108 protein-coding genes, 2 tRNA genes and 1 pseudogene (2 of these 111 only partly in view) are annotated in these 112,125 nt (G+C 64.9%); 60 read left to right on the top strand and 51 right to left on the bottom strand.

Going from position 1 to position 112,125, the window contains the following annotated elements; genetic code table 11:
• The 3 genes from ACP159_RS04205 to ACP159_RS04195 all read left to right on the top strand — a co-directional run.
• Positions 1–815 carry the 3' portion of an FAD-dependent monooxygenase gene (locus ACP159_RS04205; RefSeq protein WP_425098384.1) on the top strand. Its footprint begins 370 nt before the window's first position, so the window shows 815 of its 1,185 coding nt (coding positions 371–1,185); the start codon falls outside the window, past its left edge; the stop codon is at positions 813–815.
• Between the two features lie 443 nt (positions 816–1,258).
• Entirely contained in the window at positions 1,259–2,227 is a 969-nt protein-coding gene (locus tag ACP159_RS04200) for an XdhC family protein (protein WP_425098383.1), read from the top strand.
• Entirely contained in the window at positions 2,224–3,216 is a 993-nt protein-coding gene (locus ACP159_RS04195; RefSeq protein ID WP_425098382.1) for a molybdopterin-binding protein, read from the top strand. The genes ACP159_RS04200 and ACP159_RS04195 overlap by 4 nt, the downstream gene beginning before the upstream one ends.
• A gap of 64 nt (positions 3,217–3,280) precedes the next feature.
• Here the strand turns inward: ACP159_RS04195 and infC are convergent, their stop codons facing one another.
• Positions 3,281–3,826 (bottom strand): translation initiation factor IF-3, encoded by a 546-nt coding sequence (gene infC / locus ACP159_RS04190; protein ID WP_425098678.1) that lies wholly within the window; start codon positions 3,824–3,826, stop codon positions 3,281–3,283.
• 193 nt (positions 3,827–4,019) lie between these two features.
• Here infC and ACP159_RS04185 point away from each other — a divergent pair, with 193 nt between their 5' ends.
• Positions 4,020–4,910 carry a hypothetical protein gene (locus ACP159_RS04185; RefSeq protein ID WP_425098381.1) on the top strand — a complete coding sequence of 297 codons (891 nt, stop codon included), beginning with the start codon at positions 4,020–4,022 and terminating at the stop codon, positions 4,908–4,910.
• A 75-nt stretch (positions 4,911–4,985) separates the two neighbouring features.
• Here ACP159_RS04185 and ACP159_RS04180 read toward each other — a convergent pair whose 3' ends face one another.
• The 6 genes from ACP159_RS04180 to cobA form a co-directional block, all read right to left on the bottom strand.
• Positions 4,986–5,849: a ferredoxin--NADP reductase gene (locus ACP159_RS04180; RefSeq protein ID WP_425098380.1), complete on the bottom strand. Its 864-nt coding sequence runs from the start codon at positions 5,847–5,849 to the stop codon at positions 4,986–4,988.
• Positions 5,850–5,972: 123 nt separating this feature from the next.
• Positions 5,973–6,335 carry a DUF934 domain-containing protein gene (locus tag ACP159_RS04175; RefSeq protein ID WP_425098379.1) on the bottom strand — a complete coding sequence of 121 codons (363 nt, stop codon included), beginning with the start codon at positions 6,333–6,335 and terminating at the stop codon, positions 5,973–5,975.
• 47 nt (positions 6,336–6,382) lie between these two features.
• Positions 6,383–7,165, bottom strand: coding sequence for a phosphoadenylyl-sulfate reductase (locus tag ACP159_RS04170; RefSeq protein ID WP_425098378.1), 783 nt, complete (start codon positions 7,163–7,165; stop codon positions 6,383–6,385).
• Between the two features lie 4 nt (positions 7,166–7,169).
• Positions 7,170–8,840 (bottom strand): nitrite/sulfite reductase, encoded by a 1,671-nt coding sequence (locus tag ACP159_RS04165; RefSeq protein ID WP_425098377.1) that lies wholly within the window; start codon positions 8,838–8,840, stop codon positions 7,170–7,172.
• Positions 8,841–8,897: 57 nt separating this feature from the next.
• Complete coding sequence (locus ACP159_RS04160) at positions 8,898–9,197, bottom strand: DUF2849 domain-containing protein (protein WP_425098376.1); 300 nt, start codon at positions 9,195–9,197, stop codon at positions 8,898–8,900.
• 1 nt (position 9,198) lies between these two features.
• The gene (cobA, locus tag ACP159_RS04155) at positions 9,199–10,008 is read right to left on the bottom strand and encodes a uroporphyrinogen-III C-methyltransferase (RefSeq protein WP_425098375.1); all 810 of its coding nucleotides are present in this window, start codon (positions 10,006–10,008) and stop codon (positions 9,199–9,201) included.
• A 150-nt stretch (positions 10,009–10,158) separates the two neighbouring features.
• Here cobA and ACP159_RS04150 point away from each other — a divergent pair, with 150 nt between their 5' ends.
• Entirely contained in the window at positions 10,159–10,614 is a 456-nt protein-coding gene (locus ACP159_RS04150; protein ID WP_425098374.1) for an Lrp/AsnC family transcriptional regulator, read from the top strand.
• A 36-nt stretch (positions 10,615–10,650) separates the two neighbouring features.
• Here ACP159_RS04150 and ACP159_RS04145 read toward each other — a convergent pair whose 3' ends face one another.
• Positions 10,651–11,844, bottom strand: coding sequence for a cytochrome P450 (locus tag ACP159_RS04145; protein ID WP_425098373.1), 1,194 nt, complete (start codon positions 11,842–11,844; stop codon positions 10,651–10,653).
• Positions 11,845–11,938: 94 nt separating this feature from the next.
• Here ACP159_RS04145 and ACP159_RS04140 point away from each other — a divergent pair, with 94 nt between their 5' ends.
• The 6 genes from ACP159_RS04140 to ACP159_RS04115 all read left to right on the top strand — a co-directional run bounded on the left by ACP159_RS04140 (position 11,939) and on the right by ACP159_RS04115 (position 19,550).
• Positions 11,939–13,660, top strand: a complete 1,722-nt coding sequence (locus ACP159_RS04140) for a sensor histidine kinase (RefSeq protein WP_425098372.1) — start codon at positions 11,939–11,941, stop codon at positions 13,658–13,660.
• A 115-nt stretch (positions 13,661–13,775) separates the two neighbouring features.
• Positions 13,776–15,008, top strand: coding sequence for a sigma-54-dependent transcriptional regulator (locus tag ACP159_RS04135; protein WP_425098371.1), 1,233 nt, complete (start codon positions 13,776–13,778; stop codon positions 15,006–15,008).
• 205 nt (positions 15,009–15,213) lie between these two features.
• Positions 15,214–15,903: a glutathione S-transferase family protein gene (locus tag ACP159_RS04130; protein WP_425098370.1), complete on the top strand. Its 690-nt coding sequence runs from the start codon at positions 15,214–15,216 to the stop codon at positions 15,901–15,903.
• Between the two features lie 318 nt (positions 15,904–16,221).
• The gene (locus tag ACP159_RS04125; protein ID WP_425098369.1) at positions 16,222–17,226 is read left to right on the top strand and encodes a DctP family TRAP transporter solute-binding subunit; all 1,005 of its coding nucleotides are present in this window, start codon (positions 16,222–16,224) and stop codon (positions 17,224–17,226) included.
• Between the two features lie 151 nt (positions 17,227–17,377).
• Complete coding sequence (locus ACP159_RS04120; protein ID WP_425098368.1) at positions 17,378–18,067, top strand: TRAP transporter small permease; 690 nt, start codon at positions 17,378–17,380, stop codon at positions 18,065–18,067.
• A gap of 4 nt (positions 18,068–18,071) precedes the next feature.
• Positions 18,072–19,550 (top strand): TRAP transporter large permease, encoded by a 1,479-nt coding sequence (locus ACP159_RS04115; RefSeq protein WP_425098367.1) that lies wholly within the window; start codon positions 18,072–18,074, stop codon positions 19,548–19,550.
• Between the two features lie 173 nt (positions 19,551–19,723).
• Here the strand turns inward: ACP159_RS04115 and tpiA are convergent, their stop codons facing one another.
• Complete coding sequence (gene tpiA, locus ACP159_RS04110) at positions 19,724–20,461, bottom strand: triose-phosphate isomerase (protein ID WP_425098366.1); 738 nt, start codon at positions 20,459–20,461, stop codon at positions 19,724–19,726.
• Between the two features lie 126 nt (positions 20,462–20,587).
• On the opposite strand from tpiA, the gene ACP159_RS04105 reads away from it, so the two are divergent.
• Entirely contained in the window at positions 20,588–21,481 is an 894-nt protein-coding gene (locus tag ACP159_RS04105) for an isopenicillin N synthase family dioxygenase (RefSeq protein WP_425098365.1), read from the top strand.
• Positions 21,482–21,552: 71 nt separating this feature from the next.
• Positions 21,553–22,164, top strand: coding sequence for a glutathione S-transferase family protein (locus ACP159_RS04100; protein ID WP_425098364.1), 612 nt, complete (start codon positions 21,553–21,555; stop codon positions 22,162–22,164).
• Positions 22,165–22,168: 4 nt separating this feature from the next.
• Here ACP159_RS04100 and ACP159_RS04095 read toward each other — a convergent pair whose 3' ends face one another.
• The 8 genes from ACP159_RS04095 to rimK form a co-directional block, all read right to left on the bottom strand.
• Positions 22,169–22,492: a TfoX/Sxy family protein gene (locus tag ACP159_RS04095; RefSeq protein WP_425098363.1), complete on the bottom strand. Its 324-nt coding sequence runs from the start codon at positions 22,490–22,492 to the stop codon at positions 22,169–22,171.
• A complete protein-coding gene (locus ACP159_RS04090; protein WP_425098362.1) occupies positions 22,489–22,878 on the bottom strand; it encodes a HesB/IscA family protein in 390 nt (129 codons plus the stop codon). Before ACP159_RS04090 ends, ACP159_RS04095 begins: the two co-directional genes overlap by 4 nt.
• A 76-nt stretch (positions 22,879–22,954) precedes the next feature.
• The gene (locus ACP159_RS04085) at positions 22,955–23,722 is read right to left on the bottom strand and encodes a DUF3307 domain-containing protein (protein WP_425098361.1); all 768 of its coding nucleotides are present in this window, start codon (positions 23,720–23,722) and stop codon (positions 22,955–22,957) included.
• On the bottom strand, positions 23,709–24,389 hold the full coding sequence (locus ACP159_RS04080) for a hypothetical protein (RefSeq protein ID WP_425098360.1): 681 nt from the start codon (positions 24,387–24,389) through the stop codon (positions 23,709–23,711). The genes ACP159_RS04085 and ACP159_RS04080 overlap by 14 nt, the downstream gene beginning before the upstream one ends.
• Before the next feature lie 113 nt (positions 24,390–24,502).
• Complete coding sequence (locus ACP159_RS04075; RefSeq protein ID WP_425098359.1) at positions 24,503–24,865, bottom strand: SUF system Fe-S cluster assembly protein; 363 nt, start codon at positions 24,863–24,865, stop codon at positions 24,503–24,505.
• A gap of 73 nt (positions 24,866–24,938) precedes the next feature.
• A complete protein-coding gene (locus tag ACP159_RS04070) occupies positions 24,939–25,595 on the bottom strand; it encodes a hypothetical protein (protein WP_425098358.1) in 657 nt (218 codons plus the stop codon).
• A gap of 1 nt (position 25,596) precedes the next feature.
• The gene (locus ACP159_RS04065) at positions 25,597–27,027 is read right to left on the bottom strand and encodes a glycosyltransferase (RefSeq protein WP_425098357.1); all 1,431 of its coding nucleotides are present in this window, start codon (positions 27,025–27,027) and stop codon (positions 25,597–25,599) included.
• Between the two features lie 152 nt (positions 27,028–27,179).
• A complete protein-coding gene (gene rimK / locus ACP159_RS04060) occupies positions 27,180–28,592 on the bottom strand; it encodes a 30S ribosomal protein S6--L-glutamate ligase (RefSeq protein WP_425098356.1) in 1,413 nt (470 codons plus the stop codon).
• 212 nt (positions 28,593–28,804) lie between these two features.
• Between rimK and ACP159_RS04055 the strand changes: the two genes are divergently transcribed.
• Complete coding sequence (locus tag ACP159_RS04055; RefSeq protein ID WP_425098355.1) at positions 28,805–29,740, top strand: pirin family protein; 936 nt, start codon at positions 28,805–28,807, stop codon at positions 29,738–29,740.
• A gap of 1 nt (position 29,741) precedes the next feature.
• Here ACP159_RS04055 and ACP159_RS04050 read toward each other — a convergent pair whose 3' ends face one another.
• Entirely contained in the window at positions 29,742–30,500 is a 759-nt protein-coding gene (locus ACP159_RS04050) for a polysaccharide deacetylase family protein (RefSeq protein WP_425098354.1), read from the bottom strand.
• A gap of 248 nt (positions 30,501–30,748) precedes the next feature.
• Between ACP159_RS04050 and ACP159_RS04045 the strand changes: the two genes are divergently transcribed.
• Together ACP159_RS04045 and ACP159_RS04040 are read left to right on the top strand one after the other, a co-directional pair.
• Positions 30,749–30,825: transfer RNA gene (locus ACP159_RS04045), tRNA-Asp, on the top strand.
• Between the two features lie 35 nt (positions 30,826–30,860).
• Positions 30,861–30,937 (top strand) — tRNA-Asp (locus ACP159_RS04040).
• A gap of 266 nt (positions 30,938–31,203) precedes the next feature.
• Here ACP159_RS04040 and ACP159_RS04035 read toward each other — a convergent pair.
• Positions 31,204–31,773, bottom strand: a complete 570-nt coding sequence (locus tag ACP159_RS04035) for a YcbK family protein (protein WP_425098353.1) — start codon at positions 31,771–31,773, stop codon at positions 31,204–31,206.
• A 327-nt stretch (positions 31,774–32,100) separates the two neighbouring features.
• On the opposite strand from ACP159_RS04035, the gene ACP159_RS04030 reads away from it, so the two are divergent.
• The 4 genes from ACP159_RS04030 (at position 32,101) to ACP159_RS04015 (ending at position 36,553) form a co-directional block, all read left to right on the top strand.
• Positions 32,101–33,732: a L,D-transpeptidase family protein gene (locus ACP159_RS04030; RefSeq protein WP_425098352.1), complete on the top strand. Its 1,632-nt coding sequence runs from the start codon at positions 32,101–32,103 to the stop codon at positions 33,730–33,732.
• A 213-nt stretch (positions 33,733–33,945) separates the two neighbouring features.
• Positions 33,946–35,040, top strand: a complete 1,095-nt coding sequence (gene lpxD / locus ACP159_RS04025; protein WP_425098351.1) for a UDP-3-O-(3-hydroxymyristoyl)glucosamine N-acyltransferase — start codon at positions 33,946–33,948, stop codon at positions 35,038–35,040.
• A gap of 47 nt (positions 35,041–35,087) precedes the next feature.
• Complete coding sequence (locus ACP159_RS04020; protein WP_425098677.1) at positions 35,088–35,348, top strand: acyl carrier protein; 261 nt, start codon at positions 35,088–35,090, stop codon at positions 35,346–35,348.
• Entirely contained in the window at positions 35,345–36,553 is a 1,209-nt protein-coding gene (locus ACP159_RS04015) for a beta-ketoacyl-[acyl-carrier-protein] synthase family protein (protein ID WP_425098350.1), read from the top strand. Before ACP159_RS04020 ends, ACP159_RS04015 begins: the two co-directional genes overlap by 4 nt.
• A gap of 639 nt (positions 36,554–37,192) precedes the next feature.
• Here ACP159_RS04015 and mnmA read toward each other — a convergent pair.
• Complete coding sequence (mnmA, locus tag ACP159_RS04010; RefSeq protein WP_425098349.1) at positions 37,193–38,335, bottom strand: tRNA 2-thiouridine(34) synthase MnmA; 1,143 nt, start codon at positions 38,333–38,335, stop codon at positions 37,193–37,195.
• Between the two features lie 126 nt (positions 38,336–38,461).
• On the opposite strand from mnmA, the gene ACP159_RS04005 reads away from it, so the two are divergent.
• From ACP159_RS04005 to ACP159_RS03985, 5 genes are all read left to right on the top strand, one after another.
• Positions 38,462–38,749, top strand: a complete 288-nt coding sequence (locus tag ACP159_RS04005) for a DUF1153 domain-containing protein (RefSeq protein WP_425098348.1) — start codon at positions 38,462–38,464, stop codon at positions 38,747–38,749.
• Positions 38,750–38,844: 95 nt separating this feature from the next.
• Positions 38,845–39,561 carry a response regulator transcription factor CtrA gene (ctrA, locus tag ACP159_RS04000; protein ID WP_425098347.1) on the top strand — a complete coding sequence of 239 codons (717 nt, stop codon included), beginning with the start codon at positions 38,845–38,847 and terminating at the stop codon, positions 39,559–39,561.
• Positions 39,562–39,625: 64 nt separating this feature from the next.
• On the top strand, positions 39,626–41,737 hold the full coding sequence (ligA, locus tag ACP159_RS03995; protein ID WP_425098346.1) for an NAD-dependent DNA ligase LigA: 2,112 nt from the start codon (positions 39,626–39,628) through the stop codon (positions 41,735–41,737).
• Positions 41,734–43,824: an ATP-dependent DNA helicase RecG gene (recG, locus tag ACP159_RS03990; protein ID WP_425098345.1), complete on the top strand. Its 2,091-nt coding sequence runs from the start codon at positions 41,734–41,736 to the stop codon at positions 43,822–43,824. Before ligA ends, recG begins: the two co-directional genes overlap by 4 nt.
• Before the next feature lie 203 nt (positions 43,825–44,027).
• Positions 44,028–44,150: a hypothetical protein gene (locus ACP159_RS03985; protein ID WP_425098344.1), complete on the top strand. Its 123-nt coding sequence runs from the start codon at positions 44,028–44,030 to the stop codon at positions 44,148–44,150.
• Between the two features lie 187 nt (positions 44,151–44,337).
• Here the strand turns inward: ACP159_RS03985 and ACP159_RS03980 are convergent, their stop codons facing one another.
• Both ACP159_RS03980 and ACP159_RS03975 read right to left on the bottom strand, forming a co-directional pair.
• Positions 44,338–45,741, bottom strand: coding sequence for a methyl-accepting chemotaxis protein (locus tag ACP159_RS03980; RefSeq protein WP_425098343.1), 1,404 nt, complete (start codon positions 45,739–45,741; stop codon positions 44,338–44,340).
• Positions 45,742–45,799: 58 nt separating this feature from the next.
• Positions 45,800–46,249, bottom strand: a complete 450-nt coding sequence (locus ACP159_RS03975) for an iron-sulfur cluster assembly scaffold protein (RefSeq protein WP_425098342.1) — start codon at positions 46,247–46,249, stop codon at positions 45,800–45,802.
• Positions 46,250–46,319: 70 nt separating this feature from the next.
• Here ACP159_RS03975 and hisI point away from each other — a divergent pair, with 70 nt between their 5' ends.
• Positions 46,320–46,679 carry a phosphoribosyl-AMP cyclohydrolase gene (hisI, locus tag ACP159_RS03970; RefSeq protein ID WP_425098341.1) on the top strand — a complete coding sequence of 120 codons (360 nt, stop codon included), beginning with the start codon at positions 46,320–46,322 and terminating at the stop codon, positions 46,677–46,679.
• On the opposite strand, the gene gluQRS is transcribed toward hisI, so the two are convergent.
• The 3 genes and pseudogenes from gluQRS to ACP159_RS03955 all read right to left on the bottom strand — a co-directional run.
• Positions 46,676–47,542: a tRNA glutamyl-Q(34) synthetase GluQRS gene (gluQRS, locus tag ACP159_RS03965; RefSeq protein ID WP_425098340.1), complete on the bottom strand. Its 867-nt coding sequence runs from the start codon at positions 47,540–47,542 to the stop codon at positions 46,676–46,678. The two genes, hisI and gluQRS, sit on opposite strands and share 4 nt — an antisense overlap.
• Positions 47,539–48,882 (bottom strand): methylenetetrahydrofolate--tRNA-(uracil(54)-C(5))-methyltransferase (FADH(2)-oxidizing) TrmFO, encoded by a 1,344-nt coding sequence (trmFO, locus tag ACP159_RS03960; protein ID WP_425098339.1) that lies wholly within the window; start codon positions 48,880–48,882, stop codon positions 47,539–47,541. The genes gluQRS and trmFO overlap by 4 nt, the downstream gene beginning before the upstream one ends.
• A 100-nt stretch (positions 48,883–48,982) precedes the next feature.
• Positions 48,983–49,774 (bottom strand): annotated as a pseudogene (locus ACP159_RS03955) (enoyl-CoA hydratase); the annotation flags it as partial.
• A 45-nt stretch (positions 49,775–49,819) separates the two neighbouring features.
• Here ACP159_RS03955 and ACP159_RS03950 point away from each other — a divergent pair.
• Positions 49,820–50,245: a PaaI family thioesterase gene (locus ACP159_RS03950; RefSeq protein ID WP_425098338.1), complete on the top strand. Its 426-nt coding sequence runs from the start codon at positions 49,820–49,822 to the stop codon at positions 50,243–50,245.
• Between the two features lie 69 nt (positions 50,246–50,314).
• On the opposite strand, the gene ACP159_RS03945 is transcribed toward ACP159_RS03950, so the two are convergent.
• From ACP159_RS03945 to ACP159_RS03925, 5 genes are all read right to left on the bottom strand, one after another.
• Complete coding sequence (locus ACP159_RS03945) at positions 50,315–51,217, bottom strand: 5-dehydro-4-deoxyglucarate dehydratase (RefSeq protein WP_425098676.1); 903 nt, start codon at positions 51,215–51,217, stop codon at positions 50,315–50,317.
• Positions 51,218–51,253: 36 nt separating this feature from the next.
• Positions 51,254–52,051, bottom strand: coding sequence for an NAD-dependent epimerase/dehydratase family protein (locus tag ACP159_RS03940; RefSeq protein ID WP_425098337.1), 798 nt, complete (start codon positions 52,049–52,051; stop codon positions 51,254–51,256).
• Complete coding sequence (locus tag ACP159_RS03935; RefSeq protein WP_425098336.1) at positions 52,048–52,971, bottom strand: alpha/beta hydrolase family protein; 924 nt, start codon at positions 52,969–52,971, stop codon at positions 52,048–52,050. The genes ACP159_RS03940 and ACP159_RS03935 overlap by 4 nt, the downstream gene beginning before the upstream one ends.
• Entirely contained in the window at positions 52,968–54,116 is a 1,149-nt protein-coding gene (locus ACP159_RS03930) for a mandelate racemase/muconate lactonizing enzyme family protein (protein WP_425098335.1), read from the bottom strand. Before ACP159_RS03930 ends, ACP159_RS03935 begins: the two co-directional genes overlap by 4 nt.
• A gap of 100 nt (positions 54,117–54,216) precedes the next feature.
• Positions 54,217–55,104, bottom strand: coding sequence for an SMP-30/gluconolactonase/LRE family protein (locus tag ACP159_RS03925; RefSeq protein ID WP_425098334.1), 888 nt, complete (start codon positions 55,102–55,104; stop codon positions 54,217–54,219).
• Between the two features lie 190 nt (positions 55,105–55,294).
• Here ACP159_RS03925 and ACP159_RS03920 point away from each other — a divergent pair, with 190 nt between their 5' ends.
• From ACP159_RS03920 to ACP159_RS03870, 11 genes are all read left to right on the top strand, one after another.
• Positions 55,295–57,199, top strand: a complete 1,905-nt coding sequence (locus tag ACP159_RS03920) for an ABC transporter substrate-binding protein (protein WP_425098333.1) — start codon at positions 55,295–55,297, stop codon at positions 57,197–57,199.
• Between the two features lie 136 nt (positions 57,200–57,335).
• On the top strand, positions 57,336–58,322 hold the full coding sequence (locus tag ACP159_RS03915; protein WP_425098332.1) for an ABC transporter permease: 987 nt from the start codon (positions 57,336–57,338) through the stop codon (positions 58,320–58,322).
• Positions 58,315–59,511 (top strand): ABC transporter permease, encoded by a 1,197-nt coding sequence (locus tag ACP159_RS03910; protein ID WP_425098331.1) that lies wholly within the window; start codon positions 58,315–58,317, stop codon positions 59,509–59,511. The genes ACP159_RS03915 and ACP159_RS03910 overlap by 8 nt, the downstream gene beginning before the upstream one ends.
• Positions 59,512–59,760: 249 nt before the next feature.
• Complete coding sequence (locus tag ACP159_RS03905; RefSeq protein ID WP_425098330.1) at positions 59,761–61,449, top strand: ABC transporter ATP-binding protein; 1,689 nt, start codon at positions 59,761–59,763, stop codon at positions 61,447–61,449.
• A complete protein-coding gene (locus ACP159_RS03900; RefSeq protein WP_425098329.1) occupies positions 61,450–62,316 on the top strand; it encodes an alpha/beta hydrolase in 867 nt (288 codons plus the stop codon).
• Positions 62,313–63,461 carry an enolase C-terminal domain-like protein gene (locus ACP159_RS03895; protein WP_425098328.1) on the top strand — a complete coding sequence of 383 codons (1,149 nt, stop codon included), beginning with the start codon at positions 62,313–62,315 and terminating at the stop codon, positions 63,459–63,461. The genes ACP159_RS03900 and ACP159_RS03895 overlap by 4 nt, the downstream gene beginning before the upstream one ends.
• A 72-nt stretch (positions 63,462–63,533) precedes the next feature.
• The gene (locus ACP159_RS03890; protein ID WP_425098327.1) at positions 63,534–64,778 is read left to right on the top strand and encodes a glucarate dehydratase family protein; all 1,245 of its coding nucleotides are present in this window, start codon (positions 63,534–63,536) and stop codon (positions 64,776–64,778) included.
• The gene (garD, locus tag ACP159_RS03885) at positions 64,778–66,292 is read left to right on the top strand and encodes a galactarate dehydratase (RefSeq protein ID WP_425098326.1); all 1,515 of its coding nucleotides are present in this window, start codon (positions 64,778–64,780) and stop codon (positions 66,290–66,292) included. Before ACP159_RS03890 ends, garD begins: the two co-directional genes overlap by 1 nt.
• A gap of 29 nt (positions 66,293–66,321) precedes the next feature.
• Complete coding sequence (locus ACP159_RS03880) at positions 66,322–67,032, top strand: FadR/GntR family transcriptional regulator (RefSeq protein ID WP_425098325.1); 711 nt, start codon at positions 66,322–66,324, stop codon at positions 67,030–67,032.
• A 60-nt stretch (positions 67,033–67,092) separates the two neighbouring features.
• Entirely contained in the window at positions 67,093–68,244 is a 1,152-nt protein-coding gene (locus tag ACP159_RS03875) for an RsmB/NOP family class I SAM-dependent RNA methyltransferase (RefSeq protein WP_425098324.1), read from the top strand.
• An 84-nt stretch (positions 68,245–68,328) separates the two neighbouring features.
• On the top strand, positions 68,329–70,662 hold the full coding sequence (locus ACP159_RS03870) for an ATP-binding protein (RefSeq protein ID WP_425098323.1): 2,334 nt from the start codon (positions 68,329–68,331) through the stop codon (positions 70,660–70,662).
• A 37-nt stretch (positions 70,663–70,699) separates the two neighbouring features.
• Here ACP159_RS03870 and ACP159_RS03865 read toward each other — a convergent pair whose 3' ends face one another.
• A complete protein-coding gene (locus tag ACP159_RS03865; protein ID WP_425098322.1) occupies positions 70,700–71,293 on the bottom strand; it encodes a gamma-glutamyl kinase in 594 nt (197 codons plus the stop codon).
• 181 nt (positions 71,294–71,474) lie between these two features.
• Between ACP159_RS03865 and recA the strand changes: the two genes are divergently transcribed.
• The 3 genes from recA (at position 71,475) to ACP159_RS03850 (ending at position 75,733) form a co-directional block, all read left to right on the top strand.
• Positions 71,475–72,545 (top strand): recombinase RecA, encoded by a 1,071-nt coding sequence (gene recA / locus ACP159_RS03860; protein ID WP_425098321.1) that lies wholly within the window; start codon positions 71,475–71,477, stop codon positions 72,543–72,545.
• Between the two features lie 164 nt (positions 72,546–72,709).
• On the top strand, positions 72,710–75,388 hold the full coding sequence (gene alaS / locus ACP159_RS03855) for an alanine--tRNA ligase (protein WP_425098320.1): 2,679 nt from the start codon (positions 72,710–72,712) through the stop codon (positions 75,386–75,388).
• 57 nt (positions 75,389–75,445) lie between these two features.
• Entirely contained in the window at positions 75,446–75,733 is a 288-nt protein-coding gene (locus tag ACP159_RS03850) for a DUF1330 domain-containing protein (protein WP_425098319.1), read from the top strand.
• A 2-nt stretch (positions 75,734–75,735) separates the two neighbouring features.
• Here ACP159_RS03850 and ACP159_RS03845 read toward each other — a convergent pair whose 3' ends face one another.
• The 3 genes from ACP159_RS03845 to typA all read right to left on the bottom strand — a co-directional run bounded on the left by ACP159_RS03845 (position 75,736) and on the right by typA (position 78,804).
• The gene (locus ACP159_RS03845) at positions 75,736–76,320 is read right to left on the bottom strand and encodes a VOC family protein (protein ID WP_425098318.1); all 585 of its coding nucleotides are present in this window, start codon (positions 76,318–76,320) and stop codon (positions 75,736–75,738) included.
• 94 nt (positions 76,321–76,414) lie between these two features.
• Positions 76,415–76,753: a hypothetical protein gene (locus ACP159_RS03840; RefSeq protein WP_425098317.1), complete on the bottom strand. Its 339-nt coding sequence runs from the start codon at positions 76,751–76,753 to the stop codon at positions 76,415–76,417.
• Positions 76,754–76,986: 233 nt separating this feature from the next.
• Entirely contained in the window at positions 76,987–78,804 is a 1,818-nt protein-coding gene (gene typA, locus ACP159_RS03835) for a translational GTPase TypA (RefSeq protein ID WP_425098316.1), read from the bottom strand.
• 307 nt (positions 78,805–79,111) lie between these two features.
• Between typA and ACP159_RS03830 the strand changes: the two genes are divergently transcribed.
• Positions 79,112–79,693 carry an outer membrane protein gene (locus ACP159_RS03830; RefSeq protein WP_425098315.1) on the top strand — a complete coding sequence of 194 codons (582 nt, stop codon included), beginning with the start codon at positions 79,112–79,114 and terminating at the stop codon, positions 79,691–79,693.
• A 61-nt stretch (positions 79,694–79,754) separates the two neighbouring features.
• Here the strand turns inward: ACP159_RS03830 and ACP159_RS03825 are convergent, their stop codons facing one another.
• On the bottom strand, positions 79,755–80,084 hold the full coding sequence (locus ACP159_RS03825; protein ID WP_425098314.1) for an SMR family transporter: 330 nt from the start codon (positions 80,082–80,084) through the stop codon (positions 79,755–79,757).
• Between the two features lie 142 nt (positions 80,085–80,226).
• Here ACP159_RS03825 and ACP159_RS03820 point away from each other — a divergent pair, with 142 nt between their 5' ends.
• Both ACP159_RS03820 and ACP159_RS03815 read left to right on the top strand, forming a co-directional pair.
• Positions 80,227–80,796, top strand: a complete 570-nt coding sequence (locus ACP159_RS03820; protein WP_425098313.1) for a PDC sensor domain-containing protein — start codon at positions 80,227–80,229, stop codon at positions 80,794–80,796.
• 49 nt (positions 80,797–80,845) lie between these two features.
• Positions 80,846–82,654, top strand: coding sequence for a methyl-accepting chemotaxis protein (locus ACP159_RS03815; protein WP_425098312.1), 1,809 nt, complete (start codon positions 80,846–80,848; stop codon positions 82,652–82,654).
• A 52-nt stretch (positions 82,655–82,706) separates the two neighbouring features.
• Here ACP159_RS03815 and gph read toward each other — a convergent pair whose 3' ends face one another.
• Together gph and ACP159_RS03805 are read right to left on the bottom strand one after the other, a co-directional pair.
• Positions 82,707–83,363: a phosphoglycolate phosphatase gene (gene gph, locus ACP159_RS03810; RefSeq protein WP_425098311.1), complete on the bottom strand. Its 657-nt coding sequence runs from the start codon at positions 83,361–83,363 to the stop codon at positions 82,707–82,709.
• The gene (locus ACP159_RS03805; RefSeq protein ID WP_425098310.1) at positions 83,360–83,914 is read right to left on the bottom strand and encodes a thioredoxin family protein; all 555 of its coding nucleotides are present in this window, start codon (positions 83,912–83,914) and stop codon (positions 83,360–83,362) included. The genes gph and ACP159_RS03805 overlap by 4 nt, the downstream gene beginning before the upstream one ends.
• A 317-nt stretch (positions 83,915–84,231) precedes the next feature.
• Between ACP159_RS03805 and ACP159_RS03800 the strand changes: the two genes are divergently transcribed.
• A complete protein-coding gene (locus ACP159_RS03800; protein ID WP_425098309.1) occupies positions 84,232–85,191 on the top strand; it encodes a sugar phosphate isomerase/epimerase family protein in 960 nt (319 codons plus the stop codon).
• On the opposite strand, the gene ACP159_RS03795 is transcribed toward ACP159_RS03800, so the two are convergent.
• Together ACP159_RS03795 and ACP159_RS03790 are read right to left on the bottom strand one after the other, a co-directional pair.
• Positions 85,188–86,009 (bottom strand): GNAT family N-acetyltransferase, encoded by an 822-nt coding sequence (locus tag ACP159_RS03795; RefSeq protein WP_425098308.1) that lies wholly within the window; start codon positions 86,007–86,009, stop codon positions 85,188–85,190. The two genes, ACP159_RS03800 and ACP159_RS03795, sit on opposite strands and share 4 nt — an antisense overlap.
• Complete coding sequence (locus ACP159_RS03790) at positions 86,006–86,680, bottom strand: GntR family transcriptional regulator (RefSeq protein WP_425098307.1); 675 nt, start codon at positions 86,678–86,680, stop codon at positions 86,006–86,008. The genes ACP159_RS03795 and ACP159_RS03790 overlap by 4 nt, the downstream gene beginning before the upstream one ends.
• Before the next feature lie 263 nt (positions 86,681–86,943).
• On the opposite strand from ACP159_RS03790, the gene ACP159_RS03785 reads away from it, so the two are divergent.
• The 6 genes from ACP159_RS03785 (at position 86,944) to ACP159_RS03760 (ending at position 92,147) form a co-directional block, all read left to right on the top strand.
• The gene (locus ACP159_RS03785; protein WP_425098306.1) at positions 86,944–87,936 is read left to right on the top strand and encodes an ABC transporter ATP-binding protein; all 993 of its coding nucleotides are present in this window, start codon (positions 86,944–86,946) and stop codon (positions 87,934–87,936) included.
• Between the two features lie 59 nt (positions 87,937–87,995).
• Positions 87,996–89,255 (top strand): ABC transporter substrate-binding protein, encoded by a 1,260-nt coding sequence (locus tag ACP159_RS03780; RefSeq protein ID WP_425098305.1) that lies wholly within the window; start codon positions 87,996–87,998, stop codon positions 89,253–89,255.
• A 100-nt stretch (positions 89,256–89,355) separates the two neighbouring features.
• Complete coding sequence (locus tag ACP159_RS03775; RefSeq protein ID WP_425098675.1) at positions 89,356–90,177, top strand: ABC transporter permease; 822 nt, start codon at positions 89,356–89,358, stop codon at positions 90,175–90,177.
• Positions 90,178–90,267: 90 nt separating this feature from the next.
• Positions 90,268–91,107 carry an ABC transporter permease gene (locus ACP159_RS03770; RefSeq protein ID WP_425098304.1) on the top strand — a complete coding sequence of 280 codons (840 nt, stop codon included), beginning with the start codon at positions 90,268–90,270 and terminating at the stop codon, positions 91,105–91,107.
• The gene (locus tag ACP159_RS03765) at positions 91,104–91,739 is read left to right on the top strand and encodes an aspartate/glutamate racemase family protein (protein WP_425098303.1); all 636 of its coding nucleotides are present in this window, start codon (positions 91,104–91,106) and stop codon (positions 91,737–91,739) included. Before ACP159_RS03770 ends, ACP159_RS03765 begins: the two co-directional genes overlap by 4 nt.
• Positions 91,740–91,778: 39 nt before the next feature.
• On the top strand, positions 91,779–92,147 hold the full coding sequence (locus ACP159_RS03760) for a hypothetical protein (protein WP_425098302.1): 369 nt from the start codon (positions 91,779–91,781) through the stop codon (positions 92,145–92,147).
• A 6-nt stretch (positions 92,148–92,153) separates the two neighbouring features.
• On the opposite strand, the gene ACP159_RS03755 is transcribed toward ACP159_RS03760, so the two are convergent.
• Entirely contained in the window at positions 92,154–93,722 is a 1,569-nt protein-coding gene (locus ACP159_RS03755; RefSeq protein ID WP_425098301.1) for a Ppx/GppA family phosphatase, read from the bottom strand.
• A gap of 196 nt (positions 93,723–93,918) precedes the next feature.
• Positions 93,919–95,895 (bottom strand): transketolase, encoded by a 1,977-nt coding sequence (tkt, locus tag ACP159_RS03750; RefSeq protein WP_425098674.1) that lies wholly within the window; start codon positions 95,893–95,895, stop codon positions 93,919–93,921.
• 291 nt (positions 95,896–96,186) lie between these two features.
• Between tkt and ACP159_RS03745 the strand changes: the two genes are divergently transcribed.
• The gene (locus ACP159_RS03745) at positions 96,187–96,840 is read left to right on the top strand and encodes a hypothetical protein (RefSeq protein ID WP_425098300.1); all 654 of its coding nucleotides are present in this window, start codon (positions 96,187–96,189) and stop codon (positions 96,838–96,840) included.
• Positions 96,840–97,247: a cell division protein ZapA gene (locus ACP159_RS03740; RefSeq protein ID WP_425098299.1), complete on the top strand. Its 408-nt coding sequence runs from the start codon at positions 96,840–96,842 to the stop codon at positions 97,245–97,247. Before ACP159_RS03745 ends, ACP159_RS03740 begins: the two co-directional genes overlap by 1 nt.
• Before the next feature lie 37 nt (positions 97,248–97,284).
• On the opposite strand, the gene ACP159_RS03735 is transcribed toward ACP159_RS03740, so the two are convergent.
• From ACP159_RS03735 to ACP159_RS03715, 5 genes are all read right to left on the bottom strand, one after another.
• A complete protein-coding gene (locus ACP159_RS03735; RefSeq protein ID WP_425098298.1) occupies positions 97,285–97,692 on the bottom strand; it encodes a hypothetical protein in 408 nt (135 codons plus the stop codon).
• A gap of 58 nt (positions 97,693–97,750) precedes the next feature.
• Positions 97,751–98,113: a Grx4 family monothiol glutaredoxin gene (gene grxD, locus ACP159_RS03730; RefSeq protein WP_425098297.1), complete on the bottom strand. Its 363-nt coding sequence runs from the start codon at positions 98,111–98,113 to the stop codon at positions 97,751–97,753.
• Positions 98,110–98,340 (bottom strand): hypothetical protein, encoded by a 231-nt coding sequence (locus tag ACP159_RS03725; protein ID WP_425098296.1) that lies wholly within the window; start codon positions 98,338–98,340, stop codon positions 98,110–98,112. The genes grxD and ACP159_RS03725 overlap by 4 nt, the downstream gene beginning before the upstream one ends.
• Before the next feature lie 13 nt (positions 98,341–98,353).
• Positions 98,354–98,590: a BolA/IbaG family iron-sulfur metabolism protein gene (locus ACP159_RS03720; protein WP_425098295.1), complete on the bottom strand. Its 237-nt coding sequence runs from the start codon at positions 98,588–98,590 to the stop codon at positions 98,354–98,356.
• 127 nt (positions 98,591–98,717) lie between these two features.
• On the bottom strand, positions 98,718–99,221 hold the full coding sequence (locus tag ACP159_RS03715; protein ID WP_425098294.1) for a hypothetical protein: 504 nt from the start codon (positions 99,219–99,221) through the stop codon (positions 98,718–98,720).
• 133 nt (positions 99,222–99,354) lie between these two features.
• Here ACP159_RS03715 and ACP159_RS03710 point away from each other — a divergent pair, with 133 nt between their 5' ends.
• Complete coding sequence (locus ACP159_RS03710; RefSeq protein ID WP_425098293.1) at positions 99,355–99,765, top strand: SufE family protein; 411 nt, start codon at positions 99,355–99,357, stop codon at positions 99,763–99,765.
• Between the two features lie 171 nt (positions 99,766–99,936).
• Here ACP159_RS03710 and ACP159_RS03705 read toward each other — a convergent pair whose 3' ends face one another.
• Positions 99,937–101,310, bottom strand: a complete 1,374-nt coding sequence (locus ACP159_RS03705) for a M20/M25/M40 family metallo-hydrolase (protein WP_425098292.1) — start codon at positions 101,308–101,310, stop codon at positions 99,937–99,939.
• 63 nt (positions 101,311–101,373) lie between these two features.
• A complete protein-coding gene (locus ACP159_RS03700) occupies positions 101,374–101,706 on the bottom strand; it encodes a 5-aminolevulinate synthase (RefSeq protein WP_425098291.1) in 333 nt (110 codons plus the stop codon).
• A 484-nt stretch (positions 101,707–102,190) separates the two neighbouring features.
• Here ACP159_RS03700 and hemA point away from each other — a divergent pair, with 484 nt between their 5' ends.
• From hemA to ACP159_RS03680, 4 genes are all read left to right on the top strand, one after another.
• Complete coding sequence (hemA, locus tag ACP159_RS03695) at positions 102,191–103,420, top strand: 5-aminolevulinate synthase (protein ID WP_425098290.1); 1,230 nt, start codon at positions 102,191–102,193, stop codon at positions 103,418–103,420.
• 126 nt (positions 103,421–103,546) lie between these two features.
• Positions 103,547–105,193 carry a helix-turn-helix domain-containing protein gene (locus ACP159_RS03690; protein ID WP_425098289.1) on the top strand — a complete coding sequence of 549 codons (1,647 nt, stop codon included), beginning with the start codon at positions 103,547–103,549 and terminating at the stop codon, positions 105,191–105,193.
• 129 nt (positions 105,194–105,322) lie between these two features.
• A complete protein-coding gene (gene ispG, locus ACP159_RS03685; protein ID WP_425098288.1) occupies positions 105,323–106,456 on the top strand; it encodes a flavodoxin-dependent (E)-4-hydroxy-3-methylbut-2-enyl-diphosphate synthase in 1,134 nt (377 codons plus the stop codon).
• A gap of 4 nt (positions 106,457–106,460) precedes the next feature.
• Positions 106,461–107,870 (top strand): sensor histidine kinase, encoded by a 1,410-nt coding sequence (locus ACP159_RS03680; protein WP_425098287.1) that lies wholly within the window; start codon positions 106,461–106,463, stop codon positions 107,868–107,870.
• On the opposite strand, the gene ACP159_RS03675 is transcribed toward ACP159_RS03680, so the two are convergent.
• The 3 genes from ACP159_RS03675 to ACP159_RS03665 are packed head-to-tail and all read right to left on the bottom strand — an operon-like array spanning position 107,855 to position 110,451.
• A complete protein-coding gene (locus ACP159_RS03675) occupies positions 107,855–108,316 on the bottom strand; it encodes a hypothetical protein (RefSeq protein WP_425098286.1) in 462 nt (153 codons plus the stop codon). The two genes, ACP159_RS03680 and ACP159_RS03675, sit on opposite strands and share 16 nt — an antisense overlap.
• Positions 108,313–109,077: a DsbA family protein gene (locus ACP159_RS03670; protein WP_425098285.1), complete on the bottom strand. Its 765-nt coding sequence runs from the start codon at positions 109,075–109,077 to the stop codon at positions 108,313–108,315. Before ACP159_RS03670 ends, ACP159_RS03675 begins: the two co-directional genes overlap by 4 nt.
• 24 nt (positions 109,078–109,101) lie before the next feature.
• The gene (locus tag ACP159_RS03665; protein WP_425098284.1) at positions 109,102–110,451 is read right to left on the bottom strand and encodes a M48 family metalloprotease; all 1,350 of its coding nucleotides are present in this window, start codon (positions 110,449–110,451) and stop codon (positions 109,102–109,104) included.
• A gap of 58 nt (positions 110,452–110,509) precedes the next feature.
• Between ACP159_RS03665 and ACP159_RS03660 the strand changes: the two genes are divergently transcribed.
• The gene (locus tag ACP159_RS03660; protein WP_425098283.1) at positions 110,510–111,664 is read left to right on the top strand and encodes a pyridoxal phosphate-dependent aminotransferase; all 1,155 of its coding nucleotides are present in this window, start codon (positions 110,510–110,512) and stop codon (positions 111,662–111,664) included.
• Between the two features lie 155 nt (positions 111,665–111,819).
• A protein-coding gene (locus tag ACP159_RS03655; RefSeq protein ID WP_425098282.1) for an N-acetylmuramoyl-L-alanine amidase crosses the window boundary here: on the top strand, positions 111,820–112,125 show its start. Its footprint extends 906 nt past the window's final position; only the first 306 of its 1,212 coding nucleotides appear in the window; its start codon is at positions 111,820–111,822; its stop codon lies off the right edge, out of view.

Raw genomic sequence — 112,125 nt, 5'->3', positions numbered from 1 at the left:
CCGCCGGAATCCGCATCCGCCTGTTGCAAAAGGGGCTGGAGGCCACCCCCGGCACCCCCGCCACGCTCACCCTCTGCAACGGCGATGCGGTCACCGATGCGCTCATCGTCGGCGCGGACGGTCTGCACTCCGTCATCCGTCCGGCGCTGAACGGCTCCGCGCAGCCCTTCTTCACCGGGCAGGTCGCCTGGCGGGCCACCGTGCCGAACAGCATGGGCCACCCGGACGCGGTGCATGTCCACATGGGCCCCGGCCGCCACCTCGTCAGCTACCCCTTGCGCGGCGGCAGCCTCGTCAACCTCGTCGCAGCCGAGGAGCGCAAGGCCTGGACTGCCGAAGGCTGGAGCCACCGGGGCGACGCCAATACCCTGCGCATGGCCTTCGCGGGCTTCGGCGGGATGGTTCCGGCGCTCCTCAGGGACGTGCACGAACCCGGCTTCTGGGGTCTCTTCCGCCACCCTGTCGCGGACCACTGGCACGGGCCGGGTCTGGCCCTCCTTGGCGACGCCGCCCACCCGACGCTGCCCTTCCTCGCGCAAGGGGCGAACATGGCGCTGGAAGACGCCTTTGTCCTCGCCGATTGCCTGGCTCGCGTCCCGGATCAGGCCGAGGCCCTGACCCTCTACCAATCCCGCCGCCGCGCCCGCGTCATCCGCGCCGTCGACACCGCCAGCGGCAATGCCTGGAAATACCATTTGCGCGGCCCGGTCCGAACGCTGGCGCACCTCGGCCTTGGCGCCCTTGGCCGGCTCGCCCCGGATCGGATGCTGCACCAGTTCGACTGGCTTTACGCCCACGACGTCACACGGGGCTGACGCCGCCGCCGGAAATTTCAAAAATTTCCGGACCGAAGTCTTCGAAAGACTTCGGCGCCAGACCACCGGCCTGTGCCAACCTCACCTTTCTTCTCTGTCCCAAAAAACTCGAAAAATTCCTCCGTTAACCACGAGTCCCGGCCGCTCGGGCGGGAAAACCGATGGTATCGGTACCATCAGATCAAATCTGTACGAAACTCGGGTAGAATCGTACCAAACTCCCGCCAAACCACCGTGCGCTTCCTTTAACCCCCGGCACAGCCTTGTGCATCCGGGCATCGCGGCCCCAAGATCTGCCGGTTGCACCTCCACCGCGCGGTCCGTTACCCTTCCGTGCGCCCCGTTAATCCGGCCCCTTGGTCGGGGAATGGTTAATCCGGCACTTTCGCAGGGGGAGACGCGGGCGGAAAGCGGGCGTACAACAGCGCGGAGGAGGACCCGACATGGACCGTTTCGACACGATTCCCGAGACCGCGCTGGCCTGGCACAAGGCCGGTCGGGGGGCGGTGCTGGCCACCGTCATCGAGACCTGGGGCAGCGCCCCGCGCCGGGTCGGCAGCCAGCTCGCGATCAGCGGCGACGGCGAGATCGAAGGCTCGGTTTCGGGTGGCTGCGTCGAAGGCGCGGTGATCGTCGAAGCCCTTGAATCGCTTGAGAAAGGCGATGCGCGCGAGTTGGAGTTCGGCGTCTCCGACGGTGATGCCTTCGCCGTTGGTCTGGCCTGCGGCGGCACGATCCGCGTGCTGGTCGAACCCGTCGGTCCCGTGCTGCCCGAGGCTCTGCTGGACGACCTTTGCGCCGCGCGTCAGGCCCGCGAACCCATCGCCTATGTGGTCGATCTGGATGCCGGGACGCGCCGTCTGACCCGGGACGAATACGAGACCCGATTCCGCATGGATCGCTCAGGTTTCGAGGAGGACAGCCGCACCTTCGTCGCCATCCACAATCCACCCCTGAGGCTGATCGCCGTCGGCGCGGTGCATATCGCCCAAGCCCTTGTTCCCATGGCGAAAATTTCCGGATATGATGCCACCGTCGTTGACCCCCGCGAAGCCTTTGCCAGTCCCGAACGCTTCCCCGGCGTGACCCTCGTGCACGACTGGCCCGACGAGGCGCTCGACGCCATCGGCCTCGACACCCGCACTGCGCTTGTCCTGCTCACGCATGACCCCAAACTGGACGATCCCGCGCTGCACAAGGCCCTGAAATCAAAGGTTTTCTACATAGGTGCTCTCGGCTCCACCCGGACCCACGCCAAACGCGTCACGCGCCTGGAAGAGGCCGGGTTCAGTGCCGACGAGATCGCCCGCATTCACGGCCCCATCGGCCTCGACATCGGCGCCGCGAGCCCCTCGGAAATCGCGGTCTCCGTACTTGCAGAAATGACCGCAACCCTCCGGAAAGGCTCATGAAATTCGGTGATCTGGCGCTCGACGCCGCGCAGGGCAGCATCCTCGCGCATTCCGTCGCCCTGCCGAAAGGGCGGTTGAAGAAGGGCCGTGTCCTCACCGCGACCGACCTCGACACCCTCCGCACGGTTGGCCTCACCCACATCACCGCCGCCACCCTCGAACCCGGCGACATCGGCGAGGACGAGGCCGCCACACGCCTCGCCGCCGCGCTTGTTCCGGACCCGGAGCGCGCCGGTCTACGGCTTGGCCGCGCTGCCACGGGGCGCGTGAACATCCACGCGGAAGGCCCGGGAATCGTTGAAGTTCTCGCCGATCGCATCCATGCTCTCAACGCGCTGCATCCGATGATCACCGTCGCCACAGTGCCGGAATGGCAGCGCATGGACGCGCGCGGCATGGTCGCGACGGTCAAGATCATCGCCTACGCCGTACCCGAGGCCGCACTGGACGCCGCCTGCCTCGCCGGGCAATCCGCCCTCCGCCTGCGCCCCGCCACCTGCGCGACGGCTGAACTCATCCAGACCACGCTGGAGCCGGACGAGGACGGCGCGAAAGGCCAGAAGGTCACGAAGGCGCGTCTTTCCCGTCTCGGCGTGACCCTGGCACCGCAGCACATGGTCCCGCATGAAACCGATCCTCTGGCGGAGGCGATCCGGGCCAGCACGGCGGATGCGATCCTGATCCTGACCGCCTCCGCCACCTCCGATCTCGCCGACACCGCGCCAGAGGCGCTGCGCCGGGCAGGTGGCACGGTGACCCATTTCGGCATGCCGGTCGATCCCGGCAACCTCCTGTTCTTTGGAGAGATTCAGGGGCGGCCCGTGATCGGCCTGCCGGGCTGCGCCCGCTCTCCGGCACTCAATGGCGCGGATTGGGTGATGGAACGGCTGCTGTGCGGCGTGCCGCTGCAACCGCGCGACATCGCTGCGATGGGGGTGGGCGGGCTGCTCAAGGAAATCCCGCAACGCGGACGCCTGCGCGAAGCGTAACCCCTTGAAAACAAAAAAACCCGCCGATTTTCGGCGGGTTCCTGTCCTGATCAGGCGCTGAGGCTTATTTCGCCACCGGCCCGATCATCATGACCATCTGGCGGCCTTCCATCTTCGGCATGTTCTCGACCTTGCCGACCTCTTTGACGTCCTCGGCAACCCGCTCGAGCAATTCACGTCCCAGGTTCTGGTGCGCCATCTCGCGGCCCCGGAAGCGCAGGGTGATCTTCACCTTGTCGCCCGCTTCGAGGAACTTGAAGACGCTGCGCATCTTCACGTCGTAGTCATGAGTATCGGTCCCCGGACGGAACTTGATTTCCTTGACCTCGATGATCTTCTGCTTCTTTCGGGCTTCGGACTCGCGCTTCTGCTGTTCGTACTTGTACTTGCCGAAGTCCATGATCTTGCAGACCGGCGGGGTCGCATTCGGGGAAATCTCGACAAGGTCAAGACCGGCCTCTTCGGCAAGGTCCATGGCGCGCGCCGGGGTGACGACCCCGATGTTCTCGCCTTCGGCACCGATGAGTCGGATTTCAGGCGCCCGGATTCGTCCGTTGATCCGGGGGCCGGTTTCGCGCGTTGGCGGCGCGTTGTGAGGTCTGCGGGCTATGGGTTTGCTCCTGATGATTTCCGTTGGTCGGTTAGACGCGCAAGGTAAACTTGCGCAGGGGCCGTTTCAAGCGGCATTTCGCCGGATATGCGGAGGATTCAGCAGGTTTCCCCTTGCAGTTGCATCGCTGCGAGCGCACATCGGGGCAGAGTGCGCCTCAGCGGGGCGTCCGGACGGGAAAGGAAGGGGCAACATGAAAAATCTCGTGATCCTTGGGGTCGTGGTGCTGGCCGCAGCCGGTGGCTACTACGTGTACAGCAACAACATGCCCGAGAAGGCCGCAATCGCGCAGGCCGAAGCGGACGCGGCGGCAGAAGCGGCCGCCAAGGCTGAAGCGGAAGCCAAGGCGAAGGCGGAAGCCGAAGCCAAGGCCGCCGAAGAAGCCGCGGCGCAGGCCGAGGCCGAGGCAAAGGCGGCTGCGGAGAAGGCCGAGGCGGAAGCTGCCGCGAAGGCGGAAGCCGAGGCGGCGGAGGCTGAAGCGGCGGCGAAAGCCGAGGCAGAGGCAGCCGCGGAAGCGGCGGCGAAGGCGGAAGCAGAGGCCGCCGAGGCGGAAGCCGCGGCCAAGGCCGAAGCGGACGCGGCGGCGGCTGCAGCGGAAGAAGCGGCCAAGGCCGTGGAAGAGACCGCCGCAGAGGCAGCGGAAGCCGTTGAAACCGCGGTGGACGAAGCGGCGCAGGCGGCTCAATCCGCTGCGGATGCGGCAACCGGCGCAGCGGATGCCGCAGTGAACGGCGCGGGCGAGATGATCAACAACGCCTTCGAGGCGGGTGCGGAGACCGCGGATGCGGCCACGGATGCTGTCACGGGTGCGGTCGACGCCGCCACGGATGCCGCCAGCGATGCCAGCGATACGGCCGTCGCCGGAGCCGAAGCGGCAGAGCCGACGGTGGACGGGGTCCAGCTGTCCGAGCTGCTGACGGTCGGCGGGTTCGATTACGAGAAGATCGCGCAGTACATCGACGAGTCGGACCTGAGCAATCTCAAGAAGATCAGTGCCAAGGCAGCGCTGGATGCGGTCAGGGACGGGCAGGTCACTCAGACCGCGCTCGACCAGGTCAAGGTGTTGCTCGGTCTCGAGAACTGACACCGCCGATACGCCAAAAGCAAAGGGCCGCTCCATCCGGGCGGCCCTTTTTCATAGCGCGATGAACGGCTTGCCTCAGTCGAGGAAAGCCTTCTCCACGACGTAATGCTTGGGATCGGAGTTGGCGCCCTCTTCGAGGCCGTAATCCTCCAGCATCGCCTTCAGTTCGAGGTTGAAGGCGAGGTTGCCGCAGATCATCGCGCGGTCTGTCTCCTTGTTCAGCGGGGGGACGCCGAGATCGGCGAAGGCCTCGCCCGAGCGCATCAGATCGGTGATGCGGCCCATCTTCGGGCTCTCCTCGCGGGTCGTGGTCGGGTAGTACTTGATCTTCTTCCAGAACCCCTCGCCGATGACCTCGTTCAGAAGCTCGTCGGTCTTCAGGCTCTCGATCAGGTCGTGGCCATAGGTCAGCTCGCCAACCTCGCGGCAGGTGTGCGTGATGATGACCTCGTCGTAATCCTCGTAGGTCTGCGGCTCGCGCAGGAGCGAGGCGAAGGGCGCGAAGCCGGTGCCGGTGGCGAAGAACCACAGCCTCTTGCCGGGAAGCAGCGCGTCATGCACCAGCGTGCCGACGGGCTTGGGGCGCAGGATGATCTCGTCGCCGACCTTGATGTGCTGGAGCTTGGAGGTCAGCGGGCCGTCCTGCACCTTGATCGAATAGAACTCGAGTTCCTCGTCCCACGACGGCGAGGCGATGGAATAGGCGCGCAGCAGCGGCTTGACCTTGCCGGTCTTCGGGTCCGGATCGCCCATCAGGCCGATCATCACGAACTCGCCGGAGCGGAAGCGCATGGTGCCGGGGCGGGTGCAGCGGAAGGAGAACAGACGGTCGGTGTAGTGCTTCACCTCGGTCACGGTCTGCGCGTCCGGCATGGCCATGGTCTTCGGCGCGTCGGCCTTGATTGCGGTGGATTCGGTCACGGGCGTCAACTCTGTCATTGTGTCTCTTGCCGGCGGTCTAAACCGACACCTCGGAATTAGCTTTGATTCAGGTCAGATGAAAGGCGGCATGGGGCCACGGGGGCGAAAAGCCCGCGTGTGCCCCCCGATGCGCCATGATTTTCAGCCGCGCAGGCGGGCCTGGTAGTCGTTTTTCTGCCAGTCCGCACGGAAGAGCCACTGGTCCTCCGGCTGACGGCTCGCAAGAGCCTCGTCGATTTCCACCTCGTCGAAGCCGGCCCGACGAGCCATGGCATACTGGTCCGCGATCACATGGCCCCGGGCCCGCAGGCGGCCCTTGTAGCCGCGCAACCGCAGCAGGCGGGCGAGGGTGAAACCACGGCCATCGGCGAAGCTCGGGAAGTCGATGCGGATCATCTCCGCGTTCGACGCCTTGAGGGTCGCCGGGTCGGTGTCGGAGGGCAGGTCGACGATCTCGCCGGTGTAGTCATCCTCGGCAAAGCCGGTGTCGGTCACGATGGGCATCTGGGTGCTCCTTCTGTCTTGTCGGGGGTGCGGGGCAAAGCCCCGCCCTACATGCTGTTGCGCGCGGCCACACCGTTCACGAAGTGAATGCCGCATTCGGTCTTGTCCTGATCGCGCCAGCGCCCGGCGCGGGGGTCTTCGCCCGGCTTGACCTTGGAGGTGCATGGCGCACAACCGATCGAAGGGTAGCCCTGCGCCACCAGCGGGTGCTTCGGCAGGCGGTTCTCTTCCATGTAGGCGCGGGTGTCCTCCGGCCCCCAATGGGCGAGCGGGTTGACCTTGATCCGGCCGGTGGCCTCCTCGAGCTCGAAGAATTCCATCTCCGCCCGGGTCTTCGCCTGGTAGCGCTTGCGCCCGGTGATCCAGCCGTCGAACCCCTCCAGCGCCTTCTGCAACGGCTCCGTCTTGCGCAGGGCACAGCAGGCGTCGGTGTCGGAGAACCTCAGCGCGCCGTAGGGGTCGCGTTGATCGAGGATCTCCGGCGCGGTGCGCACGATCTGGACGTTCGACAAGTGCAAGCGCTCCGCGATCTCCTGCTGATAGGCGAGGGTTTCGGCGAACAGCAGCCGCGTGTCGATGAACAGCACCGGCGTCTTGCGGTCGACCATCGCCACGAGGTGCAGAAGCGCCACGGATTCGGCGCCGAAGGACGACACCATGGCGATTTTTCCCGCCTCGGGATCGCGCAAGGCTCCTTCCAGCACCGCGGTCGCACCGTGGTGTCTGTATCGGGCGTTCAGCGCCGCGACCCTGTCGCGCAGGGCGTCCAGATCCTTCGGGATCGGATCGGCCCCGTCGACGAGGGCAGTCTGGCCAAGAAGCAACGACATGGCGCTACTCTGCCGCGACGCGGGCGGGGTCGCGATCATAGAGCGCGGCCTTGAAGGGGGCCATGCCCACGCGGCGATAGGTCTGGAGGAAGGTCTCCGATGCGTCCTCGCGCTCCTCCATGTAGGCGTCGATCAGCCGCTCGATGGCGGGCACGATCTCATCGTAACCGAATCCCGGTCCGGTGCGCTCGCCCAATGCGGCGTTCTGGGTGTGATCGCCGCCCAGCGTGATCTGATAGGTCTCCACCCCGGCGCGGTCGAGGCCGAGGATACCGATGTGACCGACATGGTGATGGCCGCAGGCGTTGATGCAGCCGGAAATCTTGATCTTCAGATCGCCGATGTCGTTCTCGATCTTGAGTTCGTCGAAGCGGGTCGCGATCTGCTGCGCCACCGGGATCGAGCGGGCCGTCGCCAGCGCGCAGTAATCCATGCCGGGGCAGGCAATGATGTCGCTGATCTTGCCGATGTTGGCCGTCGCCAGCCCGTGTGACTTCAGCCGGGCGTGGATTTCCGGCAGGTCCGCCTTGTGGACGTGCGGCAGGATCACGTTCTGCTCATGGCTGATGCGCAGCTCGTCGTGCCCGAACTCGGCGGCGATATCCGCCATGATGCGCATCTGCTCCGCCGTGGCGTCGCCCGGAGTCTGGCCATGCGCCTTGATAGAGATTTGCGCGATGGCGTAGCCCTCGGCCTGATGCTCGGCGAGGTTGGTATCGGCCCAGGCGCGGAAGACAGGGTCGGTGTCATAGGCGCGCTCGAAGGCCGAAATCGGGCGTTTTGTGAACGATGGGGCGGCGAACTGGGCCTTTATGGCATCATACAGGGCAAGATCCGCACCATTGAAGGCGGCCTTCGTCTCCTTGAATCGCTCTTCGACGAGGGCGCGGATTTCGTCCAGCCCGTGCTCGTGCACGGTGATCTTGATCCGGGCCTTGTACTTGTTGTCGCGGCGGCCAAGCAGGTTCCAGACGGAGACCACTGCCTCGACATAGGGCAGCAGGTCCGCCTGCGGCACGAAGTCGTTGACGATCTTGCCGATCATCGGGGTCCGGCCCAGGCCGCCGCCGATCAGCACGGCGTAGCCGATCTCGCCATCGCGCTCGACAATGCGGATGGCGAGGTCATGGGCCGCCGTCACCGCGCGATCGTTCGGGGAGCCGGTCACGGCGATCTTGAACTTGCGCGGCAGGAACTGGAATTCCGGATGGTCGGTAGACCACTGGCGCAGCAGCTCGGCCACGGGACGCGGGTCGGCGATCTCGTCGGCGGCGGCGCCGGCGAAATGGTCCGCGGTCACGTTGCGGATCGTGTTGCCGGAAGTCTGGATGGCGTGCATCTGCACTTCGGCCAGCGCGTCGAGCATGTCCGGCACGTCCGAGAGTTTGGGCCAGTTGTACTGAATGTTCTGACGCGTGGTGAAATGGCCGTAGCCCTTGTCCCAGCGCTCGGCGATATAGGCCAGCTGACGCATCTGGGCGCTGTTCAGCGTGCCATAGGGGATGGCGACGCGCAGCATGTAGGCGTGCAGTTGCAGGTAGAGGCCATTCATCAGGCGCAGCGGCTTGAACTCGTCCTCGGTCAGCGATCCGTCGATGCGGCGCTCGACCTGTTGGCGGAACTGGCGGTTGCGCTCAGCCACGAAGGCGGCGTCGAATTCGGAATAGGTGTACATGTCTTGGTCCTTGCGGGTAGGGCGGAGGGGGAGCAGAATTTTAGACTAAAATTCTTCTCACCCCTCGGCCTGCTTGCCGTGGAAGTAGTTGGAGGGGCCAGTGCGGCGGAAGTCTTCGCGGAAATGCACCGGCTCGGGGCCCGTGTTGCCTGCCTTGACGTCGGCGAGGTAGACGCCCACCGCCTCCGCGTGCCGCAAACTGGCTTCGACGAGGCGCAGCTGGGCATGGGCCTCGTCGGTCAGCAGCTCGGCCTCGCTCAGCTCGCGGGTCCAGTTGTCGTTGGCGGCGAGGTAGATCACATCGCCCTCGATCAGGGCATTGGCGGTGATGACTTTCGGGGTGAAGGCGCGGGCCATGTCAGGAAACCTCCTGCTTGCGGATGTCGGAAAGGGCGGGAGCGGCGGCGCGGGGTGCGATGCCATAAAGGGTGAGAGCGGGGCCAGTGAGGTCCGATGCGGCGAGATCCTGCGCCAGCGTGCCGAGGGTAGAGGCGAGCACCTGTTGGTCGGCGCGGGAGGCGTTGGCAACCAGCGTGACCGGCGTTGCCGGATCGGCGCCATGCATCATCAGGCGACCCTGGATGAACCGCGCCGCCTTCTTGCCCATGTAGATTGCGGCAACCTCGCCGGAGCGGGCCAGCGCCCGCCAGTCCTGCTCGGCAAAGCCTTCCATGACATGGCCTGTGAGGATGCGCAGGCTGGCATTGCGACCGCGCGAGGTCAGCGACTGGCCCACGGCGGCGACGGCGGCGGAGGCGGCGGTGATGCCGGGAACCACCGACCAGGCGATGCCTTCCAGTTCCAGTGCGGCGATTTCCTCGTCGAGGCGGCCGAAAATGGCCGGATCGCCGCCCTTGAGGCGCACCACCCGCAGCCCGGCGTAGGCGTAGAGCACGATCAGGCGGTTGATTTCGTCCTGCGGCATGGACGGGCCGAAGCCTTCCTTTCCGACCGGGATCAGCGTGGCGTCGGGACTTGCAAGCGCAAGCACCTCGTCAGAGACCAGCCGGTCGTGCAGGATGACCTCGGCGGCTTCGATGGCGCGCAGGGCGTTCAGCGTCAGCAGCCCGGCATCGCCCGGTCCGGCACCGACAAAGCAGACCGCGCCGCAACGGATCAGGCTGTCGCTCTGCTCGGGTCGGGTCAGGGGCAGGATGTCGGTGGGCATGGCGAAGCCTTTCCGGTTTGCGTTTCTAGGCCTCAATATAGGAAATTTTCCTGCATCCTCACCAGATGCTTGCCAAGATAAGGATCAATGTTCTAAATCCGTCCCGCGAGAGTGCGTTTGTCCCGTATTGGCCGGGAGTTTGGAACAAAGATGAAGATCGACGAGACCGACCGGAAAATTCTCCGCGCCCTGCAGCGCGACGCCAGCCGGTCGCTGGACGACATCGCGAAGGAAGTGGGCTCGTCCAAGACCCCGGTCTGGAACCGAATCCGCAAGATGCGGGAGGCCGGGGTGATCGGCCAGCAGACGGTGCTGCTCGATGCCGAGGCGCTGGGGTTCGAGGCGACCTTCTTCGTCCTGATCCGCACGTCGGAGCACGACGCGGGCTGGCAGCAGGCTTTCCTCAAGGCCCTGCGCGAGCGGCCCGAGGTGCAGGAGGCGCACCGGCTGGCGGGCGATATCGACTATATCCTGAAGGTGCGGGTGCGCAACGCACGGGCCTATGACGTCTTCTACCAGGCGCTGATTTCGGAGGTGAAGGTCCACAACGTCACCGCACTGCTCTCCATGGAGGAGATCAAGGCGACGACGGAGCTGCCGATCTGAGGTGGTAGTTGGCACAAGCGGCGTGTTGGGGTATTTTTACCAAGAAGAAACAGCAGGTTGCGCCCTGATCTTCAGGTGGGTCAACCCGTGGAAATGATAGAGGTTGGCGTAGGCTGGCAGCTCTGCCAAAGACAGCTCCGGCAGGCGCTCGAAAAGGATCGGCAGGGCGGTCTGCAACTCCAGCCGGGCCAGCGGGGCGCCGACGCAGAAGTGCAGCCCGCCGCCGAAGGCGGTGTTGGTGAGCGGGGCGCGGGCGGGGTCGAAGGTGTTCGGGTCCGGCCAGGCCTGCGGGTCCCTGTTGGCGGCACCGAGAAGCAGGGCGACCTGGTCACCGCGTGTGAAGCGGTGGCCGAACACCTCCACGTCTTCATAGGCGTAGCGGGTGAACATGTGCAAAGGCGGATCGTAGCGCAGGATTTCCTCGGTGACGGCTTCGGCGCGATCCGGAGTGATGGCCGTGCCGGTTTCCAGCAGTGTCTTGATGCCGTTGCCAAGCGTGTGAACCGTCGCCTCGTGTCCGGCGTTCAGCAGGAGGATGCAGGTGGTGATGAGCTCGTCCGTGGAGAGTTTCTCGCCGTCTTCTTCTGCGGCGATCAGGTGGGTGATCAGATCGTCCGCGGGCCTTGTCCGGCGCTCCTCGACATAGCCGCGCATGAAATCGGCGAAGGCCTGTGCGGCCTCGGCGGCGCGGGTCTCGATCCCGGGGTCCCGCCGGGCCTGATAGAGGGCCACCATGGCGTTGGACCAGTGCAGCAGCTGCGGGGCCATGGTTTCCGGCACGCCGAGCAGGCGGCAGATGACGATGACCGGGAGCGGCTGGCAGAACCCGGTCAGCAGGTCGGTTTCGCCGGGGGGCAACCGGTCTATCAGGTCATGGCTGAGCGCGGCGATCTCTGGGCCGAGCGCCCTGATCCGGCGCGAGGTGAAGGCGCGCAGGACGAGGCCGCGCAGGCGGGTGTGCCGGGGCGGCTCCAGCTCCAGCATGGAATGGGCTTCGACGGCGTAGAAGGGTTTCAGGTGCTCCGGGATCGCCGGGGCCTGTTCGGCGGGCACCTCGCGTCCGAAGCGACGATCCCGCAGCAGGGCGTTCACCGCCGCGAGGCTGACCGCACAGGGCATGCCGTAGTCCTGCCAGTACGCCAGATCGCCGCCCGATCGCATCCTGTCGTAGAACGGATAGGGGTTCTGGACGAAATCCGGATCGGTCGGGGATTGCTGGAACGTCTTCATGGCGCCACCCTGCGAGGCGCGCCCGGCCTTGGCAAGAGGGGTCTCGCGTCACCCTGCGTTTGGTCGTAAAAACAGAAGCATGTTGGATGGACCGATGAAACGCGCTGCGGCGCTGCTGTTGTCCCTTGGCGCCGTGGCGGGGCTGAGCTGGGGCGCATGGTCCTATGGCTACGGGCAGGCGCTGAGCCAGATCGCCGGGCGGGCGCAGTCGGATCTGGCGCTGGCCTCGGACCGGCTGGTGACGGAGCTGAGGCGCTACCAGATGGCGGCGGTGCTGATGGCGGACCATCCGGCGCTTGCGGCGCTGCACGACGGCGGGCCGAGGCAGGCTGCGGACCGGCTGCTGCTCGAAACCGTGGACAAGACCGGGGCGCTTATGGCCGCCTATCTGGGAACGGATGGCCGGGTGCTGGCCTCCGCGCCAGAGGGCGCTCCGCCGGAGATTGCAGACAGCGCCTATTTCAGACGGGCGTTGCACGGGGCGCTCGGCAGCGCCTACGGCCGCGACCTCGGGTTCGGCCAGCGGGCCTATGTCTATGCCGCACCGTCGTTTTCGGAGACCGGGGCGGTGCAGGGCGTGCTGGTGGTGGCGGTGGACATCGACCTGCTGGAGGAGGGCTGGGGCGGCTCCAGCCCGGCGGTGTTCTTCCGGGACGAAGACGGGCGGGTGTTCCTGACCAACCGCTCCGAATTGCTGGGCTGGACGCGGACCGCGGCGGGCATGGCGCCGCCCGAGGGGCCGGAACGGACGATCCGGGTGGACCGGGTGGACGGCACGGAAGTCTGGCAGCAGCGTCTGAGCCCCTACGTGCCGCAGGAGGCGTTGCATCTCGCCGGAGAGATCCCGGTGATCGCCATGACGGGCGACGTGCTGCTCGACGCGGCACCCGCGCGGCGTGTCGCGAGCCTGCAGGCGGCGGCGGTGGCGGCGCTGTGCCTGTTTTTCGGGGCGCTCCTGAGCTGGGCGACAGCGCGGCGGCGGGCGCTGGCGGAGGCGAATGCGGTGCTGGAGGGTAGGGTGCGGGCGCGCACGCGGGACCTGACGGAGGCGAACGTGGCGCTGCAACGCGAGGTGGCCGAACGCACCGCGGCGGAGGGAGCCCTGAAAAAGGCGCAGGCGGAGCTGGTGCAGGCCGGCAAACTGAGCGCGCTGGGACAGATGTCCGCCGGGATCAGCCACGAGTTGAACCAGCCGCTGACCGCGATCCGGCAATTCGCGGAGAACGGTCAGGCCTTCCTCGACCGCGGCCGGAATGAGAAGGCCGGGGAAAATCTTGCGCGCATCGCGGCGCTGGCGGCCCGGGCGGCGCGGATCATCAAGAACCTGCGCGCCTTTGCCCGCAACGAGAGCGAGCCGATGGGGCGGGTCGACCTGTGCGCGGTGATCGACACCGCGGTGGAACTGACCGAGGCGCGGCTGCGGGCGGACGGGGTCACGCTGGACTGGCAGCGGCCCGATGGCCCGGTATTTGCGCTGGGGGGCGAGGTGCGGCTCGGGCAGGTCTTTGTCAACCTGATCAACAATGCCGCCGATGCCATGGCCGGGCAGACGGCGAAGCGCATCGCGATCGCGCTGGAGACCGGACCGCTGCTGACGGTCACGGTGCAGGACACCGGCCCGGGCATCGCGGATCCGGAGAAGGTCTTCGAGCCGTTCTACTCGACCAAGGAGGTCGGGAGCGGCATGGGCCTCGGCCTGTCGATTTCCTATGGTCTGGTGCAAAGTTTCGGCGGCAACATCCGGGGCGTCAACACCGGGGACGGGGCGCTGTTCACGGTCGAACTGGAGCACTGGCGCGCGGAGGAAGCGGCGTGAGTACGCCGCTCGTCGCTCGTGCGCAGCGCGCACATCGCCCCGCCCGCCATCCCGTTGTCCCGGGCTTCGCCCGGGGTTTGAGTATTTGGAAAGAGAAGAAACGGGGGAACGCCGCGTGATTTCCAGGGTCCTGCTGGTGGATGACGATGCGGAGGTGCGCGAGGCGCTCGGGCAGACGCTCGAACTCGCGGAGTTCGAGGTGATCGCGGCGGGGTCCTTCGTGGAGGCGAAGGACCGGATTTCCCCTCGCTTTGGTGGGGTGATCCTGTCGGACATGCGGATGCCGGGGCGCGACGGGTTTCATCTTCTGCATTATGTCCAGGAGCAGGACCCGGATCTGCCGGTGATCCTGCTGACCGGCGAAGGCGATATCCCGATGGCCGTGCGGGCCATGGAAGAGGGGGCCTTCGGCTTTCTCGAAAAACCCTGCTCGGCGGCGGACCTGACGGCCATGGTGCGGCGGGCTCTGGCGGCCCGGGCGCAGGTTTTGGAGGACCGAGCCCTTCGGGCGGCGCGGGAGAAGGGCGATCCGGCGGCGCGGATGCTCTTCGGCGTGTCGCAGGCGGCGGAGGAGATGCGCGGACGGGTTCGGGCGGCGGCGCAGGCGGGCACCGACGTGCTGGTGCGGGGCGGGCCCGGCTCCGGAGTGTCCAAGGTGGCGGAGGTCATTCACCTGTCGAGTGCCCGCGCCAAGGCCCCTTTCGAGAAGCGGGCGGCCTCCGGGCTGACCCGGGAAGCGCTGGCGCGGGTCTGGGAGGCGAGCCAGGGCGGCACGCTGTTCCTGGACGAGATCGGTGCGGCCTCGGACGACGTGCAGCTGGCGCTGCTCGACGCGATGGAGCAAGGCGGGGCGGTGCTGATCGGCGGGACAACCGAGGATCTCGACGTGCGCGTCGCCGCGGGCAGCTTCAACGCCGACCTGTTCTACCGGCTGGAGGTTGCCCGCGTGCGCATCCCCACCGTGGACGAGCGGCCGGAAGACATCCCGGTGCTGTTCACCCATTATGTCGCGCAGGCCGCGGAGCAGGCCGGGGTGCCGGTGCCCGTGGTCTCACCCGACCATATGGCGGGCCTGATCGCGCAGCGCTGGCCGGGCAATGCCCGCTCGCTGATGTCCGCCGCCATGCGCTTCGTGCTGGGTATGCCGGAGGAACTTGCCAGATCCGCCGACCTAGGCCTCGCCGAACAGATGGCGCAGGTGGAGAAGATGCTGCTCGCCGCGTCCCTGGGACGTCACAACGGCAAGGCCTCGGACGCTGCGAAGGCGCTGAAACTGCCGCGCAAGACCTTCTATGACAAGCTCGCGAAATACGGGCTGAAGCCGGAGACGTTTCGCCGGGACGGATGACGGCGCGGGGGCCGGGTGCGGATCGCCCGTGGTGCCCGGGGATGCTGGCTGCGGCGAGGCGCGCTAAAGCGCCCCGCCTGGAACCTGAGCCACAAATACCCTGTCACACCTGCGGTGCTATCGGGACATTTGTGGCGCAGGATGATTGAGGTAAAAGGCGGGACGCTGTAGCGTCGCGGTCAGGACACTCCGACAAGGGCCTCGCATGTCACTGACGCTCTATTCGCACCCGCTCGCCTCCTATTGCCACAAGGTTCTGATCGCGCTGTACGAAGCCGGGACAGACTTCGATCCGGTGCTCGTGGACCTTGCCGATCCCGGTGACCATGCGCGGTTTCTCGATCTGTGGCCAGTGGGCAAGATGCCGGTGTTGCGGGACGATGCGCGGGATGCGGTCATTCCCGAGGCCACGATCATCGTCGAATACCTGGACCTTCATTACCCGGGTCCGCAGCCAATGCTGCCCGCCGATCCCGACCTGTGCCTTGAGGCGCGGCTGTGGGACCGGTTCTTCGACCTGCACGTCCAGGACCCGATGCAACGGATCGTCTTCGACCGTTTTCGCCCCGAGGATCAAAAGGACCGGATCGGTGTGGCCGAGGCGGAGCAGCGGTTGCAGGTGGCCTATGGGATGCTGGAGACCCGCCTGTCCGGGCGGCGCTGGTGCGTCGGGGATACCTTCGGCCTCGCCGATTGCGCGGCGGCCCCGGCGCTGTTCTTTGCCGGAATGATCGTGCCGTTCGGGGAGGACCGCACCGCGCTGGCCGATTACTTCGAACGGCTGCTGGCACGCCCGTCCTTCCGCCGTGTGCTGGCCGAGGCACAGCCGTATTTCGAGTATTTTCCGTTTTACGACAGAATGCCGGAGCGGTTCAGGACTCTGTCCGGGGACTGACGGCAAGCGGGCCGAACGGGCGGACCTCAAGCCCGCGCAGGAGCGCGGGGCGAGTCACGGGAGCGTGATTCGCATCTGTGCGGATTTCCGCACAAGTCGCGCTAACAGTCGTGCGGGATTTCGCACAGCGCCCGCGAGGCGGATCATGTGATGGCGGCGAAAACCGTTGTAACCATTTGATCTAAAAAAGGGATGAGGCGTCATGGGGCTTTCTGCAGCAGCAGTCTTGCGCTGATTCCCGCTCACGGGTCTTGTAGGGGCATTCGGCACCCGAGGAGGGGGGCCGTGCAGACAACACTCGTATCTGGGAGGATACCCATGAAGAAGTTTCTCATGTCCGCGGCCGCCGTCGCCGTGCTCGCAACCGGCGCCACCAGCGCGATGGCGAACTGCGACGAAGGCGAGATCGTCATGAAGCTGAGCCACGTGACGAACACGGACCGTCACCCCAAGGGCATCGCCGCATCCCTGCTGCAGCAGCGCATCAACGACGAGATGAACGGCAAGGCCTGCATGGAAGTCTACCCGAACTCCACGCTCTACGACGACGACAAGGTGCTGGAAGCCATGCTGAACGGCGACGTGCAGTTCGCCGCGCCCTCGCTGTCGAAGTTCGAGCAGTTCACCAAGGTCTTCCGCATCTTCGACCTGCCGTTCATGTTCAAGAACATCGAGGCCGTGGATGCCTTCCAGGCGTCGGAGACCGGCCAGGCGATGAAGGAGTCGATGGTGCGCCGCGGCCTGCTCGGCCTCGGGTTCTGGCACAACGGCATGAAGCAGATGTCGGCCAACAAGCCGCTGATCTCGCCGGAAGACGCCAAAGGCCTGAAGTTCCGCGTGCAGCCCTCCGAGGTGCTCAAGGCGCAGTTCGAGGCGCTCGGCGCGTCGCCGCAGGCCATGGCCTTCTCCGAAGTCTACGGCGCCCTGCAGACCGGCGTTGTCGACGGTCAGGAGAACACCTGGTCCAACGTCTACGGCCAGAAGTTCTTCGAGGTGCAGGACGGCACCACGGAGACCAATCACGGTGCGCTCGACTACATGCTCGTGACCTCGGTCGACTGGTGGGAGAGCCTGCCGGAGGACGTCCGCACCCAGCTGGCCACGATCATCGACGAGGTGACCAACGAGCGTAACGCCGCGGTGAACCAGGTCGACATGGAAGCCCGTCAGGCCGTGCTCGACGCCGGTGGCGTGATCCGCGAACTCGACGCGGCACAGCGTCAGGCCTGGGTCGACGCGATGATGCCGGTGTGGGAGCAGTTCGTGGCCGACGTCGGTCAGGAAAACATCGACGCCGCTCAGAAGATCAACGAGATGTACTGAGCCGTCCGGCCCGGCCCCCCGTCCTGAGCGGGGCCGGGCCATCCGCTGCGCCACAGGGCGCGGCACCACCCTTCCGGAACATGCGCACCAGAAAAACCCGGACAGACCGGGCCTGTCGTCGTATCATCCGGTCAAATGCGGGAGAGGGGACATGTCTACACACGATCACGAACGCTCGCCGTTCGGCCAATTCGTCGACGAACTGGAAGAGAGCATCATCGCGCTGATCCTGGGTCTGATGACCCTGATCACCTTCGTCAACGTCGTACTGCGGTACATCTTCAACACCGGCCTGATCTGGGGTTTCGAAGTCACCAACGTGCTGTTCGCCTGGCTGGTGCTCTTCGGCCTCGCCTACACCATCAAGAAGACCGCCAACCTCGGGGTGGACGCGGTGCTGAACGTGGTCTCGCCCGGCCTGCGCCGCACCTTCGGCCTGATCGCCGTCGCCGTGTGCATTGCCTATGCTGCCCTGCTGCTGAAGGGCGCCTGGGATTACTGGGCCAATTTCGCCAACCTGCCGCAAACGACAGGCCGTTGGTTCCCGACCGGCTTCGAAGAGATGAAACGCACCTCCTACCGCTCCTGGTACGAAATGGTGGACACGCCGATGCCGGACTGGCTGCGCTTCATCGAGCCGTGGATCAACGAGGGCGAGGCCTACGAGAAGATCCCGCGCTTCATCCCTTATGTGCTGCTGCCCTTCGGCGCGGCGATGATCCTGATCCGCTTCATTCAGGCCGCCGTCCGCATCTGGACCGGCGCCGAGGAGAGCCTGATCGTCAGCCATGAAGCCGAAGACGACGTCGCCGACGTCGCCCATATGAACAAGGAAGACTGAGACCATGGCCGTTGTCCTTCTCTTCGTGATGATCGTCGGCCTGATGCTGATCGGCGTGCCGATCGCCGTCGCGCTCGGGTTCTCCTCGATCATCTTCCTGCTCGTGCATTCGGACGCCTCGCTGGCCACCGTCGCGCAGAGCTTCTTCCAGGCGATGGCCGGGCACTATACGCTCCTCGCCATTCCCTTCTTCATCCTCGCCTCGTCGTTCATGTCGACGGGCGGCGTGGCGAAGCGGATCATCCGCTTCTCCGTGGCCTGCGTCGGGCACTTCCGCGGCGGCCTCGCCATCGCCGGTGTGTTTGCCTGCATGATCTTCGCCGCGCTTTCCGGGTCCTCCCCGGCAACGGTGGTCGCCATCGGTTCCATCGTCATCGCGGCGATGCGGCAGGTCGGCTACACCAAGGACTTCGCGGCGGGCGTCATCGCCAACGCGGGCACCCTCGGCATCCTCATTCCGCCCTCCATCGTGATGGTGGTCTATGCCTCCGCCACGGATGTGTCAGTCGGCCGGATGTTCCTCGCCGGGGTCATCCCGGGCCTGATGGCCGGCACCATGCTTATGATCACCATCTATGTCATGGCCCGGATCAAGAACATGCCGTCCGGCGAATGGCAGGGCTGGGGCGAGATCTGGCACAGCTTCGCGGACGCCTTCTGGGGCCTGATGCTCATCGTGATCATCATGGTCGGTATCTACGGCGTCCCGGGTATCACCCCGGCGATCTTCACCCCCACCGAAGCCGCCGCCGTCGCGTCGATCTATGCCTTCCTCGTCGCCACCTTCGTCTACCGCGACATGGGTCCACTCAACGTGGAACGCAACGGGCGCAAGATCACGCTGCTGGACAAGCCCGTGGCCCTGCTCACTGGCTTCTTCCACCGCGACACCCGCAAGACGCTGTTCGAGGCAGGCAAGCTGACGATCACGCTGATGTTCATCATCGCCAACGCGCTGATCCTCAAGCACGTCCTGACCGAAGAGCAGATCCCGCAGCAGATCGCCTCCGCCATGCTCGACGCGGGCTTCGGCCCGGTGATGTTCCTGATCATCGTCAACGTGATCCTGCTCATCGGCGGCCAGTTCATGGAGCCCTCGGGCCTTTTGGTGATCGTTGCCCCGCTGGTCTTCCCGATCGCACTGCAACTGGGTATCGACCCGATCCATCTGGGCATCATCATGGTGGTGAACATGGAAATCGGCATGATCACCCCGCCGGTCGGCCTGAACCTCTTCGTCACCTCCGGCGTGGCCGGGATGCCGATGATGCGGGTCGTGCGCGCGGCGCTGCCCTTCCTGGCCGTGCTCTTCGTCTTCCTGATCATGGTGACATACATCCCCAAGATCTCGACGGTGCTGCCGGACGCGGTGATGGGACCGCAGGTGCGCTGCGAAGGCACGATGCCCTCCGAGCCGCTGGAACGGGCCTATTGCGAGGCGATCCTGGGACCGCAGGCGGACGCGGCTCCGGCCTCCGAGTAAGCTTCGGACCAGACAAGACAAAAGGCGGCGCTCCATCGCGGGCGCCGCCTTTCTGGTTGATGTGGGAGGGGGTATTTGGACCAAGAAGAAACCCGGAAGGCGCTTCCCCTCGAAAAGGGGACACCCGGCCCCTGCTTCTTCCTGGCTCAAATACCCAAGCTGCGCGGCCTGCCTCAGGCGCTGGCGTTCAGGGCGTCGATGATCGGCACGAAATCCGCCGCCTTCAAGGATGCGCCCCCCACCAGTGCTCCGTCGACGTTCGAGACCGCGAAAATCTCCGCCGCGTTCGACGGCTTGACCGAGCCGCCGTAGAGCAGACGCACCGAGCGGCCCACGCCCTCGCCGAAGCGTTTCTCCAGTCTGGAACGGATGAAGTCGTGCACCTCGCCGATCTGGTCCATGGTCGGGACCTTGCCGGTGCCGATGGCCCAGATCGGCTCGTAGGCGACGACAAGCGAATGCCCCGTCGCCCCGTCCGGAATGGAGCCCGCGAGTTGGCCGCCGATGATGTCCAGCGTGTTCTGCGCCTCGCGCTGCGCCAGGCTTTCGCCGCAGCACAGCACCACCACGAGGCCCGCGTCCCAGGCCGCCTTGCATTTGGCGCGGACGTGTTCGTCATGTTCGTCATGGTCCATCCGGCGTTCGGAGTGGCCGAGGATCACATGGGTCGCGCCCGCGTCTTTCAACATCGCCGCCGAGATGTCGCCGGTGTGGGCGCCGGAGGCTTCCGCGTGGCAATCCTGCCCGCCGATCAGCACGCCCTTGCCGCAGGCCGCATCCACCAGCGTCGCGGGCGGGCAGATCAGAACCTCCGCGTCGCCTTTCGCGGCCTCCGCCATGGCGTCCAGTTCCGCCAGGGCGGCCTTCGTGCCGTTCATCTTCCAGTTGCCCGCAGCCAGTTTGCGTCTCATGCCTTCTCCCTTCGAAAGGTTTTGGGAGGTATCATCGCGGGGCAGGGCCCGGCGTCAAGGCCGCTTGCGCAGGGCGCGGCGAGATGACAAGCCTCGCGCGTTGCCTTACCGAGAAGAGACCGCCCCATGATTCCGAGACTCGATGCCGCGCAGATCATCGCCCGCGATCCCGAAACCCTCGCAGCCCTGCGTGCCGGGGCCGAGGAGATAGGCTTTCTCACGGTGCACAACACCGCGATTTCGCCCGCCCGCATGGGGTTTGTCCTTGCCGCCTATCGCGCCTTCTTTGCCCTGCCGATGGCGGAAAAGGCGGCGGTGGACATGGCGCGGACCGGCTCCAACCGGGGCTGGGGTGCGCCGGGGTCCGAGCAGGTCGACCCGACCGCCAACCCCGATTACAAGCAGGTCTTCGACTGCGGGTTCGCCGTGCCGGGCTCGCCATTGTCGGTTTATGCGGAGAACCTCTGGCCGGCGCAGCCCGAGGGCTTTCGGGAGGTGATCGAGGCCTATTACCGCGACGCGCTGACCGTCGCCATGGACCTCCTGCGCGGCATCGCGGAGGCCATCGGCGAGGACCCACGCTATTTCGACGACAAATTCGACACGCCGATGGCCTTGCTCCGGGGCAATTGTTATCCGCCGCGCCCCGATTGGGCCGGGGAGAAGGATTACGGCATCGCTGCCCATACGGATTACGGCTGTCTCACGCTTCTCGGCACCGATGGCGTGCCGGGGCTGGAGGTGCTGGGGCACTCGGGTGACTGGATTGCCGTGACCGCACAGCCCGGCGATTTCGTCATCAACTTCGGCGAAATGTTGGAGATGTGGACCAAAGGGCGCGTGAAGGCGACGTTGCACCGGGTGAAGGGAACAGCCGAGGAGCGCCTTTCCGTGCCGCTGTTCTTCAATCCGAACTGGGAGACCAACGTGGCTCCGATGGGGTCAGGGCAGGTGATCCGCGCCGGGGACCATCTCGAGAAGCGGTTCAACGAGACGTATGTGCATTTGAAGAAGGCTTGAGGATTGTCCTGACAGGATCTGTCAGCAGCGCCGTCTAGTCTCGGGGGACACCAACCCAAGGAGACGAAGCCATGTTGACCCTTTACTACGCCCCGCAAAGCCGCGCCACGCGCGTGCTGGCCCTGCTTCACGAACTCGGTGCCGCCGACAAGGTGGAAATCCGCCCCGTCACCCTGCGCCGCCATGACAACACCGGCGCCGCCGACCCGGCCAATCCGCACCCGGAGGGCAAGGTGCCGCTGCTGGTCCATGACGGGGTGGCGATCCGGGAGAGTGACGCGATCATGATTCATCTCTGCACGCTCTTTCCCGAAGCGGGTCTGATGCCGCAGCCGGGCACGCCCGAGCACGGCGCGTTCCTGTCGTGGATGGCGTGGTACGGCAACGTGATGGAGCCGGTGATCGTGGGGCAGGTGGCGGGGATCGAGCATCCCGCATACCACGCGACCTTCCGGGGCCTGAAAGAGATGCAGGCGCGGGTGACGGAGGCGCTGTCGCGCGGTCCGTGGCTGCTGGGCGCACGGATGAGCGCCGCCGACATCCTCGTCTGCTCGACCTTCCTCTGGATGCCGGACTCCGCACCGCGGGACGCCGCCGTTCAGGACTGGATCAAACGCTGCGCCGCGCTGCCGGGGCAGGTCAAGGCTCTGGCCTTTGAGGCAACGCTGCAGGCCGCTGCCTGAGGCGTCACAGGTGGCGCAGGGCCTCGCGGGCCAGCGCCACCGCTTCCTCCGGATCGTCCAGCGCCTCGCCCGGCAGGGACCAGTAGGGCATCGCCGCGCCTTTGCCGCTTTCCCGGGTATAGCGCCAGCGCTCGCAGCCCATCGCCTCCAGCCGGTCGATGAATGCCCCCGCGCCCTTGATCAGGATCACCCCGTCCGAGCGCATCAGCGCAAAGACCGTGCCATCGTGATAGAGCGCCGCGCCGCCGAACATGCGCCGCGTCGAGAGCCCGCCAAGCCCGCTGAACAGGTCCTTGAAGTATTCGACGTCCTCGGGCGAGAGGCTCACGCCTTGCCCTGGGCCTGTCGCTCCGCGGCCAGCGTCTCGACGTCCTTGAACTTGATCGACTCGCCGCAACCGCAGGCGTCCTCGACGTTCGGATTGCGGAACTTGAAGCCCGACTCGAGCAGCGAGGTCTCGTAGTCGATCTCTGTGCCGAACAGGAACATCTGCGCCGTGGGCGCGATCATCACCCGGGCGCCGTCCTTTTCCACCACCTCGTCATGCGGCTCGGCGGCATCGACGTAATCCATGGTGTATTCCATGCCCGCGCAGCCGCCCTTCTTCAGGCCGATGCGCAGGCCATGACGGCCCTGCCGCTGCATGAGCGTGCGGATCTGCTTGATGGCGGTGTCGGTCATGGTGACCGGGGATTGGCCGGGCAAAGCGAACATGGGAAACCTCTCTTGTCCTGTCCCTAACTTAAGGCTCCGCGGAGGCAATCTCAAGATGCCACGCGGATGCATCAATTCAGGGCAGGGGCAGCGTGATCAGTGCACGTGTGGCGTGGCTCATCGCCAGCGCCCAGCTGAAGGACGCCAGCGTGCCGATGATGACGTATTCTCCGGCCTTCTGTCCCTGCGACGCGGTGTCGAAGCGCAGGATTGACTTGGCGGCGATCAGGAACCCGATGCCCGCCGTTTCGCCGATCATCACAAGCACGAAAATCAGGAACCGCTCCAGCTGGCCGATCAGGCGGCCCGCGTCAGGCAGGCTTTCGTCGGTCATCTCCCTTCGATAGCGGGCGGTCAGCAGACCAACGGCAAAGCCTCCGGCCGTGATCGTCAGGACCAGTCCGGACAGGAACAGCGCCGGTGTCGTCAGCACGCTGGCTTGGTCCGCCCACCATCCGGCGGCAATCGCGCCGGGCCACAGTAGCGCGGCGGCCATCAGGGTGACGACGTGCGCGACCTGATCCCCCAGAAAGAGCGTCAACCCGTCCTGGCGCCCCGCCCGGCGCCAGAGTACCTTGACCATGTCGATCAGCAAATGGGCGGCGGCGACCAGCATGGCCACCTGCCAGACCCCGCCAAGCGCCAGCGCCGACAGGGCGAAAACGATGGACCCATGCAGGGCCATGACGAGCACATGGCCCTTGTTTTCGACCATTCCCCGCGTCTGCAACAGGAAATCGGCCAGCACATGCGCGAGGAGAAGCGCCGCAAAGACCTGAAGCACAGGTGCCGTGAGCAGCAGGGCAAGTCCCGGCATCAGGATGTCGAGGTCAGGCGAGGTCATTCGCACGCTCCCAAATCTCCGCGATCTGGCTTTCAAACGCGTAAACCGCTTCGAGAATTGCGTGCGACCCGGCTTTGGACAGCCGGATTTGCACCGCCTGTCGGCTGACGCCGAACTGTCTGGCGATCTCTTCCTGTGTCGGGGTCTGGTTGCGCAGCGCCTCGTAGAGCGCTTCGGCCTGCGCGGCGGTCCAGTTTTGGGATTGCCAGTCGAGCAGACCTGCTATGGCCAGCATCGACAGGCCGATTGGCCAAGGGAAGGCCAGTTTTTGCTGCCGGTCCATGCCGTCCAGCACGTCTCCCGCGTCGGTAAAGGCCGCGCCGTGGGCAGCACCGAGATCACGCGACGGCGGCACGCGCGCTTTCCCGAGGCCAACGCCGATACGGGTGGACAGGGACAGGTCCGGCTCCTTGGTCAGGGCCGCAATCAGACGCAGGGCCGTGCGCAGGGCCATTTCGCCTTGGGGGAGAAAGACCTGCCAGCCGTCGCCGCGGTGGCGGTCGAAGACAAAGGCCTCCGACGGCATGCGCCAGTCTTCGGGAAACCCGGCGACGGCTTCGCGCAGGATCTGCATAGCGCGGTCAACCGCCGCGCTGTCCTGCTTGCGCGACGACACAAGATCGCCAGTCAGCACAGCCGCAAAATTGCAATCCAGCCAATCATCCATATGCAAGCTATAAGGCTTGCATTGTCCAAAAGCAAGCCAATGAGCTTGCTTTCTCCTCACGCAAGCCTCTGAGCTTGCATTCGCGGCCTGCAAACTCCAACGCTTGCAGCGCGTTACATGAAGCCGAGTTCCAGCCGCGCCTCGTCGGACATCATGTCCATGCCCCAGGCCGGCTCCCAGGTCAGTTCGACCTCGACGTTGCTGACGCCATCGAGCGGGCCGACCGCATCGGCGACCCAGCCCGGCATCTCGCCCGCCACAGGACAGCCGGGTGCGGTCAGGGTCATGATCACCTTGACCTCGTTGGCCGGGTTGATGTCGACCGTGTAGACCAGCCCCAGGTCATAGATGTTCACGGGAATCTCCGGGTCATAGACCGTGCGGCAGGCCTCGACCACCGCGTCGTACAGCGGATGATCCGTGCTCGACGGCGCAATCAACGGTGTGCCTTCGATCTGCGGGCTCACTTCGGTCATGTCGGTCCTCTTCGCGTATACCTGAGCGTTCATATAGGGAATGTGACGCGCTGGGTAAAGGGGCGAGGCCGGTTCACCTTTGTGCAGCGGGCTGCTGCCGAGGCCCGCGCACCGTGGCGCCCTCCCCGTCGGGGAGGGTTGGGGTGGGGGCGCGACGCGCTGCAACATCGCCGGAGCGCACGGACGTCCAGGCGCTCTCCATCCCCCAGGCCGGGTTGTCGCGCCCGCCGAGAGGACGCCCATCCAGGTCATGGATGACGTGATAATTCCGCCCGTTGGCGGTGCCGAACAGGCTGTCGTCGAAGGGGTAGATCCGTCTGCGCACCCGGCCGCAGCCGGGATAGATTTCCCAGAGCTTCAACCCGATCACGCCGCCGCAGGCGTCCAGCAGGTAGCCCGCTAGGACGCCGGAATGCGTCGTGAAATTGCCGGTGATGCCGAGGCCCTCGCCGCCGTCCCAACGATCCGACGGTTGTCCGCGCCGGCCCAGGAAGGTCGCCACCGGCGTGCCCGGCGGCAGCACCCGGTCACAGGCCCGCGCGCCGCGCCGCCAGTTGCCCACCGTGCGCATCGCATTCACCGCCACCTTCGGCAGCACCACGCATTCGTCGCAGCGCCAGAAGCGATGATGCGCGTTCAGCCAGTCTTCCAGGGCGGGGTCGTAGCCCGTGCTCGGCCCCGCCCCGGCGGCCACGGCCGGTCGCGGCCCGATGTGCCCGCCGCTGTCCATCTCAGCCTTCGCTCCCCCTGCCGATCCTGCCCTGCCGCAGCGTTGCGGTGAGCCGCTCCAGCTTGCCCAGGTAGTGCTCCAGCGGCGAGACCTGCCGTCCCAGAAGGTCCGGGTTCGCGGCCAGGTACGCCGGCCCGTCGAAATAGGCCGACGGGTTGCGCCCCTCGGTCCAGCCCGACCGCAGGTAATGCGTCAGCGGGTCCTGACCCGACCGCGCCACGTCCGCATAGGTCTGCCGATACCATGCCGGGTCGAACAGCCCGGACGCGCGGATGCGCTCGTGCAGCGCCGCCTCCGATTCGGACAGCGGCGCGGTCTGGTCCGGCACCGGGACCGGGGCAGGCGCCGACTGCGGCGCAAGCCGCGCCAGCTCCGCCGTCAGCCGCGCGTTCTCCCGCCGCATGGTCTCCATCTCGGTGCGATGGGTCTCACCCGCCAGCCAAAGCGCATCGGCCTCCTTCGTCATCCACGCCAGATACCCGGCGTAGTCGCTCGGACCGCCGGCCGGGCGCGGTTCCCGGATCGCCTCGCCATAAAGCGCCTCGAACTGGTCGATGCCGCGCTCCAGCGTGTTGCCCCGCCGCACCTGTGCCGTCACCTCCGCGATGTCCGCCGCGTCCCAAGCCGCGAGCTGCCGCGCCATCCATTCCGTGTCGAAGCGGTCGGCCCCGGTGAAATAGCGCGGGCTGTAGTTCGACGCGGCCCAGCTCTCCAGCGTCGCCGCGGTGATCCGCTGCCCGGCCAGTTGCGGTACGATCGGGATCACCGCGCAGCCGCTCGCCATCGCCTCCAGCGCCGAGCGCCCGACCGCGAAGGCGATGTCGTAGTCGGGCAGGAAATACTCCGGCCTCGGGCGCGGATTGCCATAGGCATAACCCACCTTGTCCAGCGTCAGCCCGTTCTGGGTGCATGCCTTTTCCAGCATCGCCAGCTCATGCGCGTAAAACCCCGATTGCCCGAAAAGCACCGCCCGGGTCGGCCGCGCCGCGACGCTGCGGACATGCGAATACCGCAGCGTGTCGACGAAATTGGGCACCACGCGCACCCGGTCGGCGCCGACCCCGAACTCCGCCGTCACCCGGGGCGCCATGCGTGCGGAGGTCACCACGTACCGGATGATCCGCGGATGCCGCGGCACCTGCTCGACCCAGGGCCGGGTGCCATGCCAGACGTGGATCGCCGGTGCCTTGTCGAAATGCGCCAGCGCCGCCATCAGCGGCAGATGGTGGTGCCCGTGGATCACCTCCGGCATGAACGGCAGGCTCTCCAGCCGGTCCTTGACCGGTATGCCGCTCGGGGTGATCAGATTGGCGATCTTGCCGGGCAGGGGGCAGTATACCGCCACCTCGTGACCGCGTGCTTTCAGCGCCCGCGCGATTTCCGCCGTGTACATTTCGGTGCCGCTGAAACTCTGCAGCGCCCGCTGGGTCATCAGTATCTTGCGCGGCGCCTCGCCAAGGCGCCTCAATCCCGGACCCGAAATCTGCCGATCCTCCTGCTTCAATGGCAGGAGTCGTACGGTCCGGCCCGCCGACCGTCAAGCGACGGCCCCGAGGTGACCCTGGGTCAATCAGGGGCGCCCGGTCAGTCGTGCTCCGCGATGCGGCGGCGAACCGGGGTCGGGCGCACCTTCGCCTCGATGTGCTCATAGAGCATCCCGGCGATGTTCTTCCGCGTGGCGGTCTCGATTCCCTCCAGCCCGGGAGAGGAGTTCACCTCCAGCACCTTCGGCCCGCTCTCCGCCCGCAACAGGTCCACCCCCGCGAGGTTCAGCCGGAACGCCTTCGCCGCGCGCACCGCCGTGTCGCGCTCCTCCTTGGTGATCTTCACCACCTTGGCCGAGCCGCCCCGGTGCAGGTTGGAGCGGAAATCGCCCTCCGCCCCGGTGCGCTTCATCGAGGCCACCACCTTGCCGCCGACCACCAGGCAGCGGATGTCCTCGCCCGCCGCCTCCTTGACGAAATCCTGCACGAGGAAATTCGCCTTCAGCCCGCGAAAGGCGTCGATCACCGATTCCGCCGCCTTCTTCGTCTCCGCCAGAACCACGCCCTTGCCCTGCGTCGATTCCAGCAGCTTGACGATCATCGGCGCGGTGCCCACCAGCCGCATCAGCGACTGCGTGTCCTTGGGCGAGGCGGCGAAAGCGGTGTTCGGCATCCCGATCTTGTGCCGCGCCATCAATTGATGTGCGAACAGCTTGTCCCGCGAGGAGGAAATCCCGTCCGAGCCGTTGACGCAGAAGGTCCCGATGGTCTCGAACTGCCGCACCACCGCCGTGCCGTAATTGGTGATCGACGCGCCGATGCGCGGGATCACCGCGTCATATCGGGGCAGGCGTTTGCCGTCGTAATGCACCTCCGGCGACAGCGCATTGATCGCCATGTAGCAGCGCGAGGTGTCGATCACCTCCACCACGTGTCCGCGTGCCTCGCCTTCCTCCACCAGCCGCCGGGTCGAGTAATTGTCCTCCCGGCTCAGCACCGCAATGCGCAGCGCCCGGTTCGGCGCGGCGGAGCGCACGCGGGCGGTGTTGTAGACGTCATAGCTCAGGCGCGGCTGCTGAAAGCGGTCGGTGGCGACGATGGTGATGTGATCCTTCAGCGCCTCCCGCCCGAGCAGCATCCGCGAGGCCATGCTGGAGCGGTCCGTCAGCGTCAGCTCGATCCGCCAACTCGAGTCGCCCACGCGCAGGGTGGAAGCGATGACAAAGCGGTTCTCGCTCTCGCCGTTGCTGCTCGTCACCATCCGCCGGTCCACCACGCGGGCAGAGCAGGGAATCACCAGGTCCTCGCGCCCCGGCACCGGGTGAATGGTGAAGCGGACCTTGGGCGCCGAAATCGACCCGAAGGTCTCGATGTCGAAGGCATGCAGCGCCGAGGTCCGTGCCCCCGTGTCCACCTTCGCGCGCAGCGCGGGCAGGCCGAGATCGGGCAGGGCGACCCATTCTTCCCAGCCGAATCGCAGCAGGTTGGGGTCGGTCTGGTCTGTCTCGGTCATGTCGGCTCCGGCGCTCCTTGGTCGGGAGGCCACGACATAGCCCGTTCGTGTAACGATCTCAACAACGCACGCGCTGCACCGCAGAGACGCACGCCAGCCCGGCCATGCGCCTCTGATCTGTTCATTTTCAAACCAATCCTGTCCATCTATCGCGCTTTGTTTGTTTTTGCGCTGCGCTATCTTCAAGGCATCGTTATCCAAGGAGCAAGATCATGAGCTGGAACCCCGCGCTGGACCCGCATTGCCCGACCGGAGACGATGTCGACAGCATCGACACCGTCATCATCCCCCGCGCCCGCGATCTCGGCGGATTCGAGGTGCGCCGCGCCTTGCCCGCGCCGAAGCGGCAGATGGTCGGGCCGTTCATTTTCTTCGACCAGATGGGCCCGGCGGAGTTCCTGCCGACCCGGGGTCTTGACGTGCGTCCACACCCGCATATCGGCCTCGCGACGATCTCCTACCTCTACACCGGGCGCATGCACCACCGCGACAGCCTCGGTACCGACCAGTGGATCGAGCCGGGCGCGGTGAACTGGATGATCGCAGGGCAGGGGATCACCCACTCCGAACGGACGGACGACGCGACGCAATCCGCGCCGATGCCGTTCTTCGGCATCCAAACCTGGGTGGCGCTGCCCAAGGACCATGAGGACCGCGCCGCGGATTTCCAGCACGCCGCCGCTGACGCGTTGCCGGTGCTGGACGGCGAAGGCAAGACGGTGCGGCTGATTCTCGGCAACGCCTTTGGCGCCCGCGCCCCGGTCGAGACACCGTCCGAGATGTTCTATGCCGATGCGGTTCTGGAGGCGGGGGCACAGATCCCGCTGCCGGACAATCACGAGGATCGCGGCGTCTACGTGGTCAGCGGCTCCGTCACGGTGGCGGGCACGTCCTACGAGGCCGGGCAGATGATGGTCTTCCGCCCCGGCGATCGCGTGTCTCTGAAGGCCGGTGCGCAGGGCGCGCGGCTGATGCTGCTGGGTGGCGAGACGCTGGAGGGGCCGCGCTACATCTGGTGGAACTTCGTCGCCTCCTCGAAGGAACGGATCGAGGAGGCGAAGGAGGCGTGGCGCCGGGCGGATTGGGCCGACGGCCGGTTCCACCTGCCACCGGGCGACGACGCCGAATTCATCCCTTTGCCGGAGTGAGTCAGCTGGTGGCGCGTTTGAATCGCCGGGTCTGCCAGAGCGGCCAGCCCATCAGCTGGCTGACGGTGGCAAAGCGCAAGCCGCGCCCCGCCAGCCCGTCCAGCGTCTGCGGCATGGCCTTGACCGTGCCGCTCTGGATGTCGTGGCTGAGGATGATCGCGCCGGGGCGCGAGCCCTGCAGGATGCGGCTGGCCACCACGGAGGAGCCGGGGCGGCGCCAGTCCTGCGGATCGACGGACCAAAGGATCGTCGGCAGGTTTCGCGCCTCGTAGAGCATCAGGCGTTGCCGGCGCGAGAATGAGCCATAGGGCGGGCGGAAGGTCACTGGCGGGCGGCCCGTTACCTTGAAGATGGCGTCGGAGGTGCGGTCGATCTCGTCCAGCACGCCGTTGTCCGAAAATTTCGCGAGATTCGGATGGGTCCAGCTGTGATTCCCGATCTCGTGTCCCTCGGCGGCGATGCGGCGGACGATGTCGGGCCATTGCACCACGCGGTTGCCGATCAGGTAGAAGGTCGCACGCAGGCCGCGGGCGCGCAGCATGTCGAGCAGCACCGGCGTCAGCCGCGGGTGCGGGCCGTCGTCGAAGGTCATCGACACCACGGGCGACGGCGTGCGCACCGCCATGATCGTGGCGGCGTCCCTTTGGGCGATGTCGTTGGGCAGCGCGATCACCGGCGCGGCGAAGGCGTCTTGCGGCACCGCGCTGCACAGCGCAGCGGCACCGGCGGACAGAAATGTCCGGCGAGACAGGTCAATCATGGTGGGTCTACCCCCCTTTGGCAGACGGAAAAATAGCAGACCTGCAAAGAAGGCCGGGCAGGGGTTTGATAAGCAAGGATATTTCCGGAAACGCAGTGTTGCCGGATTAAAGGCGTGTCCGCCGCGCCACGCATTCGCCGGGAGGCGGCAAAAATTCGTGGATATTTCCGTCCGAAACCGCTTGACGGGTCCCGACCCCGCACATAAAAGGCCCCACACGCCGAGGCACACTGCTTCGGAGGCAGTGAGCGGTTGTAGCTCAGTTGGTTAGAGTACCGGCCTGTCACGCCGGGGGTCGCGGGTTCGAGCCCCGTCAACCGCGCCACCACTGCCCCGAACCGGACGCCCTCGCGGAAAAGCGCGGTTGTAGCTCAGTTGGTTAGAGTACCGGCCTGTCACGCCGGGGGTCGCGGGTTCGAGCCCCGTCAACCGCGCCACTTTCCTCCAAAAATCAGGGTGTTGGCGTGCGAAGTTCACGCATCACGGCGCGGTCGCGTGAATTTCATAAAAACTGCAGTGTTTTCGGGAACGTTTCGTTCAGATTCGGGTTAGACTGTCATACAGCGGTGAGGAAAACCTGACTGTCTTGACGGCATCGCATCGGATAAACCGTTCCGCATAACGAAAAACGCCCCACCGACCGGAGAGTCAGGGGGCGCAGAAAATCGGGACGATTGTCGTGATGTCGTTCAGGGTCCGGGGATCACGCTCCCCAGGTGCGAACCGGGCCGCAATCCATGTGGACGAAGTTGGACTTGGAATAGCGTCCGACGCCGCCACCGTTGCAGGCCATGGCCGCCTTGGCCATCTGGTTGACCGAGCGCGAGGCCAGCGTCATGTCAGCCGCCTGGCCGCGCAAATGACGCGAATTCTTCGCCACGCCGGAAGAGCGGGACCGGAGCATCGCGTTCGTCTTCGGGCTTCGGTAGCCGGAGATGAGTTGATATGGTTCGTGCACATCCATCAGGTTGTGCGCCGCAGCAAGGATGTCGAGCGTGCGCGTATCGATGCTCTTGACGTCATCCGTGCGCCAGTCGCGCATGAAATAGTTCACTTCCTTGATCGCGTCGGCAATGTACTGCCCCTCGATCCAGTAGATCATGTCGATACGTTCGCCGGTCCGGCCGGAGAACATGCGCAGGCGGCGAATGTCGCCGGCACCGCGCAACAAGCCTGCCGCGTTGGAGTAGGTGGGGGCCGCTACGACGGCCGTGGCGGCAAATGCGCCAAGAAGGCCACGCCGCGAAATGCTGCTGGAAGTCATGTCTGCCATTTGAAAGCGCCTGTCCCGTGGTCGCTGGTTGCTACTGTATGATGCGCATCGTTGTGCGCCCTGCCATCTATCCCCAGATGTCGAGTCTGGTATGCCACGAATCAAGTTAAGGAAAAAGGGCGTTTTGAAAGGTTTTGGAGGGATCAAGAGGGAACTGGCAAGTTCCTGCTCAAAGCCTTTCGCACTGTGGCAAGAACGCGCCGTGTGTTGCGGCGTTAAACGAAATGACAAGAAGTTTGTGCCTTGGCGCAAATGTGAGTAGACAGCCTCAGGCCTCTGATTACACAATGAAATCATGAGTGCGCGGACAGGAGCAAGGATTATTTGATGAAACGTTTTTCGACCACCCTCGTACGGACCTCGCTGGCCGCCTTGCTCGCCGCGGGTGTGGTCCTCGCCTCCGCGCCGGGGGTCTCCGCCGAGGCCGGGTTCTCCTTCCAGGTCACCGCTTTCAAGCAGGCCGTGGCCGAACGTCTGGACGCGGACGAGGACGTCGCCGCCTTCTACCGGATGCGCAGCTTCGAGCCGATCTGGACCGGCCCGTCGGACGAGGATCGCGCCCGCCGCGCCGCGCTGTTCGACGCGCTCTCCATGGCCGGGGATCACGGCCTGCCCGAGCGCCGCTACGACGCCAGTGCGCTCATGGCGCAAATGGCCGCCGCGAAGACCGGCCGCGAACGCGGCGAGGTCGAGATGGCGCTGACGGCGCTGTATCTGAAATTCGCCCATGACATCCAGTCTGGCGCCATCGACGGCACGACCGTCGATCCCGGCATCAAACGCAAGCCGCCGCGGCATCCGTCGGGCGAGCTTCTGTCGCGCCTGATCACCGAAGACCCCGTGGCGGTGATGCGCAGTCTCGCGCCGACCACCGCCGAGTACACCCGCCTGATGCGTGCCAAGCTGCAGCTCGAGCACCGCATGGCACATGGCGGCTGGGGGCCGGTTGTGCCGACCCAGGGCCTGCGCCCCGGGGATGGCGGGCCCAACGTCGTGGCGCTGCGTAACCGGCTGATCGCCATGGGCTACCTCAAGTCCTCGCTCAGCGGCACCTACGACCAGGACATGGAAGCCGCGGTGCGGGTCTTCCAGGAGGATCACGGCATCGAGCCCGACGGCGTCGTCGGCCCGACCACCATGCGCGAGATCAATACCGGACCGGAGGAACGGCTCAAGTCCATCATCGTGGCGATGGAGCGCGAGCGCTGGCTGAATCGTCCCGAGGGCCGGGGCAAGCGGCATGTGCTGGTCAACCTCGTGGACTTCCACGCCCAGATCATCGACGACGACAAGCTGACCTTCGAGACGCGCTCGGTGATCGGCCATCAGGCCCTGGACCGCCGGACCCCGGAATTCTCCGACACGATGGATCACATGGTGATCAACCCGTCGTGGTTCGTGCCGCGCTCGATCATCGTGAAGGAATACCTGCCGCTGCTGCGCAACAACCCGGGCGCCGTGGGTCATTTGCAGATCGTCGACAGCCGGGGGCAGGTGGTGGGCCGGGGCCGCAGCTTTGCCGGGTACTCGGGCAACAGCTTCCCCTTCTCCATGCGTCAGCCGCCGGGGCCGGGCAACGCGCTTGGCTCGGTGAAGTTCATGTTCCCGAACAAGTACAACATCTACCTGCACGACACGCCGTCGCAGCACCTGTTCTCGCAGAGCGTCCGGACGTTCAGCCATGGCTGCATCCGTCTCGACGATCCGCACGACTTTGCCTATGCGCTGCTGGCGCGGCAGACGGACGACCCGGAAGGGTACTTCCAGCGCATCCTGCGCAGCGGCGCGGAGACCCGGGTGAACCTCGAGCAGCCGATCCCCGTGCACCTGATCTACCGCACCGCCTTCACGCAGGCGAAAGGGCAGGTGAACTATCGTGGCGACGTCTACAACCGCGACCAGCTCATCTGGCAGGCCTTGGCCAACGCGGGCGTTGTGCTGCGCACCGGGCGGAGTTGAGGCCGACGCCTTGTAAAAAACGGTAACAACGGCACCCCGCGCAGGACGCGGGGTGTTTTCTTTCGGGGGGCAAACGTCTGTCAAAGTCGCCGGTCCGGAAATCCCGGACGACTCCGGGCCCGGCGCAACGCCGTCCTGAGACAACGCGGGCGGTTCCGGTCCCGGTCAACTTGCTCTAAACCTCGGCCCAAGAGCAGATGCGGAGAGCCGAAGATGACATCTTATACAGTGTCCCAGATCGCCGAGGCCCTCGGGCTCGACCTGCACGGCGACGGCTCGGTGCGGGTGTCCGGCGTGGCCGAGCCTGCCAGCGCCGCGGCGGATCAGCTGGCGCTGGCGATGAAACCGGAGTTTGCCGAAGGGATCGCGCAGGGCCAGGCGCAGGCCGCGATGCTCTGGACCGGAGCGGACTGGCAGGGCTACGGGCTGAAGGCCGCGCTCACCGCGCCGCGTCCGCGCTATGCCATGTCCGGCCTCAGCGCGATGATGGATCCGGGGCAAGGGCACGCAACCGGCATCCACCCAAGCGCCCTCATCGACGAGACCGCAATCCTCGGTGAGTGCGTCAGCGTCGGCCCGTTTTGCGTGATCGCCGCCGGGGTGCGCATCGGCGCGGGCACGCAGATCGGCCCGCAATGCCACATCGGGTGGAACAGCAAGATCGGCGCGGGGAGCCTTCTGCACACCGGGGTCCGCATCGGCGCGCGGGTGTCCATCGGCGATCGGTTCATCGCCCACCCCGGTGCCTGCGTCGGTGCGGACGGCTTTTCCTTCGTCACGCCGGAGCCTTCGGGCGTCGAGAAGGCCCGCGCCAGCCTTGGCGAGGAGGGCACCTCCACCGTCCAGCCTTGGGCGCGTATCCATTCCCTCGGCGGTGTGGACATCGGCGACGACGTGGAACTTGGCGCCAATTCCTGCATCGACCGCGGCACCGTCCGCGCAACGCGCATCGGCAACGGGGTGAAATTCGACAACCTCGTGCAGGTCGGCCACAACGTGGTCATCGGCGATCATACCATGGTCTGCGCCCAGGTCGGAATCGCCGGCTCCTCGGTGATCGGCACCGGCGTGGTCCTTGGCGGCATGTCCGGGGTGTCCGACAACCTCACCGTGGGCGACCGCGCCATCCTGGGCGGCGCTTCCGTGGTGCTCTCGAACGTGCCCGCGGGCCGCGTCGTGCTCGGCTACCCGGCGATGAAGATGGACGCGCATATCGAAAGCTACAAAGGCCTGCGCCGCCTGCCGCGCCTGTTCCGTGATGTCGCGGACCTCAAGAAAGCGGTTTCCAAGCTGACCGGGAATGACTAAATCACCGGCAGGGTGAGAACACGGGGTGTGAGACCATGACCGAGACCATGACCGTTCAGGACAGGGTGATCGACATCATCGCCGAACAGGCGCTGCTGGACCCGTCCGATGTGACACCGCAGAGCACGCCGGAGAGCCTCGGCATCGACAGCCTCGGCCTCGTCGAGTCGATCTTCGCCATCGAGGAAGCCTTCGACATCTCGATCCCCTTCAACGCCAACGATCCGGCGGAGAGCGACTTCGACATCTCCTCCGTGGCGACGATCGTCGCGGGCATCGAGAAACTGATCGCCGAGAAGGCCGTGTGAGACGGGTCGTCATCACCGGCGCCGGGACCATCAATGCGCTCGGCGAAGGCGTCCCGACCGTGCTCGAAGCCCTGCGGGAGGGCCGCTGCGGCATCTCCGATCTGGAGTTCCGCGACGTGGAGCGCCTCGCCATCCGCATCGGCGGGCAGATCAAGGACTATGACCCCGACACGCATTTCAACCGCCAGCAACTGGCGCTTTATGACCGTTTCACGCAGTTCACGCTGCTCGCCGCGCGGGAAGCCGTCGCGGAATCGGGGCTCGACTTCACCGGCGAACTCGCGGACCGCTCGGGCGTCGTACTGGGCAATTCCGGCGGCGGGCTGCTGACCCAGGACGAGAACTACCGGGCGGTCTACGAAGAGGGCAAGAACCGCGTGCACCCCTTCGTCGTTCCGAAGCTGATGAACAACGCCGCCGCCTCGCATGTGTCGATGGAATTCAACCTGCGCGGGCCGAGCTTTACCGTCGCCACCGCCTGCGCCTCGTCGAACCACGCCATGGGGCAGGCGTTCCAGATGATCCGTACCGGGCTGTGTACGGCGATGATCACCGGCGGTTCCGAATCCATGCTCTGCTTTGGCGGCGTGAAGGCCTGGGAAGGTCTGCGCGTCATGTCGAAGGACGCCTGCCGCCCGTTCTCCGCCACCCGCAACGGCATGGTGCAGGGCGAAGGCGCGGGAGTGTTTGTCTTCGAGGAGTATGAGCACGCGCGGGCCCGCGGCGCGACGATCCTCTGCGAGGTGCTCGGCTTTGCCATGACCTCCGACGCCGCCGATATCGTCATGCCTTCGAAACAGGGCGCGGCCCGTGCCATCGCCGGGGCGCTGGCGGATGCGAAGGTCGCGAAGGAGCGCGTCGGCTACATCAACGCCCACGGAACCGGGACCGCGGCCAATGACAAGACCGAATGCGCCGCTGTTGCGGATGTCTTCGGCCAGCATGCCAATGACCTTATGATCTCCTCGACCAAGTCGATGCACGGCCACCTGATCGGCGGCACCGGGGCGGTGGAACTGCTCGCCTGCATCATGGCGCTGCGCGACGGGGTGATCGCCCCGACGATCAACTACGAGGAACCGGACCCGGAATGCGCGCTGGACGTGGTGCCGAACGAGGCGCGGGAGGCGCAGGTCGACGTGGTCCTGTCCAATGCCTTCGCCTTTGGCGGGTTGAACGCGGTCCTGGCCTTGGGTCGCGCGTGACGGAAACGCAGTCCCGGGCCTGATCCGGGACCTCTTGGCTGTTCCTTACAGCGTCCCGCCTTTTACCTGAATCATCCTGCGCCACAAATGTCCCGATAGCACCGCAGGTGCGACAGGGTATTTGTGGCTCAGGTTTAAGGCGGGACGCTTTAAGGGTTTGCGCCGCGCTTGCGCGCGTCGCCCGGCGGGGCCGCGCACCTGCGGTGCGCGGCCCCTGAAAAATCGCTTCAGGCTCTGAAATTGCCGTGAAACTTGCAGTCTATGGTCCGCCCGGCGTGCCCGGCCGCATTGTCGCGGGCAATTGAAGTGCGGATTTTGCATTGCAGCCAGTGCCGCTGGGCCTACCCAGGCAGGCGCAGCCCATATCACTTCCCTGAAATGAAGACGCTCGGCATGGGGGACCTCCTGCAGCCCCCTCACATCTCGAATAACAAATATGTACGAAACTCGGACAGTTTTGTACCAAACCCGCGAATCACCCTGGAGTTGGCCAATTTCCGAAGGGGGGTAATCTGTACGAAACTCGGACCTTTTTGTACCGACTTTCCATCGCCCCGTTGCGCGCGCGATGCGGTCAGAACCCGGTAACCCGGCGTGCGTTGCACGCCGAACCTTACCGCATCGAACGCTGAAAGCGCCTCAGTGACCGCGCCAGATCCAGCCGCCCCCAAAGATGCGCGTGCTCTCCGGATCGTAGAAAACGCAAGCTTGCCCGGGGCTTACGCCTTCTTCCGGTGTCAGCAATTCGACTTCCGCCTCGGTTTCGGAAATTGGCCGCACGATTGCCTCCCGCGGCGGGCGGGTCGAGCGGACCTTTACCGCCAGATGCCATTCCTTCTGCGAATTGAAAGGCGCATCGCCAAGCCAGTTGATCTCGCGAACCGGGATCACCCGCGTCGCCAGCATGTCCTTCGGCCCGACTATGACTTGCCTCGTTTCGACATCGAGCCGCACGACATAAAGCGGATCGCTGAGCCCGCCAATGCCGAGCCCCCGACGCTGGCCAATAGTGTAATGGATCACCCCGTTGTGTGTCCCAAGCACGCGGCCATCGGCATGCACGATCTCGCCCGGTTCAACTGACCCGGGGCGCAATTTCTCGATGACGGCCGCATAGTTACCATCCGGCACGAAACAGATGTCCTGGCTGTCCGGCTTGTCGGCCACGGCCAGGCCGTATTGCGCCGCCAGTTCCCGCGTGGCGGCCTTGGACGGCAAATGACCAAGCGGAAAGCGCAGGAAATCCAGCTGCTCCGGCGTGGTCGAAAACAGGAAATAGCTCTGGTCGCGATTGCGGTCCTCGGCGCAATGCAGTTCCGGCCCGTGCGGCCCCATCTTGCGCTGGATGTAATGGCCCGTCGCCATGCAATCGGCTTCGAGATCCTTCGCGGTGTCCAGAAGGTCCTTGAACTTCACCCTTTCGTTGCAGCGGATGCAGGGCACCGGAGTGGCGCCGCCAAGGTAGCTTTCGGCGAATTCCTCGATCACCGCATCGCGGAAGATGTTTTCGTAATCAAGGACATAATGGGGGAAGTTCATCTCCTCCGCGACGCGCCGCGCATCGTGGATATCGACGCCGGCGCAGCAGGCGCCCTTCTTGGCCAGCGCCGCGCCGTGGTCGTAAAGCTGCAAGGTCACGCCGACTACGTCATAGCCCTCGTCCTTGAGTTTCGCCGCCACGACGGAACTGTCGACGCCGCCGGACATGGCCACGACGACGCGGGTTTCTGCGGGGCTTTTCGGCAGGCCGAGCGAATTGAGCGGGGCCGGATCGAGGGGCATGGGCTGCGTCTCCTTGGAACAAGCCGGGAATATAGGAAAATTGCACATACTCTCAAGGGGTCGCATTCAGCCGCTGTTAAAGCCTGCGTGTTTGATTGGCGTCATCCGAACGAGGGGATGACGACTATGTACCTGAAAAAGATCGATGGCCCGCGCGCGGTGAAGCTTCCGGACGGCACCGTGATGACTCGTGCGGACCTGCCGCCGCCGGAGACCCGTCGCTGGGTTGCCTCGCGCAAGGCCGCGGTGGTAAAGGCGGTTCAATTCGGGCTGTTGACGAGCGATCAGGCGATGGAACGCTATGCCTTGAGCGCGGAGGAACTAATGTCCTGGGTCCGTGCCGCCGCCCGGCATGGAGAGGAGGCGCTCAAGGCGACCCGAGTCCAGAAATTCAGGCAACCAGAGGTTGAATAGCGCAAAAAAGTTTGTTACTTCGAGTCATGGTAAGCCCGCGTTAACTATTTTCCGACAGGTTCACCTAAGCCCGAGGAACAAGTTGGAGACCCGCAATGCGCATTCTACTGGTGGAAGACGATCCCACGACTTCCAAAAGCATCGAGTTGATGCTGTCTCATGCCAACCTGAACGTCTATGCGACGGACCTCGGCGAGGAGGGCATCGACCTCGCCAAATTGTATGATTACGACCTGATCCTGCTGGATCTGAACCTGCCGGATATCAACGGGCACGAGGTCTTGCGCCAACTGCGCGTGGCCCGCGTCGAGACGCCCATTCTCATTCTCTCCGGTGACGACGATACCCAGAGCAAGATCAAGGGCTTCGGTTTCGGCGCCGACGACTATATGACCAAACCCTTTCACAGGGATGAACTCATCGCACGCATCCATGCGATCATCCGCCGTTCGAAGGGCCATTCCCAGTCCGTCATCCGCACCGGCAAGATTTCCGTCAACCTAGACGCGAAGACGGTGGAGGTCGGCGGCAAATCCGTGCATCTGACCGGCAAGGAATACCAGATGCTGGAACTCCTCAGCCTGCGCAAGGGCACGACCCTGACCAAGGAGATGTTCCTTAACCACCTGTACGGTGGCATGGACGAGCCGGAACTGAAAATCATTGACGTCTTCATCTGCAAACTCCGCAAGAAGCTGTCCGAAGCCACGGGGGACGACAATTACATCGAAACGGTCTGGGGCCGCGGATACGTGCTGCGTGACCCGGAGCCGAGCCAGGACGAGCCGAAGCGGCTGGCCGCAAGCGCCTGACGCTGGACCTCGGCTGCCGCCCCGCCTATCACTTCACCAGTGACCGGGCGCAAAGGGCAGGGCAATGGCGGTAAAGGCAGTCGAGACGCTGAACGAGAAGGATGCGCGCGAGGAACTGGCGGAATTGGCGGAGAAGATCGCCGCCGCGAACCGCGCGTATCATACTGAAGATGCCCCGGAAATCTCCGACGCGGATTACGACGGTCTCAAGCGGCGCAATAGCGAAATCGAGGCGCGCTTTCCTCATCTGAAACGCGCCGACAGCCCCTCCGATCAGGTTGGCGCCGCCCTGGCCGAGGGGTTTACCAAGGTTCGGCACGCCGTTCGCATGATGTCACTCTCGAATGCCTTCGACGACGAGGACATAGCGGATTTCGACATTTCAGTTCGACGGTACCTCGGCCTGTCGGCGGACGAGACAGTGAGCTACACTGCCGAGCCGAAGATCGACGGTCTGTCGCTGTCTCTGCGCTATGAAAACGGCATACTGATGCAGGCCGCGACGCGCGGCGATGGCGCGGAAGGCGAGAATGTCACGGCCAACGCCAGGACGATCGATGACATTCCGGAACGGCTGGACGGCGCACCGGAAATCCTGGAAGTGCGCGGCGAGGTTTACATGAGCCACGCGGATTTCGCGGCGCTCAACGCCCGTCAGGCGGAGCGTGGCGGAAAAACCTTTGCAAATCCGCGCAATGCCGCCGCCGGAAGCCTGCGGCAACTGGATTCCTCGATAACTCGGGACCGCCCGCTTAGATTCTTTGCCTATTCCTGGGGAGAACTTTCGGAACCGCTGTCCGAAACGCAGATGGGGGCAATCGACCGCCTCCGATCGCTGGGGTTCCAGACCAATGCGCTCACGGCGGTCTGTCACGGGCCGGATGACATGCTGGCGCAGTTTCGCAAGATCGAAGCGCAACGGGCGACGCTCGGCTACGACATAGACGGCGTGGTCTACAAGGTAAACGATCTTGGATTCCAGGCCCGCATGGGCTTTCGCTCGACCACGCCCCGCTGGGCCATCGCGCACAAGTTTCCGGCGGAACTTGCCTGGACCCGGCTCGAAAGCATCGACATCCAGGTCGGTCGGACCGGGGCACTGTCCCCGGTGGCCCGTCTCGCGCCGGTCACGGTGGGCGGCGTCGTGGTCTCGAACGCGACCCTGCACAACGAGGACTATATCGCCGGGCGCGACAATGAGGGAAATCCGATCCGCGATGGCAAGGACATCCGCGAGGGCGATTGGGTGCAGGTTTATCGCGCTGGCGACGTGATCCCCAAGGTGGCCGATGTCGACTTGTCCCGGCGCACGAACGACACCGCCTTCGTGTTTCCCGAGGTGTGCCCTGAATGTGGTTCCGATGCCATCCGCGAGCCGGGCGATGCGGTCCGGCGCTGTTCCGGTGGTATGATCTGCCCGGCGCAAGCCATAGAAAAGCTGAAACATTTCGTCTCCCGCGCCGCTTTCGACATCGAAGGGCTTGGCGCGAAACAGGTGGAGCAGTTCTACAATGACGGTTGGATAAAGGAGCCAGCGGACATCTTCGAGTTGAAATCGGGATACGGCTCCGGACTGCAACAGCTCAGGAACCGCGAGGGATGGGGCGAGAAATCCGCTGCGAAACTGTTCGACGCCATAGACGAGCGCCGAACCATTCCGTTGCGCCGGGTGATTTTCGCCCTCGGCATTCGCCATGTCGGCGAGAGCGCATCCAATCTGCTGGCCCGGCACTACGGCGGCTGGACCACCTTCGAGAAAGCCATGGTCGACGCCGCGCCGATGGAAGGCGCGGCTTGGGACGAGTTGATGGCAATCGACGGGGTCGGGGCGGTTCTGGCACAGTCGCTGGTCTCGGCGATGAACCAGCCGGCCGAACGCGCGTCCATCGACCGCCTGGTGGCGCATCTGCATATCCAGGACGCGGAACGGCCGAACAGCGAGGGCAGCCCCGTGGCCGGCAAGACGGTGGTGTTCACGGGGACGCTGGAAAAGATGACCAGGGCGGAAGCCAAGGCACGGGCCGAGGCCTTGGGCGCGAAGGTCTCCGGGTCGGTCTCGGCGAAAACCGACATCCTCGTTGCGGGGCCGGGGGCCGGCAGCAAGGAAAAGAAGGCGCAGGAACTGGGACTGACGATCCTCGACGAAGACGCGTGGTTGGAGCTGATCGGCGGATGAGCGGCAGACCCGAGACGCTTTTCCCGCTGTTTGCGGACATCAAGGGGCTGGACGGGATTGGCCCGAAGACGGCGCAGGCACTGGAGCAGATGAACATCCACGCGCCGCGCGACCTCTTGTTTACCTTGCCGCATGCGCTTGTGGACCGCCGTTTGCGGGCCTCCGTGATCGGTGCCGATCTGCCCGGAGTGGTGACCGTCGAGGTCCAGATTGGCCAGCACCGGGCGCCGAGCAAACGCGGGGCGCCGTACCGGATCGAAGTTGATGACGCGCAGACACGGTTTCAACTGGTATTCTTCCATGCCCGCCCGGAGTATTTGCAGCGGCAATTGCCATCCGGCGAACGTCGGGTGGTATCGGGGCGGGTCGAATTGTTCGACGGGGTGCCGCAGATGGTGCACCCCGAGCACATGCTCGATCCTGACGAGGCACAGAGCCTGCCGGACTTCGAGCCCGTCTATCCGCTGACCTCGGGAGTGACGCAGAAGATAATGACCCGCGCCGTGACCGATGCCCTGTCGCGGGTGCCTGACCTGGAGGAATGGATCGACGCGGAGCAGCGGCGTCAGGAAGGGTGGCCGGACTGGGCGGCAGCGGTTCGGCAGGCGCACAGGCCGACGACGGCGGGCGCGCTTGCGCCGACGGATCCGGCGCGCGCACGGCTCGCCTATGACGAGTTGATGGCACATCAGTTGACGCTTGCGCTGGCACGGGCCAATCGGCGGCGCAGCCGTGGCATCGTCACCGAGGGCGACGGACGGCTTCGGTCCAAGGTGCTGAAATCTCTTCCCTATCGACCGACGAACGCGCAAGTCCGGGCGATGGATGAAATCGCGGCGGACATGGCCGCGCCGGAGCGGATGAACCGGCTGCTGCAAGGGGACGTGGGCGCGGGCAAGACGCTTGTCGCGTTCATGGCCCTCCTGATTGCGGTCGAGGCCGGAGGACAGGGCGTGATGATGGCGCCGACCGAGATCCTGGCCCGGCAGCATCTCGAAGGGCTGCAGCCGCTGGCGGAATCTGCCGGGGTGGTGCTCGAACTGCTGACGGGCCGCGACAAGGGCGGTGAGCGGCAGGCGAAGCTGGACGCGCTGGCACGTGGCGCTATCCAGATCCTGGTGGGCACCCACGCCGTATTTCAGAAGGACGTCGCGTTCCGGGATCTGCGCCTTGCCATCGTCGACGAACAGCACCGCTTCGGCGTGCGGCAAAGGCTGGAACTTGGCCGCAAGGGGCAGGGGGCGGATGTGCTCGTCATGACCGCGACTCCGATCCCGCGCAGCCTCGCGCTTGCCCAGTACGGGGACATGGATGTGTCCATCCTGGACGAGAAACCGCCGGGGCGGAAGCCGATCAAGACGGCGCTGATTTCGACCGAGCGCATCGACGAGGTGATCGCGCACCTGCGCAAGGCGATTGCGGAGGGGCGACAGGCCTATTGGGTCTGCCCGCTCGTGGAGGAAAGCGAGGCCTCGGACCTGATTGCCGCGGAAGCACGGTTCAAACGGTTGCGTGCCACGCTGGGCGAGGCGCATGTCGGATTGGTGCACGGCCAGATGCCGCACGAACAGAAGGACGCGGCAATGGCAGAGTTCGTCGCGGGACGGACCAGCGTTCTTGTGGCGACCACGGTGATCGAGGTGGGGGTGAACGTGCCGAATGCGTCGATCATGGTTATCGAACGCGCGGAGATTTTCGGCCTCGCGCAGTTGCACCAGTTGCGCGGTCGTGTCGGGCGCGGCGATGCCGCATCGACCTGCCTGCTGATGTATCAGCCACCGCTGAACGAAGGCGGGATGAAGCGACTGACCACGTTGCGCGAGACCGAGGACGGGTTCCGGATTTCCGAGGTGGATCTCGAAATGCGCGGGGCCGGCGATCTGATCGGCACGGCGCAGAGCGGCCTGCCGCAATTCCGAGTCGCCGATCTCGAACGGCAAGCCGGGTTGATGGCTGTGGCCCAGAGCGATGCCCGGCGTCTGCTTGCCGAGGACCCGTCACTGGAGAGCGCCCGCGGGCAGGCAGCGAGACACCTGCTCTGGCTGATGCGGCAGGACGAGGCGATCCGGCTCATCGGCGTTGGCTAGACCCCAGGGAGGGGGCGCGCGCCGCGGGGAAGTCGGCGCGCGCCGCGAGTTCCGGCAGGGGGAAGCCCGACTCGCGTGTCCAAACTGAAGAGCGATAAAGTGGGTGGATCCAGTTTGTTCTTATTTGTTCTCATAAAGTTCTTTACATAGGGTAAACAATGTGAGAACAAATGGGAAACAGGGTGATTGAGGGAATAGAGACCATGATCGACATCGTGAAATCCGCGCTGAACCGGCAGACGGCGACGCTTTGGCAGGATGCCGTCGGCGCGTTGTCCCTGGTCGTCATTCTCATGGGCGTTTTGCACCTGCCCGCACTTTTCTGAGTTTCTGCCTAAGTTTCTGCCTGCGTTTATCCATGCCGGGCTTTGTATGGCATCGTCCTGTCCCTGATGCTTGCATTTGTCCCCAAAGGGTGCCTGCCTGCGCCCGCCCCGGCCTGACGACGCGCCACTGACCGCCGCCTCCATTCGGAGCGCGGCGGTTTTTTTGCAGCATGGTCCCTGGCTGGCGTCAGAACTTGTACGCGAGGCGAAGCCCGCCCCAATGCCTGTTGCGGACGGAGATCGGCGCGGACAGATCTTTCATGAGCACGAAGACACCGCCGCCCATATCGCGCCGGTAAACCTGCAGCAGAAACGCATTCTGGTTCTGCCCGGCCTTCAAACCAACCCGATCGTTGAAGATCCTGCGATTCCGGCAGTTTGCGGCGTTCCAGACGGGATCGTCGCCCTGCGGTTTCGAGAATTTCAGGTTATGTGTCGGAAGATAGCCGTTCCGATCGACAGCAGCACAGAAGACGATCCGATCATCGATCTCCAGCACGGGCTCCTGAATCGGTGGCAACAACTCGTCGGTCAGCTTGGTAAACCCGGACAGGACCTGTTGCGGGTCGCTTCCGGCGATCGGGCGATACGATGTGTCGAACAACTGGTCTTCGCGAATTTGGCCCTCTTTCAGCGCTTTTTCGAAGGCCAGGCTGATTTGGCCGGCGAGGTCCTGAACCATGGTGATCATCGGGCCATCCTCGCCGCTGCCCCCTATGGCGACGACATCCTGAAGAATGGTTTCCGACGTATCGACAAGCGAATTGCACCGTGAACTCGCTTCGTCCACGCCGCTCGCCACTTCCGTAACCGATTGAGCGATCTCCTCGACGGCAGGCGCGACAATCTCGACCGCCTGCTGTGATTTTCCGGCCGTTTCGGTCAACGCATGGGCATCGGTCTGCAACTCTGCCACGCGGTTTTCGATGGTGTTGAGTGCGCGATCCGCGTCAGCGCTGCGATTGAGGACCGACGCCGCGTTTCGTGAGGTCAATTCCGCCCCGCGATGCAGGGCGCTCAGCCAATCCGACAGTTTTTTTACCGTGGCAGAGATCGTCTCGGCCGCGTTACTAGTCTTCTGGCTGAGTTCGTTGACCGCGTCCGCGACGATGGAAAAACCCTTGCCAGCCTGTCCGGCGCGTGCCGCCTCGATCTTTGCGTTCACAGCGAGCAGTTTGACCTGCCAGGAAATATCGGCAATTTCGGAGTTGGAAAGCTGCACGGCGCGCAGCATCTCCTCGACATCCGGCCCTTGTGCGTGAATCGCCCGAACCCACTCCGCAAGGGATTGCGATTGTTCACCATTTTCCGAAAGCAGGGCTGTTGAATCACGCACTCTGGCCATGGCGTCATCGGCGGCGAGCGACATCCGCATCGCCGCTTCGAGCATGGCAGCGCTTGTTGAAGACAAAGCGGCCGTATGCTCTCGTACATGCGTCAGCCCGTCGATTTGCGCCTGGCAGCGCGCATCGAGATCCCCCAGGAAACCGCCGATGTCGACCGTCTCCCGACCAAGGCTGGTCGCGTTTCGAGTCAGGGCGTTCAGCCGATCCTCCGTATCCGGAAGCCTCAAATCCTTGGGCTGCTGCATGCTGCCTTCCTTGCACCGCTTGAGCGCCAAGGAATAAAGCCAAAATACGAAGAGAGGATTAAGCCGTGTGGCTTTCCCGCGCCTTTGCGCACGCCTCCGCACTCGCTTCGATGGCGAGGAGGATCGACGCGTGGCGGTTCTTGTAGGCAATGGCCGGGCGCAGGACTTCGAACCCGTCGAACGGCGCGGCAGGCGTCGGGCCGCCGTCCTTGAGCATGGCACGCAGCGCATCACGGGCGGCGACGATCTGGGTCTCCGTGCAGCCAAGGATGGCCGCGCCGACGACAGACGCGGCAGCCTGACCCAGGGCACAGGCTTTCACATCCTGAGCGAAACGGGTCACCTTGCCGTTCTCAAGCCCGACGTCCACCGTCACGGTCGAGCCGCAAAGGGGAGAGCGTTTCTTGATGCTTGCGTCCGGATGGTCCAACCGCCCGAGATGCGGAATGTCCGCAGCGAGTTCAAGAATGCGGCCCGAGTAGAGCTTGATCAAGTCGGTCTCGGACATGGCGTCTTTCCCTCTTCCGGTCGCTCCTCTAGATAGGCATCGATAGCGCACAAGAAAAGGTTTTTCGACCATGACCTTCGATCCTGCGACCTTGGTCTATGATTCAAACGGGTTGATCCCCTGCATTGCCCAGGCGGATGGCACTGGCGAAGTGTTGATGATGGCCTGGATGAACGCGGAGTCCGTCGCCAGAACACTTGAAAGTCGCCGTGTAACATACTGGTCTCGTTCCAGAAAGTCGTTCTGGATCAAGGGTGAGACTTCAGGGCATGTCCAGGAGTTGGTCGATCTGCGCGTGGATTGTGATCGCGATTGCCTTCTGGCCATCGTCCGGCAGACTGGCCCGGCGTGTCACACCAATCGGCGGTCTTGTTTCTACACGTCCGTCGCCAATGGTGAGACTGAACTGATGGCTCCGATGGTCGACTAAAGGCCGACCAAAGTCCTTAGATCATCGGGGGTTGCTCCCACTTTTCGGTATTGCGCGATAGCCCGGGCATCGTCCCGCTTGGCCAGCCGCCGTCCGGTTTCGTCGCGGATCAGACGATGGTGCAAGTATAGCGGCGTGGGTAGACCGAGCAAGCGCTGCAATAGGACGTGGATCTTGGTCGCGTCGAACAGGTCCTTGCCACGAATGACATGCGTTATGTTCTGGGCGGCGTCGTCAAGGACGACGGAGAGGTGATAGGAGCCAGGAAAATCCTTTCTGGACAGTACGATATCCCCGACTGTTGAAATCAGATCGTCGGACGTGACGGCCACGTTGCGTCGTTGTGACCCGTTGGTCTCTCCATTTTCGACGAAGCCCAGGCGGCCGGAGCCGATGTGCTGCAAGGCCGCTGTGAGGTCAAGGCGGAGCGCGATCCCCTCCGGCATGTCACCGACAGGGTGCGGGCGGTTTGGCCGGCATGTGCCCGGGTAGACGAGGCCATCCGGCCCGAACACTGGCTCGCTGCCTTCCTGTGGCGCATTCGCGGCCGCGGCTATGTCCTTTCTGGAACAGGAGCATGGATAGACAAGGCCGCGTTTCCAAAGGGTTGCCAGCGCATCTTCATACACGGAAACCCGATCGGATTGACGCATGGGCGTGCCATCCCAGGTAATCCCCAGCCATGAAAGATCGTCGTAGATTTGCTGCTCCCATGCGTCCCGCGAACGTGTCCTGTCGATGTCCTCGATCCGCAACAGGAAGGTGCCGCCCTCTTTGCGAGCGGTGTCATGGGCGAGCCAGGCGGAATAGGCGTGTCCGAGGTGCAGCGGCCCCGTTGGGGAGGGCGCGAAGCGGGTGATCATTGGTTCTCAAGCCATTCTGACCAAACGGTTTTCGCCCGGTCCGTGTAGCCCTTGTACCGATCCTTCCGGCCGCGCCTGCCACCTTTCACAATCTCGTCGAGCGGGCGGAATAGACCGAAGTTCACGTTCATCGGCTGGAAGGTCTTCGCCTCCGCGCCGCCGGTGATGTGGTGGATCAGAGCGCCATGGGCGCTGTCCTGAGGGGCATAAGGGATTGATTTCCCAAGGATTTCAGCTGCGGCAAAGCGCCCGGCGAGCAAGCCCATTGCAGCGCTTTCGACATAGCCTTCAACCCCGGTCACCTGTCCGGCGAAGCGGATGTTCGGCTTCGAGCGCAGGCGCATCTGCGCGTCGAGCAGCGTCGGTGAGTTCAGGAACGTATTGCGATGGATGCCGCCGAGACGGGCAAAACTGGCGTTCTGCAGGCCGGGAATCATTTTGAAAACATCGGTTTGCGCGCCGTACTTCATCTTCGTCTGGAAGCCGACGATATTGTAGAGCGTGCCGAGCGCATTGTCGCGGCGCAGCTGCACCACGGCGTAGGGCTTGTTCTGCGGATCATTGGCGTTGGTCAGACCGACCGGCTTCATCGGGCCATGACGCAGGGTCTCCCGGCCGCGCTCGGCCATGACTTCGATCGGCAAGCAACCGTCGAAGTAACCCGCTGTTTCGCCTTCATGAAATTCGGTCTTGTCCGCTGTCAGCAGGGCGTCGATGAAGGCTTCGTATTGCGCCTTGGTCATCGGGCAATTGATGTAGGCCTTCTGCTCTTCTTCGGTCTCGCCCTTGTCATAGCGCGACTGTCGCCAAGCCACTGACATATCAATGCTTTCCGCATAAACGATCGGTGCGATGGCGTCAAAAAAGGCGAGCCTGTCGGCGCCGGTTTCCTTTTGGATGGCTTCGCCGAGTTTCGGCGAGGTCAGCGGCCCGGTCGCGAATATCCATTGGCCGTCATCCGGAAGCTCGTCTATTTCCTCGTATGAAATCCGTATGTTGGGGAGTGATGTTAAAGCTTCTGTGACCGCCTCGGCAAAGGCGTCTCGGTCCACTGCCAAGGCCCCGCCTGCAGGCAGGCGATGCGTGTAGGCCGTGTTCATGATAAGACCGTCCGCCTGGCGCATTTCCCAATGCAAGAGACCCACCGCATTCTGCTCGGAATCGTCCGAGCGGAACGAGTTTGAGCAGACCATTTCTCCAAACATTCCAGTCTGATGCGCGAATGTCTTCACCTTGGGGCGCATCTCGTGCAGCACGACGTTCACGCCGAGTTTTGCCGCCTGCCAAGCGGCTTCGGATCCGGCCATTCCGCCGCCAACGATGTGGAGTTCCTGTGTCATGCGCCGCACATAAGCCAAGTCCGTCACGCTGCCAAGGGGCGCAGGCGCGGTGCAGTTTGGTACAAAACCTGTGAAGTTTCGTACAGATTTTCCCTTCGGCTCAGGCCCAGTCCGGTTTGCGCTTTTCGATGAAGGCGGTGATGCCCTCGTCGGTGTCGCGCCAGAGCATGTTCTCGACCATCACGTCGCCGGTAAAGGCATAGGCCGCGTCGAGGTCCATGCCGATCTGGTCGTAGAAGGCCGATTTGCCGATCTTTACGGCGGCGGTGAGTTTACCCGCGACGGTTTCGGCCAGCTCCCGCGTGGCGCTTTCCAAGGCGTCCACCGGCACCACCGCATTGACGAGGCCGACCTGCTCGGCCTTTTCGGCGGAGATGAACTGGCCGGTGGTCAGCATCTCGAAGGCCTTCTTGCGCGGGATGTTGCGCGACAGGGCAACCATGGGAGTGGAGCAGAACAGCCCGATGTTCACGCCGTTGACACCAAAGCGGGTGCCCTCGGCGGCGACGGCCATGTCGCAGGAGGCGACCATCTGGCAGCCTGCGGCGGTGGCAATGCCGTGGACCTGCGCGATCACCGGCTGCGGCAGGCGCGTGAGGCCGGTCATGACGGCGGCGCAGCGGGTGAACAGATCCTTGAAATAGGCCGCGCCCTTGTCCTCCGCCTGCCGCCCGGCCTGCATCTGCTTGAGGTCGTGCCCGGCGCAGAAGGCCTTGCCCGCGCCGGAGAGGATCACCACGCGGGTTTCACGGTCGTCCTTCAACGCGTCGATCTGGCCTTGCAGCGCGGCGAGCATCTCGTCGGAAAGGGCGTTCAGCTTTTCGGGGGCATTCAGGCGCAGGTGCGCGATGCCGTTCGTGTCGTGACGTTCCAGGATTTGCATCTTGTCCTCCCTTTTGCGGGCAGCTTAGCTGCGGGGAAACAGGGAGGACAAGGCGTGGAATTGAAAGTGACGGCCGAGGAAATGACGGCGTTTCTCGGAGAGGTGTTTCCGCAGGTCGAGGGCATGTTCGGCATCGACCGGCTGGACGAGAGCCTCTTGGTGATGCGACTGCATGCGGACGAGCGGCATCTGCGCCCCGGCGGCACGGTCTCGGGACCGGCGATGTTCAGCCTCGCGGATGTGGCAGCTTATGTGGCGACCATGGCTTTCATCGGCAAGCAGGCGCTGGCAGTGACGACCCATTGCTCCATCGACTTCATGCGCAAGCCGGAGGCTGGCAAGGATGTGTTGGCGGAGGCGCGGGTGCTGAAGCTGGGCAAGACGCTGTCAGTAACGGATGTGTTGCTGTTCAGCGAGGGCAGCGACAAGCCGGTGGCCCATGCGAGCCTGACCTATTCGATTCCGCCCGCGCACGGGTAGATCGGCGCAGCCCCATGGAAGTTGCGCCGACGGATCGTAGGGCGGGGCTATGCCCCGCACCCCCTCCGGTCAGTCGTAGCCCTTCATCAGCTCTGACATCATTTCGCGCTCCGCCTCGTCGAGGTCCGTGAGCGGCGTGCGCACCGGGCCGGTGGCAAAGCCGCGCAGCGAGACGCCTGCCTTGATCGCCGACACGGCGTAGCCGGTCATGCGGTCGCGGATCTTCGCAAACGGGTAGTAGAAGTCGCGCAGCATCTGCTCGCAGGTGGCGTCGTCCTTGGCGAGGAAGGCGGTGTGGAACTTCAGCGCGGTCTTCGGAACGAAGTTGAAGACGGCGGAGGAGTAAGTGTCCACACCCGCACCGCGGAACGCCTGCGCAAAGAGTTCATGCGTCGGCATGCCGCCGATATAGGCGAGACGGTCGCCGTTGTGCACGGTGATGCGTTTCACCGTGTCGATGTCGCCGGTGCCGTCCTTGAAGCCGATCAGGTTCGGGCAGTCATCGACCAGCCGCGCCAGTGTCTCCGCTTTCACCACGGACTGGCCGCGGTTGTAGACGATCACCCCCATGTTGGTGGACTGGCAGACCCGGCGGATGTGATTCTCGATGCCCTGCTGCGGCGCACCGATGAGGTAGTGCGGCAGGAGCAGGATGCCATCGCCGCCCGCTGCCTCGATGCCCTGCGCCATCTCCATGGCCATCTTCGTTCCATAGCCGCAGCCCGCGATGATCGGCTCATTCGGTTGGGTCTGCTTGGCGGTCCTGACGACCGCTACCACCTCTTCGGGTGTCAGCGAGAACAATTCTCCCGTGCCGCCCGCGACGATCAGCCCGGCGACCGGCGTTTGGGCCAGCCATTCGAGGTGCGCGGCGAAGGCCTTGTGGTTGACGGCGTCCTCCGCGTCGAACGGCGTGACGGGGAAGGAGAGCAGGCCGGAGCGGATGATCTCGCGCAGGTCGGTGGGGGCAATCATGGTCTTGGCTTTCTGTTGGGGAATGTCTGGAGATCAGTCTTCGTGGATGCCGTCGCCGCAGAACGCACCGCCCTGGTAGAGGGCGTTGAGGTCATCACCCGGGGGCGGGGTCATCTCGGCGTCGATCTTCGCACGGAACGCTTCGGCGTTGTCCTGCGGCTGCCAGCCGAGGTAGGCGACCTCCCGGTTGTCCCACCAGGAGGCGGCATTGTTCGAGGCTCCGTAGATGATCGGGCAGCCGAGCACGGGCACCATGAAGATGCGTTCGATCAGCAGGACAAAGTCGTCGTAGCTCATCCAGGTCGAGAGCATGCGGTGGTTCTTCGGCTCAGGAAAGCACGAGCCGATGCGCACGCAGGCGGTCTCGATGCCGAACTTGTCGTGATACATCGACGCCATGGCCTCGCCGAAGACCTTGGAAATGCCGTAGAGGCCGTCCGGACGGGTCACGGATTTCGCATCCAGACGCTCGGTCTGGCGGTGGAAGCCAATGGCGTGGTTGGAACTGGCAAAGACGATGCGCGGCTTGGTGCTCGACTTGCGGGCGGCCTCGTAGAGGTTGAACATGCCGTCGATGTTGGCGTTGCGGATGGTCTCCCATTTCGCTTCGGTCGCCTGTCCGCCCATGTGCACGATGCCGTCGCAGCCCTCGACCAGCGCCTCGACCGCATCCTTGTCGCCGAGGTCGCAGTAGACGATTTCCTCGTTGGCGCGGGCTTCGCCCAGCCCCTTGCGGGCGCTGAGGCGGAGGGTGCCCGCCAGATGGCCGAGCCGGTCGCGGCAGATCGAGCCGAGTCCGCCGTTGGCGCCGGTGATGAGCAGTCGTTTCATGCGGTGTTCCTTTTCTGCGGTTGGTCTGCGACGCCTGCGGTCCATCGGTCGAGGAACGACAGGACGTGGGCGCGCATGGCCGGGGTTTCGATATGGGTGTCTGCCGGAAAGACCCGGACGTCCAGCGGCGTTCCGGGGGCATAGGCGGCGCGCAGGCGGGCGAGGGCGGGATCGCGCGCTTCGGGCGGTGTCAGGTGATCGCCGTCTCCGAGGGCCACGCATTGCGGGCGGGGCGCGATCAGGGCGGCGACGTCTCCCATGTCCGCGTGTTTCAGAAGGCCCGGGACGGTAAGGAAATGGCCGTGGCGGTCATGGGTGCCGGAGGCGATCAACGGGGCCATGTTCGCGAGCATGGCGATATGGGCGCAGGCAGAGATGCGGGTGTCCAGCGCGGCCAGCCAGAAGGCATGAGCAGCGCCCATCGACATCCCGAGCGTGGCGATGGGGGCCGTCGATTGCGCAGTCAGCCAGGTGACGGCGGCCTGCAGGTCCTCGAGCATCCGCCCGAACAGCGGCTGTCCGCGCCAGAGGGCTGCCTTGGCGAGGGCGCTTTCGCTGCCCATGCCCATGCGCTCGCCGAAGCCCGGCATGTCGAGGCAAAGGACGGTGACGCCGCGTGCCATCAGGTCCGGCGCATAAGGGCCGGTGAGCCAACGCGCACCTTCACAGAGTTCGCGGCGACCAAGCGCGTGGGCTCCGCCATGGGCGTGGCAATAGAGCACGGACGCAGGTGGGGATAATTTTAGACTAAAATTATCCCCACCAGGTCGAAGCAGGGTCGCCGGGGCCTTGCCGATGATCCACTCCTCGCGGGTATAGCCGTGGGCGACAGGCGTGCTGCTGATCATCGCGGCCTGCGGCGCCGGGCCAGGCGCGGGCAGGGCGAGCAACGCCCGGAGCGTGTCGCGCAGCCCGCTCATGTAAAGCTCCACGATCCGTCCGGACGTTTCGGCAGCTTGCGCTCCCAATGCACGTATCGGTCGGTCTTCAGGTAGTCCTCGTCGATCTCCACACCCCAGCCGGGCCGATCCGGACGCAGCTCCAGATGGCCGTCCACCGGCAGGTACGGGTCCTTGACGTAGGCAGCGGTGTCGTCACCCTGCATCCCGTCCGAATGGTAGGACGCGCCGGTCGGCAGGCGGTATTCGAGGATCTTGAAGTTGGGGCAGGCGGCGGAGAAATGCAGGTTCACCGCCGTCGCCAGCGGCCCCATCGGGTTGTGCGGCGCGACGGGGACGAAGAAGGCCTCCGCCAACGCCGCGATCTTGCGCATCTCCGAGATGCCGCCCACGGCGCAGATGTCCGGCTGCACGATGTCGGCACCGCCGACCTGCAGCAGGCGCAGGAATTCGTGGCGGTTGTAGAGGCTCTCGCCGGTGGCAAGCGGGACGGTGAGTTTGCGCTTCAAGGCCCCCCAGGCCTCGATATTTTCGGGCCGCATCGGTTCCTCGTAGAACATCGGGTGGAACGGGGCGAGCGCATTGCCCAACTGTTCCGCCTGCCAGGGCTCGAACAGCTTGGCATGGGCGTCGTAGGCGAACTCGAAATCCGGGCAAAGGCCGTGCAGCACCTCGACCCAGTCAGTCGTCGCCTTCAGAGTCTTGCCCCAGGGTTCGGCGAGGAAATCGTTGCGATAGGGCGACATCTTGAAGGCGGTGAAGCCATACTGGTCGTGCATCCGTTTGCAGAAGTCGCGCACGTCGAGCGGATCGGGCGCGGAATAAACGCCGAGATAGACGCGCACCCGGTCGCGTACCGCGCCGCCGAGCAGCTGGTAGACCGGGACATTCAGCGCCTTTGCGGAAATGTCCCAGAGCGCATGGTCGATGGCGGAGATCGCGGCGAGGCCGAGGGCGCCCGGCGGGAAGCGGCTTTGCATCAGGAGTTTCTGGTAAAGACGCTCGATGCGGCGCGCGTCCTCGCCCTCCAGTTGCCCGAACAGGTAATCGAGCAGCGGCGGCAGAGCGCGGTCGGGCCCGTGGTTGTAGCACTCGCCCCAGCCGGTGATGCCCTCGTCGGTGCCGATGGCCACGAGCACCCGGGGACGGTCGCGGTCACATGTCATATAACTTTTCAGAGATGTGATTTTCATATTGGACGTCTGAGCAGGGGAAGAGGTTGGATTTGGGTATTTTTGCCAAGAAGAAATAGTGGTGTCGGTCCTGTCATCCGGCGAATCGCCATTGCGCCATGCCCTTGATCCCAAGGCCGGTGATGGCGAAGAGGTTGCCCGCATCCGGCTGGTCGCGGCCCTCGCTGAGCCCGACGCCGATGGAGGTGACAAAGAGGGTCGTGAGGTCCTTGCCGCCGAACATGGGTTTGGTCGGTTTTTCGACCGGCATGTCGATGGTCATCAGCAATTCGCCCTGCGGCGAGAGGCGGTAGAGTTGCCAGCCGGAGACGCCCGCCTGCCAGTAGCATCCTTCGCTGTCGACGGTGCCGCCATCAGGCCTGCCCGCCACGGCGCGGGTGTCGAAGAAGACCCTCTCCGGGCCGGGGGTGCCGGTCTCCGTATCATACTCACAGGCCCAGATGGTGCGCACCTCCGGGTTGCTGTCTGAGTAGTAGAGCGTCTTTCCATCCGGCGAGAAGGTCATGCCGTTCGTTGTGAAAATTCCGTCTTTCCATTTGGTTACACACATGTCCGGATCGAGCCGGTAGAAGGTGCCGAGACGCTCGGGATCGCCGCCTCCGTCCTTCATGGTACCCGCCCAGAACCTTCCCTGCGCGTCCGTCGCGCCATCGTTGAAGCGATTGTGCGGCAGGTGCGGCTCCGGGTCGTGGATCGGACTCCGCTCGCCGGTGTCCCAGTCGTATTCCCAGAATCCGGACTTGGCGGCCACGATCATGCCGCCGCTCGCGCGCAGGGCCAGACAGCCGACAGGTTCGCCGAAGTTCCGGCTGCGGTTTTCGCCGGTCTCCGGGTCGAATCGGTGGATCAGCCCGTCGGGGATGTCGACCCACCACAGGACCTGTGCGCGGTCGTCCCAGACTGCGCCTTCGCCGACCTTCGAATGGCTGTTCACAACGCTTTCAATGGTGATTTCCGCCATGTTTCCGTGCCTTCCGGTGATGGGCTGCATACGCCGGATCGCGGCGCGCGCCATCTCATCATACAAGTTGTCCTACCTGTCATATGAATCTGTTGACAGCTTGGCAATCGAAATGTCACGAATACCGGCACGGGTCGACAGGAGCGGCCCTTCAAGGGAGGAATTTGCAATGTCTTACATGCGACGCATCATGCGTCCTGTCTCAGTGCTGGCGGTTTGTGCCGCGCTGATCCCGGTGACAGGCTGGGCCTTTGAGGAGGCGCCGATGCTGGCCGAGAAGGTGGCCGCCGGGTCGCTGCCGCCGGTCGACGAGCGGCTGCCGGAGCAGCCCGAGGTCATCACGCCGCTGGAGTCCGTGGGCGTTTACGGCGGCAAGCTGCGCCGCATGCTCGGCGGCTCGAACGATCACAACTCCATCCTGCGCATCAACAGCCCGCAGGGCCTGACCCGCTGGAAACCGGACTTCTCCGAGGTCATCCCGAACGTCGCCGAAAGCTGGGAGGTCAACGACGCCTCAACCGAATTCACTTTCCACCTGCGCAAGGGCATGAAATGGTCCGACGGCCAGCCCTTTACCGCCGATGACATCATGTTCTTCGTCGAGGATCTGCTGAACAACAGCGAGTTCTACCCGACACCGCCGTCGCGTTTCGTCGTCAACGGCGAGCCGATGCAGGCGGAGAAGATCGACGAGACCACGGTGAAGCTGAAGTTCGCCGGGCCGTATGGCACCTTCCTGACCGAGCTGGCGACGCCGCTGGCGCAGGAGCCGGTGATCTGGGCCAAGCACTACTGCCAGCAGTTCCATCCGAAGTACAACGCCGACGTGCAGGCGATGGTCGATGCCACCGAGGCCGTCGAGGACTGGCCGAGCCTTTACCGCCTGCGCTGCGGCGAGGTCGAGGCGCCGAACCGCTGGTCCAACGCCGAACGTCCGACGCTCGATCCCTGGATCATCACCGGCGACGGCTACACCGCAGGCTCGACCCGCGTGGTGATGGAGCGCAACCCGTACTTCTGGCAGGTCGACACGGCCGGCAACCAGCTGCCCTACATCGACACCGTCGAGATGGGCGTGGCGCAGGACAACCAGGCCATCGTCCTCGAAGCGGTTGCGGGCAACATCGACATGCAGCGGCGGCAGATCTCCAACCTGTCGAACAAGCCGATCTTCGCGGAGAACGCGGAAAAGGGCGGCTACAAGCTGCTCAACATGATCAACTCCAACTCCAACGTGATGGCGATCCATCTCAACCAGACCCACAAGGATCCGGTCATGCGTGAGGTGATCCGCAACAAGGACGTGCGCAAGGCCCTGAGCCTCGGCATCGACCGCGACGAGATCATCGACATCGTCTACCAGGGGCAGGGCGAGCCTTGGCAGATCGGGCCGCGCCCGGACCATGTGCTCTACAACGAGCAGCTTGGCCGCCAGTTCACCGAGTACGATCCGGACATGGCGAACGAGTTGCTGGACGGGGCGGGTTTGGCGGAACGTGACAGCGAAGGTTACCGCCTGCTGCCGGACGGCCGCCGTTTCACCTTCAACGTCAACTTCACCGGCATCGAACAGCCGGACTGGGGCGACACGCTGGAGATCATGCGCGAACAGTGGAAGGAAATCGGTGTCGAGCTGACCTCGTCTTCCGTGGAACGCTCGATCTACTACTCGCGGGGCGAGGCCAACGAGCATGACTTCATGGTCTGGGGTGCGCCGGGCGGTCTCGATCCGACGCTCGATCCGCGTGACGTGCTGGCAACCCATCCGCAGGCATCCTGGTACGCCATTCCGTGGACCCGCTGGTATCTGACGGGCGGCGCGGAAGGCGAGGAGCCGACGGAGTCGATGAAGCAGCGGCTGGCGCTCTACGATCAGTACAAAGCCGAAGCCGACCAGAAGAAGGCGCTCGACATCTTCCGCCAGATCCACCAGCTGGCCGCGGACGAGTTCGAGGTCATCGGCATCAGCCTCGCGCCGAACCTCGTGGGCGTGGTGAACAAGAACCTGCGCAACGTGCCGGAGGCGATCCCGTCGTCCTGGATGTATCCGGACCCGGGCCCGACCCTGCCGCAGACCTACTACTACGCCAACTGACGAAGACCCTGGGCGGGGCATATGGCCCCGCCCAACGGGTGCGCAGCGCTCCCGGCGGCAGCCGGCGCTGCGAGCGGCGCGACGGGTGCGTAGGGCGGGGCTGTGCCCCGCACCCCCAACCACAGGCAGGAACCCCATGATCTGGCGTTACATCCTCAAGCGCATCCTCTGGATGGTGCCCTTTCTCTTCGCGGTCTCCGTGGTCAGTTTCCTGCTGATCCAGGCCCCGCCGGGAGACTACCTGACCACCTACATCGCCAAGCTCGGCGAGAGCAACGAGGTGCTCGACCAGGCCAGCATCGAGAACCTGCGCGCGCGCTTCGGTCTCGATCAGCCGCTCTACGTCCAGTATTTCAAGTGGATCACCAATGTGGTGCAGGGCGATTTCGGCATGAGCTTCGAATGGCGCCAGCCGGTCAGCGGCCTCGTCTGGGAGCGCATGGGACTGACGCTGCTGCTCTCGCTCGCCACGCTAATCTTCACCTGGGCCGTGGCCTTCCCGATCGGCGTCTATTCCGCGGTGAAGAAGTATTCCATCGGCGATTACATCGCCACCACCATCGGTTTCATCGGCCTCGCCACTCCGAACTTCCTGCTTGCCCTCGTGCTGATGTACATTGGTGTGGTCTACTTCGGCAGCGACGTCGGCGGGCTGTTCTCGGACGAGTATATCGACGCGCCATGGAGCCTCGCCAAGGTCGGCGACCTGATGAAGCACCTGTGGCTCCCGGTGGTCGTGCTCGGCACCTCCTCGACCGCCTCGCTGATCCGCATCATGCGGGCCAACCTGCTGGACGAGCTCAACAAACCCTACGTCGACACCGCCCGGGCCAAGGGGCTCTCTGAGTTCTGGCTCATCATGAAATACCCGGTGCGCGTTGCGCTCAATCCTTTCGTGTCCACCATCGGCTGGGTGCTGCCGAGCCTCGTCTCCGGCGCGGTCATCACCGCCATCGTGCTGAGCCTGCCGCTCGCCGGGCCGCTGATGCTGCAGGCGCTGATGAGCCAGGACATGTACCTCGCGGGCGCTTTCGTGCTGCTGCTGTCGTCGCTCACCGTGGTGGGCATGCTGATCTCCGACATTCTTTTGGTCCTTCTGGACCCGAGGGTCCGTTATGAATAATCCGAAGTCCGCTGACGCACTCGACGCGCCGCACGAGCCGCAGCTTCCTGCGGACGCGCACCAGCACGACGCCCCGGCGCTCGAGCGCGATCTCGATCCGGACCGCGTGGCCATTGCCTCGCAGTGGCAGCTGACCTGGTGGAGCTTCAGGCGCCACAAGCTGGCCATGTTCGGTCTCTGGGTCATCGGTCTGTTGTACCTCATCGCGATCTTCGCCGGATTCGTCGCGCCCGACGATCCGACCAAGCAGAACCGCCGCGCCGTCTTCCATCCGCCGCAGATGATCCATTTCATCGACAAAACGGAGGAGGGCACGCGCATCCGGCCCTATGTCTGGGAGATGGACCGGCAGCGCGATCCGGATACCCTGGCGATCTCCTACGTCCCGTCGGGCGAGAAGATCTACCTCAAGCTTTTCGGACGCGGGGAAGAGTACAAGTTCTGGGGCATTTGGACGACGAATGTACACCTCTTCGCGACTGTGAACCCGCGCGACAAGTTCTTCCTCTTCGGGGCGGACCGGCTCGGCCGCGACATGTTCAGCCGGGCGATGTACGGCACGCGCATTTCCATGAGCATAGGCCTCGTTGGCGTTGTCATCTCGCTTTTTCTCGGCATCACGCTCGGGGGGCTGTCGGGCTATTACGGCGGGCGCGTCGATGCTGTGATCCAGCGCCTCATCGAGTTTGTGCTGTCCTTGCCGACCATCCCGATCTGGCTGGCGCTTGCTGCCGCGCTGCCGCCGAGCTGGCCGATCTACCAGCAGTATTTCGTCATCACCCTGATCGTCAGCCTCGTCGGCTGGACCGAGTTGGGTCGCGTGGTGCGCGGGCGCTTCCTCGCCATGAAGAACGACGATTTCGTCATCGCGGCGCGGCTCGATGGGGCGAGCGAGGGACGGATCATCTTCCGCCACATGTTGCCCTCGCTCACCTCGCATATCATTGCCTCCCTGACGCTGGCGGTGCCCTTGATGATCCTCGCGGAGACGTCGCTCTCCTTCCTCGGCCTCGGCCTGCAGCCGCCGGCGATCTCCTGGGGGGTGCTGCTGAAGGAAGCACAGAACATCCTGTCGATCTCCCAGGCCCCCTGGCTGTTCATCCCCGGCGGCTTCGTCGTGGTGGCGGTGCTGGCCTTCAATTTCCTTGGCGACGGCATGCGCGATGCGGCCGATCCCTATGAGCAGTGAGGGCAGGCACATGAGTTTGCCAACGATATTCGCAACGGTTGCACCCGGCGCGCATGCGCCATGCCCGACTTCGGGATGGCCGTCAGGCAAGCGCGGCGCCACGGGAGGAAACCATAACCGCGGCACGCACAATGGTGTTGCGCAGTATGGCCTCCCGGGGGGGAGGTCGGGCATGGCGCATGCGCGCCGGATCCACTCGGCCTCTGTCTCGCGCTCCGTTCCAACCAGACTTCCCAAAGGACTTTTCCAATGACCGACAAACCCATCGTCTCGGTCGAGGACCTCAACGTCGGCTTCACGCTGCGGCAGGGCGTGGTGGATGTGCTGCACGGGATCAGCTTCGATCTCCACCGGGGCAAGACGACCTGCATCGTCGGCGAGTCAGGCTCCGGCAAGTCGGTGACCGCCCGCACCATTCTCAACATGGTCCCGCGTCCCGGGGTCATCAACGGCGGGCGCATCCTCTTCGATCCCGACGGCACCGGGCCGGTCTGCCTGACGGACATGGACCCGCGTGGCAAGGAGATCCGGGCGATCCGGGGCGGCCGCATCGGCATGATCTTCCAGGAGCCGATGTCCTCGCTCTCGCCGGTGCACACCATAGGCAGCCAGATCATCGAGGCCATCCGCCTGCACCGCGACGTCGGCAAGAAGGAAGCCCGGCAGATGGCCCGCGACGCGCTGGCGCAGGTGGAAATTCCCAATCCGGACAAGGCGCTCGACCGCTACGCATTCGAGTTTTCCGGGGGCATGCGCCAGCGGGCGATGATCGCCATGGCGCTCTCCTGTCACCCGGACGTTCTGATCGCCGACGAGCCGACAACGGCGCTCGACGTGACGACGCAGGCGGAAATCCTCGACCTCATGCGCAATCTCCAGCGCGACAACGGCATGGCGATCATGTTCATCACCCATGACATGGGCGTGGTGGCGGAAATCGCCGATCAGGTCGTCGTGATGGAGAAGGGCCATGTGGTGGAGCAAGGCGGCGTCGACCAGATCTTCAACGCGCCGCAGCATCCCTACACGCAGAAACTCCTCGGCGCGGTGAAGCGGCTGGAGGAACCTGCGGCGTTCAAGACCCGGCCCGCGGCGACGGCGCGGGAGGTGTTGAAGGTCGAAGACCTGCATCTGCATTTCGAAAAGAAGGAAGGCTTCTTCCAGCGTGTTACCGATGTGACCAAGGCGGTGGACGGCGTGTCCTTCACACTCCGACAGGGCGAGGCGCTCGGCATCGTGGGCGAGTCCGGCTCGGGCAAGACCACCGTGGGTCGCTGCATCGCCCGGGTCTACAACCCGCAGGCTGGGCTGGTGGATTACAACGGTGAGAACCTCGTGACCGCGAGCAAGGATCGCCTGCGGCAGGTGCGCCGCGAGGTGCGGATGATCTTCCAGGACCCGTTCGCGTCGCTGAACCCGCGCATGACGGTCAAGCAGATCATCGCCGAGCCATTGGTGGTCAACAATCTTGCCAGGGGGCAGGAGTTGGAAGACCGCGTGGCGCACCTCCTGCGCGAGGTCGGCCTCGATCCCGGCATGATGGAGCGCTATCCGCATGCCTTCTCCGGCGGGCAGCGGCAACGTATCGTGGTGGCGCGGGCGATTGCGCTCGATCCGAAGGTGATCATCGCCGACGAGCCGACCTCCGCGCTCGACGTCTCCATCCGCACCCAGGTGCTGGACCTGTTGTTGAAACTGCAGGCGGAGAAGGGGCTCTCCTTCGTGTTCATCAGCCACGACATGGCGGTGATCCGCTATTTCTGCGACCGCGTCGCGGTGATGTATCGCGGCCGGATCGTCGAGATCGGCGAGACCGAGGAGATCATCACCAATCCGCAGCATCCCTACACCAAGGCGCTGCTCAGCTCCGTGCCCATCGCGGACCCGGCGTTGCGCGGCACCCGGCCCCGGCATCGCTATCAGCCGGAGGTGGCTTAGATGTTCGCGGACGGGGTGCTGGAAGCCCAGAGGATCAACGACGGGTTCGCCACGCCGGAACTCGGTGCGGCCTACTGGCGCGAGGGCGCAAAGACGGTATCGGCGGAGGACCTGACCTACCCGGGCGGTGCCGGTCAGGCGCAGGTGGCGCGGCTCTACAACCGGGCGGAAGGGGTGCCGCTGCTGCTGTTCATCCACGGCGGCGGCTGGGCTGGCGGCTCCATCGACCTCAACGACCGCGCCTGCAGCGCTCTGGCGGCGGACACCGGATGGCAGGTCCTGTCCATATCCTATCGCCTTGCACCGGCGCACCCTTTTCCGGCGGGACTGGACGACTGCCGCGCGGCGCTGGCCTTTGTCCGGGCGGGCGGTCTCGGTGCCACGCCCGTTTGTATCGCAGCGGGAGGCGCCTCTGCCGGGGGCAATCTGGCGCTCTGTCTCGCGCTGGCAGAGAGCGGCCTTGACGGTCTGTTGCTGTTCTATCCGGTTTGCGGCAGTGATTTCGCCACCGCCAGTTATGTCGAATATGCCGATGGCTTCGGCCTCAGCCGCGCCCGGATGAAAATGCTGTTCGATATGGTCGATCCCGAGGCGGAGCACCGGCGCAACCCGCTTCTGGTCCCGCTTGCCGGCGACCTAACCGGCCTGCCGACAACCCATATCATCAGCGCCGAACTCGACGTGCTGGCGGACGATTCCCGCCAGCTGGCGGAGCGCCTGACGCATGCGAAGGTCCCCCATACGCTGCACATCGAGCCCGGCGTGACCCATGGTTTCATCAATCGCGGCAGGCTCATCCCTGCTGCCGATACGTGTCTGAGCCTCGCCTCGGCGCGTCTCATCACCCTCAAGGACCCGCAAACATGACGATCTCATCGGTGACCGTGAAGGTCTTCACCCACACCTCCAACACCGTGCGCGACAGTGACGGCCACGGTCATCCGGGGCCGGAAAGCCAGACGACCAGCGCGCTGCTGACCATTACCTGCGAGGATGGCAGCGAGGGCAGGGTGATCTGCCGCCCGGCGGAGGTTCGCCCCGAGTTGATCGAGCGCTTCATCCGCCCCAATCTCATAGGCCGCGATCCGATGATGACGGAGGCACTCTGGTATCGCATCTATGAATGGCAGCGACTTTCCGGTGGCCAGCTCAGCGACCGCACCCTGACGGCGGTGGACCTCGCCCTGTGGGACCTCAAGGGCAGGATCTGCTGCCAGCCGGTCTGGAAGCTGCTCGGCGGGGCGCGGCCGAAGATCCTCGCCTATGGCTCGACCATGTGCGGCGACGATCTCGAGAACGGCCTCGCCACGCCGGAGGATTACGCAAGGTTCGCCGATTGGATGGTCAACACCCGGGGCTACAAGGCGGTGAAGTTGCATGGCTGGATGCCCCCCATGCCCGGCGCGCCCGATCCGAAGAAGGACTACGCCGCCTGTGCCGCCGTGCGCGAGGCGGTCGGCCCGGACGTGCCGCTGATGCTCGACCCGCATCACTTCTATTCCCGCACGGATACGCTCTGGCTCGCCCGCAAGCTGGCGGAACTGGATTTCCGCTGGATGGAGGAGCCGATGGAGGAGGCGTCCATCTCCTCTTACAAGTGGCTGCGCGAAAGCTGCGATCTCAACATCCTCGGGCCGGAGACCATGACCGGCAAGCACTGGATCCGTGCCGAATACGTCAAGGCCGACGCCATCGACCTCGTGCGCTGCGGCGTCTGGGACGTGGGCGGCATCACGCCGTCGATGAAGACGGCCAACATGGCAGAGAGCTTCCACATGGCCTGCGAGATGCACGGCACCGGCGCGGGCAACCTCGCCGTGGCGCTGGCGATCCACAACACCAGCTTCTACGAGCGCGGCCTGCTGCACCCCTTCATCGACTACGACAAACCGAAGGAATACCAGAACCGCATCGACGACGAGATGGACGGCGAGGGCTATGTTCATGGCCGCGCGGAGCCGGGACTGGGGCAGGACCTCAACCTCGACTACATCGACGCCCATCAGGTCTGAGCGCGCCTTGCGTTTCTTTTTGGTCCAAATACCCCACACCCGCCATCCCCGAGCGCGGACACCGGAGACGACATGACAGACCTTCGCATCGCCGACGTGCGCATAACCCCGATCGCCTTTCGCGATCCGCCGCTGCTGAACAACGCAGGCTGTCACCAACCCTTCGCGCTGCGCTCCATTATCGAGGTGGAGACAGAGGACGGCGTGATCGGCCTTGGCGAGAGCTACGGCACGAAAAAGCTCATTGAGGCTGTGGAGGCGCTGGCCCCGGGTTTGCGCGGTGTCGCGGTCACCGATCTGAACGCGCTCTGGGCCAAGGCACGGGAGAGCGTCGTCGGCAACCTGACCGGCTACATGGGGCAGGAGGCGCTGCTGCCCCGGGTCGTGGCGGCGGTCGAGGTGGCCATGTGGGATGCGCTCGGAAAGGCCCTTGATCGTCCCTTATGTGACCTTCTGGGCGGCAAAGTGCGGACGAAAGTCCCGTTTTCCGCCTATTTGTTCTACAAGTTCGCGGGCCATGCCGGGGAAGAGCCGGATGACTGGGGTGAGGTTCTGACCCCGGAGCAGCTGGTCGGCGAGGCGGAGCGCTTCATCGACACCTGGGGCTTCGAGGCGATCAAGCTCAAGGCGGGTATCCTGCCGCCGGAAGAAGAGATTGCCGGGCTGGAGGCCCTCCGCGCCCGCTTCCCGAAAGCCCCGCTTCGGATCGACCCGAACGGCGGCTGGACCGTGGAGACCACGCTGAAATACCTGCCGCGGCTTGAAGGGCTGGTGGAGTATCTCGAAGACCCGACGGTCGGCATCGAGGGCAACGCGCGGGTGCAGGCGCGGACCGGCATCCCCCTGGCCACCAATATGTATGTGGTGGCACAGGAGCACCTGCCGCCGAACATGAAACACGATGCCTTCCGGGTGATCCTTTCGGACCATCACTACTGGGGCGGGTTGAAAGCCTCGCGGGACCTGGCGGAGATCTGCCGGATCTGGGGCCTCGGTCTGTCGATGCACTCGAACAGCCACATGGGCATCAGCCTCGCCGCCATGACGCATCTTGCGGCGGCGACACCGAACCTGAGCTACGATTGCGACACGCATTACCCCTGGCAGACCGACGAGGTGATCGAGGGCGGCAAGCTGAGGATCGAAGGCGGCTGCGTCCGGGTGCCCGATGGGCCGGGTCTGGGGGTGACGCTGGACCGCGACGCGCTCAAACGCCTGCATCGGAACTATGTTGCGTGTGGGTACACGCACCGGGATGACGAAACCGAGATGCGTCGGCACTGGCCCGACTGGACGTTCGAAAGGCCGAAATTCTGATGGACGCATATGTGTCGGATACGCCGCGGTTGATCCGCGTGCACCCGGAGGACAATGTCGCCATCGTCGTCAACGACGGAGGCCTGCCGGAGGGCACCGAGGTCATGGGCGTGACGCTGAAGACCCGCGTGTCACAGGGCCACAAGGTTGCGTTGGTGGACCTCGCCCGGGGAGAGGCCGTGCGGCGCTATGACGTGGTGATCGGTATCGCCGCCGAAGACCTGCCTGCCGGGTCCTTGGTGAACGAACACAACAGCGGCCTGCCGGAAGCGCCGGGGCTTGACGAATTGCCGCTTGCCACGCGGAAGGTCGACATCGGCGGGCCGGTCGAGGCGACTTTCATGGGCTATCGCAACGCCGATGGCACCGTCGGCACGCGCAACCTGCTGGCGGTGACGACAACGGTGCAATGTGTGGCCGGGGTGGTTGAACACGCGGTGAAACGCATCCGCGAGGAGCTTCTGCCGAAGTATCCGAATGTCGACGGGGTGGTGGCCCTCGAGCACGTCTATGGCTGCGGTGTTGCGATCAACGCGCCGGAGGCGGTGATCCCGATCCGGACCCTGTCGAACATTTCGAGGAATCCGAACTTCGGGGGCAGGGCGCTCGTGGTCTCGCTCGGCTGCGAGAAACTCCAGCCCGCGCTGTTGCAACTGCCCGAGGCGGCGCTTGTGACGCTTCAGGAGGAGGACGGCTTCGAGCCGATGATCCGCCGCATCATGGCCGAGGCCGCGGTGCATCTCGAAGCCCTGAATCGCCGTCAGCGGGAAGTCTGCCCCGCCTCCGATCTGGTCGTCGGCATGCAGTGCGGCGGCTCCGATGCCTTTTCCGGGGTGACCGCCAATCCGGCGCTTGGCGTCGCGGCGGACCTGATCGTTCGGGCGGGCGGCACCGTGATGTTCTCCGAGAACACCGAGGTGCGCGACGGTATTGCGCAGCTGACCGCCCGCGCCGGGACCGAGGAGGTTGCCCGGGACATCATCCGCGAGCTGAGCTGGTACGATGACTATCTCGCCCGGTCCGGTGTCGACCGTGCGGCCAACACCACGCCCGGCAACAAGGCCGGGGGGCTGTCGAACATCGTCGAGAAGGCCATGGGCAGCATCGTCAAGAGCGGCAATGCCCCGATCATGGGGGTGATCCCGCCGGGCGAACGCGTCAAGGGCAAGGGTCTGCAATACTGCGCCACGCCCGCCTCCGATTTCATCTGCGGCACGTTGCAGCTGGCGGCAGGTGCGACGGTGCACATCTTTACCACCGGGCGCGGCACACCGTATAACCTCGCGGCACTGCCGACGCTCAAGGTGGCGACGCGCAGCGATCTGGCGCGGCGCTGGCACGATCTGATGGATATCGACGCCGGACCGATCGCAACCGGCGCGGTCAGCATCGAGGAGATGGGACAGCGGGTGTTCGAACACATTCTGCGCACCGCGAGCGGCGAGGCGACGAAGGCGGAGGGGCTGGGACTGTTCAACGCACTGGCGCTGTTCAATCCGGCGCCGGTAACATAAGGGCAAGGGTCAAACCGGAGGATACAGTCGTGGACATCAGGGCACAGGGCGGCACTCTGGTGCATTCGACCAAGGAGGCGCTTTCGGCGCGTATCCTTGGCGGTGAATTCCCCTTGGGCGCCCGGCTGCCCAGCGAGGCGCGGCTGTGCGAGGAGTACGGCGTAAGCCGGACCGTGGTGCGCGAAGCTGTTGCCTCGCTGCGCGCGGACGGTCTCGTGGAGCCGCGCCGGGGGGCGGGCGTCTTCGTGGTTCGCGACAGCCTGGACAGCGGGCTGCCGTTCACCGACGTGGATTTCGACCGGATTTCCTCGGTGATCGAGGTGCTGGAGCTGCGCACCGGAATCGAGGTGGAAAGCGCCCGCCTTGCCGCGATGCGCCGCTCGGCGGTCCAGATCGAACGGATCATGGATGCGGCGGTCGACGTGACCAAGCGGGTGCAGGCGGGCGAGACGACGTCGGAGGCGGATTTTGCCTTTCACCTGGCCATTGCCGACGCCACCAACAACCCGCGCTTTGCCGAGGTGCTGAGGATGTTCGGCGCCGCGGCGATCCCGCGCAAGGCGTTGCAGCAAGGCTCGTCCGTGCGCGCTCCCGACAGTTACCTGAACTTCATCGACGAAGAGCACCGGCGTATTGTCGATTCAATCCTCGACCAGGACGCGGAGGCTGCGGCCAGCGCCATGCGCCAGCATCTCGAGGGCTCGCAGCGGCGGTATCGCAGACTGCTCCGCAAGGGGTGAAGTCTGGACACCCGCGGCGGCTTCGGTCACATCGGCGGGGTTCTTGCAACGGAGTAAGCCATGCAGCCCGCCGCCCGCGTCCAGACCGCCATCCAGATCATTGACCGGATTGCCGGGGGCGAGCCCGCGGAGCGGGCACTGACGAATTGGGCGCGTGGCGCGCGGTATGCGGGGTCGAAGGACCGTGCCGCGGTGCGCGACCTCGTGTTCGACGTGCTGCGGCGGTGGCGATCCTGCGCGGCCCTGGGCGGGGGAGAGAGCGGGCGTGCGCGAATCCTCGGGTTGCTGCGGGCGCAGGGGGAAGACGTCGGAGCGCTGTTTTGCGGCGGAGCCTACGGGCCTCCGCCCGTCGGTGAGGGCGATGACGTAGGCCGAGCACCGGAAGGGTACGAGGCCTGGGACCTGCCGGACTGGCTCGCCGTGCGCTTCGTTGACAGTCTTGGCGATCAGGCGGAAGACGCGGCGCAGGCGCTGCGCCGCCGGGCTGAGGTTTTCCTTCGGGTCAACACGCTGAAATCAGACGTGAACGCGGCGATTGCGGCCCTTGCCGAGGACGGCATAGCGGCGGTTGCGCACCCCTTGTCGCCCACGGCCCTGAGGGTCACGGACGGCGCCCGGCAGATCGCGCGGAGCGCGGCGTTCGGGACAGGCCGTGTCGAGTTGCAGGATGCCGCGAGCCAGGCCGTCGTCGACATGCTGCCCTTGAAGCCGGGTATGGCTGTGCTGGACTATTGCGCCGGCGGCGGCGGCAAGACCCTCGCCATGGCCGCGCGGCTGCCCGGAGTGAGGATAGACGCACACGACGCCGATCCGAACCGCATGGCCGACCTGCCGGAGCGCGCGGCCCGGGCCGGGGCCGATGTGCGGATCGTGGAGCGCGTGTCGGGCGGATACGATCTCGTGCTCGCTGATGCGCCCTGTTCCGGGAGCGGAGCTTGGCGGCGGGCCCCCGAAGGCAAGTGGCGCCTGACGCCGGACATGCTGGAGGATCTGTGTGGCGCACAGGCGGCGATCCTGCGCAATTGCGCCGCGCTTGTGAAACCCGGCGGCGTGCTGGCCTACGCGACTTGTTCTGTGCTGTCCGAAGAAAACGCCCGGCAAGTCGAGGCATTTCTGGCGCGCAACCCGGAATGGAAAACTCTTGCGTCCCGGCAATTTTTGCCGTCCGATGGAGGAGACGGCTTCTTCGCGGCCATCATGATGCGCGTTTAGGTTGATTTTTTCGCGGGAAGTTCTCAATTTTAGCGTGATGATGAGTTCGGTTAACCACCGATTAATGCTCGGGTGTGTTAAATCATGGACAAGATTCGCCACGGGAGTTGGGATTTGACGGCCACATCCTATCAGGAGGGTGACAACAGCCTCGGTCTGGCCTTTCGATATGGTGCCTTCGCCATGTTGATGATGGCGGCCGCCGCCCTCGTTGCCTCCTGGTTCGTACCGACAGGTGTCATCCGGACCGCGCTTCTCGCCGGGACCGGGACCATGGGCAGCATGGGTATCGGCTGGCTTCTGGCCAAGGCGCTCGCGGATTGGCGGCGCATGCGGCGGACATCCCTGCTGCTCGACCTGGTCGAAGGCGATCCGGATTACTGCTTCGTTACCGACGGACGCGGCGGGCTGATCGGCGCCAACAAGAGCGCCCGGACGCGATTTTCAATCGACGAGGGGACGGCCCTGGCGGTGGTGCTGCGCGACGTTTTCGCGAGTGCTGAAGGGGTGTTGTACAGGCTTCAGAATCGAGCGGAATCAGATGGTTATGCGGTGGAGGATATTACCAGCCATGCCGAAGGATTCCGCGTCTACACGCGTCTTCTGCCGGGTCCGATCGTGTTCTGGCGGCTTGAGCCCGACAGCGCCCAGCACAGCGCGGCACGTGGCGATCAGGCGGTTCTGACACTCGGGCGCAATGGCGCGGTTCTGTACATGAACGCGCGCGCGCGCGACTTGGCCGGACGAAGGGTCAAACGGATCGAAGAGATCATCGAGGACATGCCGCTCCGCTCTGGCAGTGTCCATGTCGTCACCACCGCGCGCGGCCCCGTCCCCATGATCCTGCACAGCGCGGAAACCGGCGCCGGTCGGATCGAACTGTCGCTACTTCCGGTTGTGGAGCGGGAGCCTGTCCGAGACCCGGTGGCCGAGGTCGATGGCGGCTTCGACAACCTGCCGGTTTCTCTGGTCAAGGTCGATGCCGACGGCACTATCCTGCGCGCCAACCCCGAAGCGCAGCGGATGCTGTCGTTGAGCGGCCCGACCGGCGGCAATCTCGCCGAGCACATGGTCGGTCTCGGACGTCCCCTCGTGGACTGGTTGCAGGAAGCGATGGAGGGACGCGGGCTGCACCGTTCGGAATTCCTGCGCCTCACTCGGGACGATCCAGAGGTCTTCGTGCAGGTCACGCTGAAACAGGTCACGGAGGCGGGCAAACCCTGCCTCGTCGCTGTTCTGAACGACGCGACCGAGTTGAAGACACTGGAAATGCAGATTGTGCAAAGCCAGAAAATGCAAGCCATCGGCCAGCTTGCCGGCGGCGTTGCCCATGACTTCAACAATCTTCTGACGGCGATATCCGGGCACTGCGACCTGATGTTGCTGCGCCACGACCAGGGCGATCCGGACTACAGTGACCTCGTTCAGATCAACCAGAACGCGAACAGGGCCGCATCTCTCGTCGGGCAGTTGCTGGCATTCTCGCGGAAACAGAACCTGCGGCGAGAGGTGCTGGACCTGCGGGATACGCTGTCCGACCTGATGCATCTTCTGAACCGGCTGGTCGGGGAGCGTGTGACCCTGACGCTGAAGCATGACCCGATCCTGCCACCCGTCCGGGGCGACAAGCGGCAACTCGAACAGGTGATCGTCAACCTCGTCGTGAACGCCCGCGACGCGATGCCCGATGGCGGCGAGATCGTGGTGGAAACCGAACGGCGTGTCCTCCGGGAAGCCATGGAACGAGATCGCGCGGTGGTTGAGCCGGGCATTTACGTATCGGTGCGGATCACGGATGAAGGCACCGGGATTCCCAAGGACAAGCTGCAAAAGGTGTTCGAGCCATTCTTCACCACGAAACGACCGGGTGAAGGGACGGGCCTGGGGCTTTCGACGGTTTATGGCATCGTCAAGCAGACCGGCGGATTCATCTTCGTCGACAGCGTGCTCGGGCAGGGCACCTGTTTTACGCTGCTGTTGCCAGCCTTCGAGCCGACAACGGAAGCGCAGGTGCCCAAGCCGGAGCCAGAGGCGCGGAAACTGCCGGAAAAAGGATCGGGCGTCGTGTTGCTCGTGGAGGACGAGGCGCCGGTTCGAGCCTTCGCGGCGCGGGCATTGCGTCTGCGTGGATACACGGTGATCGAGGCGGAGACGGCGGAAGAGGCGCTTGAGACTCTGGAAGACAAGTCGCTGGCGGTGGACATCTTTGTGACGGATGTGGTCATGCCGGGACTCGACGGACCGACCTGGGTGCGCGAGGCGCGGAAATCGCGGCCGGATGTGCGGGTGGTGTTCGTGTCCGGCTACGCGGAAGACGCGTTCGGCGAGGGGCACGAGGAGATACCGAACTCGGTTTTCCTTCCAAAACCGTTCTCGCTGACGGATCTCACCGAGACGGTCCATCAACAACTGTCCTGACGGTGGGGAAGACTCTAGTCTGAAATCATCCACACCGTCATCGCGCGTTCTCCCAAGCGACGAAGTCGGCCGCGCAGGTCGCACGCAGCAGGGCTTCGGTTTCCTTCGAAATCTCCAAATCCCGCCTCGGAGAGACGTTTTCGCGCGGCAGGTCGATGGCGATGTCCAAACGATCCTGCAGGAAGTCGATCAGACCCGACTGATTCTCGTACCTGAACAAATGTGTCACCGAAACGCCGTTTGGTCGGGGTTCGATGAACTTCGCCTGACTGCCGACATTTGCGAAAGCCGGCCTGTCATCCCGCGCGTAGGCCTGGCAAAAATCGTCGAAACTCATCCCGCGCGTGGAGGTGGGCTTGCCCTCCAGGAAGCCGCGCTGCCGATAGCGGTACCAGCTGCCGAGCCAGGATACCGGTTCGCGCACGACCGCCAGAAGTTCCATGTCCGGCGCGCCCATCTTCTCGTACATGGGCCGAAAGAAACGGTTATATCGGTAGACCGGTGCATGTTTGAGCTCCGGCGGGTCCAGGACCGTCATCGACGCAAAGGACATCAGCGCGGATTCCCAAGCCGATGTTCCGGTCTTTGGGACCGCCAGAAACACCAGCCGCGCCTTCCAGAAAACCAGCATTTTCACGTCCTTCGCATGATCCCATTCGGCGTCAACGAAGTTTTAACCGTCCGGCGCGAAACTGCAAAGCGGAAGAATTGACTTGAAATGTTCTCTATTTGATCTCATACAGTCAAGAACAAGGCGAGAACAAATGCAGTGATTGCCGCCGGGACCGGCGTGTGAAATAAGGACGGAAGTGATGGCAACGGCAGACCTCCTGACAATGGATAACAAGCGCAACGCGGACAAGCAGAAGGCGCTCGACAGTGCGCTGGCCCAGATCGAGCGGCAGTTTGGCAAGGGCTCGATCATGAAACTCGGCGCGGACAACGCGCTGCGCGACATCGAGTCGACCTCGACCGGCTCGCTCGGTCTCGACATCGCGCTCGGCATCGGCGGTTTGCCGAAGGGGCGGATCATCGAGATCTACGGCCCGGAAAGCTCGGGCAAGACCACGCTCACTCTGCACGCCATTGCAGAGGAACAGAAAAAAGGTGGCGTCTGCGCGTTTGTCGATGCCGAGCACGCGCTCGATCCGCAGTACGCGAAGAAGCTGGGCGTCGATCTCGACGAATTGCTGATCTCGCAGCCGGACACCGGCGAGCAGGCGCTCGAGATCACGGACACGCTGGTGCGCTCCGGCGCGGTGAGCCTCGTCGTGGTCGACTCCGTCGCGGCGCTGACGCCGAAGTCGGAGCTCGAGGGCGACATGGGTGACAGCAGCGTCGGCGTGCACGCCCGCCTGATGTCCCAGGCGATGCGCAAACTGACCGGCTCGATTTCCCGCACCAACTGCATGGTCATTTTCATCAACCAGATCCGCATGAAGATCGGCGTGATGTTCGGCTCGCCCGAAACGACGACCGGCGGCAATGCGTTGAAGTTCTATTCCTCCGTGCGCCTCGACATTCGCCGCATCGGCGCGATCAAGGATCGCGACGAGGTGGTCGGCAACGCGACCCGCGTGAAGGTGGTGAAGAACAAGGTGGCGCCGCCGTTCAAGCAGGTCGAGTTCGACATCATGTACGGCGAGGGCATTTCCAAGACCGGCGAGCTGATCGACCTTGGCGTGAAGGCGGGCGTGGTGGAGAAGTCCGGCGCCTGGTATTCCTACGGCGACGAGCGCATCGGTCAGGGCCGCGAGAACGTGAAGACCTTCCTGAAGGAAAACACCCAGATCGCATTGGAGATCGAAGACAAGATCCGCGCGGCACACGGGCTGGATTTCCACATGGGCGACGACGACCCGGACATGGTCGACGACGATTGACGGCTGACTCGCTTGCCGAAAGCCGGAGGCGCCCTTGTGGCGCCTCTTTTTCGTTTGAATTCGGTCCAATGGCGGGGCCGGGCGAAGCCCTCGCTTATGGACACGCGCCGCGCGTGGGGATAAACCCGGCGGCACCACATTCGCCCGAGAAGAGGCCGCCCTTCATGCCATCACTGAACGACATCCGTTCCACCTTCCTGAACTACTTCGAGAAGCAGGGTCACCAGGTCGTCCCTTCCAGCCCGCTTGTGCCGCGCAACGATCCGACGCTGATGTTCGTCAACTCCGGCATGGTGCAGTTCAAGAACTGCTTCACCGGCGTCGAGACCCGCGATTACAAGCGCGCGACCACGGCGCAGAAATGCGTGCGGGCCGGTGGCAAGCACAATGACCTCGACAACGTCGGCTATACCGCGCGGCACCATACCTTCTTCGAAATGCTGGGGAATTTCTCCTTCGGGGATTACTTCAAGGAGCAGGCCATTCCCTTTGCCTGGGAGTTGGTGACGAAGGAATTCGGCCTCGATCCGAAGCGGCTTTACACTACGGTCTACCACACGGACGACGAGGCTTTCGATATCTGGAAGAAGGTCGGCGTGCCGGATGACCGGATCATCCGCATCGCCACGTCCGACAACTTCTGGCAGATGGGGCCGACCGGGCCTTGCGGCCCGTGCACGGAAATCTTCTACGATCATGGCGATCACATCTGGGGCGGCCCGCCGGGATCGCCCGAGGAGGATGGCGACCGCTTCATCGAGATCTGGAACGTCGTTTTCATGCAGAACGAGCAGTTCGAGGACGGCTCGATGAAGGCGCTCGACATGCAGTCGATCGACACCGGCATGGGGCTCGAACGCATCGGGGCGCTGCTGCAGGGCAGCCACGACAACTACGCGACGGACACCATGCGGGCGCTGATCGAGGCCTCGGCCCATGCGACGAGCGCCGATCCCGACGGTCCGGGCAAAATGCATCATCGCGTCATCGCCGATCACCTGCGCTCGACTTCCTTCCTGATTGCCGATGGCGTGATGCCGTCGAACGACGGACGCGGCTATGTGCTGCGGCGGATCATGCGCCGCGCCATGCGGCATGCGCATCTTCTGGGGGCGCAGGACCCGGTGATGCACAAGCTGGTTCCGGCGCTGGTGACGCAGATGGGCGGCGCCTATCCGGAGTTGCGGCAGGCGCAGGCGCTCATCCAGGAGACGCTGGAGAACGAGGAGAAGCGCTTCAAGCAGACGCTGGATCGCGGTCTGAAGCTGCTTGATGAAGAGCTGGACGGGCTGGCGGAGAATGCGCCGCTTCCCGGGGCGGCGGCCTTCAAGCTCTATGACACCTACGGCTTCCCGCTCGACCTGACGCAGGACGCGCTGCGCGAAAAGGGCCGCTCGGTCGATACCGATGGGTTCGACGCGGCGATGGCCGAGCAGAAGGCGAAGGCCCGCGCGGCCTGGGCCGGGTCCGGCGAGGCCGCGGATGGCGCGGTCTGGTTCGAGATTGCCGACAAGCATGGCGCGACGGACTTTCTCGGCTATGACACCGAAGCCGCCGAAGGACAGGCGCTGGCGCTTGTGAAGGATGGTGCGCTGGTGGATAGCCTGAACGAGGGCGAAACCGGCTGGGTCGTGCTTAACCAGACGCCGTTTTATGGCGAAAGCGGCGGTCAGGTCGGTGACACCGGCTGGCTGCGCCGTCTGGAAGACGAGGATCAGGGCGCGGATGTGACCGACACCCAGAAGATGGGCGGCGGCAAGGTTTTCGCGCACAATGTCACGGTCACGCGCGGCACCATCAGGCGCGGCGATGCGCTGGCGCTGGAGGTCGATCACGGCCGCCGGGGCGCGATCCGGGCGAACCACTCGGCGACGCACCTGCTGCACGAGGCGCTGCGCGAGGCGCTTGGCGATCACGTGGCGCAGCGCGGGTCCTTGAATGCGCCGGATCGTCTGCGCTTCGACTTCTCGCACGGCAAGGCGCTGAGCGCGGAGGAGATTGCGCGGGTCGAGAAGGACGTCAACGCCTTCATCCGGCAGAACAGCGCGGTCAACACCCGGATCATGACGCCGGACGACGCGCGGGCGCTCGGGGCGCAGGCGCTGTTTGGCGAAAAATATGGCGACGAGGTCCGCGTGGTCTCCATGGGGACGCAGGAGGGCTCCGGCAAGGGCGCGGATGGCAAGACCTATTCGCTGGAACTCTGCGGCGGCACCCATGTGCGCCAGACCGGCGATATCGGGGCGTTTGTGCTCCTGGGAGACAGTGCGTCGAGCGCCGGGGTGCGGCGGATCGAGGCGCTGACCGGGGAGGTGGCGCTGGCGCATCTGGGGGCGCAAGACAAGCTGCTGGCGGAGGTTGCGGGTGTTCTGAAGACGCAGGCGGCGGAAGCTCCTGCGCGGGTCAAGGCGCTGCTCGACGAGCGCAAGAAGCTGGAGAACGAAGTGGCCAACCTGCGCCGCGAGCTGGCCATGGCCGGCGGCGCGGGGCAGGGTGTTGCCGGCGGGGAAACCCGTGAAATCAATGGCGTGAAGTTCGTCGCGCAGGTGTTGTCCGGCGTGACGGGCAAGGACCTGCCGCCGCTGATCGACCAGCACAAGGCGAAGATCGGCTCCGGCGCGGTGCTGCTCATTGCCGATGCGGATGGCAAGGCGGCAGTGGCCGCTGGTGTCACCGACGACCTGAAAGGCACGCTGTCGGCTGTTGACCTCGTGAAAGCAGCCGTGGCCGAACTGGGTGGCAAGGGCGGCGGCGGCCGTCCGGACATGGCCCAGGGCGGCGGCGCGTCTGTGGAAAATGCCGAAGGCGCGATCAAGGCGGCGGAAGCCGTGATCGCTGGTTGAGAAGGAGGCCCCGGGTCAAGCCCGGGGCTGCGTTTCACGATACGGAAAGGAAAGACGATGCCCGCACTCTGGATCGCGCATGTGACCGTCACCGATGACGAGGCTTACGGCAAATATGCCAAGCTCGCGGGCCCGGCGATTGCCGCGCATGGCGGCAGTTTCATCGCGCGCGGCGGGCGGTATGTGCAACTCGAAGGCAAGGATCGTCCGCGCAATGTCGTGGCGAAGTTTCCGAGCGTCGAGGCTGCGGTCGAGTGCTATCACTCCGAGGCCTATCAGGAGGCGTTGAGCCACGCCCGGGGCGCCTCGGAGCGGGAGCTTCTGGTGGTGGAGACCTCCGAGTAAGCCTAACCCTTGAAAGGGTTTTTCGGAGCGCGGTCTGTCGAGAGGCTCATGCCGCGCTCTTCGCCCATGCGGTCGATGGCGAGGGCGACATGCTCTGTCGCGATGGCGGCATCGCCTTGCTCGACACGGATCTTGTGGGCGTGGTGCAGCACCTCGGCGTGGGTGCGTCCGAAGGGCGGCTCGAACTTGTAGCTGGCCAGTTCGATGGTCAGACCGAGCGGGTCCTTGAAGTAAATCGAATCCATGAACCCACGGTCGCGGACGGTGACCGCGATGCCACGCGCCTCCAGCCGCGCCTGCGCCGACAACCAGTTGGCGCGGCTGAGGTTGAAGGCGATGTGATGCACGCAGCCCGGCTCCGTCGGCGTGCGGCGGCGGTCGGCGGTGCGGTCCTCGGCGGTGAAGATCGTGATCAGCCGACCGTCGCCGGGATCGAAGTAAAGGTGGCTTTGCGCGGCGTCGTCCAGGTTCGGCTGCTCGAAGACGAAGGGCATGCCGAGCACACCTTCCCAGAAGTCGATCGAGGTCTGGCGGTCCGCGCCGACGAGGGTGATGTGATGGACGCCCTGGGACTGTATTTTCTGCATGGTCATTCCTCCGTTTCCCGAAGAAATAACACGCTTTTGTCCCGGATCACCTGCAAAGCGCCGCGCACCGTCTGTGCGGTGCGCGGCAGGCGCGTCAGTGGTGATAGCCGCAGAGGGCGTAGACGGTGGCATTGGCCTCCATCGCACCGGTCGGACGGCCGCTGCGATTGCTGAACTCGATGGCCCAGCTGCGCGTGGTCTTGGGATAGCTGCCGGAGACGACCAGCGGGCCGGTGGGGAAGAGGCGCTTGCCCTTCTTGACGCCGCCGGAGAGGGCGTAGCCGTGGTGGCAATGGATGACGACCTCATGCGTGGCCCCGGCGCCAATCACGGGCAGGGTGACGGTGCTGCTCTCGATTTCATGGGCAAGAGCCGGGCTGGCCAGAGCGGCAGCGAAGAGGGAGGCGAAGAGGGCCTTGGCGAAATGGGTCATGGAACTGTCCTCACTGTTGAATTTGGAGGCCCGGACGGGGTGAAAAATGTCGGGCCTCGCGGCCTGAAAAATCTTTGGCCGCTGCGAAAACGGTAAGCGAGAAATCGCTCAGAGTCTACCTGCGCGGGTGTTGGGTAAGGGATTCCACCAGGCAGTGCGTCCGCAGAAATCCTTGCTGCGCCAGCAAAAAGGCGGCCACAAGGGCCGCCTTTCGGGTTTTCCGGTGCATGTACTTACAGCGCCTTGGACATCCGCTTGCGCTCGTGCGGGTCGAGGTAACGCTTGCGCAGGCGGACAGCGTTCGGGGTGACTTCCACCAATTCGTCGTCGTTGATGTAGGCGATGGCCTCCTCAAGCGAGAGCGACATCGGCGTGGTCAGGCGGACCGCTTCGTCCGTACCGGACGCGCGCACGTTCGTCAGCTTCTTGCCCTTGAGCGGGTTCACCTCAAGATCGTTGTCGCGGGAATGCTCGCCGATGATCATGCCGGTGTAGACCGGAGCCTGCGCGCCGATCATCATCTTGCCGCGCTCTTCGAGGTTCCACAGCGCATAGGCCACGGCCTCGCCGTTCTCCATGGAGATCAGCACGCCCTGACGGCGGCCCGGAATCGGGCCCTTGTGCGGGGTCCAGCCGTGGAAGACGCGGTTCAGCACGCCGGTGCCGCGGGTGTCCGTGAGGAATTCGCCGTGATAGCCGATGAGGCCGCGGGAGGGCACATGCGCGATGATGCGGGTCTTGCCTGCGCCTGCTGGGCGCATCTCGACCAGCTCGCCCTTGCGGTGACCGGTGATCTTCTCGATCACCGCGCCGGAGTATTCGTCATCGACGTCGATGGTGGCTTCCTCGACCGGCTCCATCATCTTGCCGTCGACTTCCTTCATGATGACCTGCGGGCGGGAGATCGACAGCTCGAACCCCTCGCGGCGCATGTTCTCGATGAGGACGCCCATCTGCAGTTCGCCCCGGCCGGAGACCTCGAATGCCTCGCCGCCCGGCGTGTCCTTGATCTTGATGGCGACGTTCGATTCCGCTTCCTTGTAGAGGCGGTCGCGGATGACGCGGGACTGCACCTTCTTGCCGTCACGGCCAGCGAGCGGGCTGTCGTTGATGCCGAAGGTGACGGTGATGGTGGGCGGGTCGATGGGCTGGGCTTCGAGCGGTTCGTCCACGGCCAGGGCGCAGATGGTGTCCGCCACGGTGGCTTTCGACATGCCTGCAAGGGAGACGATGTCACCGGCAACGGCTTCGTCGATGTCCTGCATGGAGAGGCCCCGGAAGGCCTGGATCTTCGTCACGCGGAACTGCTCGATCTTCTGGCCGATGCGGGAGAGGGCCTGCACCGTGGCGCCGACCTTGATTTTGCCGGTCTCGACACGGCCGGTCAGCAGACGGCCGACGAAGGGGTCGGCGCCGAGCGTGGTGGCCAGCATCCGGAAGTCGTCACCCTGCTTCTTGATCTGCTTGGGCGCGGGAACGTGGTCGATGATCAGCTTGAATAGCGCATCGAGGTTCTTGCGCGGGCCGTCGAGCTCGTTGTCGGCCCAGCCATTGCGGCCCGAGGCATACATGTGCGGGAAGTCGAGCTGGTCCTCGTCGGCGTCGAGCGAGGCGAAGAGGTCGAAGCACTCGTCGAGCGCCCGGTCCGGCTCCGCGTCGGGCTTGTCGACCTTGTTCAGCACCACGATGGGGCGCAGACCGAGGCGCAGCGCCTTCGACGTCACGAACTTGGTCTGCGGCATCGGGCCTTCGGCGGCGTCCACCAGCAGCACAACCCCGTCCACCATCGACAGGATGCGCTCCACCTCGCCGCCGAAATCGGCGTGGCCGGGGGTGTCGACGATGTTGATCCGGGTGTTCTTCCACTCGACCGACGTCGGCTTGGCAAAGATGGTGATGCCGCGCTCGCGTTCGAGATCATTGGAGTCCATGGCGCGTTCCGCCACGGCCTGGTTGGCGCGGAAGGCGCCGGATTGTTTCAGAAGTTCGTCAACCAGAGTGGTCTTGCCGTGGTCGACGTGCGCGATGATCGCGATGTTACGCAGGTCCATATGTCCGAATGTCCTTTGAGAGGCTTGCGCGCGCCCTACCGTGCTTGTGCAGAAAAGGCCAGAGGCGATGCGTCACACGGGTGAAAAGCCCGAGGTGCCATGACGCGGCGTCAGCGGTCTGAAACAATCCCCGGCGACAAATTGCCGATACGTGGCAGGGGTTTGCCGATCACGCATGTCTCCCGTCCCATGCCGGAGCCGTGATTGGAACTTTGTCCCGGGTTCACCCATTTCCCACCCAGACGGCGCGCAGCGGACCACAGAAGGCTGCGCGGAAGCCGTAAGTGAAAGACCAAGGAGCAGAGACATGAAAACCCTTATCACCCTCGCCACCGGCGTCTCCCTCATGACTGGCATGGCCATGGCCGGAAGCCTGGAAGATCCGGTCGTGGAGCCGGTCGCGACCACGCCTGTTGCCGTGGCCCCGGTCATGCCGTCGGGCGACTGGACTGGCCCCTATGCCGGTCTGAGCTTCGGCAAGCTCGACATGGAAGCGGGCGGCGTTCAGGACGATGGCACGGTCTACGGCCTGTTCGGCGGCTACGATTACGACTTCGGTCAGTTCGTCGCCGGTGCGGAACTCGAATACCAGGCCACCGACGATTTCGACCTGGGCGGCGTTGACGTGAACGACGTCTGGCGCCTGAAGGCGCGCGGCGGCTATGATGCCGGTCCTGCGCTGCTCTACGCGACTGCCGGCTATGCCTGGGCTGACACCGGCATCGGCGACGCCGAGGGCGCCGTCTATGGCGTCGGTATGGATTACAAGGTGACCGAGCGGTTCACCGTTGGTGCCGAATACCTGCGCCACGACTTCAACGATATCGGCTCTACCAATGTCGATGCCGAGGCGGATACCCTGTCGCTGCGCGGCGCGCTGCGCTTCTGATCCGCTCCAGAGCGGACGAGAGGCCCATCGGGAGTGATCCCGTTGGGCCTTTTTCGTGCCATCAATGGGTTGCGCTGCCGGAAAACAGGTGGATGACGAGGATACCGCCGAGGATCATGGCCATGCCGAGCAGGGCGGCGACGTCAAGCGTCTGGCCGAAGACCACGAACCCGATTGCGGCAATGAGCACGATCCCGACCCCCGACCAGATCGCATAGGCGATGCCGACAGGCATGACCTTCAACGTCTGCCCAAGCAGGTAGAAGGCCGTGGCATAGGCCACGACGACCACCAGAGAGGGCAGCGGCCGCGTGAATGACTGGCTGGCCTGCAGGGCGGTCGTGCCAATGGTTTCGGCCAACACGGCAAGAGCGAGGATGAGGTAGGGCATGAGGTCGTCCGTATCGGTCAAATTCGCGACAAATGCTGCCTGAAAACCGGGGCGGAAGACAGCCCAATCCGCAGGTGTCTTAACCGCAGGACAGGAAATGCCGCCTACTTTGTCGTCAACCCAACCCCGTGAGGAGACGACCATGAAATTCACCCTTTCCCTGACCGCCGCACTGGCCTTGACCGCCGGTCTTGCCCATGCGGGTGAGCCGAACCCGGCCATGCAGGCCTATCTCGGCAGCGAGATCATGCCTTGGGCGCATGATGCTGTCCTGATCGACGCAATCGCCGCCCAGAATGCCGTGACCCATGACTACGATGCCGCCCGGATCGAGGCGCTCGACCAGGCATGGCGTGCAGAGGTCGGTGCGGCCGCTACTCCGACGATCGACCCGGTCCTGCACAATGCCGCCTCGGATTTCCTGCGCGACCGTGTCATGGCCTCCGGCGGTGCCATCACCGAGGTGTTCATCATGGATGCCCACGGTCTCAACGTCGCGGCCTCCGGCGTGACATCCGACTACTGGCAGGGCGACGAGGACAAGTTCCAGCAGACCTACTCTGTCGGCCCGGATGCCGTCCACTTCAGCGAGATCGAGTTCGACGAGTCGAGCCAGAGCTTCCAGGCGCAGATTTCGATTCCGCTGAAGGACGCGTCCGGTGCGGTGATCGGTGCCATGACCGTCGGCGTCAACGCGGACATGCTGATGTAACCCGTGCGCTTCCGAAGCTGAAAGAAACAAAGAAAACAGGTGCGGACCCATGACGACCGAGCAGTCAACAACAAGCGCAAACGAAAAAATCGGCGGCAACGTACCCGCGCTCAAGTCGGTCTTTGTCCGCAGCGCCGCCATCATGGCCGTGACCACCATCGTGGTTGCGGGCGTGATGGCGATGCAATCCGCCAGGCTCGCCGACAGCCTCGCCCGCAGCGGGATCGTCGCCAGGGCGGCGGCGGCGGCGGACAATACGTCCGGAACGCTTGCCGCGCCCATGCGGTTCAAGGCCGCGGCGAAGATCGAGGAAGAGGTGCAGACCGCCTTCGCGGCCGGTGGAGAGGACATCGTGGGAATCCTCGTCGTCGACGCCGCCGGGAACATTGTGACCGAGGTCATGGGGGAGGGCGCCCCGGGTGAAACTCTCGCCGAGGTCGCGCGAAACGCCCTGAACGCGGACACCACCCTTGTCGAGGGCGACGGTCTGCTGACCGCCCGCGCAGTTCGTGCCGCCCCGGATCAGCCGCCTCTGGGTGTCGTGGCGTTTGCCTATTCCGACGCCCATGCCCTTGCCCTTGTGGCCGGCGACAAGCGCGCCATTGTTCTCTGGGCAGCCGGTATCTTCATCGGGATGATGGTTCTGACCATCGTGTTGCTCCGGCGCTTCCTCGGCCGGCCACTGAACGAGTTGAGCGATACCATCGCCGGGGTCGCGCGTGGCGACTATGACCGGGACGTGGGGCTTGCGACGCGGCAGGACGAGATCGGTCGTATCGCCCGGCATCTGGACAGTCTGATGGAGCGCCTGCGCGCTGCCCGCATGGCGGAAGCCGAACAAGTGCAGAAACTGGACGCCCAGGTCACCGTCGTGCGCCATCTTGGCGATGGATTGAACGCCTTGGCCGAGGGCATTCTGAATCACCAGATCGACGAGGTCTTTGCCGGGGAATACGAAGCGCTTCGACAGAATTACAACCGCGCGGTTCAGACCCTGCGCACCGCGATCGCCAATGTTTCTGAGAACGCCGGGAACATCCTGAGCAGTGCCAACGAGATTGCACGCGCATCGGATGACCTGTCACAGCGGACCGAGACCCAGGCCGCCACGCTGGAGGAAACCGCGGCGGCGCTCGAGCAGATGCTCGCGACGGTCCAGACCGCGGCAAGCCGGGCCAAGGATGTGAATGTGTCGGTGCGTACCGTGCGCGAAACCGCGCTCAGCAATGGCGAGGTCATGCAGGAGGCGGTTGGCGCCATGGGTGCCATCGAGAAGAGTTCGGAGAAGATCGTCGAGATCATCACCGTCATCGACGACATTGCCTTCCAGACCAACCTCCTCGCACTGAATGCCGGGGTGGAAGCCGCGCGGGCGGGCGAGTCCGGCAAGGGCTTCGCCGTCGTCGCCTCCGAGGTGCGCGGATTGGCGCAGCGTAGTGCCGAGGCCGCGAGGCAGATCAAGGATCTGATCGATGACTCCGCGGGTCGGGTCAAGGATGGCGTGGATCTGGTGCAACGGGCCGGGGTTGCCCTCGAAGATGTTGTCGGCCAGGTTGCCACCATTTCCGATCTCATGGCGGAGATTGCGGCGGGTGCAGGTGAACAGGCCGATGGTCTCAACGAGATCAACACCGGAGTGACCAACCTCGATCGCGTCACCCAGCAGAATGCCGCCATGGTCGAAGAAACCAGCGCCGCGGCGCATATGCTGCGCGAGGACGCCAACGAAATGAGCGCAGTGGTTGGCAAGTTCCGTGTCGGGACGGACGCAGACCGGGCGGTCGCCGTGAAGAAGGACGGCCCCGCCGCCACTCCGAAGAAGACCGCGCCCGGGCGCCTGATCGACGACGCGGCCTGACCCGCTTGCCGGATACGCCGCCCTTCCTGCCACGCGAGGAGGGCGGTTCCAGTCAGATCTCGGCCAATCTGGCTTCAATCAAACCGGGCAAGGCGGCGAAGTCGGAGAACACCGCCAGATGCGGCAGCGAGTCGGCCGGCGTCTTGCGATAGCCTTCTGTGAACAGCAGAAATGGCACCCCCGCGCGCTCCGCGGTTTCGGCATCGACCTCGCTGTCACCCACGTAGAGTGCCGGTCCATCCCCCAGGGCCGCCAGCGCCGCGTGCAACGGGGCCGGGTCCGGCTTGCGCTGTGGCAGCGTATTGCCCCCGATGACCGCATCGAAACAGTCGAGCGCCATCATCCGGAGAATGTCGCGGGCAGGCGCTTCAGGTTTGTTCGTGCAGACGGCGAGCCGGTGTCCGGCGCCGCGCAGGGCGTCGAGCGCCTCGGGAACGCCGGTAAAGGGCCGGGTCAACTGGCCGTTGATGGCATCGTAATGCCGCATCAGGCTTGCGGTGATTTCCTCGTGCCGGTTCTCCGGTATGCCGGTCGCGGCCATCACGAGCCCTGCCAGGTGCGGCAGACCATTGCCGATGAAGGAAACCACCGTCGCCTGGTCCAACTGTGCCAAACCCTGCTCGGCGAGCATGTTCGCAACGCCGAGGTGAATATCCGGCGCCGAATGGATCAGCGTCCCGTCGAGGTCGAAGACGATCCGCGCGTTCATGCCGCTTTCCACTTGATCGAACAGCCCATGGACGGGATCTGCTCCTTGGGTCCCTGTCCGGTTTCGGCCACCTGTGCCATAGCCTCGAAAAGGTCGCGGCGCACATCGCCGGGCGCCGCCTCCCGGCGCGACGCGTCGAGCCGCCCGCGGTACTGCAGACCGTCGTTGGCATCGAATCCGAAGAAATCCGGCGTACAGGCCGCGCCGTAGGCGCGCGCCACATCCTGGGTCCGGTCGTGCAGATAAGGGAAAGGAAAATCGTGGGTTTCCGCCAGACGCACCATGTTTTCGAAACTGTCTGCCGGATGGCTGACCGGGTCGTTGGAGCAAATGGCGGCCACACCGATGCCGCGCGACTGAAGCGCCCGCGCGTCGCGCAGCATGCGGTCCAGCACGGCGAGCACGTAGGGGCAGTGGTTGCACATGAAGATCACGAGCGTGCCTTTCGGCCCCCGGACATCATCGAGACTCAGGATCCTGCCGTCGGTGGCGGGCAGGGAAAACCCCGGCGCAGGCCATCCGAATGTGCAGACAGGGGGCGTTGTGGCCATGTGGTCCTCCCGGGAAGCGGTGCGAGTGCCGGTCGACGGATCGCCGGTTCAGTCTTGCCGCAGACGGAAGGATTGTCCACCAATCCGAGGCGTAAACCGCCTGTCCTGCGACGATCTCGCACGCGTGCGGCGCGGCCTGCCGCTCTTGGCCCGATTGTGTCCGACAGCATCGACCCGTGCAGTGGCAACTTGATAGATAGGCTGCGCGGGTAACCGGCAAGTTGCTTTCGATTCGCGGTCGAGATTGTGTTTCGTGGATACTGTCCATTAAACCTTTGGCGCTAGAGGTGTTCGGTGATGTGCAGGAAGGATCGGCCATGAAACTGGGATTCGTCTCCGACAGTCTTGGAGCGTTGAGTTTCGAGGATATGCTGGATCACGCGGCGCGGCTGGGCGTCAGCGGGGTCGAGATGAACACCGGCGGCTGGTCCACGGCGCCGCACCTGGACCGCGCGGAGTTGCTTGGCAGTTCGGAGGCGCGGGCGCGGTTCACCGGCGCGTTCCGGGCGCGCAATCTCGAGATCGTCGCACTCAATGCCAACGGCAACCCGCTGCATCCCAAGGACCGGAGCCAGGCGGATTGCCTCGTCGAGACCATCCGGCTTGCCGGCGCACTCGGGATCAAGACCGTCTGCACGATGTCGGGACTGCCCGCCGGTTCGCCGACGGACGAGATGCCCAACTGGGTCGTGTCGAGTTGGCCCCCGGAGACCCGGGACATCCTGCGATATCAGTGGGAGGACGTGCTGTTCCCGTTTTGGACGGGTATTGCCGCGCTGGCGCGGGAAAACGGTGTCGAGCGGATCGCGCTGGAGTTGCACGGCAACCAGTGTGTGTACAATGTGCCCTCCCTCATGCAACTGCGCGAGGCCATCGGTCCGGTGGTCGGCGCGAACCTGGACCCGTCCCACCTGTTCTGGATGGGTGCCGACCCGTTGCAAGCGGTGGAGGCATTGGGTGAGGCCCTGTACCATGTGCACGCCAAGGATACTTTGCTGAACGCGCCGGTCCAGGCGGTGACATCGCTGTTGGAGAGCGGCTCGCTCATGGATATTCCCGCGAGATCATGGAGCTACGTGACGCTCGGTTTTGGTCACGGCGAGGAATGGTGGCGGCAGTTCTGCTACCGGCTGCGCATGGCGGGATACGATGGGTGGCTCAGCATCGAACATGAGGATGTGATCCTCAATTCCCTGGAAGGACTTCAGAAGTCGGTTGCCTTGTTGAAGGCTGTGATGCCTGTGGCGCCCTCCGATTTCATGCCGCAGGAAATCTAGCCGAGTTCGAGGGTCGCCGTCGCATAGAAGTCGCGCCGCGGCACGTCCGGCGCGGCCGGGCGGTACATGCGTGCGGTTTCGAAGACCGGGGTGAACCCCATGATCCGAAGCCGGGCGGTCAGGGGTGCGGCGCTGTCCGGGACGTCGATGTAGACCTCTCCGCCGGGAAAACCGAAAGGGATGGCGTTCAGCAAGGCGTCGGCGCTTGCGGCGTCATGCGCCAGAAAAGGTCCGATCTTCACGCCGGACCGGCAGAGACGGAAGGTGGCGAAGCCCTTGCCGTCCGGAAGGAGAACGGTCTGCCGCGTGGCGGTGTTCTGCAGCCATGCCTCGGCGAAGCGCCGGCGATCGAATCCGCAGGCCATCCGGTCCAGAACACAGAGATCCGGCAGGTCTTCGGGCGAGGACAGCCTTGCATCCGATCCGGAGATGTGCGGCAGAGATCCTTGATACCGAACGGTTTTTCCAGCCAGGACGAAACCCGACTTGCGATAGTTCGCCTGCTGCTGCGGCACCCCGTCGAGCCCGACACATCGCGATCCGGCGTGCTCGAGCGCAGCGGTCCAGACCTCCAGCCCGTGTCCTTGGCCGCGGGCCTGCGGCGCGGCGATATAGAGGCCGAGGAAGGCGAAGTCCGGTGTGTGGTTCACCACACAGACGGCGGCGACCGGGCGGCCCGCGACTTCCTTTACGAAAAATCCGTCGGGGTCGGCAGCGTGGAACGCGGCGGCATCGTCCAGACCCGGGTTCCAGCGTTCGGCGGCGGCCCAGTCGAGCATTGTCTCCACCGCGTCGAGGGACAGGCGCCGGACCGTCATGGTTGCAAAGCCTCGCGCAGGGACAGCGGCGCCTCGGTCTGGGTGCGCAGGTCGAGCGCGGTGTGCAGATCGACGAGGTGCGAACGCATGAGCTCTTCCGCGCCGCTCCCGTCATGGTCGCAGATTGCGCGGATCAGCGCATGATGGGCGTGGCTTTCGCACAGGGCGCTCTCGCGGCGCCAGTACAGCGCGATGATCAGGGACGAGCGCGCGATCAGCGTCTCGATGAATTCCGCGATGGTGGTCTGCCCCGCAATCCTGGCGATCTCGATGTGAAACAGGCCCGACAGGCGCAGCGCGCGGCCCCGGTCCCGGGCGTGGATCGCGGCGTGCTCCGCCTCGATATGCGCGCGGAGGTTCTCGATGTCCTTCGGCGTGGCATTGAGGGCGGCGTTCCGGGCGGTGCGTGGCTCCAGCAACTCGCGCGCTTCGAAGACTTCGTGGGCCTCGATCGGCGAAGGCTGCGCGACGAAGGCGCCGCGATTGCGGCGGATGTCGACCAACTGGATGTGGGACAGGCTCTGCAGGGCGGCGCGCACGATGGTGCGGGACACGCCGTAGATCTCCGCGAGATCGTCCTCGCCCAGTTTGGTGCCCGGAGCGAGGCGATGCTCGTGAATGGCCAGCGTCAGCGCGTTGGCAACGATCTCGCTGGAGGCGGAAGGTTTCATACCAGTCACTTCATACAGTTCGTCGGGCCGCCTGGCCCTCGGAATCAGCATTGGCAGAGGGGGGGCGAGGCGGCAACCCCTGCGGGTGCGTACATCATTGCCGGTCAAATTGTATACAATACTTCGAGCGAATTTTACACAAACGGGTCCATGACTGCATAAAGTTTGACCATTTTTGTGCACGCCCCTGTTCCAGACGACGGCTTTTGTTGGCGTGACGCGACAAGACGCTGCTCGGATAGCGGAAAGTTACGGAGTGGGCGATGACAGCGGACGCGACCAAACAGGATCTCGAACTGGTTTCGGTGACCAAGCGCTACGGCGATGCGCTGGCCGTCGATGCGATCAACCACCATTTCAAGCATGCATCCTATACCTGCCTGCTCGGGCCGTCCGGCTGCGGGAAATCGTCGACGCTGCGGATGATCGCGGGCCATGAGAGCGTCAGCGACGGCGCGATCCTGCTTGCCGGTCGGGACATCTCCAGGCTGCCACCGGCGAAGCGGGGCACGGCGATGATGTTCCAGAGCTATGCGCTGTTCCCGCATCTGAGTGTGCTCGACAATGTGGCCTTCAGCCAGAAGATGGCCGGAGTCGATGCTCCGACGCGGCGGAAGAAGGCGGCGGAGATGCTCGAACTGGTGGACCTTGGCAACCTCGCCGACCGTCTGCCGGACCAGCTGTCGGGCGGGCAACAGCAGCGGGTTGCTTTGGCGCGGGCGCTGATTACACGGCCTCAGGTGCTGCTCCTCGATGAGCCTCTGTCGGCGCTCGATCCGTTCCTGCGCATCCGGATGCGGGCGGAGCTGAAGAAACTGCAACGCGAACTGGGCATCAGCTTCATCCACGTCACCCACGGCCAAGACGAGGCGCTGGCGCTGGCGGATGATGTGGTGGTGATGAACAACGCGCTGATCGAACAGGCCGGACCGGCGCGTGAGGTCTTCAATGCACCAAAAACGGCGTTTGTTGCACGATTCATGGGTGGTCACAATGTTCTGGCCTTGCAGGACGGGCATTTCGCCATTCGCTCCGATGCGCTGAATATCGGCGCACCGGGGCAGGGTCGGCAGGACGCCACCGTCACGGGCGTCGAGTACCAGGGCACCCATGTGAGCGTCGCTGCGCGGATCGCCGGCGATCAGGAGGTCATCGTGCTGATGCCCGATGCCCGCTTCTTCGACAATCCAACCAACCCGGGCGAGACGGTCGGTCTGATCTGGGAAGACACACAGCTACACCGACTGACAGCCTGACACCCATCGGGGGCGCATTCGAAAAAGCCCCGGACAAAGCCAACATGGAGAGACAGACAATGACCAGGATTTCCCGACGCAATGTGCTCAAGGGTGGCGCCGCCTTCGCCGCGGGCAGCACCCTCGGCGCCCCGATGATCTGGGCGCAGAACATCAAGGACGTGACCCTGCGCCAGTTCGGCACAGGCGTGTCGAACCTCAACGAGGTGGCGCAGAAAGTGAAGGAAGATCTTGGCTTCACGCTCGAGATGACCGCGCTCGACTCCGACAGCGTGACGCAGCGCGCCGCGACCCAGCCGGACAGCTTCGACATCGCCGACATCGAATACTGGATCTGCAAGAAGGTCTGGCCGACCGGCAACCTGCAGCCGATGGATACCTCGAAGATCAAGAACTACGACAAGATCGTCGGCATCTTCCGCAACGGTAAGCTGACCCCGGAGAGCGTGATCGCCCAGGGCACCGCGCCGCATACCGTGGGCTTCACCTCCGGTCCCGACGGCAAGGATTTCGTGCAGGAAGAGTCCGGCTGGATGACCCTGATCCCGACGATCTACAACGCCGACACGCTGGGCATCCGTCCCGACCTGATCGGCCGTCCGATCAAGAACTGGTCGGAGCTTCTGAACCCCGAGTTCAAGGGCAAGGCGTCGATTCTCGACATTTCTTCCATTGGTATCATGGACATGGCCATGGTCGTGGAATCCATGGGCGAGTACAAATACCCCGACAAGGGCAACATGACCCGGGAAGAGATCGACCTGACCATGGCGATCTTCACCGAGGCCAAGAAGAACGGCCAGTTCCGCGCCTTCTGGAAGTCGTTCGACGAAAGCGTGAACCTGATGGCCTCCGGCGAGGTCGTGATCCAGTCGATGTGGTCGCCGGCGATCACGGCGGTGAAGTCCAAGGGCATTCCTTGCGTCTACCAGCCGCTGGAAGAGGGCTACCGCTCCTGGGGTGGCGGCATCGGCCTGTCGAAGTCGCTCACCGGTCTCGAGCGCGACGCGGCCTATGAGTACATCAACTGGTATCTGGACGGCTGGGTCGGCGGGTTCCTGATGCGTCAGGGCTACTACTCGGCGGTGCCGGAAACCTCCAAGGCCTATATGTCCGAAAACGAGTGGGGCTACTGGTTCGAGGGCAAGGAAGCCACCGACACCATCACCAACCCCTTTGGCGACGCCATGGCACAGGCCGGCGAGGTGCGCGACGGCGGATCGTTCTACGATCGCATGGGCTCGGTTGCCTGCTGGAACGCGGTCATGGACGAGAACCAGTACATGGTCCGCAAGTGGAACGAGTTCATCGCCTCGTGATGACGTCCGGGCGGGGGGCCATGCCCCCCGTTTTCGGGTATTTTTGCCAAGAAGAAGGGAAGGCGGCGTGCAACTGAACCGTCACGTGACCGGTTGGCTGATGGTTTCGCCGCTGATGGCGATCCTGCTGGCCTTTCTTGTCCTGCCGATCGTCATGATCGTGATCGTGAGTTTCTGGCAGGCGACGGAATTCTCCATAATTCCGGCCTTCGATTTCGAGAATTACGAATTCCTCTTCGGCTCGCCGGTGACGTACAAGGTGTTTCTCAACACCTTCAAATACGCGGCGATCACCTGGGCGTTCACCTTGGCCATCGGGTTTACCGTGGCCTATTTCCTGGCTTTTCACGTGCGCAGCCTGACCTGGCAGATCGCGTTGTTCCTGCTGTGCACGATCCCGTTCTGGACCTCGAACATCATCCGGATGATTTCGTGGATTCCCTTTCTTGGCCGCAACGGGATCGCCAATTCGGCGCTGATCTCCTGGGGCGTGATCGACGAGCCGGTGGAGTGGCTTTTGTTCAGCGATTTCGCGGTGATCCTCGCCTTCGTGCATCTTTACACGCTGTTCATGGTGGTGCCGATCTTCAACACCATGATGCGGATCGACAAATCCCTGATCGAGGCGGCGCGGGATGCGGGGGCGAACGGCGTGCAGATCCTCTGGAACGTCATCATTCCGCTGACCAAGCCCGGCATCATGATCGGCACGATTTTCGTGGTCACGCTGGTGATGGGCGATTTCATCACCGTGCGCTTCATGTCCGGCAGCCAGTCCGCCAACGTCGGGCGGCTGATCTCCAATGACATCGCGCTGCTTGCCTATCCGTCGGCTTCGGCGACGGCGGTGGTGCTGCTGTGCACGGTGCTGATCGTGATCGGCATCCTGTTGCGCTTTGTCGACATCCGGAAGGAGCTGTGAGCCATGGCGAGCCTTGACCGCAGGCGCAACGCAGTCCCGGGCCCGACCCGGGACCTCATCGCAAGCCAAGCCCTGAAGGAGCTTTGATCCATGGAGCCGCGTCCGCGTTCGTTCTATATCCTTGCCGCATTCTTTGGCCTGTTCCTGCTGTTCCTTTACGGCCCGACGCTCACAATCGGTATTCTAAGTTTTCAGGGGCCGCAGGGCGGGCTGACCTTCCCGATGAACGGCGTCTCGCTGCACTGGTTCCGTGACCTCTTCGAGCAGCAGGCGGTGGGCGACATCTGGGGCAGCTTCCGCCGCTCGCTCGCGCTTGGCCTCATGGTCATGGTGACGACGGTGGTGGTCTCCGTCATGGGCGGTCTGGCGTTTCGCAAGCGGTTCAGCGGGTCTTCGGTGGTGTTTTACCTGATCATCACGTCGTTGGTGATCCCCTCGATCCTGATCTCCCTCGGCGTCGGGCTGATCTTCTCGCAGAGCGGCCTGCCGGTGCACTGGGCGACCTCGGGCTTCGGGGCGCAGCTGACCTGGACGCTGCCCTTTGGCCTGCTGATCATGTTCGCGGTCTTCAACCGCTTCGACAAAAGCTATGAGGAGGCGGCGCGGGATCTTGGCGCGACCAACTGGCAGACGCTGCGCCATGTGGTGATCCCGATCATCGCGCCCTCGCTGATCGGGGTGGCCCTGTTCGGCTTTACCCTCAGCTACGATGAATTCGCCCGCACGCTGCTCACCGCCGGGAGCTACAACACGTTGCCGCTGGAGATTTTCGGTATGACGACGAACGTCACCTCGCCGGTGCTCTACGCGCTCGGCACGCTGACGACGCTGTTCTCGCTGGTGCTGATCGGGGTTTTCCTCGCCATCGCCTTCCTCAGCGCACGGCGCAAGGCGAAGGCGGGGTCGGACAAGGGCAAGGGGCTGGTATGATCGTCCTGATCAACCCCAACAGCACCGTCGCCATGACCGAGAGCATGCTGCGGGTGGCGCGGCAGGTGGCGCCGGGCGTGCGCATCGAGGGCATGACGAACCACGGCGGGCCGCCCGCGATCCAGGGGGCGGCAGATGGCGATCTGGCCGTGCCGCCGATGCTGGACTGCGTGAAGGCGGCGGCGGCGGAGGGCGCGCAGGCCATCATCATCGGCTGTTTCGACGACACCGGGCTCGAGGAAGCGCGGGCGCTGGTGGACTGTCCCGTGCTCGGCATCGGGCAGGCGGCTTACCTGACGGCGATTGCCGTGGGCGGGCGGTTTTCGGTTGTGACGACGCTCTCGGTGTCGCTGCCGGTGCTGGAGGGCAACGTCCGGCGCTATGGCCTCGGGGCCTATCTGGCAAAGATGCGGGCCAGCGAGGTGCCGGTCCTGGCGCTGGAGGAGGACCCGGAAGCGGCGACGCAGAAGGTGCTGGCCGAAGTGCGGCGGGCGGAGGCCGAGGACGACATACGCAGCGTGGTTCTGGGCTGTGGCGGCATGGTCGACATCGCTGCACGGGCCGGGCAGGGCACGCAGGTGCGCATGATCGACGGCGTCCGCGCGGCGGTGGCCATGGCGGCGGCGCTCTGACCCCTTATCAAACACGCGGCGCGGGCCTATATTCGCGGTATGAGACAGATCGCGCCCTCGATTTTCGCCCTGTGCCTGTTCGCCGCGCCTGCAACCGCGCAGGAGGAGGACGGCGGCAGTCTGATGGAACAGGGCATGAAGCTGTTCATGCGCGGGCTGATGACCGAGCTGGAACCGGCGCTGAAGGACCTCGACGACATGGCGGGCGAGCTGCGCCCGATGATGAAGGACTTCGCCCAGGAAATGGGGCCGGCGTTGCGCGACCTTATGGGTCAGGTTCAGGACTGGTCCAGCTACCACCCGCCGGAGATGCTGCCGAACGGCGACATCATCATGCGCAAGAAGACCCCGGACGAGATGCGCAAGCCAGACGAAGACGCGGGCCGGGGCGAAGAGATCGAGCTCTGACGCGCCTCAGTCGTGATCCGGCTCTTCTTCGATCACTTCGAAGTCCACGGTTTCCGCCCCGAGCGACTCGCCCAGCGATTTCAGCCGCGATTCCGTCACCTCGCCAAACAGGGCTGAGGTGTCCGGTGACAGGTGCAGGCACAGGCGCTTTGTCCAGTTGTCCCAGCTCAGCCGCGCCTTGTCCTGTCCCGGATCGGTCATCCAGAGCATGGCGCCGAGCCGCATGGCCTTGCCCAGAACTTCCGCTTCGGTCTGCTTGGCTTCGGTCAGCAGGCCGTACATGCTTTCGAAATGCGTGCCCTCGCGCTTGTTGCGATAACGGTGCAGCAGTGCGAGACCGAGATAGATGCGCTCGGAATGCTTGAGCCCGCCGAGATTGGCCCGGGTCGAATTGTCGAAGCAGACTTCGGCGCGATAATCGGGATGCGCGCGCCAGCTGACGTCATGCAGCAGGCAAGCAGCGCGGATGATCCGCTGGCGGGCCGCGTCGGCGTCGGGAAAGAGCGGCGAGACGAAGCGGTAGAGACGGGCGCCGAAGCCGGGCAGGCGGGCGTCCTTGGCCTCGATGGCCCGGCAGGCCTCGATCAGCGGATCGCGCTCGCGGATTTCCTGCGACATCTGTTCGTAGAGCAGGCCTTCGCGGATGCCGTAGCTGGAAATCGCGATGTCCTTGGGCTGGAAGGTCTTGATGAGCCGGGCGAGCACCTCGGCCGCAAAGGGGACAAGCTCCATCCGGGCGGAGGAAATCGAGCAGGCCTTGCGCAGGTCCTCGAGATCGGCCTGCGCGATGAAGGCCAGCGTGTCGGAGACGGTCTGCACGTCCATGCGGTATTCGTGCAGGACGTGGAGCGGATAGCCGCGGCGTTCCATGTCGATCCGGGCGATGGCGCGCCAGCTGCCTCCGACGAGGAAGAGGCGGTCGTTCTGCGCCCCCATGAACTCCGCCAGATCCTTGATGATGCCCTTGATATAGGCCTTGCGGGCGTCCGCGCCCCCGGCCATGTCCTTGAATTTCAGGGGGCCCAGCGGCGAGGTAATGCATTTTCCGACCTTGCCGTCGTCGATTTCCGCCAGTTCCATGGAGGAGCCACCAATATCGCAGACGAGGCCATAGGCGCCGGGCCAGCCGAGCAGCACGCCCTGCGCCGAAAGCCGCGCCTCCTCCTCGCCGTCGATGACATGGACCTTGAGACCGGTGGCCTTCTCCAGCTCTTTCTGGAACGCGGGGCCGTCCTCCGCCTCGCGCATGGCGGCGGTGGCGACGACCGACAGTTCGGGCAGTTCCATGCCATCGGCCAGCAGGCGGAATCGCTTCATCGCCGCAAGACAGCGTTTCTTGCCTTCGGGATTGAGACGGCCGCTCTCGGCCATGCCCGCGCCGAGGCCGCACATCACCTTTTCATTGTAGAAATACGCCGGGCTGCGAGCCGCGCCGTCGAACACCACGAGGCGGACGGAGTTGGAGCCGATGTCGACAACGCCGACCCGTTTGAGATGCTCGGCGCTGGGATCGTCGAAGATCGGCCTGCCGAACGGGCCCCACTCGGGATGGTCCGTGTCGTAGTTTGCGTTCATGGTCGACCTCCGCCTCGCACGGGTCCGGAATGGCCCAAAGCACGGGGCAGGGGCAAGAGGGTAAAGTCACTGTAAAAGTTGACCTTACGTCACTCTTGGTCGGACCGCACCGCGAAACCAGTGGCGCGGACAGGCGCAAGTCACGAAAAAGGCCGGGGAAATTCCCCGGCCCTTGGTGTTTTTCACGCGTGGTGGATCAGCCCAGCAGGGCTTTGACCTTGGACGCGACATTTTCGGCGGTGATGCCGAATTTCTCGTAGAGGGTCTCTGCCGGGGCCGAGGCGCCGAAGCTGTCCATGCCGACGAAATCCGCTTTCTGTTCGCGGCCACGCTCGCCCAGCAGCCAGCGGTCCCAGCCCTGCCGGACCGCCGCTTCGACGCCGACGCGGACCGGACCGGCGGGCAGCACCCGGCGGCGGTAGCTTTCGTCCTGCGCCGCGAACAGCTCCATGCAGGGCATGGAGACGACGCGGGTGCCGATGCCCTCGGCCTGCAGTGCATCGCGGGCGGCGAGGGCGATTTCCACCTCGGAGCCGGTGGCGATGATGATCGCCTGCCGTTTGCCTTCCGCCTCGGCGAGCACATAGGCGCCCTTCTCCGACAGGTTCGAAGTCTTGTGCTCGGTGCGCACGGTCGGCAGGTTCTGGCGCGTCAGCGACAGCACGGACGGCGTCGCGGTCTGGTTCAGCGCAATTTCCCAGGCTTCGGCGGTCTCCACCGCGTCGGCGGGGCGGAACACCAGGGTGTTCGGCGTCGCGCGGCTGATCGCCAGATGCTCGACCGGCTGGTGCGTCGGGCCGTCCTCGCCCAGACCGATGGAATCATGGGTCATCACGAAGATGGTCGGCGTGTGCATCAGCGCGGCGAGGCGCATCGCCGGGCGGGCGTAGTCTGTGAAGGCCATGAAGGTGCCGCCGTAGGGACGCACGCCGCCATGCAGGCTCATACCGTTCATCGCCGCCGCCATGCCGTGCTCGCGGATGCCCCAGTAGACGTAGCGGCCCTTGCGGTTGTCCACGTCGAACTTGCCCATGTCGCCGGTCAGCGTGTTGTTGGAGCCGGTGAGGTCGGCGGAGCCGCCAATGGTTTCGGGCATGATCGGGTTGATCACTTCCAGCGCCATTTCCGAGGCCTTGCGGGTCGCGACGCTCGGCTTGCTCTCCGACAGCTGCTTCTTCAGCGCCTTGACGGTGGCGGACAGCTTCTTCGGCGCCTGGCCGGTCATCACGCGCTCGAACTCGGCTTGACGCTGGCTGCTCTGCTCACCGAGGCGGGCTTCCCATCCCGCGCGATCCGCCGCGCCCCGCGAACCGGTGGCGCGCCACCAGTCGAGCACCTCTTTCGGCGTCTCGAACGGACCCGAGGCCCAGCCCCAGTTCTCCTTGGCCGCGGTGTTCTGATCGGCGTTGGTCAACGCGCCGTGACCCTTGGAGGTGTCCTGCGCCGCGTGGCCAAGTGCGATGTGGGTCTTGCAGGCGATCATCGACGGGGCATTCGCTTTCTTCGCCGCGACGATGGCCGCGTCGATGGCCGCCGGGTCATGGCCGTCGATTTCCTGAACGTGCCAGCCGGACGCCTTGAAGCGGGCGACCTGGTCGGTCTTGTCCGAGAGGGAGACCTTGCCGTCGATGGTGATGTCGTTGTTGTCCCAGAAGACGATGAGCTTGCTGAGACCATAGCGCCCGGCAAGGCCGATGGCTTCCTGGCTCACGCCTTCCATCAGGCAGCCATCGCCGGCGATGACATAGGTGTAGTGATCCACCAGCTTCTTGCCGAAGCGGGCGCGGAGCATTTCCTCCGCCATGGCGAAACCGACCGAGTTGGAGATGCCCTGGCCGAGCGGGCCGGTGGTGGTCTCGACAGCCTTCAGAAGGAAGTTCTCCGGGTGACCGGCGGTCTTCGCGCCCCACTGACGGAAGTTTTTCACCTCGTCCAGCGTCACTTCGGGATCGCCCGAGAGATAGAGCAGGGCATAGATCAGCATGGAGCCATGACCAGCGGACAGGATGAAGCGGTCACGGTCGTGCCAGTCGGGGCGGGCCGCGTCGTATTTCAAATGGTTGCCAAAAAGCACGGTGGCGACATCGGCCATGCCGATGGGTGCGCCGGAATGGCCGGAATTGGCCGCCGCGACGGCATCGAGGGCGAGGGCTCTGATGGCCGTGGCGCGCATCCAGTGATCGGGATTGCTGCTGCGAAGCTGTTGAATGTCCACGTGTGTTGTCCTTACGGGCTGCAGTGACGGAAATTGAGCGGCTGGGACGCTCAATAGCAGCGTGGCGGCGAAGTTCAAGCAAAGCGGGAACCGGGCGGCGCGGATAACATGAAGAGCGGCGGCCAAGCACTTGAAAGACAAGGGGGCGCAATTTTTGCGTGCTCTTGCTAAACTGCGGGGCAAAGGTCCGGAGGCGATTCGCAGAACGCCTCGCACAGGATCGTCCGAGGGTTCATTGAGGGGAGCGGAATGGCTCAGATAGACGAGTTGCAGGCGCGGATCACCCGTGCGCTGGATCGCATCGGGACAGGATTGGATCGGTGGGAGCCCGGCGCGGTGGCCGCCGAACTGGCCGCCATGCGGGCGCAGACCGAGAAGTCGATGACCGAGGCAGAAGAGCTTCGGGCAGAGATGCTGGAGATGCGGGCCGCCATGGAAGCCATGCCGGAGCCCGAGCCTGTACCGGAGCCGGAGCCTGCCGCCCCGGCCGCAGACCCCGAGGAACTGGCGCAGCTGCGCGAGGCGCTGGAGGACGAGAAGCTGGCCAACGCCCAGCTGGAGGAACGTCTGCGAACCCTGGGCGAGCGGCAGGACAACGAGACCGCGACGCTGCGCGAGCAACTGGCGGCGGGCCGCGAGGCGCTGAGCCAGCTCGACGGCGAACTGCAGGGGCTACGGGCCGCGAACGAGGCGCTGACGGCAACGGTGGCCGCGCTGCGCGAGGCCAATGCCGGGGCGCTGGCCAACCCGGCGCTGATCAACGAGGCGATGGCTGTCGAACTGGGTGCGCTCCGCGCCGCGCGGAGTGCCGAGGCGGCGGAAGCGCGGGCGGTGCTGGAGGCTCTGACGCCGCTACTGGGCGGCGCGGGTGCGCAGACGGCAGCAGAACAGGAGAGCGTGTGATGTCCGTACAGATCGAAGTCCCGATCCATATTGGCGGCCGCACCTTCGAAGTCGCCTGCCAGAAGGGAGAGGAACAATTCCTGCTCTCCGCCGCTGGTCTTCTCGATTCGGAGGCGCAGGTGCTGGTCCAGCAGATCGGGCGCATGCCGGAAGCCCGCATGCTGCTGATGGCGGGCCTGATGCTGGCGGACAAGACCGCCGGGCTGGAGGAGCGGCTGCGCGAGGCGGAGGACCGCATGATCGCCCTGCAAGGCGAAATCGACCGTCTGCGCAGCGCGCCGCCGCCGGAACCGGAACGGGTCGAAGTGCCGGTGATCCCGGATGACGTGACCGACGGACTGGCGGAGATCGCGGCCCGGATCGAGTCGCTGGCGGACACGGTTGACGAAAAGCTGAAGGTCGGCTGAAGCGTGGGGCGGGCCGGGTGATGCCCGCCGCGCAAGTTCACGCCCGGCGGCGCAGGAACTTGAGCCCCGACCAGTCCTGATCGACCGCGCAAACCTTCACATCCACCCAGCCGGTTGGCAGCAGCACGTCGCGCAGCCCGTCTTCGGTCAGGTCGATGAACAGGGGTGAGGATTTCTTGGGCCAGGAGACCCAGAACATCCCGCCGTCCCGAACGAAGGTCAGCGCCTCTGGTGCCCCGGTTTGCAGCGCGGCACGGTTGGCGCAGAACAGGTGAACGAAGTCTGCGGACCCAGGAGGGTCGATCCAATCGACCCCTTCCAAGCCCGCCAGAAGGTCCGGGTAATGCGCCGGGGCATTCAGCGCGAGGCTGCGCATTCCGGGTTTCAGGCCGAGTTTTCCGAACAGCGGCTTTCCCGAATAGCCATGGAGCGACGTGTTCTTCACCCCGGTCTCCGTGTGGTGCCGGGGGCGCGGGCCAGTTTGGTCCGCCCCCGGCGCAGGATCAGGCGTTGGCTTCGCGGATCTTTTCCGCAGCCGCCTTGTCGTAGGAGACGCCGCTTTGCTCGAACAGCGTGTCGAGTTCTCCCGAAAGGGTCATCTCGGTGATGATGTCGCAGCCGCCGACGAACTCGCCCTTGACGTAGAGTTGCGGGATGGTCGGCCAGTCGGAGTATTCCTTGATCCCCTGCCGGATGGCGTCGTCTTCGAGGACGTTCACGTCCTTGAAGTCCACCGCCATGTAGTTCAGCACACCCGCCACGCGGCTGGAAAAACCGCATTGGGGCATGGACTTGGTGCCTTTCATGTACAGCACCACGTCATTGGCTTTGACCGTTTCGTCGATCAGCGTCTTTGCGTCGCTCATTTTCTGGCGTCCTTCGGTATGAAGAGTTTGGCGTAGTCCTGCGGGTCGCGCGGCACGGTCCAGGTCTGGGAATGTCCGCCGCCGACCCCGGAGTGATAGTCGGAAGTCAGTTCGTGATGTCCGGTGCCGGGCTCGCTGCCCCGGCTGCCGGGGACACGGCGCTGGTTGACCACCGCCAGTACCGTCGCCACGAGGGCGATCAGCGCCAGCAGGATAAGGATCAGCACCACCGGGTCCATGTCAGTCCGGCGCCCGGGTCGTAAGGGCGAGGGCGTGCAGCTCGGCCCCGGCGCCATCCATCTTGCCCTTCAGGGCGGCATAGACGGCCCGCTGCTGCTGCACCCGGTTCATGCCGCGAAAGCTCTCGTCGACGACCATGGCCGACATGTGCACGCCGTCATCGCCGCCGACCTGGATCTCGGCATCCGGAAAGGTCTCGCGCAGGAGTTTCTCGATTTCGTGGCGCTCCATCGGCATGCCTTGGGTCTCCGTGGTGGTTCAGATGTCACTGACCCAACAGGTAGTGCGCGGCGCGCCGGGGTGCAAGCGTATCCCGCCGAGACAGGGCCGGGCGGAGCGCTCTGCCCAATCCCGAAGCGCCGGATCAGCGGCGCGAGGAGCGGACGTTGCGCAGGCCCTTGACGCGGATCTCGCGGATGCCGGTCAGGTCCTGGTCCGTCAGGAACAGCGCGGCGGTGTAGGTGCGCGACAGTTCGGTGCCGACGCGGCGCTGCAATTGCAGGGCGCGGAATTCGTAGGTCAGTGTATCCGCATCGCTTTCGGCGTCGACCTTCACGAGACGCAGCTCGAACGGGCCCTGCCGGTCGGTGATGCCCGTGGCTTCGATGATGGCGCCGCCGGGGCGGCGGTTGATCACCAGCTCCGTGACCTCGCCGATCAGCGAGCCTCGGTAGACCTCGGGGCCATTGTCACGGAAGATGGACACACGGCGGCGCGGGATCAGCGGGTTGACCGCGCCTTCGGCGGCGACCGGCTGCGACGTGCTGCGGCCGAACCAGTTGAACGGGTTGAAGCGCGAGTCGCGGATGCTGCCGCAACTGGTCAGGACCAGAGCGGAAAGAACCAGAACCGAAAGAGATCTCTTCATGCGAATGCCGCCCATAAACCTGCCTTTGACCTGAGTTAACCGAAATGCATCCGCTTGAAAAGACGGCAGGGCGTCTGTGGTCTGGACCTTTCACCTGCTGTTGCATAACTCCAGTGTCAAAGGAGACAGGCGCATGGCACAGGCTGCATTCGAAGAGGTGGTCGAGGATTTCGAGTTTCTCGAGGACTGGGAAGACCGCTATCGCATGGTGATCGAACTCGGCAAGGCGATGGAGCCGCTGCCGGAGGCGCTCAAGGTGCCCGCGACCAAGGTAGACGGCTGCGCCAGCCAGGTCTGGCTGCATCCGCAGATCGAGGGCGGGGTCTACCACTTTCAGGGGGAAAGCGACGCGATGATCGTGCGCGGGCTGATTGCCTTGCTGCACCGCCTTTATGATGGCCTGCCGGTGGGTGAGGTCATGCGAGTGGATGCGCGGACGGAGCTTGGCCGCCTCGGGCTGCACGACCACCTGTCGGCTCAGCGCTCCAACGGGCTGCGGGCGATGATCGAGCGCATCCGGGAGCAGGCGGCCGCGGCGGTCTGAGACTCCGCCGCGCAGTCCCGGTGCCCGGTGCCGGATGCCTTCGGCGGGAGTATGTGCCGAAGAGAAGAAACAGGGGACACGGCGCATCCCACGGGCGTGGCTTCCTGCCTTTCTTCTCTTTGAAAATACTCCGGGGAGCGCGAGGGGCTGGCCCCTCGCTTGTCTTGTCTGTCAGCGTGAGATCACGTCGAGCACGCGTGCCCAGCTGCGGATGCCCTTGTGGAAGCTCTCGAGGTCGTACTTCTCGTTGGGCGAGTGGATCTGGTCGTCGTCCTTGGCCCAGCCGATCAGCATGGTGTCCATGCCGAGGATCGTCTTGAAATAGCCCGCCACAGGGATCGAGCCGCCGCAGCCGGTGAAGGCCGCCTCATGCCCCCATTCCGCGCCGAGCACGCTGCGCGCCGCCTCGAACGCCGGGTGGGTGGTTTCCATCTGGCTCGCAGGAGAGGCGCCGTGTTCGTGGAAGTCGGCGGTCACATCGGCGGGCAGCTGCGCCCGGACCCAGTCGCGGAAATTCTTGCGGATGGCATGCGGGTCCTGCTGGCCGACGAGACGGAAGCTGACCTTTGCGGAGGCTTTCGAGGGCAGCACGGTCTTGAACCCCTTGCCGGTGTAGCCGCCAGTGATACCGTTGATTTCCGCCGTGGGGCGCGACCAGATCATTTCCAGCGGCGTGCGGTCCTGCTCGCCCGCGGGCACCGAGAGGCCGACATCGCCGAGGAAGGTCTCGTGATCGAAGCCGAGCGCCTGCCATTGCGCGGCGATATCCTCCGGCAGATCGGGCACGCCGTCATAGAAATGTGGCACCTGCACGCGCCCCTGATCGTCGTGCAGGTTGCCGAGGATCTTCGCCAGCACCCGCGCTGGGTTTATGGCGAGGCCGCCGAACATGCCGGAATGCAGGTCCTTGTTCGGGCCGGTGAGGGTGATCTCCTCGCCGCAAAGGCCGCGCAGCTGGGTCATGATCGACGGCACGCGGGATTCGAACAGGCCGGTGTCGCAGATCAGGGCAACGTCGGCTTTCAGCTCGCCGGCATTCTCCTTGAGGAAGGGAATGAGCGAAGGCGAGCCGCTTTCCTCCTCACCCTCGAAGAAGAAGGTGATGGAGCAGGGCAGGGCGCCGTTGACAGCCTGCCACGCCCGGCAGGCTTCGACGAAGCTCATCAGCTGGCCCTTGTCGTCCGAGGAGCCACGACCCCGGATGACCTTGCCCTTGGCGGTTTCCTCGATGGCCGGATCGAACGGATCGCGGTCCCACAGTTCCAGCGGGTCCACCGGCTGCACGTCGTAGTGGCCGTAGAACAGCACGTGCGGGCCGTCGCCCTTCACATGGCCGACGACCATGGGATGGCCGGGGGTGGGGCGCTTGGAGGCTTCGATGCCGAAACTGGCGAGGTCCGCCACCAGCCAGTCCGCGGCGGCATCGCAGGCGGCCTTGTACTCCGGATCGGTGGAAATCGACGGGATTCGCAGCAGGTCGAACAGCCGGTCCAGTGCGGCGGGCAGGTCGGCGTCGATCCTGGAAAGGACGGGGTCGAGGGACATGAAAGGCTCCTGTTGGCTTTTGCCGCGGAGCCTAGCACCCCGCGTGCCACTGTCCAGAGCAGCCTACCAGGTGACGAAGACCATGCCGCCGACCACCAGCGCGGCTCCGAAAAGCTGGCGCGGGCCGAGCCCTTCACCGATGTATTGCGCCCAGACGAGCACCATCACGGTTTCCGCGGCGATGATCGACACGTAGATGATCGAGACATCGAAGCGCCGCATGAGGATGATCTCTGACAGGAAGGCGAGGGCGAAGCCGAAGACGGCAACCGCGAAGCCGAGCGGCACGGTGCCGCCCGCGACGGATTTCATGCCGACGGTCGCAAGGGCATAGCCGATCGCCGTGGCGAGAACGAAGGGAATCGCCAGGGACGGCGTGTTCGAAACGAGGTTCATGCAAATACCGATGCAAAAGGACAGGGACGGCGAAAATACGCCGTCACACAGACGTCAATGGCAGGATGGTCCTCTCAGGCGTGCAGCAGGTCCAGTCGGGTATTCCTGCCTTGCCCCAACGGGTTAACGCGGCAGGTTTGCGACTTTTGTCCGGGACGCGAGGGCGGACGCGGTGTGCGACCCTGCGTCCCGGGAGGGCGACTCGCGATGCATGTGTGCGGGAATCGGCAAGATGGGTGCGGATTATCCGGTTAGTCACACGCAAACGTGTTTCCGATACACTCCATTTATTGCGATACGGATGGCTGTCACGGGGATTTGCTTGATCTCGGTCAAGGCTGCGACGCTTGGTCCGGTTCTAAACGGTAGACATGACAGGATGTGGTCTTTAGTTATTCACGAACTTGAATGCGGTGCCCGCCGCAGTCGACCGAAGCCCGCAGCACATCGGCCACGGCCCGGACATGAAAGAAGGAGGAGCCCGGTGGACTACACCGCGAAACTCGATACTGCCCTGAACCGTCTCCATGAGGAGGGCCGGTATCGGACCTTCATCGACATCGAACGCAAGAACGGCCAGTTCCCGCACGCCACCTGGTGCAAGCCGGACGGTGCGGAGCAGCCGATCACGGTGTGGTGCGGCAACGACTACCTGGGCATGGGTCAGCATCCGGTGGTCCTCGCCGCCATGCATGAAGCCATCGACGCCACCGGCGCGGGCTCCGGCGGGACACGCAACATTTCCGGCACCACGGTCTACCACAAGCGACTCGAAGCCGAGCTGGCCGATCTGCACCACAAGGAAGCGGCGCTGCTCTTCACCTCGGCCTATATCGCCAACGACGCCACGCTGAGCACGCTGCCGAAGCTGTTTCCCGGTCTCATCATCTATTCCGACGAGCTGAATCACGCGTCGATGATCGAGGGCATCCGCCGCAACGGCGGCGCGAAGCGAATCTTCAGGCACAACGATCTCGCGGACCTGCGCGCCAAGCTGGAGGCCGACGATCCCGCCGCGCCGAAGCTGATCGCCTTCGAATCCGTCTATTCCATGGACGGCGATTTCGGCCCGGTGGAGGCAATCTGTGATCTCGCTGACGAATTCAACGCGCTGACCTACATCGACGAGGTGCACGCGGTCGGCATGTACGGCCCGCGCGGGGGCGGTGTCGCGGAGCGGGACAACCTGATGCACCGCATCGACATCATCAACGGCACCCTGGCCAAGGCTTACGGTGTGATGGGCGGTTACATCGCCGCATCGGCGAAAATGTGTGACGCGGTGCGCTCTTACGCGCCGGGCTTCATCTTCTCCACATCGCTGGCCCCGGCACTGGCCGCGGGCGCGACGGCCTCCGTCGCCTTCCTGAAGACCGACGAGGGCCGGGCGCTGCGCGAGTTGCACCAGGAGCGTGCCAAGGTGCTCAAGCTGCGCCTCAAGGGCATGGGCCTGCCGATCATCGACCACGGCAGCCACATCGTGCCGGTCATCGTCGGCGACCCGGTGCACACCAAGAAACTGTCGGACATGCTGCTCGACGGCTACGGCATCTACGTGCAGCCGATCAACTTCCCGACGGTGCCGCGCGGCACCGAACGGTTGCGGTTCACGCCCTCTCCTGTGCATGGTCCGAAGGAAATGGACCACCTGGTAAAAGCCATGGATGACCTGTGGAGTCACTGTGCGCTGAATCGTGCCGAAATGGCCGGCTGACCGCGGGAAAACCTGTCAAATCGCTTGCGCTGTGGTAACCTGCATTAAATAACGGCCGCAGACGAATCGTGACGGTCGGCACTTGGGCAGGCACGGGGCAAGCATGGACAGGACGGGGCAGGCCGCATGATCGGGCGCAAATCCCAGCAGAAGGTTTTGGCGGATGCCGCCCAGGCGCCGCAAAGCTTTGACGATTTTGCTCTGAAACTCGGTGACGTCATGCGTGGCGAACGGGCGACCATGGGCAAATCGTTGCTGGACGTGCAGCGCGAGTTGCGGATCAAGGCCAGCTACATCGCCGCCATCGAGAATTGCGACCCTGCCGCCTTTGACACGCCCGGTTTCATTGCCGGTTACGTGCGCTCCTATGCCCGCTATCTCGGGATGGATCCGGACGAGGCCTTCGAGGGGTTCTGCGCCGAGAGTGGTTTTTCCGTGGCGCACGGCATGTCCGCCGACGCCTCCGTGGTCCGCAAGGCCGCCATCGGCGATGCACCGAAAGCCAAGGCGCGCGATCCCTTTGCCGAGCCCAACATGCCCTTCGCGCCCTCCGGCGACAGCTTCCTGTCGCGGATCGAGCCGGGCGCGATCGGCTCCTCGCTGGTCCTGCTGGCGCTGATCGGCGGCATCGGTTACGGCGGCTGGTCCGTGCTGCAGGAAGTGCAGCGGGTGCAGCTGTCGCCGGTCGAACAGACCCCTATCGTTCTCAGTGAACTCGATCCGCTCGACGCGGCCCGTGCGCCGTCCGCGCCCGATACTGTCGGGCAGGAAGCGCTGGCGGAGGCCGGTGTGGCGGGCGTGTTCACGCCGCCCTCTAACGAGGCCTTCGACCGGCTTTACCGTCCGCAGGCGCTGGACGTGCCGGTCCTTGTGGCCCGGGATGCCCCGATTTCCACGCTCGACCCCGATAGCGGTGGTCTTTTCGCCGGCACTGGCCGTGGCGCGCACCTGCCGCAGGTGCAGGACAGCGCTCTGGCTGCCGCCGCCTTGGCTCCGGGTTTCGGCAGCGTCCCAGGTGCGTCGAGTTCTGGCGTGATCGTCGTCGCGGCGCGTCCGGCATGGATCCAGATCAAGGAAGAACAGGGCGCGGTCCTGTTCTCCGGCATCCTCAACGCGGGCGAGACCTTCCCCGTCCCGGCCAGCGCCTCCGATCCGGTGATCAAGGTCGGCGAATCCGGCGCGGTCTATTTCGCGGTCAACGGCACGGTGCACGGTCCGGCGGGTCCGCGCGGCGCGGTGACGGAGGATCTGGCCCTCGACGGGGCGCTGATCGTGGCCGGTTACGCCGAGGCGAACGTACAGGACGATCCGGACCTGAAACCCGTCATGGCCGCCCTGTCCGGCGCGACGGCCGGTCAGACACAGATGGCGTCCAGTATTCCGGCGGGTCCCACCGCCGTGCCGCAGCCGCAAGTGCTTGCCGCCGCCAATCCGGGAGTGACCATCGTGGCGTCGCGCGAAGCCTGGGTGCGGGTCAAGGCCCCCTCCGGCGCGACGATCTACGAGGCGATCATGAAGCGGGGCGACACCTACCAGGTACCGCAGACGGAGACGCCGCCGACCATCCGCACCGGCGACGCCGGAGCCGTGTTCTTTGCCGTCAATGGCAAGACCTACGGGCCCTACGGTGGCAATGGCGCAATCGCCGACAACCTCGCATTGTCTGTTGCGAATGTGACCGAAAAAATGGCGGCTGCGGATTTGTCTCTGCACACGGAATTGGCTAAGGTCGTCGCCGAGTTGAACGCGGTGCAGACCGGGGCGCAGGACTGACGGAGCCGGAGAGTCTGCCCGCGCGGTCGGAGTATCGGGTTCCGAACTCAGGACATTCAGGAACGAACCGGACCGGCGGGGCGTTAGCCTCGTGCCGGGCAGGTGTGCAGGACAAACGGACGACGTGCCATGACCCATAATCCCATCCGCCCCTGGCGCAGCATCGAACGCCGGAAATCGCGTCAGATCATGGTGGGCAATGTGCCGGTGGGCGGCGATGCGCCTATCACCGTGCAGACCATGACCAACACGGTCACCACCGACATCAAGGGCACCATCGCGCAGGTCCAGGCCGCTGCGGAGGCCGGGGCGGACATCGTGCGGGTCTCCGTGCCGGATCAGGACAGCAGCCGGGCGCTGAAGGAGATCGTCCGGGAAAGCCCGGTGCCGATCGTCGCCGACATCCATTTCCATTACAAACGCGGCATCGAGGCCGCCGAGGCGGGGGCGGCCTGTCTCCGGATCAACCCCGGCAACATCGGCAGCGAGGAGCGGGTGCGCGAGGTCATCAAGGCCGCGCGGGACCACAACTGCTCCATGCGCATCGGTGTGAACGCGGGCTCGCTCGAGCGGCACCTTCTGGAGAAATACGGCGAGCCGTGCCCGGAGGCCATGGTCGAGAGCGGTCTCGATCACATCAAGATCCTGCAGGACAACGATTTCCACGAGTTCAAGATCAGCGTAAAGGCCTCCGACGTCTTCCTCTCCGCCGCCGCCTACCAGTCCCTGGCGGAGGCGACGGATGCGCCCCTGCACCTTGGCATCACGGAGGCCGGGGGGCTGATGTCCGGCACGATCAAGAGCGCCATCGGGCTTGGCAATCTGCTGTGGATGGGCATCGGCGACACGATCCGCGTCAGCCTCTCCGCCGATCCGGTGCAGGAGGTGAAGGTCGGCTATGACATCCTCAAGAGCCTCGGACTGCGCCATCGGGGGGTGAACATCATTTCCTGCCCGTCCTGCGCCCGGCAGGGATTCGACGTGATCAAGACCGTCGAGATCCTCGAAAAGCGGCTTGAGCACATCAAGACGCCGATGAGCCTGAGCATCATCGGCTGCGTGGTCAACGGCCCGGGTGAGGCGCTGATGACCGATGTCGGCTTCACCGGCGGCGGTGCGGGCAGCGGCATGGTCTATCTCGCGGGCAAGGCCAGCCACAAGATGAGCAACGACCAGATGGTCGACCACATCGTTGAGGAGGTGGAGAAGAAGGCTGCGGATCTGGAGGCTGCCGCTGCGCACGCTGCGCAGGCGGCAGAATAGGCACTTGAGCTTCGACCACGGGAAGCAGGAACCACTCTCGCAGAACATCGAGAGTGGGGCGTCGCTTTCCTATTACGACCTGATGGGAAACCTGCCCGAGACGGTCGGCATCAGCGGCATGAAGACGGTCGCCTCGATCCGGCAGGGCGAGTTGTACCTGCGGACGGCTTTGCTCGGAATCGGTGCCCTCGCGGTCTGGCGCGGCTACGGGGACGTGGTTCCGCTGCTGCTCTACATCCTTCATGTGGTCGGCACCTTCTGGCTGCGGTTGTACCTTGAACGCGCCCCGCGGCAGGTGCCGCCGCGGACCTACCTGATGCTCGGGATCCTCGATCTGGTCAACGTCTGGTCCTACGCGGCCGTGATCCTCTACTTCGGCACCAGCGCGGATATTTCGTTGACGATCCTGGCGTTTTTCATGTTCGCCGGGTTCTACATGCACACGCTGGGCAGGCGATCCGAGATCGCGGTCCTGCTGACCAACGACATCGTCACGCAGGTGGTCATCCTGACGGTCGAGATCGGCTGGATCCTGAATTCCTACGCGGTTGGCCGGGACCCTGCGTTCTTCTCGCTCCGCAACACGCTGATCCTGACCTTCGGAGGCATCGCGCTTCACCTGTATTTCCTGCTTTTGTGCCGCAACATCCGGCGTGCCCGGCGCGATCTGCAGCGTGCGCAGCACAGCCGGATCGTGAACGAACGCCTGCTGGCCATCGGCCAGCTCAGCGGCGGGATCGCACATGATTTCAACAATATGCTGACCGCCGTTCTGGGCAATATCGAGCTGTACCAGCTGTCGACGGACCCGAAGGAAAAGGATGCGCTGATCTGCGAAGCTCATACAGCGGCCCGCAGCGGCGCCGATCTCACCGCACAACTCCTGGCCTACGCCCGCCGGGCGCATCTGCAGCCGGTGCGGATCGACATCGGACAGGCCCTGGCACATTGCGAGCCACGCCTGCGGGAGTGCCTGCATGGCAACCAGACGCTGCGCCTCGTGGTCGAGCGACAGGCGGTGGGCGCGATGGTCACGCTCGACAGGGTCCAGTTCTGCGGCGTGCTGGCGGGGCTGGCGGAGAACGCCGCAGATGCGATGGCGGACGACGGAGTGCTGACGGTCTCGGCGCGGCGATGGTCCGAGCCGGAGATGGGTGTCACCGTGGCCGTGCACGACAACGGCAGCGGCATATCGCCGGAGATCCTGCCGCTGGTGTTCGAACCCTATTTCACCACCAAGCCCAAGGGGCATGGCACCGGACTTGGTCTTGCCATGGCGCGGGGAATCGTCGAGCAATCGGGCGGGCGCATGGAACTGGTGTCCGAGGGCGGGCGGGGCACGACCGTGCTGATCCACCTGCCGGCAGCCGGTGCAAATGTCGGGGCCGTGGCGAAAGCTCAGTCCGTCACGTAGCGCTCCAGAACGAAGGCCGGCATGGGGCCGCGGATCAGGGTCTTGGGGGTGACGTAGGACGGGAGCCTGTCGAGCGAAAGTCGGCTCAGCAGCGCGGTGGCCTCCGCGTCATCATCGACAGTCAGAACCTTCGCCCCGACGCCGAGCCGCTCCGCGAGTTGCGCGAGGTCGGCCTCGGCGCTCGTGCAGTCGGGGCAGTCCTGCGCCACGAAGAGGACGATCCGGACCGGGGCATCCTGAGGGCCGAGGCGGGTGCCGCCGGGGCCGAAGAGCCTGTCGCTCACCGTGTCGATCGCCGCGAGGTCGGCGGAGCGCTCTTCGGCGTAGGGATCGGCAGGCGCCACCGGGGCGGCGAGCGCCCGCAGGCGCGTCCGCAGGTCCGTGTCCTGCGCCGCCACCGGAGCGGCGGCACAGGCCAGCAGGAGGCGAAGGGCCGGGCGGATCAATTGGCCGCGCGGGCTTTCCCGACGATGTCGCGCATCGCGGCGAGCGGCACGTAGCCGCGCACCATCTCGCCCGCCATCAGGAAGCTGGGCGTGCCGTTGATCTGCATCTTCGCGGCCAGATCGTGTGTGGCGGCGATGCGCGACGTCACCTCGTCGCTCTCCATTTCCGCCATGATCGCGTCGGCATCGAGGCCGAGACTGTCGGCGATGCGCTTCAGGGTGGGCTCTTCCGGGGCGCCGCCGAGCGTGATCAAGGCGTCATGCACCTGCTTGTAGGCGTCGTCGCCGGCCACGATCTTGGTAGCGATGGCGAATTTCGACGATGTCAGGGAGGCTTCGCCGAGGATCGGGAACTCCTTGAGGATGAAACGGATGTTGCCGTCGCTCTCGATCAGTTCCTGAACCTCCGGATGCGCCTTGCGGCAGTAGCCGCAGCGGTAGTCGGAGAATTCCACGATGGTGATGTCGCCGTCCGGGTTGCCGCCGACCCAGGAGAACCCGTCGTTCACCAGCGCGTCCATGTTGTCGGAGACCAGTTGCTCGTCCGCCGCGGCCATCTGGTCTGCCTCGCGCTGCTCCAGCACGGACACCGCCTCCATGATCACCTGCGGGTTCTGCAGCAGATACTCGCGGACCTTGATCCCGAAGGCGATCTCCTGATCGGGCGTCATGTTGCCGAAGTCGATCTCTTCCGCCGTGGCGGCGGTCGCGCCGGCGAGGGCGGCGATCAGGGCAAGGGAACGGATGGAAGCTCTGGTCATGGGGTCTCCGGCGTGTCTGGGGGTTCAGCGCCGCTTGGCGCTTTTGGCTGCAATCAGAATGTCCTCCGCTCTTTGCCACGGGCCGGAGCCACGCGGCAAGAGGCCGGAGGCGCGTGTCGCATGCAGCGCGGCGTCCTCCAGCCGTCCGCCCAGGGCATAGCGCTCGGCGGTCACAAGCGAGGCCATGCCGTTCTGCTTGGCACGGGCATAGGCGACGGCGAGGTCGCGCAGGATGCGCGGGTCGGAGAAATCGCGCGAGCGGGCGCGCTCCAGAACCTGCAGAGCCTCGCCGAACTGGCCGTTGGCGAGCATCGCCCGGCCCAGTCCTCCAAGGATCAGCGCATCGTTCGGCGCCATCCGCGCCGCCGCGCCATAGACCTGCACCGCCGCGCCGAATTGCCGTGATTCCAACAGGATCTGCCCCTTCAGCTCACGCAGGTAGGGGTCGTTCTGGCGCAGGGCAATGGCGCCGTCGATGGCCGCCAGCGCCTTCTTCAGGTTCGACTGGCGATGCCAGGCCGCGGCCTCGCGCATCAGGCGGATGTCCTGCGTGGCGCTCTCCTTCGACCGGCGCAGGGTCCAGCTTGGCGCGCGCTTGAAGGCGGTCAGTTTGCCTTTGACCCGGTCGAACCAATACTGGGCGTTGGGGTCCACCCGTCCGGTCTCGTGCCCTGCAACCAGACCGTTCAACGCGCGGTAACGATCGCGTGAAAGGGGATGCGTGAGCATGTAGGGGTCCTGCCGGGACACCGCAAGCGCCTCCTGTCCGCGGAACAGATCCTGGACTTCCACCGCGCCCTTGGGGTCGATTCCGGCCCGCAGCATGTAGCGCACGGAGGCGATGTCCGCCGAGCTTTCCTCGGCGCGGGTGTGAGAGAAAAACAGCCGCATGGCCGAGCTTTGCGCGCCCATGGCCACGCCGAAACCGGCCTGCGGATCGCCCGATACGGCGGCGGCGGCGGCACCGAGCAAGAGGCCCAGCCCGGCGGCGGTCTTGGCCGAGCGGGCGTTGCCGAGCCGGCGGGCGATGTGGCCGTTGGCGATATGCGCGGCCTCATGGGCGATGACCGCCTGCAGCTGCGCGGCGCTGTCGAGCTTCATCAGCAGGCCGGAGTGGATGAAGATGTGCTGCGTGTCGGCGACGAAGGCGTTGAGCGAGCTGTCGTCGATCAGGATCATCTGCACCTGGCTCGGGCTGAGACCGGCGGCGCTGAGGATCGGCGCCGCCAGCTGGCGCAGCCCGTACTCGATATCGGCGTCGCGCAGCAGCGTCAGCCCGGCGGCCCGGACAGGCGCGGCGAGCGCCACCGCCAGGGTCAGGGCCAGCGCAAGGCCGAGCAGCCGCGGGAGCCGGAGGATGGGGGGAAGATTCATTGACGTGTCGCCTCGTCCGCACATAAGTCTGCCTGCGCGAGAGAGTAGAGAGGATGCCATGCGAAATTCAACCCGGGGTTCGGTCGATCCCTTCATCGTGATGGACGTCATGGAAGCGGCGCGGCAGGCGGAGGCCTCCGGACGGCACGTCATCCACATGGAAGTGGGCCAGCCCGGAACCCCGGCGCCGGCTGCCGCGCGGGATGCCCTGACCCGGGCCATGGCCTCGGACTCGCTCGGGTATACGGTGGCGCTCGGGCTTCCGGCGCTGCGGCAGCGGATCGCGAAACTCTACGGGGACTGGTACAACGTCGACCTCGATCCGGCGCGGGTTGTGGTGACGCCCGGCTCCTCCGGCGGCTTCATTCTCGCTTTCTCGGCGCTGTTCGACGTCGGGGACCGGGTGGCGATCGGGGCGCCGGGCTATCCCTCGTACCGGCAGATCATGAAGGCCATGAACCTTGTCCCGGTGGAGGTGCAGACGAAGGTGGAAAACCGCCTGCAACTGGTGCCGGAAGACCTCGCCGGGCTTGATTGTCAGGGCGTCATGGTCGCCAGCCCGGCGAATCCGTCGGGCACGATGCTCGGCCGCGCGGAACTCGGGGCGCTGATCGGCGCGGCTCAGGGGAAGGGCGCGTCCTTTCTCTCGGACGAGATCTACCACGGCATCGAATACGACCGCCCGGCGGTGACGGCGCTGGAAATCTCGGACGATGTCTGCGTGATCAATTCCTTCTCCAAGTATTTCTCCATGACCGGATGGCGGGCCGGGTGGCTTGTTCTGCCCGAGGCGAACCTGCGGCAGGTGGAGCGGCTGGCGCAGAACATGTTCATCTGCGCCCCCCATGCCAGCCAGGTGGCGGCGCTGGCGGCGATGGATGCCGAAGACGAACTCGACGCCAACATGGAGGTCTACCGCAGGAACCGGGCGCTGATGCTGGAGGGGCTGCCGAAGGCCGGTTTCGACCGCATTGCCCCGCCCGACGGAGCCTTCTACGTCTATGCGGATGTCAGCCATCTGACGGACGACAGCCGCGCCTTTGCCCGGGACATTCTCGACGAGGCGGGCGTGGCGGTGACGCCGGGGCTGGACTTCGACCTCGAGCGCGGTGGCGGCACGCTGCGCTTCTCCTATGCGCGGTCGACGGCGGACATCGCCGAGGGGCTGGATCGGCTCAGGGCCTTCATGCGCGGGCGGGGGTTGGCGGACTGACCCTCGGGCGTAGCGCCTGCGGTGCTCTCGGAAGTGAGTATTTGGAAAGAGAAGAAAACAGGACCGCGGCGCTCTTGCGCAAGCGTGAGGTGCAATTCTGGGCGGGGGCTGCTAAGCTGCCGCAAATCAGCGGTCCATGAAGAGGCGGCAGAGCGGTGAAATTCGGATTCTTGACGGGACTGGCGGCGTGCCTGCTTGCCGGGGCGGTCTGGGCGCAGGACGCGTCCGGCTTGGCACGATTCGAGGAGGGCGGCGTGACGGACGGCACGTTCGGCGGCAGCACGCTTTCCCTGACGCTGAGCCAGGGCGTGCCGTGGCGGCTGTTCACGCTGGATGATCCCATGCGGCTGGTGGTCGATTTCCGCGAGGTTGACTGGCAGGGGGCAGACGGCGCGGCGCTGGATTCGTCGGAGGCGGTGAGCGCGCTGCGGGTTGGCGGCTTCCGGCCCGGCTGGTCGCGG

The sequence above is a fragment of the Tropicibacter sp. S64 genome, assembly GCF_049803835.1.
Lineage (GTDB): Bacteria > Pseudomonadota > Alphaproteobacteria > Rhodobacterales > Rhodobacteraceae > Pacificoceanicola.
The sequence above is the reverse complement of the archived record's forward strand: the minus strand, read 5'-3'. Positions and strand labels throughout refer to the sequence as shown.

Excerpts from the sequence above, each read along its gene's own strand:
- ACP159_RS04200 (WP_425098383.1), top strand. The coding sequence starts at position 1,259 with ATGGACCGTTTCGACACGATTCCCGAGACCGCGCTGGCCTGGCACAAG.
- ACP159_RS04195 (WP_425098382.1), top strand. The coding sequence starts at position 2,224 with ATGAAATTCGGTGATCTGGCGCTCGACGCCGCGCAGGGCAGCATCCTC.
- ACP159_RS04185 (WP_425098381.1), top strand. The coding sequence starts at position 4,020 with ATGAAAAATCTCGTGATCCTTGGGGTCGTGGTGCTGGCCGCAGCCGGT.
- ACP159_RS04180 (WP_425098380.1), bottom strand. The coding sequence starts at position 5,849 with ATGACAGAGTTGACGCCCGTGACCGAATCCACCGCAATCAAGGCCGAC.
- ACP159_RS04175 (WP_425098379.1), bottom strand. The coding sequence starts at position 6,335 with ATGCCCATCGTGACCGACACCGGCTTTGCCGAGGATGACTACACCGGC.
- ACP159_RS04170 (WP_425098378.1), bottom strand. The coding sequence starts at position 7,165 with ATGTCGTTGCTTCTTGGCCAGACTGCCCTCGTCGACGGGGCCGATCCG.
- ACP159_RS04165 (WP_425098377.1), bottom strand. The coding sequence starts at position 8,840 with ATGTACACCTATTCCGAATTCGACGCCGCCTTCGTGGCTGAGCGCAAC.
- ACP159_RS04160 (WP_425098376.1), bottom strand. The coding sequence starts at position 9,197 with ATGGCCCGCGCCTTCACCCCGAAAGTCATCACCGCCAATGCCCTGATC.
- cobA (WP_425098375.1), bottom strand. The coding sequence starts at position 10,008 with ATGCCCACCGACATCCTGCCCCTGACCCGACCCGAGCAGAGCGACAGC.
- ACP159_RS04150 (WP_425098374.1), top strand. The coding sequence starts at position 10,159 with ATGAAGATCGACGAGACCGACCGGAAAATTCTCCGCGCCCTGCAGCGC.
- ACP159_RS04145 (WP_425098373.1), bottom strand. The coding sequence starts at position 11,844 with ATGAAGACGTTCCAGCAATCCCCGACCGATCCGGATTTCGTCCAGAAC.
- ACP159_RS04140 (WP_425098372.1), top strand. The coding sequence starts at position 11,939 with ATGAAACGCGCTGCGGCGCTGCTGTTGTCCCTTGGCGCCGTGGCGGGG.
- ACP159_RS04130 (WP_425098370.1), top strand. The coding sequence starts at position 15,214 with ATGTCACTGACGCTCTATTCGCACCCGCTCGCCTCCTATTGCCACAAG.
- ACP159_RS04125 (WP_425098369.1), top strand. The coding sequence starts at position 16,222 with ATGAAGAAGTTTCTCATGTCCGCGGCCGCCGTCGCCGTGCTCGCAACC.
- ACP159_RS04120 (WP_425098368.1), top strand. The coding sequence starts at position 17,378 with ATGTCTACACACGATCACGAACGCTCGCCGTTCGGCCAATTCGTCGAC.
- ACP159_RS04115 (WP_425098367.1), top strand. The coding sequence starts at position 18,072 with ATGGCCGTTGTCCTTCTCTTCGTGATGATCGTCGGCCTGATGCTGATC.
- tpiA (WP_425098366.1), bottom strand. The coding sequence starts at position 20,461 with ATGAGACGCAAACTGGCTGCGGGCAACTGGAAGATGAACGGCACGAAG.
- ACP159_RS04105 (WP_425098365.1), top strand. The coding sequence starts at position 20,588 with ATGATTCCGAGACTCGATGCCGCGCAGATCATCGCCCGCGATCCCGAA.
- ACP159_RS04100 (WP_425098364.1), top strand. The coding sequence starts at position 21,553 with ATGTTGACCCTTTACTACGCCCCGCAAAGCCGCGCCACGCGCGTGCTG.
- ACP159_RS04090 (WP_425098362.1), bottom strand. The coding sequence starts at position 22,878 with ATGTTCGCTTTGCCCGGCCAATCCCCGGTCACCATGACCGACACCGCC.
- ACP159_RS04085 (WP_425098361.1), bottom strand. The coding sequence starts at position 23,722 with ATGACCTCGCCTGACCTCGACATCCTGATGCCGGGACTTGCCCTGCTG.
- ACP159_RS04080 (WP_425098360.1), bottom strand. The coding sequence starts at position 24,389 with ATGGATGATTGGCTGGATTGCAATTTTGCGGCTGTGCTGACTGGCGAT.
- ACP159_RS04075 (WP_425098359.1), bottom strand. The coding sequence starts at position 24,865 with ATGACCGAAGTGAGCCCGCAGATCGAAGGCACACCGTTGATTGCGCCG.
- ACP159_RS04070 (WP_425098358.1), bottom strand. The coding sequence starts at position 25,595 with ATGGACAGCGGCGGGCACATCGGGCCGCGACCGGCCGTGGCCGCCGGG.
- ACP159_RS04065 (WP_425098357.1), bottom strand. The coding sequence starts at position 27,027 with ATGACCCAGCGGGCGCTGCAGAGTTTCAGCGGCACCGAAATGTACACG.
- rimK (WP_425098356.1), bottom strand. The coding sequence starts at position 28,592 with ATGACCGAGACAGACCAGACCGACCCCAACCTGCTGCGATTCGGCTGG.
- ACP159_RS04055 (WP_425098355.1), top strand. The coding sequence starts at position 28,805 with ATGAGCTGGAACCCCGCGCTGGACCCGCATTGCCCGACCGGAGACGAT.
- ACP159_RS04050 (WP_425098354.1), bottom strand. The coding sequence starts at position 30,500 with ATGATTGACCTGTCTCGCCGGACATTTCTGTCCGCCGGTGCCGCTGCG.
- ACP159_RS04035 (WP_425098353.1), bottom strand. The coding sequence starts at position 31,773 with ATGGCAGACATGACTTCCAGCAGCATTTCGCGGCGTGGCCTTCTTGGC.
- ACP159_RS04030 (WP_425098352.1), top strand. The coding sequence starts at position 32,101 with ATGAAACGTTTTTCGACCACCCTCGTACGGACCTCGCTGGCCGCCTTG.
- lpxD (WP_425098351.1), top strand. The coding sequence starts at position 33,946 with ATGACATCTTATACAGTGTCCCAGATCGCCGAGGCCCTCGGGCTCGAC.
- ACP159_RS04020 (WP_425098677.1), top strand. The coding sequence starts at position 35,088 with ATGACCGTTCAGGACAGGGTGATCGACATCATCGCCGAACAGGCGCTG.
- mnmA (WP_425098349.1), bottom strand. The coding sequence starts at position 38,335 with ATGCCCCTCGATCCGGCCCCGCTCAATTCGCTCGGCCTGCCGAAAAGC.
- ACP159_RS04005 (WP_425098348.1), top strand. The coding sequence starts at position 38,462 with ATGTACCTGAAAAAGATCGATGGCCCGCGCGCGGTGAAGCTTCCGGAC.
- ctrA (WP_425098347.1), top strand. The coding sequence starts at position 38,845 with ATGCGCATTCTACTGGTGGAAGACGATCCCACGACTTCCAAAAGCATC.
- ligA (WP_425098346.1), top strand. The coding sequence starts at position 39,626 with ATGGCGGTAAAGGCAGTCGAGACGCTGAACGAGAAGGATGCGCGCGAG.
- recG (WP_425098345.1), top strand. The coding sequence starts at position 41,734 with ATGAGCGGCAGACCCGAGACGCTTTTCCCGCTGTTTGCGGACATCAAG.
- ACP159_RS03985 (WP_425098344.1), top strand. The coding sequence starts at position 44,028 with ATGATCGACATCGTGAAATCCGCGCTGAACCGGCAGACGGCGACGCTT.
- ACP159_RS03980 (WP_425098343.1), bottom strand. The coding sequence starts at position 45,741 with ATGCAGCAGCCCAAGGATTTGAGGCTTCCGGATACGGAGGATCGGCTG.
- ACP159_RS03975 (WP_425098342.1), bottom strand. The coding sequence starts at position 46,249 with ATGTCCGAGACCGACTTGATCAAGCTCTACTCGGGCCGCATTCTTGAA.
- hisI (WP_425098341.1), top strand. The coding sequence starts at position 46,320 with ATGACCTTCGATCCTGCGACCTTGGTCTATGATTCAAACGGGTTGATC.
- gluQRS (WP_425098340.1), bottom strand. The coding sequence starts at position 47,542 with ATGATCACCCGCTTCGCGCCCTCCCCAACGGGGCCGCTGCACCTCGGA.
- trmFO (WP_425098339.1), bottom strand. The coding sequence starts at position 48,882 with ATGACACAGGAACTCCACATCGTTGGCGGCGGAATGGCCGGATCCGAA.
- ACP159_RS03940 (WP_425098337.1), bottom strand. The coding sequence starts at position 52,051 with ATGAAACGACTGCTCATCACCGGCGCCAACGGCGGACTCGGCTCGATC.
- ACP159_RS03935 (WP_425098336.1), bottom strand. The coding sequence starts at position 52,971 with ATGAGCGGGCTGCGCGACACGCTCCGGGCGTTGCTCGCCCTGCCCGCG.
- ACP159_RS03930 (WP_425098335.1), bottom strand. The coding sequence starts at position 54,116 with ATGACATGTGACCGCGACCGTCCCCGGGTGCTCGTGGCCATCGGCACC.
- ACP159_RS03925 (WP_425098334.1), bottom strand. The coding sequence starts at position 55,104 with ATGGCGGAAATCACCATTGAAAGCGTTGTGAACAGCCATTCGAAGGTC.
- ACP159_RS03920 (WP_425098333.1), top strand. The coding sequence starts at position 55,295 with ATGCGTCCTGTCTCAGTGCTGGCGGTTTGTGCCGCGCTGATCCCGGTG.
- ACP159_RS03915 (WP_425098332.1), top strand. The coding sequence starts at position 57,336 with ATGATCTGGCGTTACATCCTCAAGCGCATCCTCTGGATGGTGCCCTTT.
- ACP159_RS03910 (WP_425098331.1), top strand. The coding sequence starts at position 58,315 with ATGAATAATCCGAAGTCCGCTGACGCACTCGACGCGCCGCACGAGCCG.
- ACP159_RS03905 (WP_425098330.1), top strand. The coding sequence starts at position 59,761 with ATGACCGACAAACCCATCGTCTCGGTCGAGGACCTCAACGTCGGCTTC.
- ACP159_RS03900 (WP_425098329.1), top strand. The coding sequence starts at position 61,450 with ATGTTCGCGGACGGGGTGCTGGAAGCCCAGAGGATCAACGACGGGTTC.
- ACP159_RS03895 (WP_425098328.1), top strand. The coding sequence starts at position 62,313 with ATGACGATCTCATCGGTGACCGTGAAGGTCTTCACCCACACCTCCAAC.
- ACP159_RS03890 (WP_425098327.1), top strand. The coding sequence starts at position 63,534 with ATGACAGACCTTCGCATCGCCGACGTGCGCATAACCCCGATCGCCTTT.
- garD (WP_425098326.1), top strand. The coding sequence starts at position 64,778 with ATGGACGCATATGTGTCGGATACGCCGCGGTTGATCCGCGTGCACCCG.
- ACP159_RS03875 (WP_425098324.1), top strand. The coding sequence starts at position 67,093 with ATGCAGCCCGCCGCCCGCGTCCAGACCGCCATCCAGATCATTGACCGG.
- ACP159_RS03870 (WP_425098323.1), top strand. The coding sequence starts at position 68,329 with ATGGACAAGATTCGCCACGGGAGTTGGGATTTGACGGCCACATCCTAT.
- ACP159_RS03865 (WP_425098322.1), bottom strand. The coding sequence starts at position 71,293 with ATGCTGGTTTTCTGGAAGGCGCGGCTGGTGTTTCTGGCGGTCCCAAAG.
- recA (WP_425098321.1), top strand. The coding sequence starts at position 71,475 with ATGGCAACGGCAGACCTCCTGACAATGGATAACAAGCGCAACGCGGAC.
- alaS (WP_425098320.1), top strand. The coding sequence starts at position 72,710 with ATGCCATCACTGAACGACATCCGTTCCACCTTCCTGAACTACTTCGAG.
- ACP159_RS03850 (WP_425098319.1), top strand. The coding sequence starts at position 75,446 with ATGCCCGCACTCTGGATCGCGCATGTGACCGTCACCGATGACGAGGCT.
- ACP159_RS03845 (WP_425098318.1), bottom strand. The coding sequence starts at position 76,320 with ATGCAGAAAATACAGTCCCAGGGCGTCCATCACATCACCCTCGTCGGC.
- ACP159_RS03840 (WP_425098317.1), bottom strand. The coding sequence starts at position 76,753 with ATGACCCATTTCGCCAAGGCCCTCTTCGCCTCCCTCTTCGCTGCCGCT.
- typA (WP_425098316.1), bottom strand. The coding sequence starts at position 78,804 with ATGGACCTGCGTAACATCGCGATCATCGCGCACGTCGACCACGGCAAG.
- ACP159_RS03830 (WP_425098315.1), top strand. The coding sequence starts at position 79,112 with ATGAAAACCCTTATCACCCTCGCCACCGGCGTCTCCCTCATGACTGGC.
- ACP159_RS03825 (WP_425098314.1), bottom strand. The coding sequence starts at position 80,084 with ATGCCCTACCTCATCCTCGCTCTTGCCGTGTTGGCCGAAACCATTGGC.
- ACP159_RS03820 (WP_425098313.1), top strand. The coding sequence starts at position 80,227 with ATGAAATTCACCCTTTCCCTGACCGCCGCACTGGCCTTGACCGCCGGT.
- ACP159_RS03815 (WP_425098312.1), top strand. The coding sequence starts at position 80,846 with ATGACGACCGAGCAGTCAACAACAAGCGCAAACGAAAAAATCGGCGGC.
- gph (WP_425098311.1), bottom strand. The coding sequence starts at position 83,363 with ATGAACGCGCGGATCGTCTTCGACCTCGACGGGACGCTGATCCATTCG.
- ACP159_RS03805 (WP_425098310.1), bottom strand. The coding sequence starts at position 83,914 with ATGGCCACAACGCCCCCTGTCTGCACATTCGGATGGCCTGCGCCGGGG.
- ACP159_RS03800 (WP_425098309.1), top strand. The coding sequence starts at position 84,232 with ATGAAACTGGGATTCGTCTCCGACAGTCTTGGAGCGTTGAGTTTCGAG.
- ACP159_RS03795 (WP_425098308.1), bottom strand. The coding sequence starts at position 86,009 with ATGACGGTCCGGCGCCTGTCCCTCGACGCGGTGGAGACAATGCTCGAC.
- ACP159_RS03790 (WP_425098307.1), bottom strand. The coding sequence starts at position 86,680 with ATGAAACCTTCCGCCTCCAGCGAGATCGTTGCCAACGCGCTGACGCTG.
- ACP159_RS03785 (WP_425098306.1), top strand. The coding sequence starts at position 86,944 with ATGACAGCGGACGCGACCAAACAGGATCTCGAACTGGTTTCGGTGACC.
- ACP159_RS03780 (WP_425098305.1), top strand. The coding sequence starts at position 87,996 with ATGACCAGGATTTCCCGACGCAATGTGCTCAAGGGTGGCGCCGCCTTC.
- ACP159_RS03775 (WP_425098675.1), top strand. The coding sequence starts at position 89,356 with ATGGTTTCGCCGCTGATGGCGATCCTGCTGGCCTTTCTTGTCCTGCCG.
- ACP159_RS03770 (WP_425098304.1), top strand. The coding sequence starts at position 90,268 with ATGGAGCCGCGTCCGCGTTCGTTCTATATCCTTGCCGCATTCTTTGGC.
- ACP159_RS03765 (WP_425098303.1), top strand. The coding sequence starts at position 91,104 with ATGATCGTCCTGATCAACCCCAACAGCACCGTCGCCATGACCGAGAGC.
- ACP159_RS03760 (WP_425098302.1), top strand. The coding sequence starts at position 91,779 with ATGAGACAGATCGCGCCCTCGATTTTCGCCCTGTGCCTGTTCGCCGCG.
- ACP159_RS03755 (WP_425098301.1), bottom strand. The coding sequence starts at position 93,722 with ATGAACGCAAACTACGACACGGACCATCCCGAGTGGGGCCCGTTCGGC.
- tkt (WP_425098674.1), bottom strand. The coding sequence starts at position 95,895 with ATGCGCGCCACGGCCATCAGAGCCCTCGCCCTCGATGCCGTCGCGGCG.
- ACP159_RS03745 (WP_425098300.1), top strand. The coding sequence starts at position 96,187 with ATGGCTCAGATAGACGAGTTGCAGGCGCGGATCACCCGTGCGCTGGAT.
- ACP159_RS03740 (WP_425098299.1), top strand. The coding sequence starts at position 96,840 with ATGTCCGTACAGATCGAAGTCCCGATCCATATTGGCGGCCGCACCTTC.
- grxD (WP_425098297.1), bottom strand. The coding sequence starts at position 98,113 with ATGAGCGACGCAAAGACGCTGATCGACGAAACGGTCAAAGCCAATGAC.
- ACP159_RS03720 (WP_425098295.1), bottom strand. The coding sequence starts at position 98,590 with ATGCCGATGGAGCGCCACGAAATCGAGAAACTCCTGCGCGAGACCTTT.
- ACP159_RS03715 (WP_425098294.1), bottom strand. The coding sequence starts at position 99,221 with ATGAAGAGATCTCTTTCGGTTCTGGTTCTTTCCGCTCTGGTCCTGACC.
- ACP159_RS03710 (WP_425098293.1), top strand. The coding sequence starts at position 99,355 with ATGGCACAGGCTGCATTCGAAGAGGTGGTCGAGGATTTCGAGTTTCTC.
- ACP159_RS03705 (WP_425098292.1), bottom strand. The coding sequence starts at position 101,310 with ATGTCCCTCGACCCCGTCCTTTCCAGGATCGACGCCGACCTGCCCGCC.
- ACP159_RS03700 (WP_425098291.1), bottom strand. The coding sequence starts at position 101,706 with ATGAACCTCGTTTCGAACACGCCGTCCCTGGCGATTCCCTTCGTTCTC.
- ACP159_RS03690 (WP_425098289.1), top strand. The coding sequence starts at position 103,547 with ATGATCGGGCGCAAATCCCAGCAGAAGGTTTTGGCGGATGCCGCCCAG.
- ispG (WP_425098288.1), top strand. The coding sequence starts at position 105,323 with ATGACCCATAATCCCATCCGCCCCTGGCGCAGCATCGAACGCCGGAAA.
- ACP159_RS03670 (WP_425098285.1), bottom strand. The coding sequence starts at position 109,077 with ATGACCAGAGCTTCCATCCGTTCCCTTGCCCTGATCGCCGCCCTCGCC.
- ACP159_RS03665 (WP_425098284.1), bottom strand. The coding sequence starts at position 110,451 with ATGAATCTTCCCCCCATCCTCCGGCTCCCGCGGCTGCTCGGCCTTGCG.
- ACP159_RS03660 (WP_425098283.1), top strand. The coding sequence starts at position 110,510 with ATGCGAAATTCAACCCGGGGTTCGGTCGATCCCTTCATCGTGATGGAC.